We start from the raw sequence: 111767 nt of genomic DNA, 5'->3' as shown, positions 1-111767 counted from the left end.
GCCGTGGGCACCGGGATCAACGCCCACCCGCAGTTCGCCGCAGGCTTTGCCCGCCAGCTGAGCAGCCTCACCCAGGTCGAGTTCACCCCCGGCCAGAACCTGTTTGCCCTGATTGGCTCGCAGGACACCGCCGTGGCATTGTCCGGCCAGCTCAAGACCACTGCCGTGGCACTGATGAAAATCGCCAACGACCTGCGCTGGATGAACTCCGGCCCGCTCGCCGGCCTTGGCGAAATCGAATTGCAAGGCCTGCAGCCGGGTTCCTCGATCATGCCGGGCAAGGTCAACCCGGTGATCCCGGAAGCCACCGCCATGGTCGCCGCCCAGGTGATCGGCAACGACGCGACCATCGCCGTGGCCGGGCAGTCGGGCAACTTCGAGCTCAACGTGATGCTCCCGGTGATCGCCCGCAACCTGCTGGAGAGCATCGAGCTGATGGCCAATGCCAGCCGCCTGTTGGCCGACAAGGCCATCGCCAGCTTCAAGGTCAACGAGGGCAAGCTCAAGGAAGCCCTGGCGCGCAACCCGATCCTGGTTACCGCGCTGAACCCGATCATCGGCTACCTCAAGGCCGCCGAGATCGCCAAGACCGCCTACAAGCAGGGCCGGCCGATCATTGACGTGGCGCTGGAGCATACCGACCTGTCGCGCGATCAGTTGGAGGCGTTGCTGGACCCGGAAAAACTCACCGCTGGGGGCATCTGACCCGCGTCAGCGCCCAGGAGACGTGTCATGCAGCACTGGAAACGCACCACCGAGGCCGCCAACCGCCTGTTCGAACAGGGCGAGCTGGTCGATGCCCGGGAACTCTACCTGCAAGCCCTGGCCCTGGCCCAGGTGCTGTTCGAGCGCTGGCATGACGTCGACGAAGCGGTGGCGGCGTTCGTCGTCGCCCATCACAACCTGGCCGACCTGCACCTGCGCCTGAACCAGCCGCAGGAGAGCGCCGACTACTTGTGCGCCGCTCACCAGCGCCTGCTCCAGGCCAGCCAGGAAGCGCGCTTGCCGCAGGCGCTGCGTGATGCCGCGCTGCGCCACAGCGGGCGCACTTACACCCAATTGCTGAGCTTCATTGCCGAGTACGGGCAGTATCCGCGCACCGAGCGTCTGCTCAATCGCCAGGCGCCCGTGGCCAGTGAACTGGCTGCGCAGCCGGACCTGCCGCCCACAACCCAAGCTTACGGAATCCATTGATATGCCTCATACCTTGCCTGCGTTGCCTTATGCCTACGATGCGCTGGAACCGCACATCGATACCCAAACCATGGAGATCCACCACACCAAGCACCACCAGACCTACGTCAACGGCCTCAATGCCGCGGTCGAAGGCACCGAGTGGGCGCAATGGCCGGTTGAAAAGCTGGTCGCTGCGGTCACGCAGTTGCCCGAGAACCTGCGTGGCGCGGTGACCAATCATGGAGGTGGTCATGCAAACCATTCACTGTTCTGGAAAGTCATGTCGCCCAAAGGCGGCGGCCAGCCACAGGGCCTGGTGGCCAAGGCCATCGAGGCTGAGCTGGGTGGTTTCGAGGCCTTCAAGGACGCTTTCACCAAAGCTGCGCTGACCCGCTTCGGCAGCGGCTGGGCCTGGCTCAGCGTGACACCTGAGCGGAAACTCGTGGTGGAGAGCAGCGGCAACCAGGACAGCCCGCTGATGCACGGCAACACACCGATCCTCGGCCTGGACGTGTGGGAGCATGCCTACTACTTGAAGTACCAGAACCGTCGTCCGGAATACATCGGTGCCTTCTACAACGTCATCGACTGGGCGCAAGTGGAACGTCGCTATCTCGAAGCCAGCCAATGAGTCGAACCGGTATGCGCTCTGAGGTGATGTCTGTCAGCAGTGTGCGCCTGTTCCGGCTGGCGGTGGGTACGTTGCTGCTCTTGGTCGGCACGGCCTTGCTGGTGGCGCGCGGCATCGCCTGGCTGGACCTGGAACCGCGCATGCTGCGCGCCCTGGAGGGTGGCGCACTGTGCGCGCTGGGTACGGCGCTGGGCGCAGTACCGGTGCTGGTGATTCGCAACATGCCGGTGGCTCTTGCCGATACATTGCTGGGCTTTGGCGCCGGCGTGATGCTGGCGGCCACGGCCTTCTCGTTGATCATACCGGGCCTGGAGGCCGCGCAATCCATTGGCTTCAGCCCTTGGGGGGCGGGTGGCCTGATCAGTTTTGGTCTTCTGTTCGGTGCGATGTGCCTGTTTGTTGTCGACCTGAAAGTGTCAGGTGCCTCGCCCGAGGCCTTGGTCGGCAACGAAAAGCAGCCGGTGATCGCGGCGCGAATCTGGCTGTTCGTGATCGCCATCATCGCTCACAACATTCCCGAAGGCATGGCCATCGGCGTGTCGGCGGGCGGTGGCATGGCCGATGCTGACAGCCTGGCCATGGGCATTGCCTTGCAGGACGTACCTGAAGGGTTGGTCATTGCCTTAGTGCTGGCAGGGGCGGGGATGCCGCGGTTCAAGGCGTTTCTGATCGGTGCGGCATCGGGGCTGGTGGAGCCGCTGGCGGCAGTGATCTGTGCCTGGCTGGTGAATGTCGCCGAATTGCTGCTACCGCTGGGCCTGGCCTGCGCGGCAGGGGCGATGTTGCTGGTGGTGACTCAGGAAATCATCCCCGAGTCGCGCAGCAATGGGCATCACCGCTTGGCCAGCCTGGGGCTGTGCGTCGGCTTCTGCCTGATGATGGTGATGGATACGGCGATGTCGTGAACGCCCTGGGGTAGGGGTCGCATTGTTGTGTTGCTTGGAAGGGCTTACTCGCCTTCGTCGAAATAGTTGTTGATCAAGGCCACCAGTGCATCCAGCGCATCGCTGTCCTGCTCTCCCTCGGTGAGCAGGTGCACCTGGGTGCCTTTGCCTGCTGCCAGCATCATCACCGCCATGATGCTCTTGCCGTCCACCAGCTTGTCTGGTGCGCGGCCCACCCGCACCTGGCAGGGGAAGCGCCCGGCCACGCCGACGAATTTGGCGGCCGCCCGGGCATGCAGGCCCAGCTTATTGATGATGGTGATTTCGCGGGCGGGCATCGGGGCGTGGATCCTGTGGGCTAGAGGTCGCGGTGGCGGACCTGGACGTTTTTCAGTGACTGTTGCAGCAATTGGCCAAGGCGCTCGGTGATGTACACCGAACGGTGGTGACCACCGGTGCAGCCAATGGCGATGGTGACGTAGGCACGGTTGCTGGCAGCGAAGCGTGGCAGCCATTTCAGCAGGTAGCTGGAAATGTCGGTGAACATCTCTTCGACATCCGATTGCGCTGCCAGGTAATCGATGACCGGCTGTTCGAGGCCGGAATGCTCACGCAGCTCAGGCTTCCAGTAAGGATTAGGCAGGCAGCGCACGTCGAACACCAGGTCGGCATCGACCGGCATGCCGCGCTTGAAGCCGAACGATTCGACCAAAAATGCGGTGCCAGGTTCAGGCTGGTTGAGCAAGCGCAGCTTGATCGAGTCGCGTAACTGATAGAGGTTGAGGTTGGTGGTGTCGATCTTCAGGTCGGCGAGGTCGGCGATCGGGCCGAGCAGCTCGCTCTCCACGCGGATGGCTTCGGCCAGCGAGCGGTCGGCGTTGGTCAGCGGGTGGCGACGACGGGTCTCCGAGAAACGCTTGAGCAGCGTGTCTTCGTCAGCGTCGAGAAACAGCACATCACACTGGATATGGCGGCCACGTGCTTCCGCGAGCAGGTCGGGGAAGCGCGACAAGTGGCTAGGAAGGTTGCGCGCATCGATGGACACCGCCACCTTCGGTTGCTGCAACTCGGTATTGATCAGCGCGTTTTCCGCCAGTTGTGGCAGCAACCCGGCGGGCAGGTTATCGATGCAGTAGTAGCCGTTGTCTTCCAGTACATCGAGGGCGGTACTTTTGCCGGAGCCGGACCGGCCGCTGACGATGATCAGGCGCATGTTCAGTGCTCGTTCTGTACGTCCAGGACAACCTGGTACAGGGCCTCGCTGCTGGCGGCGCCACGCAGCCGATCGCGAACCTCCTTGCGATCGAGCATGCTGGCAATTTGGCGCAGCAATTCGAGATGGGCGTCGGTGGCGGCCTCTGGCACCAGCAGGACGAACAGCAGGTCGACCGGCGCGCCATCGATGGCGTCATAGTCGATCGGGGCGTCCAGGTGCAGGAGGGCGCTGACAGGTGCAGTACATCCTTCGATCCGGCAATGGGGAATGGCAATGCCATTGCCGAAACCGGTGGAGCCGAGCTTTTCACGAGCGATCAGCTTTTCGAAGACGTCTTGCATCGCAAGCTCAGGTACTTGCTCGGCAATGAGGTTGGCGACCTTTTCGAGGGCGCGCTTCTTACTGCCGCCCGGCACGTTCACCAAGGAACGGCCGGGGGTCAGGATGGTTTCAAGTCGGATCATGGATGAGGGGGATCAGCGGGCTGCTGCACCTTGCAGCAGACTTTGCTGTTTTTCCTTGTGTTTTTTCAGTTGGCGGTCGAGCTTGTCGGCCAAGGCGTCGATCGCTGCATACATGTCTTCGTGTTCGGCGTTGGCAACCACTTCTCCGCCAGGAATCTGCACGGTCGCTTCGACCTTCTGCTGCAGCTTCTCGACTTTCATGATGACCTGCACGTTGGTGATCTTGTCGAAGTGACTCTCCACGCGGGCCAGCTTTTCAAGCACATAATCGCGCAGCGGTTGGGTGACTTCTACATGCTGTCCACTGATATTGACTTGCATACAGCTTCTCCTTTGTTGCCCGTGCATAAAGAGGCAGGTCTTGCACCTGCCCCACAAACGCTGTGGCACATCTCAGGCGCTACATCAGTCGCTTGCGCTCGCTCGACGGTGCGATGCCGAGGGACTCGCGGTACTTGGCGACGGTGCGACGGGCTACCTGGATGCCTTGTGCCTCCAGTAAACCAGCGATCTTGCTGTCACTCAATGGCTTTTTCTGATTTTCCGCCGCAACCAGTTTCTTGATGATCGCGCGGATCGCCGTGGACGAGCATTCTCCGCCTTCGGCGGTGCTGACGTGGCTCGAGAAAAAGTATTTCAGTTCGTAGATGCCGCGGGGCGTGTGCATGAATTTCTGCGTGGTCACCCGCGAAATGGTCGACTCGTGCATGCCCACCGCCTCGGCGATGTCGTGCAGCACCAGGGGTTTCATCGCCTCGTCACCGTGGTCGAGGAAGCCGCGCTGATGCTCGACGATTTGCGTGGCCACCTTCATCAGGGTTTCGTTGCGGCTTTGCAGGCTCTTGATGAACCAGCGCGCTTCCTGCAGCTGGTTGCGCATGAAGGTGTTGTCGGCGCTGGTATCGGCGCGACGGACGAAGCCTGCGTACTGCGGGTTGACCCGTAGGCGCGGGATCGCTTCCTGGTTGAGCTCGACCAGCCAGCGCTCGCTGTCCTTGCGCACGATGACGTCTGGCACTACGTATTCAGGCTCGCTGGACTCGATCTGCGAGCCCGGGCGGGGGTTGAGGCTCTGTACCAGTTCGATGACCTGGCGCAGTTCGTCTTCCTTGAGCTTCATGCGGCGCATCAGCTGGCTGTAGTCGCGCCCACCCAGCAGGTCGATGAAGTCGCTGACCAGGCGCTTGGCCTCGGCCATCCAGGGGGTGCTGGCCGGCAGCTGGCGCAGCTGCAGCATCAGGCATTCGCCCAGGTTGCGCGCGGCAATGCCGGCCGGCTCGAACTGCTGGATGCGGTGCAGCACCGCTTCGACTTCGTCGAGCTCGATATCCAGCTCCGGGTCAAAGCCTGCGCAGATTTCTTCGAGGGTATCTTCCAGGTAGCCCTGGCCGTTGATGCTGTCGATCAGGGTGACGGCGATCAGGCGGTCGGTATCGGACATCGGCGCCAGGTTCAGCTGCCACAGCAGGTGGCTTTGCAGGCTCTCACCGGCCGATGTGCGGGTGGTGAAGTCCCACTCGTCGTCATCATTGCTCGGCAGGCTGCTGGCGCTGGTCTGGTAGATGTCTTCCCAGGCCGTGTCGACCGGAAGCTCATTGGGAATTCGCTCGCTCCACTCACCGTCTTCCAGGTTATCAGCACTGGCGGTGCTTTCCTGGAAGCTGTTGTCCTGCACTTCGGCGGCCGGCTTGTTCTCGGCGTTGTCCGCCATCGGGTCGCTGTTGTCGAAGTCGTCGCCGTCTTCCTGACGTTCGAGCATCGGATTGGACTCCAGCGCTTCCTGGATTTCCTGCTGAAGGTCCAGGGTGGAGAGCTGAAGTAGGCGGATGGCCTGTTGCAACTGAGGGGTCATCGTCAGTTGCTGGCCCATTTTTAGGACGAGCGATGGTTTCATGGCTGGGGCTTAATACCTTGTTCGCCGGCGCGCATGCGCCATCCACTACACGAGGGCGCCGGAGCGCCAAATTCAAGCAAGTTTTATGCCTTAAATTGTAGCGTTTGCCTAGAGCGCTGTAACAACTTAAGCCCCTTCAAGGCGGCAAAACAGTGCTCCAGGCACGTCCCAGGATCAGAGTCGGAACTCGTGGCCCAGGTAAACTTCCTTGACCAACTCATTGGCCAGGATGGTCTGTGCATCGCCTTCGGCGATCAGCTGGCCATCGTTGACGATGTAGGCGGTTTCGCAGATATCCAAGGTCTCGCGGACGTTGTGGTCGGTGATCAGTACACCGATGCCCTTGGCCTTGAGGTGGTGGATGATCTGCTTGATGTCGCCGACCGAAATCGGGTCGACACCGGCAAAGGGTTCGTCCAGCAGGATGAACTTCGGTGCGGTTGCCAAGGCACGCGCGATCTCGACGCGGCGGCGCTCGCCACCGGACAGGCTCATGCCGAGGTTGTCGCGGATGTGGCTGATGTGGAATTCCTGCAGCAGGCTTTCCAGTTCCTTGCGACGGCCTTCACGGTCGAGTTCCTTGCGGGTCTCGAGGATGGCCATGATGTTGTCGGCCACCGACAGCTTGCGGAAGATCGAGGCTTCCTGCGGCAGGTAGCCGATACCGGCGCGTGCACGGCCGTGCATGGGCTGGTGGCTGACATCGAGGTTGTCGATGCGCACGCGGCCCTGGTCAGCCTGGACCAGCCCGACGATCATGTAGAAGCAGGTGGTCTTGCCGGCGCCGTTGGGGCCAAGCAGGCCGACGATCTGGCCGCTGTCGATCGACAGGCTGACGTCACGCACGACCTGCCGCCCTTTGTAGCTCTTGGCCAGGTGCTGGGCTTTGAGGGTTGCCATTTACTCGGCCTTCTTCTTCGGCTGGATCACCATGTCGATGCGCTGACGCGGTGCGGTGACGTTGCCGCCACGACCGGCGGTCGCTACCTGGGACTTGGTGTTGTAGACGATCTTCTCGCCTTCGGTGGTGTTGCCTTCGTTCTCGACCTTGGCACGGTCAGTGAGGATCACCGTGTCTTTCTGCGCCTGGTACTGGATGGTCACGGCCCAGCCTTTCATCTTGTCGGGCTTGGCAGTGCTCTGCTGTTGCTCGAAATAGGCCAGGTTGCCCACCGAGGTGACCACGTCGATGTCGCCATTGGCGGCGCGGGTCATGGTCACGGTGTTGCCTTTGATCATCATCGAACCTTGGGTGATGATCACGTCACCGGTGTAGGTGGCCACGCCTTGCTTGTCGTCCAGGTGCGCGTTGTCGGCCTGGATGCGGATAGGCTGGTCACGGTCGGTCGGCAGTGCGAAGGCGCTCGCGCTTCCCAGTGCTGCGCTCAGGCTGAGCAAAAGGGGGAGGGTTTTAACGAGCCTCATACTGTCCTCTTACGTTAGAGAGCAGGTCCATCCTGCCTTCTTTCAAATACGCTTTCATTCCTTTGCCCGTAGTTGTGCCACCGGCGCCGTCGATTCTAACGGCTTGCTCGGTCTGCGCATATTGCTTCTGCGGGAACACGGTCATGCGTGAGCTGGTAATGATGGTTTCACGCTGTTTTTCGTCGGTACGGGCGACGCGAACCTGGTCGATCAGTTCGACCTCGGTGCCGTCGGGGTTGACCTCGGCGCGTACGCTCTGCACGTGCCAGGGGTATTCAGTGCCCCGGTACATGTGCAGGTCGGGCGTGGTCACCAGTGTGACCTCGGTGGCCTTGAGGTGTTCGACCTTGTCGGCGGTCATTTCGTACTGCAGCTTGCCATCCGGCAGGTACTGCACGCTGTGGGCGTTGATCGCGTAATAGTCGATGGCGCTTTCGTCCACCTGCGCCACCGGCTTGTCCATGAAGCTCTCGGGGCTGACATTCCAATAGCCAATGGCTACCAGCAGGGCGGCGATCACCGCGAGCAGCGCAAAATTGCGGGCTTTCTTGCTGAACATGGGCAGCCTTACAGGTAGTGGGCGTTGGCAGCGTCCAGGGTGCCCTGGGCCTGCATGATAAGTTCACAAAACTCGCGCGCCGCACCTTCGCCGCCGCGGGCCTGCGTCACCCCGTGGGCGTGCTGGCGAACGAACGGCGCGGCGCTGGCCACAGCCATGCCCAGGCCGACCCGGCGAATCACCGGCAGGTCGGGCAGGTCGTCACCCAGATAGGCGACTTGTTCATAGCTTAGGCCCAGTTCGGCGAGCAGGCCGTCGAGCACCACCAATTTGTCTTCTCGCCCCTGAAACAGGTGCGGGATGCCGAGGTTTTTCGCGCGGCGCTCGACCACCGGGGTCTTGCGCCCGCTGATGATCGCCGTGGTCACGCCCGAGGCCATGAGCATCTTGATGCCCTGGCCGTCGAGGGTGTTGAAGGTCTTGAATTCGCTGCCGTCCTCGAGAAAGTACAGGCGGCCGTCGGTAAGCACGCCGTCGACATCGAATACGGCGAGCTTGATGGCCTTGCCGCGTTGCATCAGGTCCTGGGTCATTTGCACGGTTCTCCTCTACATCACGCCGGCGCGCAGCAAGTCATGCATGTTCAGGGCGCCCGTCGGGCGCTCGTCCTTGTCCACCACCACCAGGGCGCTGATCTTGTGGTCTTCCATGATCTTCAGGGCTTCGGCGGCGAGCATCTCGGCGCGGGCGGTCTTGCCGTGAACGGTCATGACCTGGTCGATCAGGGTGGTGTGCACGTCGATGCTGCGATCCAGGGCACGGCGCAGGTCGCCGTCCGTGAAGATCCCCGCCAGCTTGCCGTCCGCCTCGATGACCACGGTCATGCCCAGGCCTTTGCGAGACATTTCCAGCAGCGCGTCTTTGAGCAGCGTGCCGCGTTGCACGTGCGGCAGTTCGTCGCCGGCGTGCATGACGTTTTCGACCTTGAGAAGCAAGCGCCGGCCCAAGGCGCCACCGGGGTGCGAGAAGGCAAAGTCTTCGGCGGTGAAGCCGCGCGCCTCGAGCAGGGCGATGGCCAGGGCGTCGCCCAGCACCAGTGCCGCGGTGGTCGAGGAGGTGGGCGCCAGGTTCAGCGGGCAGGCCTCCTGGGCGACGCGGGCGTCAAGGTTGGCTTCAGCGGCCTGGGCCAGCGGCGAGTCGGGGTTGCCGGTCAGGCTGATCAGCTGGATGCCGAGGCGCTTGATCAGCGGCAGCAAGGTGACGATTTCGGCAGTGCTGCCGGAGTTGGACAGGGCCAGGATGACATCGTCACGGGTGATCATGCCCATGTCGCCGTGGCTGGCTTCGGCCGGGTGCACGAAAAACGCCGGCGTGCCGGTGCTGGCCAGGGTGGCGGCGATCTTGTTGCCGATATGCCCCGACTTGCCCATGCCGACCACCACGACCCGGCCCTTGCTTGCCAGGATCAGCTCGCAGGCTTTGACGAAGTTGGCATCGATACTGGCCGCCAGGCCCTGTACGGCCTCGATTTCAAGGCGCAGGGTGCGCTGGGCGGACTGGATCAGCTCACTGGATTGGCTCATGTCGAAAAGCAATGCCTGATGAAAAGGCGGCGATTATAGCCGCAATGGAAGAAAGCCTCACCCTTTCGATGCTGTAGCAAATGTCATCAAAGCCTGTCGTTGCCCTGAACGACTCGTTCCATGGCCTTGGGGCCGCCCGCTCAGCGGTGCTATAGTTCGCCGCTATTCGGCCCGCCAGGGGCGTGTGTGCCTTCAAGATGAGGGCCGGCGTCAACTAGGACGAGGCTGCACTAGCAAGGAGTCTAGATGAGTGTGGATAGCGCCTACGCGGTCGAGTTGAAGGGCGTCACCTTCAAGCGCGGTTCGCGCAGCATTTTCAGCAATGTCGACATACGCATTCCGCGAGGCAAGGTCACCGGCATCATGGGGCCGTCGGGTTGCGGCAAGACCACGCTGCTGCGCCTGATGGGCGCGCAGCTGCGCCCGTCCGGTGGCGAAGTGTGGGTGGCCGGGCAGAACCTGCCAAGCCTGTCGCGCAGCGACCTGTTCGATGCGCGCAAGCAGATGGGTGTGCTGTTCCAGAGCGGCGCCCTGTTCACCGACCTCGATGTGTTCGAGAACGTTGCCTTCCCGCTGCGCGTGCACACGCAGCTGTCGGAAGAGATGATCCGTGACATCGTGTTGATGAAGCTGCAGGCCGTGGGCCTGCGCGGTGCTATCGACCTGATGCCCGACGAGCTGTCGGGTGGCATGAAGCGCCGGGTGGCGCTGGCCCGGGCAATCGCACTGGACCCGCAGATCCTCATGTACGATGAGCCGTTCGTCGGCCAGGACCCGATCGCCATGGGCGTACTGGTGCGCCTGATCCGTCTGCTCAACGACGCGCTGGGCATCACCAGCATCGTGGTGTCCCACGACCTGGCGGAAACCGCCAGCATCGCCGACTACATCTACGTGGTCGGTGATGGCCAGGTGCTGGGCCAGGGCACGCCCGACGAGCTGATGGGCTCGGACAATCCGCGCATTCGCCAGTTCATGAAGGGCGACCCGGACGGCCCGGTGCCATTCCACTTTCCTGCGCCTGACTACCGCGCCGACCTGCTGGGGGCGCGTTGATGCGCAGAAAATCCTTACTCGAACGAATCCGCCTGTTCGGCCGCTCGGCGATCGACGTGCTGGCCGTGCTGGGGCGTTCCTGCCTGTTCCTGTTCCATGCACTGGTCGGCCGAGGCGGCATCGGCGGCGGCTTCCAGCTGCTGACCAAGCAGCTGTATTCGGTGGGCGTGCTGTCGCTGGCGATCGTCGCCGTATCCGGTGTGTTCATCGGCATGGTGCTGGCGCTGCAGGGCTACAGCATCCTGACCAAGTACGGCTCCGAGCAGGCGGTCGGGCAAATGGTCGCCCTCACCCTGCTGCGCGAACTAGGACCGGTGGTTACCGCGTTGCTGTTCGCCGGCCGCGCAGGCTCGGCGCTGACCGCCGAAATCGGCAACATGAAGTCCACCGAACAGCTGTCGAGCCTCGAGATGATCGGCGTCGACCCGCTCAAGTACATCGTTGCACCGCGGCTGTGGGCCGGTTTCATTTCGCTGCCGCTGCTGGCGCTGATCTTCAGCGTGGTCGGCATCTGGGGTGGCTCGTGGGTCGCGGTCGACTGGCTGGGCGTCTACGAAGGCTCGTTCTGGGCCAACATGCAGAACAGCGTTTCCTTTACCGACGACGTGCTCAACGGCCTGGTCAAGAGCCTGGTGTTCGCCTTCGTCACCACCTGGATCGCCGTATTCCAGGGGTATGACTGCGAGCCCACCTCAGAGGGGATCAGCCGTGCCACCACCAAGACCGTGGTCTATGCCTCGTTGGCAGTACTGGGTCTGGACTTTATTCTGACCGCCTTGATGTTTGGAGATTTCTGATGCAAAACCGCACCCTGGAAATCGGTGTCGGCCTGTTCCTGCTGGCCGGGATCCTGGCTTTGCTGCTGCTGGCCCTGCGTGTCAGCGGCCTGTCGGCCAGCCCGAGCAGCGATACCTATAAAGTTTACGCGTACTTCGACAATATCGCCGGTTTGACGGTCAGAGCTAAAGTGACCATGGCCGGTGTAACGATCGGCAAGGTCACCGCCATCGATCTGGACCGTGATTCCTACACCGGTCGGGTGACGCTGCAGCTGGACAGCAAGGTCGACAACCTGCCGACCGACTCCACTGCTTCGATCCTGACCGCTGGTCTGCTTGGCGAGAAATACATCGGCATCAGCGTGGGCGGTGAAGACCAGGTACTCAAGGATGGCGCGACCATCCACGACACCCAGTCGGCACTGGTGCTGGAAGATCTGATCGGCAAGTTCCTGCTCAACACCGTTGGCAAGGAACCGAAAGAAGCGCAACCGGCTAATTAAGGAGTTTCCATGATTTCGATCCTGCGACGTGGTCTGCTGGTCCTGCTGGCGGCTTTCCCCCTGCTGGCGATGGCTGCCCAGACGCCTCACGATGTGGTGCAGGGCACCACCACCGAGCTGCTGGGTGACCTCAAGGCCAACAAGGACCAGTACAAGTCCAACCCCAATGCCTTCTACGAAGCGCTCAACCGCATCCTTGGGCCGGTGGTGGATGCTGACGGCATCTCGAAGAGCATCATGACCGTCAAGTACTCGCGCAAGGCCACGCCTGAGCAGATGCAGCGCTTCCAGGAAAACTTCAAGCGCAGCCTGATGCAGTTCTATGGCAATGCCCTGCTGGAGTACAACAACCAGGGTATCGTCGTCGACCCGGCCAAGGCCGATGACGGCAAGCGTGCCAGTGTCGGCATGAAGGTGACCGGCAACAACGGCGCCGTCTACCCGGTGCAGTACACCCTGGAAAACCTCGGTGGCGAGTGGAAGGTGCGTAACGTCATCGTCAACGGCATCAACATCGGCAAGTTGTTCCGCGACCAGTTCGCCGATGCCATGCAGCGCAATGGTAACGACCTGGACAAGACCATCGATGGTTGGGCCGGCGAAGTGGCCAAGGCCAAGCAGGCCGCCGACAGCTCGCCTGAGAAGGAAGTGAAATGAGTGAGGCTGGCGTGAGCATGGCCGAGCCGGGCGTGCTGCGCCTGGCCGGTGTGCTGGATTACCGCAGCGGCCCGGCTTTGCGCAAGCAGGGCAAGGCGCTGATCGACGCCGCCCGCGAGCCCCGCCTGGTGCTCGATTGCTCGGCCGTCGAGAAATCGTCGAGTGTCGGCCTGTCGTTGCTGCTGGCGTTCATCCGCGACGGCCAAGCCACTGGCAAGGCCTGCGAGGTGCGCGGCATGCCCGACGACATGCGGGAAATCGCCGAGGTCTATGACCTTGATGAAGTGCTGGCGAGCTGATGGCTCGCTACTGATGGAAGCCCCTCGGTCAGCGTACGCCCTCGGTGGGCTTCGCAGGCGAGGGGCTTTTTTGTATGATGGCCGACCCGTGCGCATCGGGCGCCGATTGAGGTTGAGCATGCAGGCTGTAGAAGTTAAGAGCTTCCTTGAAGAAAAATTGCCGGGATCCCGGGTCGAAGTTGAAGGCGAAGGCTGCAACTTCCAGTTGAACGTGATCAGCGACGAGTTGGCTGGCCTGAGCCCGGTCAAGCGTCAGCAGGCGATCTATGCTCACCTTAATCCCTGGATTGCCAATGGCAGCATCCATGCGGTAACCATGAAATTTTTCAGCAGCGCAGCCTGGGCTGAGCGCACCTGAGCCAACTTGGCGGCGAGACTCCAATGGACAAACTGATTATTACTGGCGGCGCGCGCCTTGACGGCGAGATCCGCATTTCGGGCGCGAAGAACGCAGCCCTGCCGATTCTGGCGGCGACCCTGCTGGCCGACGGCCCGGTCACCGTGGGTAACCTGCCACACCTGCACGACATCACCACCATGATCGAGCTGTTCGGGCGCATGGGCATCGAGCCTGTGATCGACGAAAAGCTGGCGGTGGAAATCGACCCGCGCACCATCAAGACCCTGGTTGCACCGTACGAGCTGGTCAAGACCATGCGCGCCTCGATTCTGGTGCTTGGCCCGATGGTTGCCCGTTTCGGTGAGGCAGAAGTGGCCCTGCCAGGCGGTTGCGCCATTGGTTCGCGCCCTGTCGACCTGCACATCCGTGGCCTCGAGGCCATGGGTGCGAAGATCGAAGTCGAAGGCGGTTACATCAAGGCCAAGGCCCCGGAAGGCGGCCTGCGTGGGGCGCATTTCTTCTTCGATACCGTCAGTGTGACCGGTACCGAGAACATCATGATGGCCGCTGCCCTGGCCAAGGGCCGCAGTGTGCTGCAGAACGCCGCGCGTGAGCCCGAAGTGGTCGACCTGGCCAACTTCATCAACGCCATGGGCGGCAAGGTTCAAGGTGCCGGTACCGACACCATCACCATCGATGGCGTCGAGCGCCTGCACTCGGCCACCTACCGCGTCATGCCCGACCGTATCGAGACCGGTACCTACCTGGTCGCCGCTGCCGTGACCGGTGGCCGCGTCAAGGTCAAGGACACCGACCCGACCATCCTTGAAGCCGTGCTGGAAAAGCTCAAGGAAGCGGGTGCTGACCTGACCACCGGTGAAGACTGGATCGAGCTGGACATGCATGGCAAGCGGCCGAAAGCCGTCAACCTGCGTACCGCCCCGTACCCGGCGTTCCCGACCGACATGCAGGCGCAGTTCATTTCGCTCAACGCCATTGCCGAAGGCACTGGCGCCGTGATCGAGACGATCTTCGAAAACCGCTTCATGCACGTGTACGAAATGCACCGCATGGGCGCGCAGATTCAGGTCGAGGGCAACACGGCCATCGTCACGGGCGTGCCAGCGCTCAAGGGTGCCCCGGTCATGGCCACCGACCTGCGTGCGTCCGCCAGCCTGGTGCTGTCGGCGCTGGTTGCCGAAGGCGATACCCTGATCGATCGCATCTACCACATCGACCGTGGTTACGAGTGCATCGAAGAGAAACTGCAGATGCTCGGCGCGAAAATCCGTCGCGTACCGGGCTAAGAGTCTGCATGGCGCAGGGACGCGCCTCACGAATTGAATGCGGTCGGGCCCAGGCCCGGCCGGCAGTAGCCGCTTAAGGACCGACGTTCCAATGTTGACCATCGCGCTTTCCAAAGGCCGCATCCTCGACGATACCCTGCCATTGCTGGCCGAGGCCGGCATCGTGCCGACCGAGAATCCGGACAAGAGCCGCAAGCTGATCATCCCCACCACGCAGGACGATGTGCGCCTGCTGATCGTGCGTGCCACCGACGTGCCGACCTATGTCGAACATGGTGCCGCCGACCTCGGTGTGGCGGGCAAGGACGTGCTGATGGAGTACGGCGGCCAGGGCCTGTACGAGCCACTGGACCTGCAGATTGCCCAGTGCAAGCTGATGACCGCAGGTGTCACCGGTGCGCCCGAGCCCAAGGGCCGCCTGCGTGTGGCCACCAAGTTCGTCAACGTAGCCAAGCGTTATTACGCCGAGCAGGGCCGCCAGGTCGATATCATCAAGCTCTACGGCTCGATGGAGCTGGCGCCCCTGATCAACCTCGCCGACAAGATCATCGACGTGGTCGACACCGGCAACACCCTGCGCGCCAACGGCCTGGAGCCCCAGGACCTGATCGCCACGATCAGCTCGCGCCTGGTGGTCAACAAGGCTTCGATGAAGATGCAGCACGCGCGCATCCAGAGCCTGATCGACACCCTGCGCGGTGCTGTCGAATCGCGACACCGCGGCTAAGACTCTCTACCTCCTGCGCGCGGCCTTCGCTGTCGCGCCCGTCTATCCGCGTCATAGCCACTTTTCTCGGGTGCCCGCGCGGATGGACTGGTAGCCTAGGGCGCCTGAGCATTCGCTAATAATCGAGGCCCTCGCCATGACCGTGTCCACTGCAATTGCCCGTCTCAACGCCGCTGATCCGGATTTCGCCCGACATCTGGATCATCTGCTGAGCTGGGAAAGTGTGTCCGATGATGCGGTCAACCAGCGCGTACTCGACATCATCAAGGCCGTGCGCGAGCGCGGCGATGCGGCGCTGGTGGAGTTCACCCAGCGTTTCGATGGCGTCGACGCCACCTCCATCGAGGACCTGATTCTCGGCCGTGAGCGCCTGGAATTGGCCCTGACGCGGATCACCGACACCCAGCGTGCCGCCCTGGAAAAGGCCGCCGAGCGTGTGCGCATCTACCACGAGCGGCAGAAGCAGGACTCCTGGCAGTACACCGAGGCCGACGGCACTGTGCTGGGCCAGAAGGTCACCCCGCTGGACCGTGCTGGCTTGTATGTGCCGGGCGGCAAGGCGTCCTACCCGTCTTCGGTGCTGATGAACGCCATCCCGGCCAAGGTCGCGGGTGTGACCGAAGTGGTCATGGTTGTGCCGACCCCGCGCGGTGAGGTCAACGAACTGGTCCTGGCTGCAGCCTGCATCGCCGGTGTCGACCGCGTGTTCACCGTGGGGGGCGCGCAGGCCGTCGCGGCCCTGGCCTATGGCACCGAAAGCGTGCCGCAGGTCGACAAGATCGTCGGCCCGGGCAACATCTATGTGGCCACCGCCAAACGCCACGTGTTCGGCCAGGTCGGTATCGACATGATCGCCGGCCCGTCGGAAATCCTCGTGGTGTGCGACGGCCAGACCGATCCAGACTGGATCGCCATGGACCTGTTCTCACAGGCCGAGCACGACGAAGATGCGCAGGCCATCCTGGTCAGCCCGGATGCCGAGTTCCTCGACCGCGTCGCCGCCAGCATCGACAAGCTGATGCCGACCATGGAGCGTGCCGAGATCATCGAAAAATCCATCAACGGCCGTGGCGCGCTAATCCAGGTGCGCGACATGCAGCAAGCCATCGAGGTGGCCAACCGCATTGCCCCTGAGCACCTTGAGCTGTCGGTCGCCGACCCGCAGGCCTGGCTGCCGCAGATCCGCCATGCCGGCGCGATCTTCATGGGCCGCCACACCAGTGAAGCGCTTGGCGATTATTGCGCCGGCCCCAACCACGTGCTGCCGACCTCCGGTACCGCACGCTTTTCGTCGCCACTGGGGGTGTATGACTTCCAGAAGCGTTCGTCGATCATTTTCTGCTCCGAGCAGGGCGCATCCGAGCTGGGCCACACCGCCTCGGTGCTGGCCCGTGGCGAATCGCTGACCGCCCACGCCCGCAGCGCCGAATACCGTATCCTGACCCAAGACAAGGGGAACTGAGCATGAGTCGATTCTGGAGCCCCTTCGTCAAGGACCTGGTGCCTTATGTGCCGGGTGAGCAGCCCAAGCTGGCGCGGCTGGTCAAGCTGAACACCAACGAGAACCCCTATGGCCCGTCGCCCAAGGCGCTGGAGGCCATGCGCGGTGAACTCAACGACAACCTGCGGCTGTACCCGGACCCGAATGCCGACCGGCTCAAGCAGGCAGTGGCTGAGTACTACGGTGTAACCCCAGGCCAGGTATTCGTCGGCAACGGTTCGGACGAAGTGCTGGCGCACATCTTCCACGGCCTGTTCCAGCACGGCGGCCCGCTGCTGTTCCCGGATGTCAGCTACAGCTTCTACCCGGTGTACTGCGGCCTGTACGGCATTCCATTCGAGCAGGTGGCGCTGGACGAGCAGTTCCAGATCCGCGTCGAGGACTACGCCAAGCCCAACGCCGGGATCATCTTCCCCAACCCCAATGCGCCGACGGGCTGCCTGTTGCCGCTGCAGGCGATCGAGCAGCTGCTGCAAGCCAACCGCGACTCGGTGGTGGTAGTGGATGAAGCCTACATCGACTTTGGCGGTGAGACGGCGATCAGCCTGGTGGGCCGCTACGACAACCTGCTAGTGACCCAGACCTTGTCCAAGTCGCGCTCGCTGGCGGGCCTGCGGGTTGGCCTGGCGGTCGGTCACCCGGACCTGATCGAAGCGCTGGAGCGGATCAAGAACAGCTTCAACTCCTACCCACTGGACCGCATGGCGATCGTCGGCGCGGCGGTGGCTTTCGAAGACCAGGCCTACTTCGAAGAGACCTGCCGCAAGGTGATCGACAGCCGCGAGGCGTTGGTCGAGCAGCTGACCGCCAAGGGTTTCGAAGTGCTGCCCTCGGCCGCCAACTTCATCTTCGCCCGCCATCCGCAGGAAGATGCGGCGCAATTGGCTGCGCGGCTGCGCGAACAGGGCGTGATCGTGCGCCACTTCAAGCAGCAACGTATCGCCCAGTTCCTGCGCATCACCATCGGCACGCCGGACATGAACCAGGCGCTGATCGACGCATTGGGCTGATGTCCAACAGGGGCCGCACAGCGGCCCCTATGTTCAGTCGCTGCCTTCTGCGATGACCCGCGGCTTGCGAGCCGGCAGGTTGCGCACTGCTACGGGCGTCTCATCGAGCACCAGCACATAGTCATTGGCCTGCAGCATGCCTTGCGGGTCGGTCCACGCCTGCACATAAGCCGGCACGTTCGCCATCACCTGCCCGTTCCTGTGAATGCTCACGCTCCCCTGTGCAGCGCTGTTCCACAGCAACCGAGCGTTGGCCTCATCGGCGCGGACCTTACGCACGCCCGTATCGCCCAACAGCGGTGTGCCGTCCAATCGCCATTCAGGCCGCAACGCCACGCCCATGTGGCGCAGCACGGTGGGTGCTATCGAAGCCTGGGCCGCGAAGCTGTACAGGTTGTTAGGGCCAGGGTTGTCTTCGGGAATGCTCGGTTGCGTCAGCTCTTCGTTCAATGCCTGGTTGCTGGCGATGAAGAGGGTCTTTTCCTGTTCGGATGTGCCGCCGTGCCCCACACCTCGTATGTCACGGCCATGGTCGGTGCTGACGATCACCAGCCAGTTTTCTTGCGGATTCTGCGCGCGGCGCTCTTTAACCTTGTCCAGCAGGCGTCCCAAGCGCGCGTCGACATCACGCAGGGCTTGCTGATAGGCGGCGCCAAAGCCGCTGGCATGGCCGACGGCGTCGGGCTCGTCCAGTTGAATGAAGGTGAAGTCGGCAGGCGAGCTACTGAGAATCTGCAGGGTGCGCACGGTGACTTGCTCATCGGACAAGCCGCTTTCGCGCACGTTGTTGCCCTGGGCATCCTCCAGCAGGAATGCGGTGTTGATCGGTGACCAGTGCACCACGCTTGAGAGGTAGGCATTTGGCATTGCCTGGCGCAGGCGTTTGAACAGGCTGGGGAAGGCCGGGTCTACGCGAAGTGACAGCGCGTTGGAGGTAACCCCGTGCTTGTTGGCCCATACGCCCGTCAGCATCGTCATCCATCCAGGCCCGCTGACCGTCTCCTGTTCACTTGCCCTGCCGGTTATCCCACCGGTGTAGGCCTTGCCATACAGGAGCTCGGTCTTGAGGTTGGAGTCCTGCAGCTTTTCGTATTCGCTCAACTGAACGCCATCCATGCCTACGATCAATGTCTTGGGCTGCAAGGGCTGCGGTGTCGGGTCGCAACCCGCCAACAGTAGGCAGAGCAGCAGGAGCAGCCTGGAAAATGACATTGTTTCACGTCCTTCAGGGAGAGCTCAAAGCGTTGCAGCAAGGGGGCGCGTGCACAACTGATAGAAATGCCAGGTGATTTGATCTGCGAGCTATGCTCCTTTAAGCTGTGCCAATTCATCGGATGATTGGTTGAGTAGACATGAGCAGCGAATTGACCAAGCGATCTTTGGTCGAACTCGCCGTGGAGCGTATGCGTGAACGCATCCTTCAAGGCGACTGGCAGGTTGGGCAGCGTATGCCGACAGAGCCCGAACTGGCCCTGGAACTTGGCATCAGCCGCAATACCGTGCGCGAAGCGATGCGCGTGCTGGCCTTCAGCGGCCTGGTGGAAATCCGTCAGGGCGACGGCAGCTACCTGCGTACCTGCCAGGACCCGCTCCAGGCCGTGCAGGCGATGTCCCGCTGTACGCTGGAGCAGGCGCGCGAGACGCGGCACATCCTTGAAACCGAGGCAATCGGCCTGGCCGCGCTGCGGCGCACCGATGCCGACCTGCAAGGCCTGCGCGCGGCGCTGGCGGGAAGCGCGGAACATTTCCATGGTGATGTCGATGCTTATGTCTGCTGCGACATGGTGTTTCACCAGCGCCTGATCGACGCCGCTCACAACCCTGCCTTGAGTGAGCTGTACCGCTATTTCTCGGGTGTAGTGGCTGCCGCGCTGCAGCACAACATGACCAGCGTGCCGCGCTGCCAGGCGACCTTTGACCTGCACGGGCAGATCCTCGACGCCATCGAACAACGTGATCCGGAGCAGGCCAAGCGCTTGAGCCGGACCCTCATCGAATCCTGAGAACGAGAAGGCCATGGCCGAACCAATGACCCGCGAAACACCCGCGCGCAAGCGCGAGCTCGATGAACTGCTGATCGATGCCGAAGCCGACGATGCGCAGGTGCAGCACTCACCTGTGCTGCTGAAGCGGCCCTGGCTGCTGTTGCTGGGCTTGGTGCTGGTGGCGCTGAACCTGCGCCCGGCGCTGTCGAGCATGGCCCCGGTGCTCGGCCTAGTCAGTGAAGGGCTGGGCCTGAGTGCGTCGCAGGCGGGGCTGCTGACGACTCTGCCGGTGTTGTGCCTGGGCCTGTTCGCGCCGCTGGCGCCGGTCCTCGCGCGGCGTTTTGGCAGTGAGCGGGTGATCCTCGGCATTCTGCTGGCCCTGGCGCTGGGTATCGTGGTGCGCAGCGCGTTCGGCGAGGTCGGGGTGTTTCTTGGGAGTGTGATGGCCGGTGCCAGCATTGGCATCATCGGCGTGCTGTTGCCGGGCATCGTCAAGCGTGACTTCCCCAAACACGCCGGCACCTTGACCGGCGTCTACACCATGGCCCTGTGCCTGGGCGCCGCCATGGCAGCAGGTGCCACGGTGCCGTTGACCGAACGCTTCGATGGCAGTTGGGCCCTGGGCCTGGGCTTCTGGATGATCCCGGCGCTGCTGGCGATGCTGGTGTGGCTACCGCAGGCGCGCCAGGGCCATGGTCTGCACAAAGTGGCTTACCGGGTGCGTGGGTTGTGGCGTGATCCGCTGGCCTGGCAGGTGACCCTGTACATGGGGTTGCAGTCGTCGCTGGCGTATATCGTGTTTGGCTGGTTGCCGTCGATACTCATCGGCCGTGGCCTGAGCCCGACCGAAGCGGGGCTGGTGCTGTCCGGCTCGGTGATCGTGCAGTTGGTCAGCTCGCTCAGCGCGCCCTGGCTGGCGACTCGCGGCAAGGATCAACGGTTGGCGATCGTGGTGGTCATGCTGATCACCCTGGCCGGCCTGTTCGGATGCCTGTATGCGCCGCTTTCCGGGCTATGGGGGTGGGCGGTGCTGCTGGGGTTGGGGCAGGGCGGGACGTTTGCCCTGGCGCTGACGCTGATCGTGTTGCGTTCGAAGGATGCCCATGTGGCGGCCAACCTGTCGAGCATGGCGCAGGGCGTGGGTTACACCCTCGCGTCCATGGGGCCGTTTGCGGTGGGGTTGGTGCATGACTTGACTGGTGGTTGGGCAGCGGTGGGCTGGATTTTCGCCGTACTGGGCGTGGGTGCCATCGTGTTCGGGCTTGGTGCCGGGCGGGCGCTGCACGTGCAGGTGAGCAGCGAGAAGGCCTGAAGCTGATCCAGCAAGTATTCATGGCGCTAATGGGCATGGCATTGGGGCGTTCCACGGATTATCGTGCAGCTTTCGATTCCCTGGACGGACCTGCCCCATGAGCGATGCCAACCGCGACCTGATCACCCGCTTCTACCAGGCCTTCCAGCGGCTGGACGCCGAGGCGATGGTGGCCTGTTACAGCGACGACATCGTCTTCAGCGACCCGGTGTTCGGCACCCTGCGTGGCCGTGATGCGGGCGACATGTGGCGCATGCTCACCACCCGCGCCAAGGATTTCTCCCTGACCTTCGACCAGGTCCGCGCGGACGAGCGCGGCGCCGGCGCGCATTGGGTGGCGACCTATCTGTTCAGCCAGACGGGGCGCGTGGTGGTCAATGATATCCAGGCGCGCTTTGTCATCCGCGACGGGTTGATCTGCCAGCATGACGACAGCTTCGACCTGTGGCGCTGGGCGCGGCAGGCGTTGGGCATGCCGGGCGTACTGCTGGGTTGGTCGCCGATGTTGCAGAACAAGGTAAGCCAGCAGGCGTTCAAGGGGCTGCGTGCGTTCCAGCAGGGGCGCTGAGCGGTTAAGCTGTCGGTTTCCGGTCAGCCAGACGCATCGTGAACGAAGTAGCCGAAACCAAGCCGTGGTACGTGTACCTGGTGCGTGCCGCCAATGGTTCGCTGTACTGCGGCATCAGTGACGACCCGCAGCGGCGTTTCATCGCACATCAGAAGGGGCAGGGGGCCCGCTACTTCAAGACCAGCCCGGCGCAGGCACTGGTATATGTCGAACAGTGGCCGGACAAGGGCGAGGCGTTGCGCCAGGAGCGCCTGGTGAAAAAATTGCGCAAGTCGGCCAAGGAGGCGCTGGTGGCCTCCTATGCCAGCAGCTGATCAGTCCTTGCGGCGCTTGAGCTGATCCACCAGCTGCGTCGGCAGGCCCTTGATGATCAGGGTACCGGCCACCTCGTCGTACTCCACCTTGTCCCCCAGCAGGTGCGCCTCGAAGCTGATCGACAGGCCTTCGGCACGCCCGGTGAAGCGCCGGAACTGGTTGAGGGTGCGCTTGTCCGCCGGGATCTCCGGCGACAGGCCATAGTCCTTGTTGCGGATGTGGTCGTAGAAGGCCTTGGGGCGGTCTTCGTCGATCAGGCTGGACAGCTCATCGAGAGCCACCGGCTCACCCAGTTTGGTCTGGGTGGTGGCGTAGTCGACCAGGGTCTGGGTCTTCTCGCGGGCAGCTTCCTCGGGCAGGTCCTCGCTTTCGACGAAATCGCTGAAGGCCTTGAGCAGGGTGCGGGTTTCGCCCGGCCCGTCGACGCCTTCCTGGCAGCCGATGAAATCACGGAAGTAGTCCGAGACCTTCTTGCCGTTCTTGCCCTTGATGAACGAGATGTACTGCTTGGAGTTCTGGTTGTTCTTCCACTCCGACAGGTTGATGCGCGCCGCCAGGTGCAGCTGGCCAAGGTCCAGGTGGCGCGACGGGGTCACGTCCAGTTCGGCGTTCACCGCCACGCCTTCACTGTGGTGCAGCAGGGCGATGGCCAGGTAGTCGGTCATGCCTTGCTGGTAGTGGGCGAACAGGATGTGGCCGCCAGTGGAGAGGTTGGATTCTTCCATCAGCTTCTGCAGGTGCTCGACGGCCACCCGGCTGAAGGCGGCGAAGTCCTTCTCGTCTTCCAGGTACTGCTTCAGCCAGCCGCTCAGCGGGTAGGCGCCGGATTCGCCGTGGAAGAAGCCCCAGGCTTTGCCTTGCTTGGCGTTGTAGCTGTCGTTGAGGTCGGCGAGCAGGTTTTCGATAGCATCCGATGCGCCCAGCTCGGTATCCCGTGCATGGAGCACGGCGGGGCTGCCATCGGGCTTCTTGTCGATCAGGTGAACGATGCAATGACGGATTGGCATGGAATTCTCGGTGAGTCGGGGGCGGCCAGGCGCCGCGCTGCAAAAGTCGTCAAGTTTAACCTAGACAACAGGTGATGCAGTGGCCGGATGTTGGCAGAAATGCCGGTTGTTGATTTTTTGTTCAATTTTTTGCGTTTTCGGCTAAAACCCCCGAAAAACCTGCACTAAATTGAAGCGGGCAGCGGATATTTATCCATTCCTGTGGTAGCTTTGCGCGGTCTTGCGCACCTCGGGTGGCGCATTGCTGGCAGCGTGCTTGCGCCGTGTCGAACCAAACGCCGATTTGCGCATCTACATGCCGGATTGGCGCGGCCCTCCAGAATTCAGGGGCTGGCCCGATAACGTCGTAGAACGCTGCATAACCACTGAATTTGATAGGGAAGGAACACCACCATGGCATTGACCAAAGACCAACTGATTGCCGATATCGCCGAGTCGATCGCTCAGCCGAAAGCCACCGCCAAAAACGCTCTGGAGCAACTGGGCCAGATCGTTGCCGACCAACTGGAAAACGGCGCTGAAATCACCCTGCCAGGCATCGGCAAGCTGAAAGTCTCCGAGCGTCCTGCCCGTACCGGCCGCAACCCTTCGACTGGCGCTGCCATCGAAATCGCTGCCAAGAAAGTCGTCAAGTTCGTCCCAGCCAAGTCGCTGACCGACGCCATCAACAAGTAATTGTTGACGCTTTGACGAAACCGCGCCCGGCTTGCCCGGGCGCGGTTTTTTCATGCCTGCGATTTACGCCCGGCGTGCCAGGCTTGGCGCGCGGCAGCATCAATGAAGCTCCAGGCGACCATGCGGCTCTGCTTCTGCCCCTGGCCCATCTCGATGATGCGCACGGCCTTGGCGTCGGCTTTTTTCAGCGCGGCTTCGATACCGGGCAGGTTGCTGGCCTTGGATACCAGGCTGGTAAACCACAGCACCTGCTGCGCGTACTGCACGCTTTCGCCGACCAGTTGGCTGACGAAGCGGATCTCGCCACCTTCGCACCATAGCTCGTTATTTTGCCCGCCGAAGTTGAGCACTGGCAGCTTGCGCTTGGGGTCCTGCTTGCCGAGGTTCTTCCACTTGCGCTGGCTGCCACGGGTGGCTTCCTCGCGTGAGGCATGGAAGGGCGGGTTGCACAGGGTCAGGTCGAAGCGCTCGTCCGCCTGCAGCAGGCCGCTGAGGATATGCTTGGGGTTGCCTTGCTGGCGCAGGCCGATGCTTTTACCCAGGCCGTTGGCCTGGACGATCGCTTTGGCCGAAGCCAGTGCGACCGGGTCTATGTCCGACCCTAAGAAGCGCCAGCGGTAGTCGCTGTGGCCGAGCAGTGGGTAGATGCAGTTGGCGCCCACGCCGATGTCCAGGGCGCGTACCTGGGCGCCCCTGGGCACCTCACCGGCGTTGTCCTCGGCCAGCAGGTCGGCGGCAACATGCAGGTAATCGGCGCGGCCGGGGATGGGCGGGCACAGGTAGTCGGCGGGAATGTCCCAATGCTGGATGCCGTACTGGGCCTTGAGCAGCGCACGGTTGAACACCCGAACAGCTTCGGGGTTGGCGAAATCGATGCTGGGCTTGCCGTGGGGGTTGGTGATGGTGAACCGGGCCAGGTCAGGGTGGGCCTTGATCAGGCTGGGGAAGTCGTAGCGGCCCTGGTGGCGGTTGCGCGGGTGCAGGGTGGGTTTCTGGGTCATTGTTCAGGTCCTGAAAAAGCATCGCCGGCAAGCCGGCTCCTACAGGTACGGCGCGGTACCTGCGGGAGCCGGCTTGCCGGCGATTGGGCTGCAGGGCAGCCCGCTGTGGCTTCACTTTAGATTACAGCGCCGCAATCCGCGCATGCTGCTCGGTGAAGTTGGCCAGGGCCTGCTCGGACTCGGCCAGCTTGGCGCGCTCCTTCTCGATCACCGCAGGCGGCGCCTTGTCGACGAAGGCTGCGTTGGACAGCTTGCCGCCGACGCGTTGCACTTCACCTTGCAGGCGCTGGATTTCCTTGTTCAGGCGAGCCAGTTCGGCGTCCTTGTCGATCAGGCCGGCCATCGGCACCAGCACCTGCAGGTCGCCAACCAGAGCGGTCGCCGACAGCGGGGCTTCGTCCGTTTCGCCCAGTACGGTGAACGACTCGACTTTGGCCAGCTTCTTCAGCAGGGCTTCGTTTTCCTGCAGGCGACGCTGATCGTCGGCGTTGGCGTTCTTCAGGAACAGCGGCAGCGGCTTGCCTGGGCCGATGTTCATTTCGGCGCGAATGTTGCGCAGGCCAACCATCAGCTCCTTGAGCCACTCGATGTCGCCTTCGGCGGCGGCGTCGATGCGGGCCTCAACGGCCACCGGCCACGGCTGCAGCATGATGGTCTTGCCGTCGATGCCGGCCAGCGGCGCGATGCGCTGCCAGATTTCTTCAGTGATGAACGGCATGAACGGATGGGCCAGACGCAGCGCCACTTCCAGCACGCGCACCAGGGTGCGACGGGTGCCGCGGGCGCGCTCGACCGGGGCGTTCTCGTCCCACAATACCGGCTTGGACAGCTCCAGGTACCAGTCGCAGTACTGGTTCCAGATGAACTCGTACAGAGCCTGGCTGGCCAGGTCGAAGCGGAACTGTTCGAGCTGGCGGGTCACTTCGGCTTCGGTACGCTGCAACTGCGAGATGATCCAGCGGTCGGCCAGCGACAGCTCGTAGGCTTCGCCGTTCTGGCCGCAGTCTTCGCCCTTGTCCAGCACGTAGCGGGCGGCGTTCCAGATCTTGTTGCAGAAGTTGCGGTAGCCTTCGACACGGCCCATGTCGAACTTGATGTCACGGCCGGTGGAGGCCAGCGAGCAGAAGGTGAAGCGCAGGGCGTCGGTACCGTAGCTGGCGATGCCTTCCGGGAACTCGGCCTTGGTCTGCTTGGCGATCTTCTCTGCAAGCTTTGGCTGCATCATGCCGCTGGTGCGTTTTTCCAGCAGGGCGTCCAGGGTGATGCCGTCGACGATGTCCAGCGGGTCCAGCACGTTGCCCTTGGACTTGGACATCTTCTGGCCCTGGCCATCACGCACCAGGCCGTGCACGTACACGGTCTTGAACGGGACCTGCGGGGTGCCATCCTCGTTCTTGATCAGGTGCATGGTCAGCATGATCATCCGGGCAACCCAGAAGAAGATGATGTCGAAGCCCGTCACCAGCACGTCGGTGGAGTGGAATTTCTTGAGGAATTCGGTCTGCTCCGGCCAGCCGAGGGTGGAGAAGGTCCACAGCCCCGAGCTGAACCAGGTGTCGAGCACGTCGTCGTCCTGGCGCAGTGCCACGTCGGCGCCGAGGTTGTGCTTGGCACGTACTTCGGCTTCGTCGCGGCCGACATAGACCTGGCCGGCCTCGTCGTACCACGCCGGGATGCGGTGGCCCCACCACAGCTGACGGCTGATGCACCAGTCCTGGATGTCACGCATCCACGAGAAGTACATGTTTTCGTACTGCTTGGGCACGAACTGGATGCGACCGTCTTCCACGGCAGCAATGGCAGGTTCTGCCAGCGGCTTGGTGGACACGTACCACTGGTCGGTCAGCCACGGCTCGATGATGGTGCCGGAGCGGTCGCCTTTTGGCACTTTCAGCGCGTGGTCGTCGATGCTGACCAGCAGGCCCTGGGCGTCCAGGTCGGCGACGATCTGCTTGCGCGCGACGAAACGGTCAAGGCCGGCGTACTGGGCGGGCAGGCGGGTGTCGGCCTGCTCGTTGACGCTGCCGTCGAGGTTGAAGGCCTGGGCGGCGGGCAGCACCAGCGCGTTCTTGTCGAAGATGTTCAGCAGCGGCAGGTTGTGGCGCTTGCCGACTTCATAGTCGTTGAAGTCGTGCGCCGGGGTGATCTTGACGCAGCCGGTGCCGAACTCAGGGTCGCAGTAATCATCGGCGATGATCGGGATCAGTCGGCCGACCAGTGGCAGTTCCACGAACTTGCCGATCAACGCCTGGTAGCGCTCGTCGTTCGGGTTGACGGCAACGGCGGCGTCACCCAGCAGGGTTTCCGGACGGGTGGTGGCGACCACCAGGTAGTCCTTGCCATCGGCGGTCTTGGCGCCGTCGGCGAGTGGGTAGCGCAGGTTCCACAGGTGGCCCTTCTCGTCGTGGTTTTCCACTTCGAGGTCGGAGATGGCCGTGTGCAGCTTGGTGTCCCAGTTGACCAGGCGCTTACCGCGGTAGATCAGGCCGTCTTCATGCAGGCGCACGAAGGCTTCCTTGACCGCATCGGACAGGCCGTCGTCCATGGTAAAGCGTTCGCGGCTCCAGTCCACCGACGAGCCCAGGCGACGGATCTGACGGCTGATGTTGCCGCCGGATTGCTCCTTCCACTCCCAGACCTTGTCCAGGAAGGCTTCACGGCCGAGGTCGTGACGGTTCTGGCCTTTGGCCTCGAGCTGGCGCTCGACCAGCATCTGGGTGGCGATACCGGCGTGGTCGGTACCGGGCTGCCACAGGGTGTCGCGGCCTTGCATGCGACGGAAACGGATCAGGGCGTCCATGATCGCGTTGTTGAAACCGTGGCCCATGTGCAGGCTGCCCGTCACGTTCGGTGGCGGGATCATGATGGTGTAGGACTCGCCTGCACCTTGTGGAGCGAAATAGTTCTCGGACTCCCAGGTGTTGTACCAGGAAGTTTCGATGGCGTGCGGCTGGTAGGTCTTATCCATGCGCGGCGGGACCCTGTGCATTTATTCGGGAAAGCCGGGAAGTATAACCAAGGTGGGGGTTTGAGGCGACACGCGGCTGACATCTGTTGGAGCGGCGGCGCCCTGTTCGCGGGTAAACCCGCGAACAGGGCGCCGCAAGAACACTGGCCTACTCGGAACGCTTGATCAACCGCTCGATACGCGCATCGAGCCTGCGCTTGATCTCGGTCTCGATATGCGGGGTGAAGTCGTTGATCACGTCCTGCATGATCAGCTGCGCCGCAGCGCGCAGCTCGGCTTCCAGGTGCAGCAGGGTGTCCTGGCGGCGGGTTTGCGGGTCTTCTTCGGGTTCTGCGGCGGCGGGCGTGGCAACCGGCTCAGGCGCGGGTGCGGCATAGCCGGCCGGGGTGTCGAGCAACAGCGGAATCTGTTCCACCGTCTCGGTGAGCAGCGGCGGCTGCAGGTCGGCATCGCCCAACAGCTGGCGAATGGACTCCAGGTCGTCGAGCAGATGGGCGGAATCGGGTAGGGCGGAAGGCTTGTCCATCGTCGTTAAAGTCGCTGTAAGCGGTGGTCTTGCAGAGCATAGCCCTGTTCGCGGTAGAAACGGAATCGCTCGCGAGCGGATTGGCGGATGGTGGCCTCTTCGACAACGATCTCGGCCACCCGCTCGAACTGCCCGACAAACCCCGGCACATCGGCGCCCAGGTTGATCAGCAGGTCACGGTGTGCGCCGGCACTCTCGGCGCCCAGGCCTAGCGCAACCTGGGAATCAGCATGCAACTCGGCCAGGTCATGCGGCACAAAGGCTTCGCCCTTGAAGCGCCACAGGCGCAGGTTTAGCTCGCTGCGTTGCTCGGCGTCCTGGCAGTGCAGGTAGACCCGGTGGCCGAGGCGCCAGGCCTTTTCGCACAGCTTGCAGGCGAAATCCAGCCGCGCCGACAGCGAGTCGGTGGGCAGAATGTAGAAATCGACTTTGCTCATGGTTGGCTCTGCCGACCGGTGGCGCCGGGGCGCCACCGGTCTCTTGGCATCAGACGCTGGCGCGGTCGAGCAGGTACTGGGTCAGCAGTGGCACCGGGCGCCCCGTGGCGCCCTTGTCCTTGCCGCCGCTGATCCAGGCGGTGCCGGCGATGTCCAGGTGCGCCCAGTTGTAAGCCTTGGCAAAGCGCGACAGGAAGCAGCCTGCCGTGATGGTGCCGGCTTTCGGGCCGCCGATGTTGCCCATGTCGGCGAACGGGCTGTCCAGCTGTTCCTGGTATTCGTCGAACAGCGGCAGTTGCCAGGCACGGTCGTCGGCGCGTTTGCCGGCGTCGAGCAGTTGGCTCACCATGTCGTCGTTGTTGCCCATCAGGCCCGAGGTGTGGCTGCCCAGCGCGACGATGCAGGCGCCGGTCAGGGTGGCGATGTCGATGACAGCCTGCGGCTTGAAACGCTCGGCGTAGGTCAAGGTATCGCACAGCACCAGGCGGCCTTCGGCGTCGGTGTTGAGGATTTCGACGGTCTGCCCGCTCATGGTCGTGACGATGTCGCCTGGGCGGGTGGCGCCGCCGCTCGGCATGTTTTCGGCGCAGGCCAGCAGGCAGACCAGGTTGATTGGCAGCTGCAGTTCGAGGACTGCGCGCAGGGTACCGAACACGCTGGCAGCGCCGCACATGTCGTATTTCATTTCATCCATGCCGGCGCCAGGCTTGAGGCTGATGCCGCCGGTGTCGAAGGTGATGCCCTTGCCCACCAGCACGAAGGGCTTTTCGGCCTTCTTGCCGCCCTGGTAGTTGAGCACGATCAGCCGTGGCGGCTGGTCGCTGCCCTGGCCCACGGCGTAGAACGCGCCCATGCCCAGGTCCTTGATCTTCTTGTCGTCCAGCACTTCGACCTTCAGACCTTTGTGGGCCTTGCCCAGCTCCTTGGCCTGGTCGGCGAGGAAGCTTGGGTGGCACAGGTTAGGGGGCAGGTTGCCCAGGTCGCGGGTGAAGGCCATGCCGGTAGCAATGGCGCTGGCATGCTTGACCGCACGTTCGACCTCGGCCAGGCCGGCTTTTTCAGCCAGCAGGGTGACCTTTTTCAGGGCGCGCGGCTCGGCTTTCTGGCTCTTGAACCGGTCGAACACGTATTCGCCGTCGAGCAGGGTTTCGGCCAGCAGGCGGTATTTGCCGTAATGGGCATCACGGTTGTTGACGGCGATATCGTCCAGCGCCAGTACTGCGTCGCCGCCGTTGAGGCCTTTCAGTACACCGGCAACGCTGACCACCAGTTTACGCCAGGCGCGGTCGCCGAGTGCTTCATCCTTGCCGCTGCCCACCAGCAGCACGCGCTCGGCCTTGAGGCCCTGCAGGCTGTGCAGCAGCAGGGTCTGGCCAGGCTTGCCGGCCAGGTCGCCACGCTTGAGCACGGCGCTGATCGCACCGTCTGTAGCCTGGTCGACAGCCTTGGCAACGGCGCCGAGCTTGCGCCCTTCACCAACCGGTACGACCAGGGTGGCGGTTTTTACCGATGCAGCAGCTACGCTTTTTACAACCAGTTCCATGTCAGGGTCCCCGAATGATCTGTGCAGTTGGCGCTTTGAAATCTCGCGCTCTGGGCGGGCCTGGCCGCGTGGTCGCGTACCAGTGGAAAAGCTGCCAGTTTGAGCCTCCGGCAAGCGTGCTGACAACCCCGTTGTCAGCGTTCATGCGTGGCCAAGTGACAGGCGCGGTCAATCACAGGATAATGCGCGCACTTTTCATGGAGGTTCGCCCCTGGCGAACCGGCATTGGTCTTGGCTGTCGTAAGCCTTTGTTTGGCAGTCCGCCCCTGACAACCCAGGAGTGTCTGGTTTGATCGTCTTTCGTTATTTGTCCCGCGAGGTCCTGGTGACCTTGAGCGCCGTCAGCGCCGTGCTGCTGGTGATCATCATGAGTGGGCGCTTCATCAAGTACCTGGCCCAGGCGGCTCAGGGCGTGCTCGACCCGAGCGTGCTGTTCCTGATCATGGGCTTCCGCCTGCCTGGTTTCTTGCAACTTATCCTCCCATTGGGGCTGTTCCTCGGGATCCTGCTGGCCTACGGCCGGTTGTATCTGGAAAGCGAAATGACCGTGCTCTCCGCCACCGGCATGAGCCAGCAACGCCTGCTCGGCATGACCATGGCCCCCGCGGCGCTGGTCGCGCTGCTGGTGGCCTGGCTGAGCCTGAGCCTGGCGCCCCTGGGCGTTGCCCAGGTGCAGCAGATCATTGGCCAGCAGGATGCCCTGACCGAGTTCGACACCCTGGTGCCGGGCCGCTTCCAGACCCTGCGCGACGGCTCGCGGGTGACCTACACCGAGGAGCTGACCGATGACCGCAGCAACCTCACCGGTGTGTTCATTTCCGAGAAGCGCTTCAACCAGGACAAGACCAAGGACCGTGCACCGTCCGTGCTGGTCGCCGAAAAGGGTCACCAGGAAGTGCAGGCCGACGGCAACCGCTACCTGGTGCTGCAGAACGGCTACCGCTATGACGGCAACCCTGGCCAGGCGGACTACCGCGCGATCAAGTACGACACCTACGGCGTGCTGCTGCCCAAGCCGGAAGTCAGTGAGGAAGTGACCGAGCGCGAAGCCATTCCGACCTCGCAACTGATTGGCCAGGACGGCCTGCGCGAGCGTGCCGAGCTGCAATGGCGCATCTCGTTGCCGATCCTGGTGTTCATCGTGACCTTGCTGGCGGTGCCGCTGGCCAGGGTCAACCCACGCCAGGGGCGCTTCCTCAAGCTGCTGCCGGCGATTCTTCTGTACATGGCCTACCTGACGATGCTGATTTCCGTACGTGGCGCCCTGGAGAAAGGCAAGCTGCCGATCGCCCTGGGCATGTGGTGGGTCCATGGCCTGTTCCTGCTCATCGGCCTCGGGCTGATGTACTGGGAGCCGCTGCGCCTCAAGCGCGCCGCCCGTCGTGCGGAGGTGGCCCATGGCTAAACTCGACCGTTACATCGGCATGAGCGTGCTGCTGGCCATCCTGGCCGTGCTGGGCATCATTCTCGGCCTGGCTTCGCTCTTTGCCTTCATTGATGAAATGAGCGACCTGAGCGACACCTACACCGTGCTGGATGCCGGCTGGTTCACGCTGCTCACCGCACCGCGTCGGCTGTATGACATGTTGCCAATGGCCGCCTTGATCGGCTGCCTGATCGGCCTGGGCAGCCTGGCCAGCAGCAGTGAACTGACCATCATGCGCGCCGCCGGCGTCTCCATTGGCCGCATCGTCTGGGCGGTGATGAAGCCGATGCTGGTGCTGATGCTGGTCGGCCTGCTGATCGGTGAATACGTGGCCCCGGTCAGCGAGAACAAGGCTCAGGCCGACCGTTCCCTGGCCCAAGGTGGTGGCGAGGCGCAAAGCTCCAAGCGCGGCATGTGGCACCGCCAGGGCGAGGAATTCGTGCACATCAACTCGGTGCAGCCCAACGGCCTGCTGCTGGGTGTGACCCGCTACCGCTTCGATGACGAACGCAAGATCGTCACGTCGAGCTTCGCCCGCCGGGCGCGCTACCAGAACGATCACTGGGTGCTCAGTGATGTCAGCACCACCTACTTCCGTGGCGACCACACCGAAGTGGTCAAGAGCACGGAAGAGCAGTGGGATGTCTCGGTAACCCCGCAGCTGCTCAATACCGTGGTGCTGGCGCCGGAGTCGCTGTCGATCACCGGCCTGTGGGACTACATCCACTACCTGTCCGACCAGGGCCTGAACAATGCCCGTTACTGGCTGGCATTCTGGACCAAGGTCCTGCAGCCGGCGGTGACTGCAGCGTTGGTGCTGATGGCGATTTCCTTCATCTTCGGCCCGCTGCGTTCGGTAACGCTCGGCCAGCGTGTGTTCACCGGCGTGCTGGTGGGCTTCGTGTTCCGCATCGCAGGCGACCTGCTTGGCCCTTCGAGCCAGGTGTTCGGCTTCCCGCCCCTGTTGGCGGTAGTGATCCCGGCGGGTGTGTGCGCCCTGGCAGGTATCTGGTTGCTACGCCGAGCGGGATGATGGCCTGACTGTTACAAGAAGCCGACCCTGAGGTCGGCTTTTTTGTGGGTGTCATTTTTTTTGCTTCGGCAGCCGCACCAGTTGCGTTTCCGAGTAGATGTCATGCCAGCCGCGCTTGCGCTTGTCGATCAACGACCAGAAGAACCCCAAACCCAGGCACAGCCACGAAGCGACCGACACCACAAAGCGCAACAGCGCCTGCCACAGGCTGATTGCACTGCCATCGGCGTTTTGCACACGCACGCCCCACACCTGCATGCCCAGTGTCTGCCCGCCGTGGGTCCAGAACTTGGCAAAGAAGCCGAACAAGGTAAACAGCAGGACAGTGGACAGCAGCGGGTCGCCATCCAGTGCGCCGGCCTCGGTCAATTCACGCATGCGCGCTTCGCCGATGATTGCCATCTGGATCAGCTTGTAGGCGCCAGCGGTAACGATCAACAGCGCCGTGCACAGCAGAAAGTCGTAGAACATCGCCGCCAGGCGCCGGCCAAGGCCGACCGGTGGGAAATCACCCTGGGGTGAAAGCAGAGGCTTGGACATGCAGGACGGCTCCGAATGGCGAAGCGGGTATTCTACGGGCAAAAAAAAGCCCCTGCACAGGGCAGGGGCTTTCTTCGAAGTCGTGCGGCTTAGCCGAGGACTTGAACCTTGTCAGCCTGCAGGCCTTTTTGGCCCTGGACTGCTTCGAAGGAGACCTTCTGGCCTTCTTTCAGGCTCTTGAAGCCGTTACCTTCGATAGCACGGAAGTGCACGAACAGATCAGCACCGCTTTCTGGGGTGATGAAGCCGTAACCTTTCTCGTCATTGAACCACTTGACGGTACCGTTCTGACGCTCAGCCATTGTCTTATTTCCTATGAAGCTTAAATTTTAATGACAGTTTCTTTCGCACTTGTTTGTAAGCGAAAGATTACTGGGCTGGGTTGCAGGAAAGTAAGTCACGTCGAACGGGTTGTAGCGGATCGCGGCTACTGGCCCAGGTCACGAACTGTTGCGACCCATGCAAACACAGTGCAGTGACTCTACGCCAACTCTCAAGAAAAAAACAAGCCCTTGGTCGACTGGAAAATCGGGCTTTTTTCGATTACCGAACAACTCCCCGGAAACGGCATGGCGCCTGGCCTGGCGCCATGTTCAAAAGTTATTGGGCAGGTTCGAAAACGAATAAGAGGAACCTGCCCGACAACCTCATGTTAAGCGTTCAACCGCGGTAGTAACGTTGCGCCACGAAAGGCATTTTGCTGACTTTCAATGCGACCTTCTTGCCGCGCACGAGTGCAAACAGTGGCGTATCCAGCGCGCCATGTTCGATATCGACATAACCCATGGCAACGGGCGCGCCAAGTGTTGGGCCGAAGCCACCGCTGCAGACTTTACCCACCGTCTTGTCCGACGCATCGACGATCTCTGCCCCTTCACGTACTGGCGTACGCTCTTGTGGCAGCAGGCCTACACGTTTGCGCGCTACACCGGCTTGCTGCTGGGCAAAAATCGCCTCGGCACCGGGGAAGCCGCCAGCGCGAGCGCCGTCGGCACGGCGCACCTTGGACACGGCCCATAGCAGGCTGGCCTCGATCGGCGTGGTGGCGGTATCCATGTCATGGCCATACAGGCACAGGCCGGCTTCCAGGCGCAGCGAATCGCGCGCACCCAGGCCGATCGGCTGCACTTCAGGCTCGGCCAACAGACGGCGGGCCAGGGCTTCGGCGGCATTGGCCGGTACCGAGATTTCGTAACCGTCCTCGCCGGTGTAGCCCGAACGGCTGACGAAGCAATCTTTACCTAGCAGGTTTACCGGGCGGAACTGCATGAAGGTCATGCCGGCCACTTCCGGGGCCAGGCGCTCCAGCACCTTGACCGCAGCCGGGCCTTGCAGGGCGAGCAGGGCACGCTCCTCGAACAGTGGCTGGATCTCGCAACGGGCACCGATGTGCTGCTGCAGGTGAGCCAGGTCCTGGTCCTTGCAGGCGGCGTTGACCACCAGGAACAGCGTGTCGTCACCCAGGTTGGCGACCATCAGGTCGTCGAGGATACCGCCTTGCTCGTTGGTGAACATGGCATAGCGCTGCAGGCCCACCGGCAGGTCGACGATATCCACCGGCACCAGGCTTTCCAGGGCCAGGGCTGCGTCCTTGCCGCGCAGGATGATCTGGCCCATGTGCGAGACATCGAACAGGCCGGCTTGCTCACGGGTGTGCAGGTGTTCCTTGAGCACGCCCAGCGGGTACTGCACCGGCATGTCGAAGCCGGCGAATGGCACCATGCGCGCGCCCAGTTCCAGGTGCAGGGCGTGCAGCGGGGTCTTGTGCAGTGTTTCGGACATCGGTGACTCCTCAGGTTTAGTGTCGGGTCAACATTCGATGATGTTGACGGCCAGACCGCCGCGGGCGGTCTCCTTGTATTTGCTTTTCATGTCGGCGCCGGTCTGGCGCATGGTGCGGATGACCTTGTCGAGCGACACGTAGTGCTGCCCATCGCCGCGCAGGGCCATGCGTACCGCATTGATGGCTTTCACCGAGCCCATGGCGTTGCGCTCGATGCAGGGCACCTGGACCAGCCCACCAATCGGGTCGCAGGTCAGGCCCAGGTTGTGTTCCATGCCAATTTCAGCGGCGTTTTCCACTTGCTGGACGCTGCCGCCCATCACTTCGCACAAAGCCCCGGCGGCCATCGAGCAGGCCACGCCGACCTCGCCCTGGCAGCCGACCTCGGCCCCGGAAATCGAGGCGTTTTCCTTGTACAAGATGCCGATGGCCGCAGCGGTAAGCAGAAAGCGCACCACGCCGTCCTCACTGGCACCCGGGACGAAGCGCATGTAGTAGTGCAGCACTGCCGGGACGATGCCCGCCGCCCCATTGGTCGGGGCGGTGACCACGCGCCCGCCGTAGGCGTTTTCCTCGTTCACCGCCAAGGCATACAGGTTGACCCAGTCGAGCACCGACAGCGCATCGCGCAGGTTGGCTTCCGGGTGCTGGCTGAGTTGGCGGTACAGGGCCGGCGCGCGGCGCTTGACCTTGAGCCCGCCGGGTAGGATGCCCTCATGCCGGTAGCCGGCCTCGACGCAATCCTGCATGACCTGCCAGATGCGCAGCAGGCCCGCGCGGGTCTCGGCTTCCGGGCGCCAGGCCGCCTCGTTGGCCAGCATCACCTGGCTTACCGACAGGTGTTGCGCAGTGCAATGCGCAAGCAGAGCCTTTGCGGTGGTGAACGGGTAAGCCAGCGCGGTGCTGTCTTCGACGATACGGTCCTTGCCGGCAGCCTCTTCGTCAACCACGAAACCGCCGCCGACCGAGTAGTACTCGCGGCTGCGGATTTGCAATCCGGCAGCATCGAAGGCGCGGAAGATCATGCCGTTGGGGTGGTAGGCCAGCGGTTTGCGGATCATCGCCAGGTGCTGCTTTTCGATGAAGGCGATGTCGTGTTCGCCCAGCAGGCGCAGGTGGCCGCTGCTACGGATCGCCTGCAGTCGGGCGGGGATGGATTCGGTATCGACGGTGTCGGGGTGCTCGCCTTCAAGGCCGAGCAACACCGCCTTGTCACTGCCGTGGCCCTTGCCGGTGGCGCCCAACGAGCCATACAGCTCGGCCTTGACGCTGGCAGTGCTGGCCAGCAGGCCGTCGCGGCGCAGGCCTTCAGCAAAACGCGCGGCGGCGCGCATCGGGCCGACCGTGTGGGAACTGGAGGGGCCGATGCCGATCTTGAACAGGTCGAAGACGCTCAGGGACATGGTGACCTCCTGCCAGGTTCGTCAGCTTGACGGTGAACCTGTGGGAGCGGGCTTGCCCGCGAAAGCGGCAGCGAAGTCACTATCGCGTTCGCGGGCAAGCCCGCTCCCACAGGGAACGAGCTGCTCTTGAGAGCTATCAGGCGTCCTGATAGCTCTCGATGGACGGGCAGGCGCACACCAAGTTGCGGTCACCAAACACGTTGTCGACCCGACCTACAGGCGGCCAGTACTTGCTTTCCACCAGGCTCGCCAGCGGGTACACCGCCTGCTCGCGGCTGTAGCCATGGGCCCACTCGCCAACCAGCTCGGCCGCAGTGTGCGGGGCGTTCTTCAGCGGGTTGTCGTCCTTGTCCAGGCTGCCGGTCTCCACGGCGCGGATCTCGTCGCGGATCTGGATCATCGCGTCGCAGAAGCGGTCCAGCTCTTCCTTGGCCTCGCTTTCGGTCGGTTCGATCATCAGCGTGCCGGCCACCGGGAAGGACATGGTCGGGGCGTGGAAACCGAAGTCGATCAGGCGCTTGGCCACGTCGTCGACACTGATGCCGCTGGTGTCCTTGAGTGGGCGCAGGTCGAGGATGCACTCGTGGGCGACCAGCCCATTGCCGCCCGTATACAGAACAGGATAGTGCTCTTCGAGGCGACGGGCGATGTAGTTGGCATTGAGGATCGCCATCTGCGACGCGCGCTTAAGGCCAGCACCGCCCATCATGCGGATGTACATCCAGGTGATCGGCAGGATGCTGGCGCTGCCGAACGGCGCAGCGCACACGGCGCCTTCGCGGTTCTCCAGCTGTGCGTGGCCCGGCAGGAACGGCGCCAGGTGCGACTTGACGCCGATCGGGCCGACGCCCGGGCCGCCACCGCCGTGCGGGATGCAGAAGGTCTTGTGCAGGTTAAGGTGGGAAACGTCGCCGCCGAACTTGCCCGGGGCGCACAGGCCGACCATGGCGTTCATGTTGGCGCCGTCGATATACACCTGGCCACCGTTGTCGTGGATGATCGCGCAGATCTCGCCGATCGCTTCCTCGAACACGCCGTGGGTCGACGGGTAGGTGATCATGATCGCGGCCAGGCGTTCGCGGTGTTCGATGGCCTTGGCGCGCAGGTCTTCGACATCGACGTTGCCACGTGCGTCACAGGCGGTGACCACCACGCGCATGCCGGCCATGTGCGCGGTCGCCGGGTTGGTGCCGTGGGCCGAGGAGGGGATCAAGCAGATGTCGCGGTGGCTGTCGCCGCGGCTGCGGTGGTAGGCGCGGATGGCCAAGAGGCCTGCGTACTCGCCCTGGGAGCCGGCGTTGGGTTGCAGCGACACGGCGTCGTAGCCGGTGGCGGCGCAGAGCATGGCTTCCAGCTCGGTGGTCATCTGCTGGTAGCCCTGGCTTTGCTCGGCCGGGGCGAACGGGTGCAGGTTGCCGAACTCGGCCCAGGTGACCGGGATCATTTCGCTGGCGGCGTTGAGCTTCATGGTGCACGAGCCCAGCGGGATCATGCTGCGGTCCAGCGCCAGGTCCTTGTCGGCCAGGCGGCGCAGGTAGCGCATCAGCTCGGTTTCACTGTGGTAGCGGTTGAACACCGGGTGTTCGAGGATGGCCGACTGGCGCAGCAGGGCGGCTGGCAGGCGCGAGCCGGTGCTGGCGGCCAGGGCGGCGAAGTCCGGTTGCGCTTGTGCGCCACCGAACAGCTGCCACAGCGCCTCGACGTCAGCCTGGGTGCTGGTCTCGTCGAGCGACAGGCCCAGATGGCCGGCATCGATCTGGCGCAGGTTGATACGTTGCGCGCGGGCCTTGTCGTGCAGGGCTGCAGTGGCGCTGCCGGTGGCCAGCGTCAGGGTGTCGAAGGCGGTTTCGCCAACCACTTCCAGCCCCAGAGCTTTCAGGCCAGCGGCGAGAACTGCGGTCAGCGCGTGGGTGCGTTCGGCGATGCGCTTGAGGCCTGCCGGGCCGTGGTAAACGGCGAACATGCTGGCGATGTTGGCCAGCAGCACCTGGGCGGTGCAGATGTTGCTGGTGGCCTTCTCGCGGCGGATGTGCTGTTCGCGGGTCTGCATGGCCAGGCGCAGGGCTGTCTTGCCGAAGCGGTCGATCGACACGCCGACCAGGCGCCCTGGCATGTCGCGCTTGTATGCATCACGGGTGGCGAAGTAGGCCGCGTGCGGGCCACCGAAGCCCAGTGGCACGCCAAAGCGCTGAGCGCTACCGATGGCTACATCGGCCTCGAACTCGCCCGGCGGGGTCAGCAGGGTCAGGGCCAGCAGGTCGGCAGCAACCGCCACCAGGGCGTTGGCGCCGTGCAGGCGCTGCACCAGCTCGCGGTAATCGAACACCTCGCCATTGCTGGCCGGGTATTGCAGCAGCGCACCGAAGAAGGCGCTGACATCGCCCAGCTCACGCTCGTCGCCGACCACGATCTCGATGCCCAGCGGCTCGGCACGGGTGCGCAGTACGTCGAGGGTCTGCGGGTGGCAGTGCACGGAGGCGAAGAAGGCGTGGCTGGCCTTGTTCTTCGACAGGCGCTTGCAGAAGGTCATGGCCTCGGCTGCGGCAGTGGCTTCGTCGAGCAGGGAGGCGTTGGCGATCGGCAGGCCGGTCAGGTCGCTGATCAGGGTCTGGAAGTTCAGCAGCGCTTCCAGGCGGCCCTGGGAAATCTCAGGCTGATAAGGGGTGTAGGCGGTGTACCAGGCCGGGTTTTCCAGCAGGTTGCGCAGGATCGGTGCCGGGGTGTGGGTGTTGTAGTAGCCCTGGCCGATGTAGTTCTTGAACAGCTGGTTGCGGCTGGCGATGGCCTTCAGTGCGGCGAGGGCATCGGCTTCGCTTTGGCCGTCTTCCGAGCCCAGTACGCTGGTGCCCTTGATGGTGTCGGGGATGACGGCGGCGGTCATCGCCTCCAGTGAGTCGAAGCCCAGGGTGGCTAGCATGGCCTGCTCGTCAGCGGCGCGTGGGCCGATGTGGCGGGCGATGAATTCGTTGGCGGTGCTGAGGTTGATGGTCATGGGCGGATTCCTCAGGCGTCGTCGTTGGCTTTGATCAGGCGGTCGTAGGCGTCCTGGTCGAGCAGGGCCGCTACTTCGTTCATGTCCGCCGGGGTGAAGCGGAAGAACCAGCCTTCGCCCAGCGGGTCTTCGTTGACCAGTTCCGGGCTGTCGTTCAGGCCTTCGTTCACGGCAACCACTTCACCGCTCAGGGGCATGTAGACGCCGCTGGCGGCCTTGACCGATTCGACGGTGGAGGCTTCGGCACCTTTTTCGTAGTGCTGCAGCTCCGGCAGTTGCACGTAGACCACATCGCCGAGGGCGTTCTGGGCGTAGGCGGTGATGCCTACGGTGACGCTACCGTCGGCTTCGACGCGCAGCCATTCGTGATCTTCAGTGAAACGCAACTCGCTCATGGGGAATCCTCGGGAAGCAGGGCGTTGGGCGCGGTGTGTCCGCGCTCTTGGGTTAAATATCCCTAAGCAAGAATGTGGCCATGAGAAGAAATAACTTATAAATCAATAACTTAAGAAATTTATAAAACGGCTTTGCGGATTTTTTGGAATGATATCGTTACAGATTGGCGGGAGAGCAAAAGGGTTTGAGGATCAAACCCTTGCGTGGAGGCTATGGCGTGCTTTTGTATCGAAATCGGTACGAAGTACTGATTTCGATACAGGCGAGGCCGTGGACGTCAAAGCGCTGCGAAAAACGGCAAGGCCAGGTACAGCTTGATCACGATGACGTTGATGATGTCGATGAAGAACGCTCCAACCATCGGCACCACCAGGAAGGCAATCTGCGAAGGCCCGAAGCGGTGCGTGACCGCTTGCATGTTGGCAATGGCCGTTGGCGTTGCGCCCAGCCCGAAACCGCAATGCCCTGCCGCCAGTACGGCTGCATCGTAGTTGCTGCCCATGATCCGGAATGTCACGAAGATGGCAAAAAGCGCCATTACCAAGGTCTGTGCCGCCAGCAGAGCGAAGAATGGCAAAGCCAGTGCAGCCAGATCCCAGAGTTTCAACGACATCAGCGCGATCGCCAGAAACAGCGACAAGCTGACATTGCCCAGTACCGATACTTCGCGCTCGAGTACCTGATAGCGGCCGAATGCTGAAAGCCCATTGCGCAGCATGACACCGACGAACAAGACACAAACGAATGTCGGCAATTCGAATGCGGTCTCATGCAGCTGCTTGTTCAACAAGGTGCCCGCCATCAAGCTGATGGCGATCAGCGCAAGGGTTTCGATCATTGAGAATGGCGTGATCAAGCGCTCTTGGTTCGGTTGCTCGAAACCTTTGGGCGCACGGGGTACTTCCTGTTCCAACCCCGGTGTCTGCACACGGTTGATGAGCAGGCGGGCGACAGGCCCGCCAATCAGCCCGCCCAGCACCAGGCCAAACGTGGCAGCGGCCAGGGCCAGCTCGGTGGCGGAGGCCAGGCCGTATTTCTCGCTGAAGGTGGCGCCCCAGGCTGCGCCCGTGCCGTGGCCGCCTGAGAGGGAAATTGAGCCGGACAGCAAACCCATCAGCGGGTCGAGCCCCAACACCGTGGCCAGGCCGATGCCCAGGGTATTCTGCACCACCAGCAGCCCGGTGACCGCCATCAGAAATACACCGACAATTCGCCCGCCTTTTTTCAGGCTGGCGATGTCGGCACTCAAACCGATGGTGGCAAAAAATGCCAGCATCAAGGGCGTTTGCAGGGAGGTATCGAACTGCACCTGCATGTCCATGGCGCGCAGGCCCAGAAGCAGCAGGGCAACCAGCAAACCGCCGGCTACCGGCTCGGGAATATTGTAAGTGCGCAGAAAACCGACGCGGTTCACCAGGCCGCGCCCCACTAGGAGCACCAGCGAAGAGGCCACCAGTGTGCCGTAGAAATCGAGTGCAAGCATTCAAGGTACTCTCTGCTCTGTTTAGCGGCGAACAGTCCTTGGTGCGCCTGAGGGGGAGCGAGTGTAGGTGCAGCGCCTGCGTTCTACGGGTAGGAAAAACCTGATAAACAATCGGAACTTACGTCAAAAATACTGGGGCGGATGGCGAACCCTTCAGCCTTTGCCTGGAATGCCGTACTTACGCAACCGAACAGCGATCGCGGTGTGCGATGTCTGCAGGCGCCCGGCCAGTTGCCGGGTGGAGGGGTAACTCGCATACAGGCGCTGCAACAGCTCGCGTTCAAAATCGCCCACCGCCTGCTCCAGGCTCGCCACTTCACCATCCTGCCCACGCGCCACCGAGGTGCCGGCGATGTCCAGGTCGCCGATGTCCACCAGGTTGCTTTCACAGATGGCCGCCGCGCGGAAAATCACGTTCTGCAGTTGGCGCACGTTGCCCGGCCAAGGATTGGCCAGCAGGGCCGAGTGAGTGGCCGGGGTCAGGCGGCAGGCCGGGCGCTGGATCTGCGTGCAGGCCTGCTGCATGAAGTAGTGCGCGAGCATGAGGATGTCCTGGCCACGGTCACGCAGCGGCGGCACCTGCAGGTTGAGCACGTTGAGGCGGTAGAACAGGTCTTCACGGAACGTGCCCTCGGCGACCATGCGTTCCAGGTCGCGGTGGGTGGCGCTGATGATGCGCACGTCCACCTTCACCTCACGGTCGCCGCCCACGCGGCGGAAGCTGCCGTCGCTGAGAAAACGCAGCAGTTTGGCCTGCAGGTACGGCGACATCTCGCCAATCTCGTCGAGAAACACCGTGCCCTGGTTGGCCAGCTCCATCAGCCCCGGCTTGCCACCGCGTTGTGCGCCGGTGAAGGCGCCGGGGGCGTAACCGAACAGTTCGCTCTCGGCCAGGCTTTCGGGCAGTGCAGCGCAGTTGAGGGCGAGGAACGGCGCCGCGTGGCGGCTGCTGATGGCATGGCAGGCGCGGGCCACCAGCTCCTTGCCGGTGCCAGTTTCGCCATGCACCAGCAGCGGCGCGTCGAGGGCTGCCACGCGCAAGGCGCGGGCCTTGAGGGTGCGGATCGCTGGGGACTCCCCCAGCAGCGCATCAAAGCCTTCGGCATGGTCGTGGTGCAGGGCCGAAAGGCGTTCGCCCATGCGGTTGGGCGGGTACAGGGTCAACAGGCCGCCGGCGTTGGTGATGGGCGTGGCATCCAGCAGCAGGCTCTGGCCGTTGAGCTGCATCTCGCGCATCGGCAGATGGAAGTTGTTGTCCAGCAGCGCCTGCAGCAGGGCCGGGTCACCGAACAGCTCGCCCACCGAACGGCCGGCCGACTCGCGGCCGCACAGGGCGATCAGCGCGGGGTTGGCCAGCAGCACCTGGCCGGCGCTGTCCACGGCCAGCACCGGGTCGCTCATGGCGGCCAGCAGGGCATCTAGCTGCAGGTGGCGGCGCTGGCCGGGGAGGATGTCGACCACGTCCACCGACTGTACGCCCCGCACTTCGAACAATGCATCGTGCAGCTCTTCGAGCACGGCGGGGCTAAGGGTCGGGGCATCGATGTAGACGTTCGGCGGGACCATCTCCACGGCGTCCAGGTTGAGGTTGCGGGCACCGAGCAGGGCAAGGACTTCCTGGGTGATGCCGACGCGGTCGATGAAGCTGACGTGGATGCGCATGGGGGAGGCGGGTGGTCATGGCCGGGGAGGCCAGTAGTATGCCTTGGGAGCGGTGTTAAACCCAATCGCCGGCAAGCCGGCTCCCACAGGTACCCCGCTGGGCCCAGGGTAGCGGAGTACCTGTGGGGCCGGCTTGCCGGCGATTGGGTCACTCCAGGTGTTCTGGCTTGATCGCGTCGCCCGATTTCACATCCAGCTTGGCGCGGATGTCTTCGAACATCGCGTCGTAGATCTTGTGCGGCGAGCTGAGGGTTTCGAACTTCTTGGGGGGGGCAAGATGGGCCTGGGCCTTGCGGCTCATTACCATCAGAAAACTAGGCAGTACCTGATCCTTGGGCAGAAAGAACTTTTCATCGACCGGCTTGCCCTCGATGCTGCCATGCATGTGGAACTGTATGCCTCGGCCTTCCTTGGGGTCCTGCGTCGTCGCCTCATATTCGATGTTGAGGTCGTAACTGTGGTCGGCGCTGTTCAGCGCAGTGCGTTCGATGTGCACGTGACCGGGTTGGAACTGGGCCATGGCGAAATCCTCCGGAAGGTCGAAAAAGGCGGGCGGCCAACGCCCGCCTACTGCATTCAACGGTAGCTGATACCCGGCTTGGCCGTGGAAACGCGGGTGCCGGCCGTGCCTTTGACGATGTCCTCGATGTTTTCCAGCGAGCTGATCACCGCCACTTTGCCGGTGTTGCGCGCGAAGTCACAGGCAGCCTGCACCTTCGGCCCCATGGAGCCGGCGGCAAAACCCAGCCGTTCGAGTTCGTCGGGGTGGGCCTGGGCAATGGCCTTTTGCGTGGGTTTGCCCCAGTCAATGTAAGCCGCATCGACGTCGGTGGCGATAATCAGAAGGTCGGCTTCCAATTGCTCGGCCAGCAGCGCCGAGCACAGGTCCTTGTCGATGACCGCCTCGATGCCTTTGAGCTTGCGGTTTTCATCGTACAGGGTGGGGATGCCGCCACCGCCTGCGCAGATTACGATGCTGTTTTTCTCCAGCAGCCACTTGATCGGGCGGATCTCGAAGATGCGCTTGGGTTTGGGGCTGGCCACCACGCGGCGGTACTTGTCACCGTCGGGCTTGACCACCCAGCCCTTTTCCTTGGCCAGGCGTTCGGCTTCTTCCTTGCTGTAGACCGGGCCGATGAACTTGGTCGGGTCCTTGAAAGCCGGGTCGTTGGCGTCGACCTCAACCTGGGTCAGCAGGGTGGCGAACGGCACTTCGAACGCCAGCAGGTTGCCCAGTTCCTGTTCGATCATGTAGCCGATCATGCCCTCGGTTTCGGCACCGAGCACATCCAGCGGGTAAGCTTCGTCGGGCTTGTAGGACAGCGCCTGGAGCGACAGCAGGCCAACCTGTGGGCCGTTGCCGTGGGCGATGACCAGCTCGTTGCCGGGGTGAATCTTGGCGATCTGCTCGGCGGCGGTGCGGATATTGGCGCGCTGATTGTCAGCGGTCATGGGCTCGCCGCGGCGCAGCAGGGCGTTGCCGCCCAATGCAACAACGATACGCATGGGAATGTCCTTTGCGAAGAGGGGGGGAGCGCCTCGTTCCTATGGGGGAGCCGGCTTGCCGGCGATCACAGGCGAAGCCGGTGCCATGCACTGTGTTGCCTGCATCGCCGGCAAGCCAGCTCCCACACTGTCGAGGTGGTTATCAGAGATCAGCCAGTGTCGAAACCAGGATCGCCTTGATGGTGTGCATGCGGTTTTCTGCCTGCTCGAAGGCGATGCACGCCGGCGATTCGAACACGTCATCGGTCACTTCGATGCCGTTGGCCAGGTCCGGATACTGCTCGGCGATCTGCTTGCCGACCTTGGTCTCGGAGTTGTGGAACGCCGGCAGGCAGTGCATGAACTTGGTCCGTGGGTTGCCGGTGGATTTCATGAGTTCGGCATTCACCTGGTAAGGCTTGAGCTGCTTGATGCGCTCGCCCCAGGCTTCGATTGGCTCACCCATCGACACCCAGACGTCGGTGTGCACGAAGTCCACGCCCTTGACCGCAGCTTTCGGGTCTTCGGTCAGGGTAATGCGTGCACCGCTTTCTTCAGCATACTGCTTGCAGCGCTCGACCAGGTCATCGTGCGGCCACAGCGCCTTGGGGGCGGCGATCCGTACGTCCATACCGAGCTTGGCGCCGATCAGCAGCAGCGAGTTCCCCATGTTGTTGCGCGCGTCACCCAGGTAGGCGTAGCTGATGTCGTGCAGCGGTTTGTCGCTGTGCTCACGCATGGTCAGCACGTCGGCGATCATCTGGGTCGGGTGGTATTCGTCGGTCAGGCCGTTGAACACGGGTACGCCGGCAAACTTGGCCAGTTCTTCGACGATTTCCTGCTTGAAGCCGCGGTACTCGATGGCATCGTACATGCGCCCGAGCACGCGGGCGGTATCCTTCATGCTCTCCTTGTGGCCGATCTGCGAGGAGTTGGGGTCGATGTAGGTGACGTTGGCGCCCTGATCATAGGCGGCGACCTCGAAGGCGCAGCGGGTGCGGGTGGAGGTCTTTTCGAAGATCAGGGCGATGTTGTTGCCCTTGAGGTGCTGCTGCTCGGTGCCGGTGTATTTGGCGCGCTTGAGGTCGCGGGACAGGTCCAGCAGGTACCTCAGCTCGCGGGTGGTGTGATGTTCGAGGCTGAGCAGGTTGCGGTTGTGGATGTTGAACGCCATGGTGATTCTCCTTGGATTCGGTAATCGGCCCGGCCACCGCCTTGTGGGGGCAGCCGGAGTAATGGTCGTTAGTAGTCGATTGGGTCGCGCACGATCGGGCAGGTCATGCAGTGGCCGCCGCCACGGCCCCGGCCAAGCTCGCCGGCGCTGATGGTGATGACCTCGATCCCGGCCTTGCGCAGCAGGGTGTTGGTGTAGGTGTTGCGGTCGTAGCCGATGACCACGCCTGGCTCCATCGCCACCACGTTGTTGCCGTCATCCCACTGCTCGCGCTCGGCGGCGAAGCTGTTGCCGCCGGTCTCGACCACACGCAGCTTGACGCCCAATTGCTCGCCCACCACTTCGATGAACGATTTGTTGATGCGGCGTACATCCATGCCGTAGGGCTTGCTTTCGTCCGGGCGGATGATGAACGGCACAATCTCTTTCACCACTTCCGGGAAGACCGTGACTAGGTCGCGGTCGCAGAAGCTGAACACGGTGTCCAGGTGCATGGCCGCGCGGGACTTTGGCAGGCCGGCGACGATCACTTCCTTGACGGCGCCCTTGGCGAACAGGTTCTGCGCCAGCTGGCCGATGGCCTGGCGCGAGGTGCGCTCGCCCATGCCGATGAGCACGATGCCATTGCCGATCGGCATCACGTCACCGCCTTCGAGGGTAGCGTTGCCGTGTTCCTTGTCCGGGTCGCCGTACCAGACCTGGAAGTCGGCGTTGGTGAACTCCTTGTGGAACTTGTAGATGGCAGTGGTCAGCAGGGTTTCCTGGCGTCGAGCCGGCCAGTACATCGGGTTGAGGGTGACGCCGCCATAGATCCAGCAGGTGGTGTCGCGGGTGAATTGGGTGTTCGGCAGCGGTGGCAGGATGAAGCTGGAGTGGCCCAGGTAGTCGTTGTACATCTTGACCACGTCGGCGCCTTCGCTCTGCGGCAGGTCCTGGCCGGCCACGCCGCCGATCAGAAACTCGGCCAGATGGCGTGGTTCGAGGCCTTCGAGCCAGCTTCGCACTTCGTTGGTCAGGCCGACCCCGACGGTATCAGGGGTGATCTTGCGGTCAAGGATCCACTTCAATGCTTCTTTGTCCTGCACGATGTCGGTCAGCAGGTTGTGCATCTCCAGCACATCCACGCCGCGCTCGCGCATCTTGGTGACGAAGTCGAAATGGTCACGCTTGGCCTGGTCCACCCAGATCACGTCATCGAACAGCAGCTCGTCGCAGTTGCTCGGGGTCAGGCGCTTGTGCGCCAGGCCTGGGGAGCAGACCATCACTTTGCGCAGCTTGCCGGCTTCGGAATGGACACCGTACTTCTGTTTTTCAGCGGACATTGTTCAATCCTCCATGTGGTGCAATGACGTGGGTCACAGGGTCAGGAAACCGTCGTACAGACCATAGGCTGCCACCAGGGCGCCGATGACCACGGCTGCGAAGATCAGTTTTTCCACGTTGGTAAAGATCGGTTGGCCAATTTCACGCTTGGCCTTGGCGAACAGAATGGCCCCCGGGGCGTACAGCAGGGCCGAGAGCAGCAGGTATTTCACGCCGCCGGCGTACAGCAGCCAGACGGCATACAGCAGGGCGACGGCGCCGATGAACAAGTCTTTCTTGCGCTCGGCCAGGGCCTGCTCGTAGGTTTCACCGCGCAGCGCCAGCAGGAAGCCATAGGCCGCCGACCACAGGTAAGGCACCAGGATCATCGAGGTGGCGAGGTAGATCAGCGACAGGTAGGTGCTGGCGGAGAACAGCGTGATCACCAGGAAGATCTGCACCATGGCGTTGGTCAGCCACAGCGCGTTGGCCGGCACCTGGTTGGCGTTCTCGCGGCGCAGGAACTCCGGCATGGTGTGGTCCTTGGCGGCGGCGAACATGATCTCGGCGCACAACAGCACCCATGACAGCAGGGCACCGAGCAGCGAGATGATCAGGCCGACGCTGATCAGCACCGCGCCCCAGTGGCCCACCACGTGTTCAAGCACTGCGGCCATCGAGGGGTTCTGCAGTTTGGCCAGTTCTGGTTGGGTCATGATGCCCAGCGACAGTACGTTGACCAGCACCAGGAACAGCAGCACGGTGACGAAACCGATGACCGTGGCCTTGCCCACGTCGGCGCGTTTTTCCGCTCGCGAGGAGAAGATGCTCGCACCCTCGATGCCGATGAACACCCAGACGGTGACCAGCATCATGTTGCGCACCTGGTTCATCACGCTGCCCAGCTCCGGTGTACCGGTGCCCCAGATGTCGGCGGTGAAGATGTCGAGCCGGAAGGCGAACAGGCAGATCAGGGCGAACAGCACCAGCGGCACGACCTTGGCCACGGTGGTGACCAGGTTGATGAACGCCGCTTCCTTGATGCCGCGCAGCACCAGGAAGTGCACCGCCCACAGCAGGATCGACGCGCCGATGATGGCGGCCGGGGTGTTGCCTTCACCGAAGATCGGGAAAAAGTAGCCGAGCGTGCTGAACAGCAGCACGAAGTAACCAACGTTGCCCAGCCAGGCACTGATCCAGTAGCCCCAGGCTGACGAGAAGCCCATGTAGTCGCCGAAGCCAGCCTTGGCATAGGCGTACACACCACCGTCAAGGTCAGGCTTGCGGTTGGCCAGGGTCTGGAACACGAACGCGAGGGTCAGCATGCCCACTGCAGTAATTGCCCAGCCAATCAATACCGCACCGACACCTGCACTGGCCGCCATGTTCTGTGGCAACGAGAAGATCCCGCCGCCAATCATCGAACCGACGACAAGCGCAACAAGTGCACCGAGTTTTAGTTTTCCGGAAGAATCAGACATTTAACAACTCCGTACCAGGAGAAAGTTGACGACAGAATAAATCCGTCGCCGGAGCCATGACCTGACGTGGATCAGTTCATGGCGTTGTGAAGTAGGAAAATGCCTTCACATGACTCCTGGAGAGTGCCGACAGCCTGGCTGCAGGCCACGTGCGCTGGCACCTCCATGTACATCTAGAGCAAACGCTCTGTTCAGCCTGCGAGCTTAGAAGCTAGTCGCTTTTGCCGTTTTCGCAAATATTTCTCAACAAATTCCAGGCGTAATAGGCTTCTTTAAAGTTGCCTAAGGGACAGGCGTTTATGTCAGGGCGCTGGTATAGACAAAGGCGTTATGAGTGCTATAGCTTTAATGGCTTTGCGTCTTATAAGTACGTGCTTTTATATGCAAATAAAGCTGTTTCAGGCGTGTGACAATGCACACAAAAGATGGGGATTCGCATGAGCGAACCAGGACAGAAACTGCGCCTTGGCGCGTTGATCGCACTGGTGGTCGGTTCGATGATTGGCGGCGGGATCTTCTCGTTGCCGCAAAACATGGCGGCACGCGCCGACGTTGGGGCTGTGCTGATCGGCTGGGGCATAACGGCAGTGGGCATGCTGGCGCTGGCCTTCGTGTTCCAGACCCTGGCCAACCGCAAGCCGGAGCTGGACTCGGGTGTGTATGCCTATGCCAAGGCCGGCTTCGGCGACTACATGGGCTTCTCGTCGGCCTGGGGCTACTGGATCAGTGCCTGGCTGGGCAACGTCGGCTACTTCGTGCTGCTGTTCAGTACCCTGGGTTTCTATTTCCCGGTGTTCGGCGAGGGCAATACGCCAATCGCCATCGGCTGTGCCTCGCTGCTGTTGTGGTCGGTGCACTTCCTGGTGCTGCGCGGCATCAAGGAAGCGGCGTTCATCAACCAGGTGACCACCGTGGCCAAGGTGGTGCCGCTGCTGATCTTCATCGTCATCGCCGCGTTCGCCTTCCGTGCCGACATCTTCACCCGCGATATCTGGGGCCTGAGCAACCCGCAGTTCGGCAATGTGCTGGACCAGGTGCGCAACATGATGCTGGTCACCGTGTTCGTGTTCATCGGCATTGAAGGCGCCAGCGTCTACTCGGGAAGGGCGCAGCGCCGTTCGGATGTCGGCAAGGCCACGGTGATCGGCTTTCTTGGCGTGCTGGCGCTGCTGGTGCTGGTCAACGTGTTGTCGCTGGGGGTGATGACCCAGCCGGAGCTGGCCGGTTTGCAGAACCCGTCGCTGGCGTCGGTGCTCGAGCATATTGTCGGGCCGTGGGGCGCATTGCTGATCAGTATCGGCCTGGCGATCTCGCTGCTGGGCGCCTTGCTGTCGTGGGCGCTGCTGTGCGCCGAGATTCTCTTTGCCACGGCGCGGGACAAGACCATGCCGCGCTTCCTGGCCAAGGAAAACGCCAACCACGTGCCAGCCAACGCGCTGTGGTTGACCAACTGCATGATCCAGGGCTTCTTGCTGATCACACTGGTGTCGGCGGGCACGTATACCAGCCTGATCTACCTGGCGTCGTCGATGATTCTGGTGCCTTACCTGTGGTCGGCCGCCTATGCGGTGCTGCTGGCCCTGCGCGGCGAGAGTTACGCAGGGCAGGAGGGGCTGCGGCGCAAGGACCTCTTGGTGGCGGCAGTGGCGTTGGTGTATGCGGTGTGGCTGCTGTACGCCGGCGGGCTCAAGTACCTGCTGCTGTCGGCGTTGCTGTATGCGCCAGGGGTGATCCTGTTCGCCCGGGCCAAGCGCGAGCAAGGCCAGGTGCTGTTCACCCCCTGGGAGAAGCTGATTTTCGCGGCGGTACTGGTGGGCGCGGCACTGGCGGCCTATGCGCTCTATTCAGGGTTGCTGAGCCTGTGAAGCCGGCCTGCAGGCGCGCTCTGGCCGGGACCAGATCCACAGGTTGCCCAGGCTCATGCCGGCGATGGCCAGGAATACCGGCCAATGGTGTTCGAGGAAGGTCAGCATCAGGCCGGCGCACACCAGCATGCTGATGGTCGCACTCACCTTTGCCCGGCGCTGGATCACCTTGCCATTGCGCCAGTTGTAGAGGATGGGCCCGAACAACCGGTGGTTCTCCAGCCATGCTGACAGGCGCGGCGAACTGCGGGTCGCCGCCCAGGCGGCCAGCAGGATGAATTCAGTGGTCGGCAGGCCTGGGATGACAATGGCGATCAGGCCGATACCCAAGCTCACGTAAGCCAGGATGCCATACAGCAGGCGCGACAGTTTCGAGCGGGCAGGTGGGGTCATGGTCTCACTGCGAAAAACGGTCCGGCCACCGGAGAGGTGGCCGGGTAAAGCGTATCAGGCCAGCGCACTGTCGGCAGCGTAGGCATGCTTGAGCAGTTCGGTGAAGCGCTCGAAGGCGGCGACTGCACCACGCTCGGCGGCAGCGTCGTCCTCGGCCGACAGCTCCAGGCCATCGAGAATACGGGTGAACTGCTTCCAGCCTTCAGCGCGGCCGCCGGCCGGTTCGCCCAGGTGACGAGCACCGAAGCTGTCGGACAGTTCCAGGGCCACGGCACGCTTGATCAGAAACGCAGCGCCCAGTTTGGAGCCTTCGGAGACGAAGATCCAGCCCAATGCCTCGGCCAGGCTCGGGTTCTGCAGTGCGCCGGGCACACTGGCTGGCACTTGCGTGTCGAGGTCGGCGAGGTCCAGGCGGGCTTGCTCTGCGCGGCAGCGCGCGGCCAGGTCGGGGACGATGGCGATCAGTTGCGGGTCGTTGTACAGGGCCTGCAGCTCGGACTGGAACAGGTACTGGGCGACGACGAAACGGGCGAAGCTTTCCCGGCTGTCGAACGGCGCGTGGGATTTGACCAAGGCGTCGAGTTCGGTGTGCGGGGCGTGGGTGACCTGGTTGAGGCGTTGCGAGCGCAGGGCTGGGCGGTCGGTCATGGGGGTGTCCTTGGAAAATGGGGGCGTCTAGTGACAAGACGAAACAGCGGGGTGGGGACAGTAAAAAAACTGGTTGTTTGTGTTGTCAGTTCTGGCCCCATCGCCAGCAAGCCGGCGATGGGGCCAGTGCCGATCAGCTCAGGTCAGATATCCCACACCACATTGATGGCGAAGTTGCGGCCCGGCATGGTCAGGCGGTCCAGGTTGGCCGGCTGGGTCACACCCGCTTCACCCTGGCCGTCGTAACCGCGCACCGAATCCCACTGCCAGTATTTCTTGTCGGTCAGGTTGTACAGCCCGGCGTTGACGGTGACGTCGTCGGTCACTTTGTAGAAGCCGCTCAGGTCCAGCACGCCGTAGCCAGGGGTGCGGAACTGCGAGCTCTGGCCGTCCGGTGCGAAGAAGGTGGTGTCGTCGACACGGGTCTTGCGCTTGACCAGGGTCCAGCTCAGCAGGCCGCCGTAGTTTGGCTGCTCGTAACCCAGGCCGAACACGCCGGTCAGCGGGTTGACGCTGTTCAGCGGCTGGCCGTTGTCATCGTTGCGGCCGTAGGCGTAAGCGATCGAACCTTGGGTGTAGAGGCCCTCTGGCGCACCGAAGTGGTCGAGGTTGAGGCGGCCCTTGACCTCGGCGCCCTTGATGGTGGCGTGCTTGATGTTGTTGGCCTGGAAGGTGGTTTCCAGGTTCGCCGACTGCACCGCATCTTCGTCGATGAAGTCGCGGTACTTGTTGTAGAACACGGCGGCGCTGAAATTGCCGGCATCGAAGTTGCCACGCAGGCCGGTCTCGTAGCTTTTGCTCTTCTCCGGTTCAAGCCCCGGGTTGCCCTGCACGCTGTAGCCCAAGGTCGGGTTCTCGAAGCGGCCGTACATCGACTTGGCCGTCGGCGTGCGGAAGCCTTCGGCGTACTGGCCGTACCAGGTGTAGTTGTCGTTGAAGGCGTAGGTCAGGCCGAACTTGGGCGACACGCGGTGCCACTTCTTGTCCGAGTCGTCCAGGGCGCCTGGCGCCGCGCCCGAGCCCTGGATACCGCGCAGGAACGCGTCGGTGAACTTCGGTTCCATACGCGTGTAGTCGTAGCGGGCACCGGGCATGAAGGTCCAGTTGTTCCAGCGGATTTCATCCTGCACGAACAGGCTGTAGGTGTTGATGGTCGGGTCCGGGAAGTCGCTGACCAGGGCCTGGGCATCGCCGGTGCTGACCTGGCCGATGGCGCGGCAGGTGCCGCCGACGGCCAGGCAGGTGCCGGTGCCGCTGCGCGAGCCGGTGACCTTCTCGTGCTTGAGGGTGGTGCCGTAGGTCAGCAGGTGGTCGGTGGCGCCGATGCTGAAGGCTTTGTCCAGCTGGGCGTCGAAGACCCACTGACGGTCCTTGTAGGTGGTGTCGCGGGTACGCAAGACCGTGCGGCTGAACGGGAAATAGACCTCCTCGGTGTGCTGGTCGGTCTTGGCGATCTGGTAGTTGAGGCTCCACTTCATGTGGTCGGCCACCAGAGAATCCAGGCCGAACTCATGGTTGATGCCAAAGCGTTCGCGGGTCACGGTGTCGTTGCCGTTGCGGCTGCGGTACATGCCCAGGCCTGAGCCGCTGGTGAACGGGCCGCCCACGGCGCTGAGGATGTTCTGGTCGCGGTCATCCTTGTAACGCTCGTAAGTGAAGCCCAGGCGCGCGTCGTCGGCGTAGTTCCAACCAAGCTTGGCCAGCACGTTGGTGGTGCGCACGTCTTCCGGGTTGGCTTCGGTGCGCGACAGCCCGCTGCCGCCGTGCTCGCCGTAGGATTCGGTTTCGTGGCCATTGCGCTGGCTGACGTGCAAAAGGCCGTCGAAGTCGCCCTGGCGGCCGGCCACGGTGGCCGACGTCAGCCAGCTTTCGTCAGCCGAGCTGTAGCCGGTCTTCAGGCGCGCGCCAACATCCTTGCCGGGCTTGATGATGTCGTCAGGGTCGAGGGTGAAGTAGCTGACCGCACCGCCGATGGCATTGCTGCCGTACAGCACCGAGGCCGGGCCCCGGAGGATTTCCACGCGCTTGACGATCTCGGGGTCGACGTAGTTGCGCTGGGTCTGGGCGTAGGGGCCGTAAAAGAAGCTGTCGGGGATCGACACACCGTCGATCTGGGTCAGGACGCGCTCACCGTCGATGCCGCGGATGTTGTACCCGTTCAGGCCACTGCGCTGGCCGGTGCCGCCGACCGACACACCCGGCTCATAGCGCACCAGTTCCTGGATGTTATTGACGTTCTGCCGGTCCAGTTGCTCGCGTGTCTGCACACTCACGGTGCTGGGCACCTGGCTGACGTCCTGAGCGCTGCGGGTGGCGCTGACGGTCATCTGCTGCAGGGCGATGGCATTGCCCGCCGACTGGCGTTCGAGCACCACATTGCCGTTGCCGATCTTGCGATAGCCCAGGCCGGTACCTTGCAGCAGTTGTTTCAGTGCCGCTTCAGGAGGCAGCGAGCCGCGTACACCTGGCGAAGCCACACCGTCGGCCAGTTCGGCGCTGAAGCCCACCTGCCAGCCGGTCACCTGGCTGAAGGCGTTGATGGCCTCGACCAGGGGCTGCTGGGCGATGCTGAAGCGGTAGTCACCCATGCGTGGGCTTGTCGCCTGCGCAGGTTCTGCGGCCAGCGCCGGCAGGCCGCAGGCGCCACTGGCGAGCAGGGCCAGGGTCAGCAGGGACAATTGGCCGGTACGGCGGGGAAGGGGGGACGGGCGAGTTGGACCTGTGGACATCGAAAGCGCTCCCTGACGCGCGAACTGTTATAGGTGATTACCGTTCCTGTTTTCAAACAAGAATCAGTTGCATTGGCTATAACGAGACGGGCGGGCCAGGGTGATCGCGTAAAAATAATTTTCAGGTCAGTTGAGGATGACCACGGCGGGGTATTCGTGCAGTTGCGCAGAGGTGATGTGGGCCAGTGCGCGCAGGGTTTCCAGCGGCTGGTCGAGGCGGTAGTTGCCGGTCACCGCCATGTCGTCGAGGTGGGCGTTGCGGCTGATGATCCAGCCCGGGTAGTAGCGCCGCACTTCGGCCAGAACCTGGCTCAGCGGGCAGTTTTCGAAGACCAGGCGGCCGTCGATCCAGGCCAGGTCCTTGTGCATGTCCGGGCGCTGGCGTTGGCCGAAGCCTTTGGGGCCGACGCTGATGCTGTCGCCGGCGCTGAGGCGGATACGCTGGTCGCTGGCAGCCTGCAGGTCAACGTCGCCGCGTTGCACGCGGACCTGCGCCTCGCCATCGAGGTAGCGCACGGCAAAATCGGTGTCGCGCACCTGCGCCCGTAGCGGGCCGGCCTGTACTTCCAAGGGCAGCTGGGCGCCACCCGGCACCTGGAAATACGCCTCGCCTTGCAGCAGGCGCGCCACCTGGCGGCCTTCGCGCAGGTCGCTGGCGAACGCCGAATTGGTGTTGAGCAGCACCTTGGCCCCGTCATCCAGTTGCAGGCGCTGACGCTCGCCCACCACGGTCAGGTGGTCGGCCTGCAGGCGCACTGGCAGGTTGCCGACGGTGAACAGCCCGACCAACAGCACGGCGGCAGTCGCCAGCGGTTTCCAGTGGCTGCGCAGGCGCCCACGGATGGAGCGGCGCCGGCCCTGGTGCATCTGTGTGGCGGCCTGGCGCAGAGGGGTGCCGTTCCACACGGCTTCGGCTTCGACGTAGGCCTCGGCGTTTTCCGGCGCGGCGCTGAGCCATTGCTCGAAGGCCAGGGTGTCGGCTTCGCTGGCGCATTGCAGGCGTACGAGCCAGTCCAGCGCCTCGTCCATCGCACGGGCGCGGGCGTCGGGCCCGGCGGTTGGCGGGCGAGGGACGGGGCTGTCGGTCACGGTGAATCCTTGAAATGATTTTCCCGAATGATCACGGCTAAGGCGGAACGTGGCAAGCGCTTCGCCTCGTTCGACTGGCCAGCGGTCGTCTCACTTGAGGCGATCGGCCACACCCATGCAGATGGCCATGATCAGTTTCAGTTCCTTCTGTACCGTGCTGGCCGAGACGTTCAGTTGCTCGGCGATTTCCAGGTAGCTGGCACCGTGCAGGCGGCTGAGGATGAAGATGCGCTGCTGGCGCTCGCTCAGCTGGTTGAGGCTGACGCTCAGGTGTTTGAGCAGTTGCTCGGCGTGTGCGGCATCTTCGCTGCTGCTCAGTGGTGCGGCGACGTTGTGGAGGATTTCGTCGGGCACGTCGTCGACCAGCATGCGCGATTGCACCCGGCGTGTGCGCAGATGGTCCAGGGCCAGGTTGCGGGCGGTCTGGAACACAAAGGGCTCGAGGTGCTCGATAGGCCGTTCGCCCAGGGCACGGGACACCCGCAGGTAGGTTTCCTGCAGCAGGTCCTCGGCGGTGTTGGGGTTGCCGACCATGCGCTGCAGGGTGCGCAGCAGGGAAAGGCGCTGGACGAGGAAGATGGAGTTGAACCGGGACTGACTCACGGGGTGACCTGGCCGACGAAAGGTTAATGATAATGCTTATCATCTGCCCTGTTGGTCAAGCATGGAAGTGTTAGGAAAAGGTAAAGATTGTGGTTTGAAGGCCCGGCCCAACTGCCGGTTCACCGGCAATCGGGCCATCGCGCGTCAGCGGGCGCTGCACAACGCCAGGCAGTTATCCAGCATGCGGTTGGAGAACCCCCACTCGTTGTCGTACCAGGCCATCACCTTGAGCATCTTGCCGTTGGCACGGGTGTGGTTGGCATCGAAGATCGACGACAGCGGGTTGTGGTTGAAGTCGCACGACACCAGCGGCAGGGCGTTGTAGCCCAGCACCTTGGAGTGCCGGCTGGCTTCGAGGAACAGTTGGTTGACCTGCTCGGCGGTCGCTTCACGCTTGAGGTTGACGGTCAGGTCGACCAGCGACACGTTGATCACCGGCACGCGCACCGCCAGCCCTGTCAGCTTGCCGGCCAGTTCCGGCAATACCAGGCCCACGGCTTCGGCGGCGCCGGTCTTGCTCGGGATCATCGACTGGGTGGCCGAGCGGGCGCGGTACGGGTCGCTGTGGTAGACGTCGGTCAGCACCTGGTCGTTGGTGTAGGCGTGGATGGTGGTCATCAAGCCCTGCTCGATGCCGAACTCGCGGTGCAGCACCTGGGCGATCGGCGCCAGGCAGTTGGTGGTGCAGGAGGCGTTGGAAATGACCTGGTGCGAGGCGCGCAGGATGTCGTGGTTGACCCCATACACCACCGTGGCATCGGCGCCTTTGGCCGGGGCCGAGACGATCACCTTGCCTGCGCCCGCTGCCAGGTGCGCGGCGGCCTTGGCGCGGTCGGTGAACAGCCCGGTGCACTCGAACACCACGTCGATCGCTTCGGCCTTCCAGGGCAGCTCGGCCGGATTGCGGATGGCGCTGACCGCGATACGGTCACCGTTGACCGTCAAGCTCTCGTGATCGGCCTCGACCGATGCATCGAATGTACCGTGCACGCTGTCGTATTTGAGCAAGTGGGCGTTCATCGCGCTGTCGCCCAGGTCGTTGATGGCGACGACCTGCAGGTCCTGGCGGTAGCCTTGGGTATACAGTGCGCGCAGGACATTGCGCCCGATGCGGCCGAATCCGTTGATGGCGATGCGTAGGGTCATGGCAGTACCTCTGGCAGTCCGAGTGAAACCTGTGGCACAAAGAAGCTTCACTGAAACGGTTTTGTTGTTGGAATTACAAGATTATTCACTGAGCGATAGAAAACAAGCCTTTTTACTGGCAGTATTTTGTTTAAATATACAACGAGTGGTCGGGTGAGCCGCCTCCTCGATGCGCAGGGCCCCTTACACTGGAGCCTAGGCCGCAATCGTTTGGAGGGGAAATGCCCGGTAAACCGCCCTTACCGTTAGCCTGGAGTCCCGTACATGCACCCGCGCATCCTTGAGGTCACCCAACGGCTGGTTGAACGCAGCCGTGCCACCCGTGAACGCTACCTGCAGCTGATTCGCGGCGCGGCCAGTGACGGACCCATGCGGGCCAGCCTGCAGTGCGCCAACTTCGCCCACGGCGTGGCCGGGTGTGGCGCCGAAGACAAGCAGAGCCTGCGGCTGATGAACGCCGCCAACGTGGCCATCGTCTCGGCTTACAACGACATGCTTTCGGCGCACCAGCCCTACGTGCACTTCCCTGATCAGATCAAGCAGGCCCTGCGCGAAGTCGGCTCGGTCGGCCAGTTCGCCGGCGGCGTGCCGGCCATGTGCGATGGTGTGACTCAGGGCGAGCCCGGCATGGAACTGGCCATCGCCAGCCGTGAAGTGATTGCCATGTCCACTGCGGTAGCGCTGTCACACAACATGTTCGACGCCGCGCTGATGCTCGGCATCTGCGACAAGATTGTCCCCGGCCTGATGATGGGCGCGCTGCGCTTCGGTCACCTGCCGACCATTTTCGTGCCGGGCGGCCCGATGGTGTCCGGCATCTCCAACAAGCAGAAAGCCGATGTGCGCCAGCGCTATGCCGAAGGCAAGGCCAGCCGCGAGGAACTGCTGGAGTCGGAGATGAAGTCCTACCACAGCCCGGGTACCTGCACCTTCTATGGCACGGCCAACACCAACCAGCTGGTAATGGAAGTGATGGGCCTGCACTTGCCGGGTGCCTCGTTCGTCAACCCCTACACGCCGCTGCGCGACGCGCTCACCGCCGAGGCCGCGCAGCAGGTCACGCGCATGACCAAGGCCAGCGGCAGCTTCATGCCTCTGGGCGAGATCGTCGACGAAAAAGCGCTGGTCAACTCCATCGTCGCCCTGCATGCCACGGGCGGTTCGACCAACCACACCTTGCACATCCCGGCGATTGCCCAGGCGGCGGGCATCCAGCTGACCTGGCAGGACATGGCCGACCTGTCCGAGGTGGTGCCGACCCTGTCCCACGTCTACCCCAACGGCAAAGCCGACATCAACCACTTCCAGGCCGCCGGTGGCATGGCCTTCCTGATCCGCGAGCTGCTCGACGCCGGCTTGCTGCATGAAGACGTCAACACCGTGGCCGGCTACGGACTTCGCCGCTACACCCAGGAACCGTTCCTCGACAACGGCAAGCTGGTCTGGCGCGAGGGCCCGCAAGACAGCCTCGACGAAACCATCCTGCGCCCGGTGGCGCGGCCATTCTCCGCCGAGGGCGGCCTGCGGGTGATGGAAGGCAACCTCGGCCGTGGGGTGATGAAAGTGTCTGCGGTCGCCCCCGAGCACCGCGTGGTGGAAGCCCCGGCACGGGTGTTCCAGGACCAGCAGTCACTGGCCGATGCATTCAAGGCCGGCGAGCTGGAATGTGATTTCGTGGCCGTGGTGCGCTTCCAGGGGCCACGTTGCAACGGCATGCCCGAGCTGCACAAGCTGACGCCATTCCTCGGTGTACTGCAGGACCGCGGCTACAAAGTCGCGCTGGTCACCGACGGGCGCATGTCGGGCGCGTCGGGCAAGATCCCGGCCGCCATTCATGTTTGCCCCGAAGCGTTTGACGGCGGCCCGCTGGCGCGGGTGCGCGATGGTGATATCGTGCGCGTCGATGGTGTCGAAGGCACGCTGCGGGTCATGGTGTCGGCCGAGGAGTTGGCCAGCCGCGACCTGCCGCCAGCCCCCCAGGGCAATGACCTGGGCTGCGGGCGCGAGCTGTTCGGCTTCATGCGCATGGCGTTCAGCCCGGCCGAACAGGGCGCGAGCGCCTTCACCTCGGCTTTGGAGAACCTCAAATGAAGGACCTGCTGGTTGGCGACATCGGTGGCACCAATGCCCGTTTTGCGTTGTGGCGTGACAACCAGCTGTACCAGGTGAAGGTCTTCGCCACTGCCGACTACACAAGCCCCGAGCAGGCCATCGAGGCCTACCTTGACGATCACGGCATCGCCCGTGGTGGTTTGTCAGCGGTGTGCCTGGCGGTCGCCGGGCCGGTCGATGGCGACGAGTTTCGCTTCACCAACAACCATTGGCGGCTGAGCCGCAGCGCATTCTGCAAGACCTTGCAGGTCGAGCGGCTGCTGCTGATCAACGACTTCTCGGCCATGGCCCTGGGCATGACCCGCCTGCAACAGGGCGAGTACCGCGAAGTCTGCCCCGGCCAGGCCGACCCGTTGCGGCCCGCACTGGTGATCGGGCCTGGCACCGGCCTGGGTGTCGGCAGCCTGCTGCGCCTTGGCGAGCAGCATTGGCAGGCGTTGCCGGGCGAGGGCGGGCATGTCGACCTGCCGGTCGGCAATGCCCGTGAAGCGGCGATCCACCAACAGATTCACAGCCAGATCGGCCATGTAAGTGCCGAAACCGTACTCAGCGGTGGTGGCCTGGTGCGCTTGTACCAGGCCATCTGCGTGCTGGACGGCGCCACACCGCGGCACAAGACCCCTGCAGACATCACCGACGCGGCCCTGGGCGGCGAGCCACAGGCGTTGGCGGTGGTCGAGCAGTTCTGCCGCTTCCTGGGCCGCGTGGCCGGTAACAATGTGCTGACCCTGGGGGCGCGTGGCGGAGTTTTTATTGTCGGCGGCGTGATCCCGCGCTTCGCCGAGCTGTTTATGCGCAGTGGTTTTGCTGCGAGTTTTGCCGACAAGGGTTGCATGAGTGGCTACTTTGCCGGCGTGCCGGTGTGGCTGGTGACGGCGGAATTCTCTGGACTGCTGGGCGCCGGGGTGGCATTACAGCAAGCGCTGGATCACTGAATTGTGAACGGGGCGCGAAGTGGCCCGTGCAGCAGGCACTGAAGACCTGCGACAAACAAGAGGGCGGGACACCTTGAGCACTGCCGGAAAATCGATCCTGATGGTCGACGACGATCAGGAAATCCGCGAATTGTTGCAAACCTACCTGAGCCGCGCCGGCTTCCAGGTGCATGCCGCAGCCGATGGCCAGGGCTTTCGCCGCGCCCTGGAAACCACCCCCTGCGACCTGGTAATCCTCGACGTGATGCTGCCTGACGAAGACGGCTTCAGCCTGTGCCGCTGGGTGCGCCAGCACCCGCGCCAGTCGCGGGTACCGATCATCATGCTGACCGCCAGCTCCGACGAGGCTGATCGGGTCATCGGCCTGGAGCTGGGCGCTGACGACTACCTGGGCAAACCGTTCAGCCCGCGGGAGTTGCAGGCGCGGATCAAGGCCCTGTTACGGCGCGCAGAGTTCGGCCAGGCAGCACCGGCCAGCGCCGTACTGGCTTTCGATGACTGGCGCCTGGACACGGTCAGCCACCGGCTGTTCCACCGCGATGGCGAAGAGGTGATCCTGTCCGGTGCCGACTTTGCCCTGCTCAAGCTGTTTCTCGACCACCCCCAACAAATCCTCGACCGCGACACCATCGGCAACGCTACCCGTGGCCGTGAGCCGATGCCCCTGGACCGTATCGTCGACATGGCGGTCAGCCGCCTGCGTCAGCGTCTGCGCGACACCGACAAACCGCCGCGGCTGATCCGCACCGTGCGCGGCAGTGGTTACCTGTTGGCCGCCCATGTCTGCTGCGCTTCCTGAGCGCCGCTGGCGCCTGCTGCCACGTTCGCTGCTGGGGCGCATGCTGCTGCTGACCTTGTTGGTGGTGCTGCTCGCGCAAGGGTTGTCGAGCGTGATATGGGTCGCCCAGCTGCGCGCCAGCCAGTTGCAGGGCTTGCGTGCCAGTGCCGGCAGCCTGGCGCATTCGATGAGTGCCAGCGTCAGCTACTTCCGTTCGTTACCGGTGGCCTATCGGCCGATGGTGCTGGACCAATTGCGCAGCATGGGCGGCACGCGTTTCTTCGTGTCGCTGAACGATAAACCGCTGGACATGCCGGTGTTGCCCATCACGCCGCGCAAGCAGGCAGTCATCGAGGTATTCCAGCAGGTGCTGCACGAGCGGCTCGGCGCACAGATGGAGATTTCCGTGGCGTTCGTCGGGCCTGATGACCTGCGCATCTTCAACAGCGGCTTGAAGCTCGATGAGCTGCCGCGCTCCTGGGCCCATTACTCGCTGACCCTGGAGCCGCTGAACCCGCCGGTGCTGGTCACACAAATACGCCTGGGCGAAGGCGAGTGGCTGTATATCGCCTCGCTGCTGCCCGAGCCCTACACGAGCCTGGAAGCCGAGCGCCTTCCACGGCAGCAGATCGGCTTCATCGTCCTGACCACCGCCATGCTGCTGCTGTTCATCGGCCTGCTGGTGCACTGGCAGAGCTGGCCGCTCAAACGCCTGGCGCGGGCCGCGCGCGAGCTGTCGCTGGGTGCTGATGTGGCGCCGGTGGCCGAAGGCGGCGGCAGTGAGGTGGTCGAGGTCGGGCGGGCATTCAACAGCATGCGCGAGCGCATCAGCCGCTACCTCACCGAGCGCAGCCAGCTGTTCAGTGCCATTTCCCACGACTTGCGCACGCCCATCACCCGCTTGCGCCTGCGCGTTGAACTGCTGGAGGACGAGCGCATGCAGGCCAAGTTCAGCCAGGACCTGGATGAGCTGGAGTTGTTGGTCAAAGGCGCCTTGCAGTGCGTGAAAGACACCGATATTCACGAAAATATCGAGCCGGTCGACCTTAACCAGGTGCTGGAAATCCTCGCCGAACCCTACGTGCGCGACGGCCGCATCACCGTCGAAGGCCAGGCCCTGGCGCCGTACCCGGGCAAGCCGCTGGCATTGCGGCGTTGCATCGGCAACCTGATCGACAACGCCATCAAGTATGGCGAGCGGGCCCACTTGCGCATCATCGACAGCGCCGAAGGCTTTGTCCTGCAGGTGGATGACCAGGGGCCCGGCGTGCCGCAACAGCAACAGGAGCAGGTGTTCGAGCCGCACTTCAGGCTGGCCGGGCAACAGCAGGGGTATGGGCTGGGTTTGGGGATTGCGCGCAACATCGCCCATAGCCACGGCGGCGAGGTGAGCCTGCTGAACTTGCGCGAGGGTGGGCTGCGGGTGACCTTGTACTTGCCACGCGGCATTGACTGATGCCGTGTCACCAAACGGTGACATTGGTGCGGGCCTTCGTGACATCCCAGCCAGGACGGCTGGCTAGAATCTGCAAACCTCAGACATGGAAGAAACGGGTGCATGGACTACATCGATTCCCCGCAACATCGCCAGTGGCTCAGCGCTGAAGGCCTGCGCCTGCTGTCGTTCGCCAAGGCCGCGCAAGTACCCGACGGCTTCGCCTGCCTTGACGCGCACGGCGCGCTGCCGCCCACGGCTGTCGCCGATACCCTTGTCACTGCCCGCATGACCCACAGCTTTGCCCTGGCCCACCTGCAAGGGGTGCCCGGCTGTCTGGCGCGGGTGGAGCACGGCGTGCGGGCCTTGCGCGGGCCGTTGCGCGATGCCAGGCACGGTGGCTGGTTCGCGCGACCGCGTGGGCACGGTGATGACGGCAAGGCGGCTTACCTGCATGCCTTCGTCGCGCTGGCCGCCAGCTCCGCCGTGGCAGCGGGTGCTGGCGGTGCGCAGGGCTTGCTGGTGGACGCGACCCGGGTGATCGAGGATCGGTTCTGGAGCGAGGAAGAGGGCGCGTTGCGTGAATCCTTTTCCCGCGACTGGCTGCAGCCGCAAGCCTACCGCGGCGCCAACAGCAACATGCACGCTACCGAGGCCTTTCTCGCGTTGGCGGATGTCACGGGCGATGTGCTCTGGCTGGAGCGCGCCCTGCGCATCGCCCTGCGCATCATCCACGGCCATGCTGCGGCCAACGACTACCGGGTCGTCGAGCATTTTGACGCGCATTGGCAAGCCTTGCCCGACTACAACCGCGATAACCCCGCCGATCACTTCCGCCCATATGGCAGCACGCCTGGGCACGCTTTCGAATGGTCACGGCTGGTGCTGCACCTTGAGGCGGCGCGCCGCCTGGCGGGGCTGCATACGCCGGATTGGCTGCTGGCCAGCGCCCGTGGGCTGTTCAGCAGCGCCTGCCGCCATGCCTGGAATGTCGACGGCGCCGAGGGCATTGTCTACACGCTGGATTGGGACAACCAACCGAGGGTGCGTGAGCGTCTGCATTGGGTGCACGCCGAAGCGTGCGCTAGCGCCGCAGCGTTGCTGCAACGTACCGGCGAGCCTCGATACGCACGCTGGTACCGCTGCTTCTGGGCGTTCATCGACACCCACTTCATCGACCGCGCAGCCGGCAGCTGGCATCACGAACTCGACCCTGCCAACCGACCTGCCGCGACCATCTGGGCCGGTAAACCCGACCTCTATCACGCCTACCAGGCGGTGCTGCTGCCCACCCAGCCGTTGGCGCCAAGCCTGGCAACCGGGCTCGCACGCAATGTAACCAAACGATGACATTCACGCATCGCTTCGTTACCTGGCGCAGCGAGCACTCTGATTAGACTCCATGCAATGCAAGCGACCGACTTGCCCTGCATAACAACAAGAAAGGTACTCCGATGAATTCGACGCTCCGTCTCGCTGCCGCGATCTCTCTCGCCTCTCTGTTCCCGCTCAGTGCCTTCGCCGCCGATTCCAAAGGCAGTGTCGAGGTAGTGCATTGGTGGACCTCCGGGGGTGAAAAAGCGGCGGTCGATGTACTCAAGGCCCAGGTCGAGAAAGACGGCTTCACCTGGAAGGACGGCGCGGTCGCCGGCGGTGGTGGCGCCACCGCCATGACCGTGCTCAAGAGCCGCGCGGTGGCCGGCAACCCGCCGGGCGTTGCCCAGATCAAGGGCCCGGATATCCAGGACTGGGCCGCCACCGGCCTGCTCGACCCGGAAGTGCTCAAGGACGTCGCCAAGGAAGAAAAGTGGGACGCGCTGCTCGACAAGAAAGTCGCCGACACCGTGAAGTACGAAGGCGAATACGTGGCCGTGCCGGTGAACATCCACCGCATCAACTGGCTGTGGATCAACCCTGAAGTGTTCAAGAAGGCCGGCATCGACAAGGCGCCGACCACCCTCGACGACTTCTACGCCGCCGCCGACAAGCTCAAGGCTGCCGGCTTCATCCCGCTCGCCCATGGCGGCCAGCCGTGGCAGGACAGCACCGTGTTCGAGAGCGTGGTGCTGTCGGTGATGGGGGCGGACGGTTACAAGAAAGCGCTGGTCGACCTGGACGAAGCGACGCTGACCGGCCCGCAGATGGTCAAGTCGCTGACCGAGCTGAAAAAGGTCGCCACCTACATGGACCCGGACGGCAAAGGCCAGGACTGGAACCTAGAAGCGGCCAAGGTCATCAACGGCAAGGCCGGCATGCAGATCATGGGCGACTGGGCCAAGAGCGAATGGACCCTGGCCAACAAGACCGCCGGCAAGGACTACCAGTGCGTCGCGTTCCCTGGCACCGACAAGGCGTTCCTGTACAACATTGACTCGCTGGTGGTGTTCAAGCAGAACGACAAGGGCACTGCCGCTGGCCAGCAGGACATCGCCAGGAAGGTGCTCGGCCAGGACTTCCAGAAAGTCTTCAGCACCAACAAGGGGTCCATTCCGGTGCGTAACGACATGCTCGCCGACATGGCCGCGAACGGCTTCGATGCCTGCGCCCAGACCTCTGCCAAGGACTTCCTGGCTGACGCCAAGACGGGCGGCTTGCAGCCGAGCATGGCGCACAACATGGCTACCACGCTGGCCGTGCAGGGCGCGTTCTTCGATGTAGTGACCAACTACATCAACGACCCCAAGGCAGACCCTGCCGATGCGGCGAAGAAGCTGGCGGCGGCGATCAAGGCGGCCAAGTGAAACCCTGATGGCCTCATCACCGGCAAGCCGGCTCCCACAGGTCTTTCACTGCCCTTGAAACTGTGGGGTGTAGGTGGGAGCCGGCGTGCCTCCGATGAGGCCAGAATTGACACCACAAGGGGCTGCCTAGGCTCCCGGTAATCACACCATGACTACAGCAACCGCTCAACTGCGGGCCTCACCCCTGGACGCTCTGCAGCGCTGTCTACCGAAACTGGTGCTGGCGCCCAGCATGTTCATCGTCCTGGTAGGCTTCTACGGCTACATCCTGTGGACCTTCGTCCTCTCCTTCACCACCTCGACCTTCCTGCCGACTTACAAATGGGCAGGCCTGGCGCAATACGCGCGGCTGTTCGACAACGACCGCTGGTGGGTGGCCAGCAAGAACCTGCTGGTGTTTGGTGGCCTGTTCATCGCCATCAGCCTGGCCATCGGTGTGCTGCTTGCCGTACTGCTCGACCAGCGCATCCGCCGCGAAGGCTTCATCCGCACCGTCTACCTGTACCCCATGGCGCTGTCGATGATCGTCACGGGCACCGCCTGGAAGTGGCTGCTCAACCCCGGCATGGGCCTGGACAAGCTGCTGCGCGACTGGGGGTGGGAAGGCTTTCGCCTGGACTGGCTGATCGACCCTGATCGCGTGGTGTATTGCCTGGTGATCGCCGCCGTGTGGCAGGCCTCGGGCTTCATCATGGCGATGTTCCTCGCCGGCCTGCGTGGCGTCGACCAGTCGATCATCCGCGCTGCGCAAATGGACGGTGCAAGCCTGCCGCGCATCTACTGGACCGTGGTGCTGCCCAGCCTGCGCCCGGTGTTCTTCAGCTCGCTGATGATCCTTTCGCACATCGCCATCAAGAGCTTCGATCTGGTGGCGGCGATGACCGCCGGTGGCCCGGGGTACTCGTCCGACCTGCCGGCGATGTTCATGTACTCGTTCACCTTCAGCCGCGGCCAGATGGGCATGGGCTCGGCCAGCGCCATCCTCATGCTCGGGGCGATCCTGGCGATCCTCGTGCCTTACCTGTACTCGGAGCTGCGGAGCAAACGCCATGCATAGCCCTGCCGACAAACCGGCGCTGAGCCTCAGCCGCATCGCCATCCACGCTGTGCTGCTGATTGCAGTGCTGCTGTACCTGGTGCCGCTGGTGGTGATGTTGCTGACCAGCTTCAAGACCCCCGAAGACATCAGTACCGGCAACCTGCTGAGCTGGCCGACCGTGGTCAGCGGCATTGGCTGGGTCAAGGCCTGGGGCACCGTCAACGGTTACTTCTGGAACTCGATCCTGATCACCGTGCCGGCGGTGCTGATTTCCACCGCCATCGGCGCGCTCAACGGCTATGTGCTGTCGATGTGGCGGTTCCGTGGTTCGCAGCTGTTCTTCGGCCTGTTGCTGTTCGGTTGCTTTCTGCCGTTCCAGACCGTGCTGCTGCCCGCCTCGTTCACCCTCGGCAAACTCGGCCTGGCCAGCACCACCAGCGGCCTGGTGCTGGTGCATGTGGTCTATGGCCTGGCCTTTACCACACTGTTTTTCCGCAACTTCTACGTGAGCATCCCCGATGCGCTGGTCAAGGCCGCGCGGCTGGACGGTGCCGGGTTCTTCACCATCTTCCGCCGCATCATCCTGCCGATGTCGACGCCGATCATCATGGTCTGCCTGATTTGGCAGTTCACCCAGATCTGGAACGACTTCCTGTTCGGTGTGGTGTTCTCCAGCGGCGACTCGCAACCGATCACCGTGGCCCTGAACAACCTGGTCAACACCAGCACCGGGGCCAAGGAATATAACGTCGACATGGCGGCGGCGATGATCGCCGGCCTGCCAACCCTGCTGGTCTACGTGGTGGCAGGCAAGTATTTCGTCCGCGGCCTCACGGCCGGCGCCGTCAAGGGGTAAGTCATGGCAACGCTTGAAATCCGCAATGTGAACAAGACCTACGGCAGTGGCCTGCCAGATACCCTCAAGGCCATCCAGCTGTCGATCAAGGACGGCGAATTCCTGATCCTGGTTGGCCCCTCGGGTTGTGGCAAATCGACCTTGATGAACTGCATCGCCGGCCTTGAAAACATCACCGGCGGTGCGATCCTGATCGATGACCAGGATGTCAGCGGCATGAGCCCCAAGGATCGCGACATCGCCATGGTGTTCCAGTCTTACGCGCTGTACCCGACCATGAGCGTGCGCGAGAACATCGAATTCGGCCTGAAGATCCGCAAGATGCCGCAGGCGGCCATCGACGAGGAAGTGGCGCGGGTGGCCAAGCTGCTGCAGATCGAGCACCTGCTGGCGCGCAAGCCGGCGCAGTTGTCCGGTGGCCAGCAGCAGCGCGTGGCCATGGGCCGGGCACTGGCGCGGCGGCCGAAGATCTACCTGTTCGACGAGCCGCTGTCCAACCTCGACGCCAAACTGCGCGTCGAAATGCGTACCGAAATGAAGCTGATGCACCAGCGCCTGAAGACCACCACGGTGTACGTCACCCATGACCAGATCGAGGCCATGACCCTGGGCGACAAGGTGGCGGTGATGAAGGACGGCATCATCCAGCAGTTCGGCACCCCGCAGCAGATCTACAACGATCCGGCCAACCAGTTCGTCGCCAGTTTCATCGGCTCGCCACCGATGAACTTCATTCCGGTGCGCCTGGCCAAGCAGGAGGGGCGCCTGCTGGCGCTGCTCGACAGCGGCCAGGCGCGTTGCGAGCTGCCGCTGGGCGTGGCCAGCGACGAACTGGACGGGCGCGAGATCATCCTCGGCATCCGCCCCGAGCAGATCGCCCTGGGCACGGGCGAGGCCAATGGCCTGCCGGGTATTCGCGCCGAAGTGCAGGTGACCGAGCCGACCGGGCCTGACCTGCTGGTGTTCGTCACCCTCAACCAGACCAAAGTGTGCTGCCGCCTGGCGCCGGACGTGGCGTGCCGGGTGGGTGACAGCCTGAACCTGCAATTCGACCCGGCGCGGGTGCTGCTGTTCGACGCGGCCAGCGGCGAGCGCCTGGACATGAACACTGCCAACGCTTCAGTGAAGGACAACGTCACCCGTCTCAAGGGCCGTTGAATCGTCTACACCATCAATAAGAAAAAAGAGGACGCAAAGGGATGGAACAGCGCAATCGCATCAGGACCTTGGGCTCACTGGCCTTGCTTGCCGTAATGGGTAGCAGCGGGGCTCAGGCCGCCGAGGCCTTCTCCAGCGAGTCGAAATGGATGACCGGCGACTGGGGCGGCACCCGCACCGAACTGCTGGAAAAAGGCTACGACTTCACCCTCGACTATGTGGGCGAGGTGGCCGGTAACCTCAACGGTGGTTACAACGACGACAAGACCGCACGCTACAGTGACCAGTTCGCCCTCGGCGCGCACCTGGACCTGCAGAAGATCTTCGGCTGGCACGACGCCGAATTCAAACTGGCGATCACCGAGCGCAGCGGCCGCAACCTGTCCAACGACCGCATCAGCGACCCGCGTGCCGGCCAGTTCAGTTCGGTGCAGGAAGTGTGGGGCCGCGGCCAGACTTGGCGGCTGACCCAGATGTGGGTCAAGCAGAAGTACTTCGACGGTGCCCTGGATGTGAAATTCGGCCGCTTCGGCGAAGGCGAGGACTTCAACAGCTTCCCGTGCGACTTCCAGAACCTGGCCTTCTGCGGCTCGCAGGTGGGCAACTGGGTGGGTGGCATCTGGTACAACTGGCCAGTCAGCCAGTGGGCGCTGCGGGTCAAGTACAACATCACGCCCGAGTTCTTCGTCCAGGTCGGCGCCTTTGAGCAGAACCCCTCGAACCTGGAAACCGGCAACGGCTTCAAACTCAGCGGCAGCGGCACCAAGGGTGCAATCTTGCCGGTGGAAGCGGTGTGGTCACCACAGGTCAACGGCCTGCCGGGCGAGTACCGCCTGGGCTACTACTACAGCACGGCCAAGGCCGACGATGTGTACGACGACATCAATGGCAATCCGCAAGCGCTGACCGGTGCAGCCTTCAAGTCGCATTCGAGCAAGCACGGCTGGTGGGTAGTGGCGCAGCAGCAAGTCACCGCCCATGGCGGCGATGCCAGCCGTGGCCTCAGCCTGTTCGCCAACTTCACCGTGCACGACAAGGCCACCAACGTGGTCGACAACTACCAGCAGGTCGGCCTGGTGTACAAGGGCGCCTTCGACGCCCGGCCCAAGGATGACATCGGCTTCGGCGTGGCCCGCATTCACGTGAACGACGACGTGAAAAAGCGCGCCGAACTGCTCAATGCCCAAAGCGGCATCGACGACTACGACAACCCGGGCTTCGTGCCGCTGCAGCGCACCGAGTACAACGCCGAACTGTATTACGGCTTCCACGTTACCAACTGGCTGACCGTGCGCCCCAACCTGCAGTACATAAAAAGCCCTGGCGGGGTGGATGAGGTGGACAACGCGCTGGTCGCGGGGTTGAAGATTCAGTCGTCATTCTGAGGCTAATTGTTGTAAATTTACGCCAATCCAATTTCGGCTCCCGGCACCCACTGGCTTGCAGTGGTTGTCGGGAATAGACCGAGACAGCGCTATCTCAAACAACAAGAGCTTGGAACCATGCCTGAACATCCGCTACATCGCTTCTTTTCCTCGCAGAGGCCCAGGCCGACATTCGAGTGGGAGCGTTACCAGCAGCGCGATGTGCTGATCATCGATCACCCCTGCTGCCAGGCGGTGTTCAGCCGTCAGGGCGCGCAGTTGCTGCACTTCCAGCCGGCCGGCGAGCGGCCCTGGCTGTGGTGCGCCGAACAGTGGCCGCAGGTGGGGGCGATCCGGGGAGGTGTGCCGGTGTGCTGGCCGTGGTATGGCCGCCACCCCAGCGAGGACCTGTGGCCGGCCCATGGCTGGGCGCGGCTGCTGGACTGGAAGCTGGTCGACAGCCGCGAAGACGAGGAGGGCGTGAGCCTGAAATGGCGGCTGGACCTGTGCGACTGGCAGGTCGACCTGCATGCCCGGCTGGGCAGTCGCATGGAGCTGAGCCTGAGCACCGAGCACCAGGACAGCGAACCTTGCCAGCTGAGCCATGCGCTGCTGGCCTATTGGCGTATCAGCGACGTTTCCGAGATAGCGCTGTCTGGGCTAGAAGACATCGAGGGTTACGACCGCCTCAACCGGCAAGCCTGTCGCGAGGATGGCGCCCTGAAACTCAAGGGAGGCTGCCAGAAGGTCTACCCCGGTACGCCGCGGGTGCAATTGCAGGACCCGGCCTGGCAGCGTGAACTGTGCATCGATACTGGTGACAGCGACGACACCGTCGTCTGGCACCCCGGCAACCGGCCACTGATGGGCGTGAGCGGGCGTGAGTGCCAGGGTTTTGTCTGCGTCGAGGCGGCCAGCGGCAGTGGCGAGGGCCTGAGCCTGGCGCCTGGGCAACGCGCTCACCTGCGGCTGCAGGCGCACCGGCTCAGTTGAGTTCGTCGTCCTCGACCGGGTAGCGGCTGGCGTTGAGGCTTTCCTTGATCTTGCGCAAGTGCGGCTGGAAGTCCACGCCCCGACGCAAGGTCATGCCGGTGGCCAATACGTCGAGCACGGTCAGCTGGATGATCCGCGAGGTCATCGGCATGTAGATGTCGGTGTCTTCCGGCAACGGGATGTGCAGGCTCAGGCTGCAAGCCTGGGCCAGCGGCGAACCCGCTGCGGTCAGGCCGAGCACCGAGGCGCCGTTTTCACGGGCCACGCGCGCCACTTCGACCAGTTCGCGGGTGCGCCCGGTGTAGGAGATGATCACGAACAGGTCGCCGGTGTGCGCCACCGAGGCCAGCATGCGCTGCATCAGCACGTCGGCATGGGCCGACACCGCCAAGTTGAAGCGGAAGAACTTGTGCTGCGCATCGAGGGCCACCGGTGCAGAAGCACCGAGGCCGAAGAAGTGGATCTGCCGGGCCTGGATCATCATGTCCACGGCGCGGCTGACCTGCTGCGGGTCGAGCTGTTGGCAGGCACTGTCGAGCGATGCGATGGCGCTGGCGAAGATCTTCTGGGTGTAGGCCGCCGGGTCATCGTCGGCTTCCACCGCGCGGCTGACATAGGCTGCGCCACTGGCCAGGCTCTGCGCCAGCTGCAGCTTGAGCTCTGGGTAGCCGCTGACGCCGAACGAGCGGCAGAAGCGGTTGACGGTCGGTTCGCTGACCTTGGCCGCCTGGGCCAGCGCCGCAATACTGAAGCGGGTGGCTTGTTGCGGGTTGAGCAGGATGACTTCGGCGACTTTGCGTTCGGCCTTGTTCAGCTCGTCGAGGCGTCCCTGGATCTGCTCCAGGAGGTTTCGCACGCGGTCCATGGGTGTGTCCTTGGGTCGAGAAGACAGCCGGCTGCCACAGCAGCAGGCTTTTTGCACGGTCGTCTATCGTACTGGCGGTACGGGTGGCGCACCACTTGTCTGTAACACTCGTGTGTAATGTTGTGGTTTTTACTACATTATCCCTTGAAAACCGTATGTGAAAGCGGTATTCCTAGACCAACTTTAGGAAAGAACCAACATCATGGCAGCGATCAGTGTCGAACCTTGCACCTTTGCCCTGTTTGGCGCCCTCGGCGACCTGGCATTGCGCAAGCTGTTTCCTGCGCTCTATCAGTTAGACCGCGCCAATTTGTTGCACGCGGATACCCGCCTGCTGGCGCTGGCCCGCGAGGTGGGTAGCGCACAGGAGCACTTGAATACCATCGAGGCCCACCTGCGCAAGCACGTGGCCCAGGCCGACCTGGAGCCTGCGGCGCTGGGGCGTTTTCTCGGGCGGCTAAGCTACCAGCACCTGGACTTCCTGCAGCCGGAGGGCTACCAGGCCCTGGCCGAGCAGGCACCTGGCGAGCTGCCATTGATTGCCTATTTTGCTACTGCGGCGGCCGTGTACGGCGCGATCTGCGAAAACCTCGACAAGGCAGGCCTGGCCTCGCGCACCCGGGTGGTGCTGGAAAAACCCATTGGCCACGACCTGGAGTCGTCGCGCCGGGTCAACGATGCCGTGGCACGCTTCTTCCCGGAAAGCCGGGTTTACCGCATCGACCATTACCTGGGCAAGGAGACGGTGCAGAACCTGATCGCCCTGCGCTTTGCCAACAGCCTGTTCGAAACCCAGTGGAACCAGAATTCCATCTCCCACGTGGAGATCACCGTCGCCGAAAAGGTCGGCATCGAAGGCCGCTGGGGTTATTTCGACAAAGCCGGCCAGCTGCGCGACATGATCCAGAACCACCTGTTGCAGCTGCTCTGCCTGATCGCCATGGACCCGCCCAGCGAGCTGTCGGCCGACAGCATCCGCGACGAGAAGGTCAAGGTGCTCAAGGCGCTGGCGCCGATCACCGGCGAGGGGCTGAGCACCCGCGTGGTGCGCGGCCAGTACATCGCCGGTTACAGCGAGGGCAAGCCGGTGCCTGGCTACCTGGAAGAAGACAACGCCAACGCCCAGAGCGACACCGAAACCTTCGTCGCCCTGCGCGCCGACATCCGCAACTGGCGCTGGTCGGGGGTGCCGTTCTACCTGCGTACCGGTAAGCGCATGCCGCAGAAACTGTCGCAGATCGTCATCCACTTCAAGGAAACGCCGCACTACATCTTCGCCCCGGAGCAGCGCTTGCAGGTTGGCAACAAGCTGATCATCCGCCTGCAACCGAGCGAGGGTATTTCCTTGCGGGTGATGACCAAGGAGCAGGGCCTGGACAAGGGCATGCAACTGCGCAGCGGCCCGTTGCAGCTGAATTTTTCCGACACCTGGCGCACCGCGCGCATCCCGGATGCCTACGAACGCTTGCTGCTTGAAGTGATGCGCGGCAACCAGAACCTGTTCGTGCGCAAAGATGAAATCGAATACGCCTGGAAATGGTGCGACCAGCTGATCGCTGGCTGGCAAAGCGCCGGTGATGCGCCCAAGCCCTATGCGGCTGGGTCCTGGGGGCCGATGAGCTCGATTGCACTGATCACACGTGATGGGAGGGCGTGGTATGGGGATATCTGAACTGCAATTGCCGGCAACGGTAAAGGCGCATCAACTGGATGATGCCAAGGTGCTGTCGTCGACGCTGGCCGTTGATGTAGCCGAACGCCTGCGTGCAGCCATTACCGCCAAAGGGCAGGCGTGCCTGGTGCTGTCCGGTGGCCGCAGCCCGGTGCCATTCCTTGAGAAGCTGGCGGCCGAAGTGCTGGACTGGTCGAAGGTGACCATCAGCCTGGCCGACGAACGCTGGGTGCCGGTGGAACACGCCGACAGCAATGCCGGTTTGTTGGCCCGCCACCTGTTCCAGAAGGCTGCTGCCAAGGCCCGCTTTATCGGTTTGTACCAACGGGCTGAAAACCTCGACGCGGCAGCGCTGAAGGCCGACCAGGTTTTGGCCGATTTGCCGGCAATCGATGTGTTAGTGCTGGGCATGGGCGACGATGGCCACACGGCCTCGCTGTTCCCCGGCAGTCCCAATTTGGCCGAGGGCCTTGACCTGACCAGCAAACGCCGCTGCCTGCCATTGCTGGCGCCGAGCGTGCCGCACCAGCGCCTATCGCTGACCCGTTCGCTGCTTGCCAGCGCCGCGTTCATCGCGCTGTCCGTGCAGGGCCCGGGCAAACTCGCTACCCTGCGCGCCGCGCTGGCGGGCAACGACCTTAACGAAATGCCGATTCGCGCCTTTCTTCACGACCCCCTGGACATCTACTGGTGCCCATGAGCAAAGGATCCACTGTCATGACCACCCTTGAACGCCCACAGCCGCTGCTTTCGATGGCCGAGAAAGCCGCCCGGATCGATGCGATCTGCGGCGCTGCGCGCATCCTGCCGGTGATCACCATCGCCCGTGAGGAAGACATCCTGCCCCTGGCCGATGCCCTGGCCGCGGGTGGCATCCGTACCCTGGAAGTGACCTTGCGCTCGCAGTATGGCCTCAAGGCCATTCAGGTGCTGCGCGAACAGCGTCCGGAGCTGTGCGTCGGTGCAGGTACCGTGCTTGATCGCGGCATGTATGCAGCGGTCGAGGCCGCTGGCGCGCAGTTCGTGGTAACCCCGGGCATCACCCAGGACATTCTCGACGCCGGTGTGGACAGCGATATCCCGCTGCTGCCAGGCATTAGTACACCGTCCGAAATCATGATGGGTTACGCCCTGGGCTATCGCCGCTTCAAGCTGTTCCCCGCAGAAATCAGCGGCGGCGTGGCAGCGATCAAGGCCTTTGGCGGCCCGTTCGGCGATATCCGCTTCTGCCCAACTGGTGGGGTCAACCCGGCCAACGTGCGCAACTACATGGCGCTGCCCAATGTGATGTGCGTGGGCGGCACCTGGATGCTCGACAGCAGCTGGATCAAGAATGGCGACTGGGCGCGGATCGAAGCGTGCAGTGCCGAGGCGATGGCGCTGTTGGACTGATACTGAATTTGTTGTGTGCTTTACGGCTTATGGGGCGCTTGGTCGGCGCCCCTTTTTTTTGCCTGCAGATTTTGTGCTGCCTGTGCTGGCCCTGCTTTTTTGTGGGGGGGCGGCTTGCCGGCCACTCGGCCAGTACCGGCAATAAAAAAGCCCGCATCATGGATGCGGGCTTCTGATGATCAACTCACGGCTTATGCCGCTTTGGCCTCTTGCTGGCTCAGCGAGCGGTTCAGCGCGCTGAACAGCGCCTTGAAGCTGGCAGTGGTGATGTTCTCGTCGATACCCACGCCGTGTACTGGGCGACCGCCGGCCACACGCAGTTCGATGTAGGCCGCCGCCTTGGCGTTGGTGCCGGCACCGATGGCGTGCTCGTTGTAGTCCATGATCTCGACGGCGATCGGCAGGCCGGCGACCAAGGCTTCCAGGGCGCCATTGCCCTTGCCGCGCCAGTGCAGGGTGGTTTCGCCCTCACCGGCGACTTCCACTTCCACGGCGCTGTGGCCGTTTTCTTCCTGCAGGCGGTGGCTGACCAAGGCGTACGGGCTGTTGGCCTGAAGGTATTCTTTATGCAGCAGGCTGTAGATCTGCTGGGCAGTCATTTCCAAGCCCAGGCGGTCGGTTTCACCCTGAACCACCTGGCTGAACTCGATCTGCATGCGGCGCGGCAGGCTGATGCCGTACTCCTGCTCAAGCAGGTAGGTGATGCCGCCTTTGCCCGACTGGCTGTTGACGCGGATCACCGCCTCGTAGCTGCGGCCGATGTCGGCCGGGTCGATCGGCAGGTACGGCACTTCCCACAGTTCGCCTTCCTGCTGCTTGGCGAAGCCCTTGCGGATGGCGTCCTGGTGCGAGCCAGAGAACGCGGTGTGGACCAGGTCGCCGACGTACGGGTGGCGTGGGTGCACCGGCAGCTGGTTGCACTCTTCGACCACCTTGCGCACGCCGTCGATGTCGGAGAAGTCCAGTTGCGGGTCGATACCCTGGGTGTAGAGGTTCAGCGCCAGGGTCACCAGGTCGACGTTGCCGGTACGCTCGCCGTTGCCGAACAGGCAGCCTTCGGCACGGTCGGCGCCGGCCATCAGGCCCAGCTCGGTGGCGGCGATGCCGGTGCCACGGTCGTTGTGGCAGTGCAGGCTGATGATCACGCTGTCACGGCGGCTGACATTGCGGCAGAACCACTCGATCTGGTCGGCGTAGATGTTCGGCGTGGCAACTTCCACAGTGGCCGGCAGGTTGAGGATGACCTTGTGCTCAGGGGTCGGGTTCCACACTTCAATGACTGCGTCGCAGACTTCCTTGGCGAACTCAAGCTCGGTGGCGCTGAAGGTTTCTGGCGAGTACTGGAAGGTCCACTGGGTTTCCGGCTGCTGGGCGGCGTATTTGACGAACAGCTTGGCCGCGTTCACCGCGATGTCCTTCACGCCTTGCTTGTCCTGGTTGAAGACGATGCGGCGGAACGACGGGCTGGTGGCGTTGTACAGGTGGACGATGGCCTTCTTCGCACCGCGCAGCGATTCGAAGGTGCGCGCGATCAGGTCTTCACGGGCCTGGGTCAGTACCTGGATGGTGGTGTCGTCCGGGATGTGGCCGTCTTCGATCAGGCTGCGCACGAAGTCGAAGTCGGTCTGCGAAGCGGACGGGAACGAGGCCTCGATTTCTTTCACGCCAACCTGCACCAGGGTCTTCCAGAAACGCAGCTTCTTCTCGGTGTCCATCGGCTCGATCAGCGACTGGTTGCCATCACGCAGGTCCGAGCTGCACCAGATCGGCGCTTCGGTGATGGTCTTCGACGGCCAGGTGCGGTCAGGCAGGTCGATGGTCGGGAAAGCGCGGTATTTCTTCGATGGGTCTTTGAGCATGGTCATGGAAGCAATCCTTTTGTGTGCGGCCGAGATCGGGCCTGCCGAGCAGTAACGAGATGAAAGGGCGAGGCGACGCGATTCAGCCTGGTAGTCGGGCGCTGACCAGGCAGAGGCTGCGATGTTGTCGGAGCAGGATGAGGGTGCTGAAGGTTTTCATGCCCTCAACCCTAACCAGAGCGGTAAGGGATGGCAAGGGGTCGCGGAAAATTGAGAGGAATGCTTAAAAAAAGCTTAATGGCGAGATTTTATAGCGCCTGATCTTTTAACGCTTTGAGGTTTTTGCGCTGTATTTTTTGATGGCGCAAGAGAAGGGAAGTGATGATGGATGTCTCGGCCTCTTCGCGGGCAGGCCCGTTCCCACAAGGCCGGCGGCGCCCCAGAACCTTGTGGGAGCGAGCTTGCCCGCGAAAAGGTTGGCGTCGATTTCAGGGCTGGAAAGCACCAATGAAGATGGCCGGGTCCACCCGCGCATCATTGAGGCTGACGTTCCAGTGCATGTGCGGCCCGGTCGCCCGCCCCGTCGAGCCTACCCGGCCTACCACATCGCCACGACGCAACTGCTGCCCCACCTGCACGTCAATCTTCGACATGTGGCAGAACATGCTGATGAAGCCCTGGCCATGGTCGACGAACACCGTACGCCCGTTGAAGAAGTAGTCACCCACCAGGATCACCTTGCCATTGGCCGGCGTCTTGATAGGCGTGCCCGCAGGCACTGCGAAGTCCAGCCCTGCATGCGGGTTGCGCTCCTCGCCATTGAAGAAGCGGCGCACGCCGAACTTGCTCGACAGCGGGCCGCTGACCGGCTTGTCGAGGACCAGGTTGCTTGGCAGGTTCGGGCTGAAGCTGCGGTAGGCCTTGATCTGCTCGGCCAGTTCGCGGTCGATGCGCTTGAGGTCGGCCGGGTCGGGGTTGACCTGGCGCTTGTTCTTCAGGGTGATGTGCTGCTCGGGGTACTGCTTGCTGCCCACGCTGAACGGCAGGTTGCGATCACCTTCGCTCAGGACCGCAGTGCCTGGCTTTTGCGTCAGCGGGATGCCGACGATGGCCAGCCAGTTGTCCTGCTCTTTCACCACCAGCACCGGCTTGCCGTCAAAGCGCGCATTCGGCGCCGTGGCTGCAGGGCCCAGGTCGACCACGGCGACGCCGCCGGGTACTGGCTTGTTCAGGGTGCGGGTGATGTAGCTGGCCTGGGCGCCGCCGGCCAGCAACAGCAGGGAAAGGGCAAGCAGGGGGGCGAACAGGCGGGGCATGGCTTAATCCAGTAGCGAAAGGGTGACCGGAGTCAGGTGGTTGTCCTCGACCCGCACCAGCAGCTCGCCTTCATTCAGGCGGGCGGTCAGGCGCTGGCCGTTGCGGGTCTGCTCGGCGCTGCGGATGGCCTGGCCACGCTCGTCGAGGAGGATGCTGTAGCCGCGCGCCAGGGTCGCCAGCGGGCTGACCACTTGCAGGGTCTGCAATTGGGCCTGGAATCGTTGGCGGCGATCCTTGAGCACCTCGCGCATGGCCCGTGGCAGGCGCTCGGCGAGGCTGTCCAGGCGCTGGCCGAGCAGTTTCAGCGTGCGGCCTGGATGTTGCGCCGCCAGGCGCGTGTCCAGGCGTGCCAGGCGCTCGCGGCGCTGGTTGAGGTTGAGCATGAACGCCCGGCGCAGGCGCATGTCCAGGTCATCCAGGCGTTGGGCCTGCTGGCGCAGGCGTTCGCCGGGGTGGCGCAGGCGCCGGGTCAGCGAGTCCAGGCGCAGGCGGTCGTGGGCCAGGCGGTTCTGCATGCGCAGCAGCAGGCGCCGCTGCAGGCCTTCGAGGCGCTGCTGCAGGCCGCTGCTGTCAGGGGCCAGCAACTCGGCGGCGGCGGATGGCGTGGGGGCGCGGACGTCGGCCACGAAATCGCTGATCGACACATCGGTCTCATGCCCCACGGCGCTGACGATCGGCGTGACGCAGGCCGCGACGGCGCGGGCCACGGCCTCTTCGTTGAAGCTCCACAGGTCTTCCAGCGAGCCACCGCCACGGGCCAGGATCAGCGCATCGAAGCCTCGACTGTCGGCCAGTTGCAGGGCGCGGACGATCTGGTTGATGGATTCGCGGCCTTGCACGGCGGTGGGGATGAGGTTCAGCTCGACCTGCGGCGCACGGCGGCGGAACACGCTGATGATGTCGCGGATCACCGCGCCGGTGGGCGAGGTGATGATGCCGATGCGCTGCGGGTGGGCCGGCAGCGGCCGCTTGCGTTCGGCACTGAACAGGCCTTCAGCGCCGAGCTTTTCTTTCAGCGCCTCGAAAGCCAGGCGCAGGGCGCCGTCACCGGCGGGTTCGACGGTGTCGAGGATCAACTGGTAGTCGCCACGCCCTTCGAACAGCGAGACTTTGCCGCGCACCCGCACCGCCAGGCCGTCACGTAGCGCCTGGCGCACCCGCGTGGCGTTCTGCCGGAACAGCGCGCAGCGCACCTGGGCGCCGCTGTCCTTGAGGGTGAAGTACATGTGGCCGGAGGCCGGGCGGGCGAGGTTGGATATCTCGCCTTCCACCCAGACGCTGCGGAACACGTCTTCCAGCAGCACCCGGGCGCGGCCGTTGAGCTGGCTGACGGTGAGGACCTCGCGGTCCAGGCCGAGTCGTTCGAAGGGGTCTTTGATCATGCTAGGCATCATAAAGGACACGGCGCGTGGATGCACTGTGCTCGGCTTTGCAAGAAGATTCTGCCTGCGAGCTCGTGGCTGGCTACTCTATCCTCCTGTCTTGTCTGGAATGCACCGCATGCTTGCGCAACTGTCTTTTTCCACCCTCGACTGGCTCCCCATCCTGCTCGCCATCGCCGCTGCCTACATCGTCTTCGGCATCGCCGGCTTCGGCACCGCACTGGTCGCCGGCCCGGTGCTCATCCATTTCATGCCGCTGTCGCGGATCATCCCGCTGCTGGTACTGCTGGATTTCGTCGCCGCCTTCGGCAACCTGCTGCCGTCGCGCCGCGACGTGGTGCGTGGCGAACTGCTGCGCCTGCTGCCATGCATGGCTGTAGGGTGCGCCCTGGGCGTGGTGTTCCTGCTGCACCTGAAGTCCGACCTATTGCTGTTGCTGATGGGCCTGTTCGTCACTGCCTATGCAATCTATGGCCTGGCCGTGAAGGTGAGGCCTGCCAAGCTCTCCGGCTACTGGGCACTACCAATGGGCACCCTCGGCGGCCTGTTCGGCGCATTGTTCGGCAGCGGAGGGTTCCTCTATGCCATCTACCTGAGTGCACGGCTGGAGGCCAAGGAGCAGGTGCGCGCGACGCAGAGCGCACTGATCAGTTGCAGCACGGTGGTGCGTCTGTCGTTGTTCCTGATTGCGGGTGTCTACGCCGACAACAGCCTGCTGCTGCTCGCCGCCTGCCTGCTGCCGGTGATGTTCATCGGGCTATGGGCGGGCCGTCGGCTGACCCTCAAACTGTCGCGCGAAGCCTTCGTGCGCCTGGTCACCTGGCTGGTGCTGGCCAGCGGCCTGGCGCTGATTGGTCGCTACCTGAGCGCGTGAGCGGTAGAATTAGCCGATTACCGCTGTTGGCAGGCCTGTTTGACCCATGAACACCCAGAGCATCATTGTCCCGAAACTCTCCACCGTGCCGGTGCACGAGGCCCGCGCCCGCGCCATCCTGCGCTGGCTGGTGCGCGAAAAAGTGGTCGAGGAGCAGCTGACCACCTGCGGGCGTACTGGCAACCGCATGGGCCATGCCCTGGCTGAAGGCGCGCGCAAGGTCGCGCTGCACCCGGAAAAGCTGCCGCTCGGCGAGGCGGTCAATGGCCTGGAAGTGATGCTCAAGCGCTGCATCTACACCCCCAGTCATGGTTTTCTCGAAGAAGCCGGTTGCCCGGAGTGCCGACGCGAGGTGGGCGAGCCCTTGTTCGAAAGCCTGGAAGAGTGGATGCCGGGGGTGAGCGACAACTTCACCTGCCCGCTGTGCGGCTTCGAAGATGACATCAATGGCTTCATTTACCTTCAGCCATGTGCCTTTTCCAACCTGGGGTTCATCTTCAACAACTGGGGCGAGGCCGGGTTTACCCAGGCCTTTCTCGACAGCTTCGCCGACTGGCTGGACCAGCCCGTGGCGGTTGTGCAGGTAAAACTGCCAGAACGCTGACCGAAGGCCCTTATTTTGCATTGAGCGGCGCGCCGTGGATGAGTATAATGGCGCGCTTCCATTTTTCCCGCCCGGGAGCCCCCGCGATGCTGCGTATCAGCCAAGAAGCCCTGACTTTCGACGATATCCTCCTTGTACCTGGCTACTCCGAGGTACTGCCCAATGAAGTCAGTCTCAAGACCCGTTTGACTCGTGGCATCGAGCTGAACATCCCTCTGGTTTCCGCCGCCATGGACACCGTGACCGAAGCGCGTCTGGCCATTGCCATGGCTCAGGAAGGCGGCATCGGCATCATCCACAAGAACATGACCATCGAACAGCAGGCCGGCGAAGTACGCAAGGTCAAGAAGTTCGAGGCTGGCGTGGTCAAGGACCCGATCACCATCGAAGCCGACGCCACCGTGCGCGACCTGTTCGACCTGACCCGCCTGAACAACATCTCGGGTGTTCCGGTGCTGGAGAACGGTGACCTGGTCGGTATCGTCACGTCCCGTGACGTGCGCTTCGAAACCCGCCTGGATGCCAAGGTGCGCGATGTGATGACGCCCAAAGAGCGCCTGGTCACCGTGCGCGAAGGCGCCGACAAGAACGAAGTCCGCGAGCTGCTGCACAAGCACCGCCTGGAAAAAGTCCTGATCGTCGACGACAAGTTCAGCCTCAAGGGCATGATGACCGTCAAGGACATCGAAAAAGCCAAGGCCTACCCGCTGGCCAGCAAGGACGACCAGGGTCGCCTGCGCGTCGGCGCTGCAGTTGGCACTGGCAAGGACACCGGCGAGCGCGTTGCCGCCCTGGTTGCCGCCGGCGTTGACGTGGTGGTGGTCGATACCGCCCACGGTCACTCCAAAGGTGTGATCGACCGCGTTCGCTGGGTCAAGGAAACCTACCCGCAAGTGCAGGTGATCGGCGGCAACATCGCCACTGGCGCTGCGGCCAAGGCCCTGGCTGAAGCCGGCGCCGACGCCGTCAAGGTCGGCATCGGCCCAGGCTCGATCTGCACCACCCGTATCGTCGCCGGTGTCGGCGTGCCGCAGATCAGCGCCATCGCCAACGTCGCCGCGGCACTGGAAGGCACCGGTGTGCCACTGATCGCCGACGGCGGCATCCGCTTCTCGGGTGACCTGTCCAAGGCCATCGTCGCCGGTGCTTCCTGCGTGATGATGGGTTCGATGTTCGCCGGTACCGAAGAAGCGCCGGGTGAAGTCGAGCTGTTCCAGGGCCGCTCCTACAAGGCTTACCGCGGCATGGGCTCGCTGGGTGCCATGGCGCAGGCGCAAGGTTCGTCCGACCGTTACTTCCAGGATTCCTCGGCCGGTGCCGAGAAGCTTGTTCCTGAGGGGATCGAAGGCCGTGTGCCGTACAAAGGCGCCCTGGCCGCGATCATCCACCAGCTGATGGGCGGCCTGCGTTCGTCCATGGGCTACACCGGCAGCGCGACCATCGAAGAGATGCGCACCAAGCCGGAGTTCGTACGCATCACCGGTGCCGGCATGGCCGAGTCCCACGTGCATGACGTGCAGATCACCAAAGAAGCCCCTAACTACCGCGTAGGCTGAGGCTTCCAGTAACATCAGCATGCGGGGCTGTCACGACAGCCCCGCGTCGTTTCCGATTTCCACTGACGAGATTGAGTCATGGCCCTCGACATTCACGCTCACCGCATCCTGATCCTCGATTTCGGTTCCCAGTACACCCAGCTGATCGCCCGCCGCGTGCGCGAGATCGGCGTGTACTGCGAACTGCATCCGTTCGACATGGACGATGAAGCGATCCGCGAATTCAACCCGCGCGGCATCATCCTCGCCGGCGGCCCCGAGTCGGTCCACGAAGCCAACAGCCCGCGTGCACCGCAGGCGGTGTTCGACTTGAACGTACCGCTGCTGGGTATCTGCTACGGCATGCAGACCATGGCCGAGCAGCTGGGCGGCAAGGTCACCGGTTCCGACCTGCGCGAATTCGGCTACGCCCGCGTTGACGTGGTCGGCAAGAGCCGCCTGCTCGACGGCATCGAAGACCACGTCGACGGTGACGGCGTACTCGGCCTGGACGTGTGGATGAGCCACGGCGACAAGGTTACCCAGATGCCGGGCGACTTCCACGTGCTGGCCAGCACCCCGAGCTGCCCGATTGCCGGCATGTTCGACGATGCACGCGGCTATTACGGCGTGCAGTTCCACCCGGAAGTGACCCACACCAAGCAGGGCGGCCGCATCCTTTCGCGCTTCGTGCAGGACATCTGTGGCTGCGAAGCCCTGTGGACCCCGTCCAACATCGTCGAAGACGCCATCGCCCAGGTGCGTGAGCAAGTCGGTTCGGCCAACGTCCTGCTGGGCCTGTCTGGCGGCGTCGACTCGTCCGTGGTTGCCGCGCTGCTGCACCGCGCCATCGGCGACCAGCTGACTTGCGTCTTCGTCGACAACGGCCTGCTGCGCCTGCACGAGGGTGATCAGGTGATGGCCATGTTCAAGGAGAACATGGGCGTCAAGGTGATCCGTGCCGATGCCGAGGCTCAGTTCCTGGGCAACCTGGAAGGCGAAGCCGACCCGGAGAAGAAGCGCAAGATCATCGGCCGCACCTTCATCGACATCTTCGATGCCGAAGCCAGCAAGCTGGACAACATCCAGTTCCTCGCCCAGGGCACCATCTACCCGGACGTGATCGAGTCGGCTGGCGCCAAGAGCGGCAAGGCCCACGTGATCAAGTCGCACCACAACGTGGGTGGCCTGCCGGAGGAAATGAACCTCAAGCTGGTCGAGCCGCTGCGTGAACTGTTCAAGGACGAAGTGCGCAAGATCGGCCTGGAGCTGGGCCTGCCGTACGACATGGTCTACCGTCACCCGTTCCCAGGCCCAGGCCTGGGCGTGCGTATCCTCGGTGAAGTGAAGAAAGAGTACGCCGACATCCTGCGTCGCGCCGACCACATCTTCATCGAAGAGCTGCGCAAAGCCGACTGGTACCACAAGACCAGCCAGGCGTTCGTGGTGTTCCAGCCGGTGAAGTCGGTTGGCGTCGTGGGCGACGGGCGTCGCTACGCCTGGGTCGTGGCCCTGCGTGCCGTCGAAACCGTGGACTTCATGACCGCGCGCTGGGCGCACCTGCCGTACGAGCTGCTGGAAACCGTCAGCGGCCGTATCATCAACGAAATCGAAGGCATTTCGCGCGTTACCTACGATGTTTCGAGCAAGCCGCCAGCCACCATCGAGTGGGAATGATCGGCCTAGCCGCTCAGGTATGAAAAAGGTGAGGCCACATGGCCTCACCTTTTTTTTGGCAAGCCGTTACCAGACGGGCACGAAGTGCATGCCCGAGTGGGTCAGTGCCAGCCTCAGCAGCCACAAGCTCTCCTGGCGCCGCCCATTCAGGCGCGGCCAGCTGGCATTCTCGATGTACAGCTGTTTGCCGTCGCGAAGAATGGGCGTGTACTTTAGCCCGCCATCGCGGCTGCGGTGGACCAGCTTCGGTTGGTCGTCCTCGATGACGAAGCTGAAATCACCTTTGGCCTTCAGTTTTTGCGCGATGTCGCCTGTGCCGGGCGGGGGTAATTCGACCTCCGACCGCAGACGCAGATCGGCCTTCACGTGCTGCAGCGATACGTCTTGGGTGATCGCCGAGAGCCCTGGGTCCGTGCTGATGCCGCCGCCTTTGCCAAGGCCGACATCCTCCACCCGTATGCTGATGGCGCCCTGCATCTCGCTCACCCCCGGTACGCCTTCAAACGTGCTGGCGTGGGTGTTGCCCATCAACGCGATCCATTTGCTCGCCCCGCGCACCGTTTGGTCTGCATCGATGATCAGGTGAGCGTAGAAGTTCATCATCTGTTGGCGTATGACCGCCGACGGCGCCTGCCGCCAAGCCTGGATGTAGCTGACGTAGCAGTCGATTGCCTGGAGACGGATGCCATTTTTCTGCGCGCTCAGCAGAACGTGTTCAAAGGTATAGCGCCCTGAACGGTCTGTGCCGTGACCAAAATCCTGTTCTTGGACATAACGTTGAAGCCCGTCCGGCATTTCGCCAGTGCGGTTGAAGTGGTCCAGGTCTGCCTGTTCGAAGTCGGTGGTGAAATGTTCCAAGTAGAGCACCTTCACCTGCTGTTTTTTCAACTGCGCCATGTTGTCGATCAACAGGCGCTTGCTGCCGATGCCCGAGTGAGACTCGCCGATGACCACCCCGTTGGCCTTCTCATACAAGCTGCGAAACAGCTGTTTCGGGCTGGTTTCAGGCGGGAGGTGGGGGATATCCGGGCGCGGCGGCTGGGCGGCGGTTTGCAGATATTCAGTTGCATCCGTCACCAGTTGATCACGCCGTACTCTGAATTCCTCAGCCACTTGCGACGTGTCGAGATCGGTCGTGAAGTAGTCGCCAGACAGGGTTCGCTTGACGCTCGTCATATCGACGGATTTGAACTGTTGACGCAATGACACGGGTATTTCATAGGGTTGCGCTGGAAGCTCAGCCACCGTTGTGCCTGCACCTGGCCGTCCCCACAGGCTCAACAGGCGCCTGGGTAGCCCGCCCGCTTTCAAACCTGTGTGTGCCATGGTTTCCCACACGCCTTCAGGAGTCATCCTGATGGGCACATTCCGATAAAAGGAAAACGGGTTTTCAGGGTCGATGATTGCCCATGTGTCAGTCTCTGCGATGTGGCGCACTTGATAGGGTTGGTCATCGATCAACGCATAGAAACGGCCCTCATCCAGATAGATGCCCGCCAAGGGGCCGCTTCCCGGCTCGCCGGCCAGGATGACGTTGGTTTCGAACGGGGCCAGCAGCGCTTGATTGTCCGGCTTGGGTTGAAAAGGCTCGGGCACCCAGGCTTCCAGCTCCGCCTGGCTGGCGGGTTGCTCGCTGTCGACATCGTGCCCTGGATCCCCTGTGTTAGAGCCTTCGGCCTCGGCGAGGTCGGTCAGTTCCTGGCTGGCTTTGGGGAAAGCACTGGCGAGCATGGCGGCGTTGAACAGAACATTGATCGAGGCGAACACTGCGCCGATCACCCCGGCCTTGCGCTGTGCGGTCGTGTGCCCGTTGATCGCCTGCTCAATGTTCAGCCCGGTTTCGGCAAGCCCTGCACCCACCGCCGCCAAGGCAACAGGCCAATCCAGGGCAGCCAGGGCGCCCGACACCTGCCCAAAGGCTTTCAGGTAACCGATCCACAGCTGTTTGCGCAGGTCTGCATTGGAGCGTAGGGCAAAGTGCGCATCCTCTGACATGCGCTGGCGTGTCGCATCCCGCAGGTGGCTGAAAGCGTCACCCTGCAGTGTCTGGTCCAGCTGGTTGAGGCTGTGGTGGTCATCGCCTCCCCAGTTGAAGTACAGCAGGTCGATGAGGTGGTTGAGCCCTGCGGCGCTGTTCGTCTCGGCATGGCTGGAGAGCGCGAAGTGGCTCATGAACGCTGGGCGGTTTTCAGCGGTATTGGCATGGGTCAGTACCCACCAGTACAGCTCGCTGCGGTTGGCAAACAGGTGCAAGGCATCGTTTTCACCAGGGGTGTAGAGCAGTTCGGCGCCATCGTCCAGCTGGATGCGCAGGATGTCACTGGCGATGTAGCCGCCGATGTCGAATGTGCACAAGCGAACGCCCTCGGCAGGCGTCACTGTTTGTTCAAGGGCTTGCAGTGTTGGTGGCCACGACGTAATGCCGGTCAGCGCTACAGCGGCTTCGCGCGCCCGCTTGGCCAGTTCGCTGTTGCTGCTCTGCGCGCACACTTCCATGACCTTGGCAATGAAATGGGCTTTCGCCAGGGTGCGGTAATGGTCGGCGTGTGTATGCCAGAAGGCCGTCAGCTGCTGGTGAAAGTGCGTGCTGAAATCAACGTTCCAGAACTCGCCAAGGACCTCCTGTGGGGACAACTGGATCTCGTTGCGCTCATCGAAAACCGATTGTTCCGGACCGTCCTTGTAGAAGCCCGATGCGGCATCCAGCAGGTCCGCATTGACCTGGTCGTTGACGTCGAAGCGCTGCATGACCAACTGCGGCAAGGTGAGCGACTGGTACGGCGGATCATAGTGTGCCCACCCGAAGTGCGCGTTCGGGCTGCTGACGCGGGTATGAAAACGATGGAAATAGACCTGGTCGGGGTCAAGTGCATTCAAACCATGCCTGTTCAGCAGCGATTGTGCAGTGTCGCGTGCCATCTGGCGCATGTCAGGGCAGGCGGGAACCATTTGTTCAGCCAGTTGTTGCAGCAATTGTTGATCGGATTGCCGCGGTGTCGACAGGGGCATGAGCATTACTCGCGAGGGGGCTGGAACGCTCAGGGTGGCTGCGGCGCAAGAAGGGCTGGCAGTACATATGTGCTGCAGGGGAGGGGCTGACCCCAGACTTCACTTAATCTTTCGCATTTGCAGGTGTATCGTATTCGCCCTTCATCGCCAGCCACTGCTGGCAGACTGATTGCGCAGAACACGAGGTACCCGCACCGATGTCCTTCACCCGTCGACAAATGCTCAAAGGCCTCACCGGCCTGGTTGTGGTAGGCCTGGGCGCCGGAGGCGCGGCGCGGTACTGGCTGGGCAAGGTCGAGGACGAGAACGCCGGGCACGACTACGAGCTGATCGCAGCCCCGCTGGAGGTCGAACTGGTGCCGGGCTTCAAGACCGAGGCCTGGGCGTTCGGCCCCACGGCGCCGGGCACCGAGCTGCGGGTGCGCCAGGGCACCTGGTTGCGGGTGCGCTTCATCAACCACCTGCCGGTCGAGACCACCATCCATTGGCATGGTATCCGCCTGCCGCTGGAGATGGACGGTGTGCCGTACGTGTCGCAGTTGCCGGTCAAGCCGGGCGAGTACTTCGACTACAAATTCCGTGTGCCAGACGCCGGCAGCTACTGGTATCACCCACATGTCAGCAGCTCCGAAGAGCTCGGCCGCGGGCTGGTCGGCCCGCTGATCGTCGAGGAGCGCGAGCCCACCGGCTTCCTGCATGAGCGCACCCTGAGCCTGAAAAACTGGCACGTGGACGAGCAGGGCGCCTGGCTGCCGTTCAGCATCCCCCGCGAGGCGGCGCGCAACGGCACGGCGGGGCGGTTGATCACCATCAATGGCCAGGCCGAATCGGTGACCGAACTGCCGGCCGGGCAGGTGGTGCGCCTGCGCCTGCTCAACCTGGACAACACCTGGACCTACCGCCTCAACCTCAAGGGCAACTACGAGGCGAAGATCTACGCCCTCGATGGCAACCCGATTACCCCGCGTGACCTGGAAGACGAGTATTGGCTGGGCCCTGGCATGCGCATCTGCCTGGCGATCCGCATTCCCGAGGCGGGTGAAGAGATTTCCCTGCGCGACGGCTTCGTGCGCCTGGGCACTTTGCGTTCAGTGGCCAGCAACGACACGCCAAGCGACTGGCCGCCCGCCCTGCCGCCTAACCCGGTGGCCGAGCCGGACCTGGAGAATGCCGAGAAGCTGAACTTCAATTTCGAGTGGGTCGGCAAGGTTTCGGTCAACACCGAGAATGGCAGGCCGCCCAGCCTGTGGCAGATCAACGGCCAGGCCTGGGACATCACCGACAAGACCTGCGCCGACCGGCCGATCGCCACGCTGCAGAAGGGTAAGAGCTACATCTTCGAGCTGAAGAACATGACCCAGTACCAGCACCCTATCCACCTGCATGGGATGAGTTTCAAGGTGATCGCCTCCAACCGTCGCGACATCGTCGAACCCTGGTTCACCGACACCTACCTGCTGGGCAAGAACGAGCGCGCCCAGGTGGCGCTGGTGGCGGATAACCCGGGGACCTGGATGTTCCACTGCCATGTCATCGACCACATGGAAACCGGCCTGATGGCCGCGATAGCGGTGGTCTGATGCGCCCGCAGATCATCGATCGCAGTCGCGATCAGGAATTCATGCGCCTGGCCCTGGCTTTGGCTGCCGAAGGGGCGGCCATGGGCGAGGTGCCGGTGGGGGCGGTGCTGGTGCAGCACGGTCAGGTCATCGGGCAGGGCTTCAACCGGCCGATCTTCGACAGCGACCCCAGCGCCCATGCCGAAATGGTCGCGATCCGTGCGGCGGCGAAATCCGCCAGCAACTACCGGCTGCCGGGCAGCACGCTGTACGTCACGCTGGAACCTTGCAGCATGTGTGCGGGCCTGATTGTGCACTCACGGGTGGCGCGGGTGGTGTATGGGGCGCTGGAGCCCAAGGCGGGGATCGTGCAGAGCCAGGGGCAGTTCTTCAGCCAAGGGTTTCTGAACCACCGGGTGGTGTTCGAAGGAGGGGTGCTGGCCGAAGAATGCGGTGCGATCCTCAGCGAATTTTTCAAGGCGCGACGGGCTAAAGGCTAGCCTGCGCCTGCATCACATCGGCGGTGACTGCTCCGCCGGCTTGTCCTTGTTGACCCCCGGCACATGCAGGTTGCCCTCGGCCACCTGGCCTTCGAGCTGCGGCTGGGTCACCCAGGTGAGGATGTCGTAGTAGCGGCGGATGTTGGCCACGAAGTGCACCGGCTCGCCACCGCGGGCATAGCCGTACTTGGTCTGGCGGAACCACTGCTTCTGCGACAGGCGCGGCAGCATCTTCTTCACGTCCAGCCACTTGTTCGGGTTGAGCTTCTCGCGCTTGGCCAGGGTGCGGGCGTCTTCCAGGTGGCCGCTGCCGACGTTGTAGGCGGCCAGGGCGAACCAGGTGCGGTCCGGTTCCTTGATGCTGTCGTCTAGCTGTTCCTTGATCAGCATGAAGTACTTGGCGCCGCCCTGGATGCTCTGTTTCGGGTCCAGCCGGTTGGACACGCCCATGGCCTGGGCGGTGCGCTGGGTCAGCATCATCAGGCCGCGCACGCCGGTCTTGGAGGTGACTTCCGGCTGCCACATGGACTCCTGGTAACCGATTGCCGCCAACAGGCGCCAGTCGACCTGCTCCACCTTGGCATAGCTCTTGAAGTGCTTTTCGTATTTGGGCAGGCGCTGCTGCAGGTGCTGGGCGAAGGTGTAGGCACCCACGTAGCCAAGCACGTCCACATGGCCGTAATAGCGGTCTTTCAGGCGCTGGAGGGTGCCGTTCTTCTGCGATTTGTCGAGGAATTCGTTGACTTCGTTGAGCAGGCTGTTGTCTTCGCCGGGGGCTACTGCCCAACGCTGGTCACGGGTGTCGCCCAGGTCGAACGCCACCCGCACGTTGGGGAAGTACACCTGGTTCATCGCCAACTCGTTGGAATCGACCAACGTCAGGTCGATCTGCCCTTCATCGACCATACGCAGCAGATCGACCACTTCAACGGCGTCGGACTCTTCGTATTGCAGCCCCGGGTATTGGCGTTTCAGATCGGCCAGTTGGTCGGCATGGCTGCTGCCTTTGAGCACCATGATCTTCTTGCCGACCAGGCCTTTGGGGTCGGTGGGGCGCGAACGGCCATTGCGGTAGATGACCTGCGGGGTCACCTCCAGGTACGGGTGGGAGAACTTCGCCTGGGTCTTGCGCCGCTCGCTGCTGACCAAGCCGGCTGCCGCCAGCACCGGGCCGGACGGTTTGCCCAGGTCGGCGAAAATTTCGTCGAGGTTGTCGGCGGTCTCGATCTCCAGCTTGACGCCCAGATCATCGGCGAAACGCTTGACCAGCTCGTATTCGAAGCCGGTTTCGCCATTGCGGTCCTGGAAGTAGGTGGCCGGGCTGTTGCGGGTGATGACGCGCAGCACGCCATCCTCCTTCACGCGCTCGAGGGTGCTGGGTTTTTCAACGCAGGCACCGAGCAGCAGAAAGAGTCCGGTTGCGAAAAGCCATTTGGCGCAACGCTGGCGCAAAGCAGTGTGGGCGAACATAGCTTGCAGTATACGCAAAGGATGGGGCCCGCCATATCTCGACAATGTACGGGTTGTCTGGTAGCAGGCCTTGTGCTCTTCCGGCCTGTCGCCGGCAGGCCGCCAGCCACAGGCAATTGAAGCTAAAAAAACGGCCTATTTTTTTGACCCCGAAGTCCGGTTCCGCCGCCCGGCAGCATTGCCCTGTGCCGGGTGCCGAAAGCCGTTTAATTAGGCTAGAATGCACGGCCTCTAAGCACACCCCTTCCTGAGGCTGTCCCGACGATGTTGATCCTGCGCGGCGCTCCTGCCCTTTCTGCCTTTCGCCACGGTAAATTACTCGAGCAACTGAGCCAGAAAGTCCCCGCTGTTACTGGTTTGTATGCCGAATTTGCCCACTTCGCCGATGTTGACGGCGAGCTGACCGCCGACCAGCAGCAGGTGCTGGGCCGTCTGCTCAAGTACGGCCCGAGCGTGCCGGTGCAGGAGCCAAGTGGCCGCCTGTTCCTGGTCGTGCCGCGCCTGGGCACCATTTCGCCGTGGGCCAGCAAGGCCAGCGACATCGCCCACAACTGCGGCCTGCAGTCGATCCAGCGCCTGGAGCGCGGCATCGCCTACTACGTCGCCGGTGACCTGAGCGACGCCGACGCCGCGGTTGTAGCCGCCGAGCTGCATGACCGCATGACCCAGCGCGTGCTGGCCCAGCTGGAGCAGGCGTCCGACCTGTTCAGCCACGCCCAGCCCAAGCCGATGACCTCGGTCGACATCCTGGCCGGTGGCCGCGATGCGCTGGCCCAGGCCAACATCGACCTGGGCCTGGCCCTGGCCGAAGACGAAATCGACTACCTGGTCAATGCGTTCCAGGGGCTCAAGCGCAACCCGAACGACATCGAGCTGATGATGTTCGCCCAGGCCAACTCCGAGCACTGCCGCCACAAGATCTTCAACGCCAGTTGGGATATCGATGGCGAGGAGCAGGAAAAAAGCCTGTTCGGCATGATCAAGAACACCTACCAGATGCACAGCGAAGGCGTGCTGTCTGCGTACAAGGACAACGCCTCGGTGATCGTCGGCAACGTTGCCGGCCGCTTCTTCCCGAACCCTGAAACCCGCCAGTACGGCGCGGTGCAGGAGCCGGTGCACATCCTGATGAAGGTCGAGACGCACAACCACCCGACCGCCATCGCGCCGTTCTCCGGCGCCTCCACCGGCTCCGGCGGCGAGATCCGCGACGAAGGTGCCACCGGCCGTGGCGCCAAGCCCAAGGCTGGCCTGACCGGTTTCACCGTGTCCAACCTGCGTATTCCAGGCTTCGAGCAGCCTTGGGAACAGGCATACGGCAAGCCTGAGCGTATCGTCGACGCCCTCGATATCATGATCGAAGGCCCGCTCGGTGGCGCGGCGTTCAACAACGAATTCGGTCGCCCGGCCCTGACCGGCTACTTCCGTACCTTCGAGCAGTCCATCAACACCCCGCACGGCGAAGAAGTGCGCGGCTACCACAAGCCGATCATGCTTGCCGGCGGCATGGGCAACATCCGTGAAGACCACGTGCAGAAGGCTGAAATCACCGTCGGCGCCAAGCTGATCGTGCTTGGCGGCCCGGCCATGCTGATCGGCCTGGGCGGCGGCGCCGCTTCGTCGGTGGCCACCGGCGCCAGCTCCGCTGACCTGGACTTCGCCTCGGTACAGCGCGAAAACCCGGAAATGGAGCGCCGTTGCCAGGAGGTCATCGACCGTTGCTGGCAGCTGGGCGACGAGAACCCGATCGCCTTCATCCACGACGTCGGCGCCGGTGGTATCTCCAACGCCTTCCCTGAGCTGGTCAACGACGGTGGCCGTGGTGGCCGCTTCGAACTGCGCAACGTGCCCAACGACGAGCCGGGCATGGCCCCGCATGAAATCTGGAGCAACGAGTCGCAGGAACGTTACGTACTGGCCGTCAGCGCTAAAGACTTCGAGCGTTTCCAGGCCATCTGCGAACGTGAGCGCTGCCCGTTCGCCGTGGTTGGCGAGGCCACCGAAGAGCCGCACCTGACCGTCACCGACAGCCACTTCGGCAACACCCCTGTGGACATGCCGCTCGACGTGCTGCTGGGCAAACCGCCGCGCATGCACCGTTCGGTTGCGCGTGAAGCCGAACTGGGCGATGACTTCGACCCGAGCGAGCTGGACCTGGACAACGCCGTTCAGCGCGTCCTGAACCACCCGGCAGTGGCCAGCAAGAGCTTCCTGATCACCATCGGCGACCGCACCATCACCGGCCTGGTTGCCCGCGACCAGATGGTCGGCCCGTGGCAGGTTCCGGTGGCCGACTGCGCTGTCACCGCCACCAGCTTCGATGTGTACACCGGTGAAGCCATGGCCATGGGTGAGCGTACCCCGCTGGCCCTGCTCGACGCCCCGGCGTCCGGCCGCATGGCAATCGGCGAAACGCTGACCAACCTGGCGGCCGCGCAGATCGACAAACTGTCCGACATCAAACTGTCGGCCAACTGGATGTCCGCTGCTGGCCACCCGGGTGAAGACGCCCGCCTGTACGACACCGTCAAGGCTGTCGGCATGGAGCTGTGCCCGGAGCTGGGCATCACCATTCCGGTCGGCAAAGACTCGATGTCGATGAAGACCCAGTGGAGCGAAGAGGGCGTCGAGAAGAGCGTCACTTCGCCGATGTCGCTGATCATTACCGGCTTTGCCCCGGTCACCGACATTCGCAACACCCTGACCCCGCAACTGCGCATGGACAAGGGCGAAACCGACCTGATCCTGATCGACCTGGGTCGTGGCAAGAACCGCATGGGCGCCTCGATCCTGGCGCAGACCTACGGCAAGATCGCGGCCCAGGCACCCGACGTCGACGACGCCGAAGACCTCAAGGCCTTCTTCGCGGTGATCCAGGGCCTGAACGCCGACGGCCACCTGCTGGCCTACCACGACCGTTCCGACGGCGGCCTGCTGACCACCGTGGTGGAAATGGCCTTCGCCGGCCACTGTGGCCTCGACCTGCAACTCGACCCGCTGACCGACAACCGCAAGGACGTCCCGGCGATCCTCTTCAACGAAGAGCTGGGCGCGGTCATCCAGGTTCGCCAGGATGCGACCCCGGACGTGCTGGCGCAGTTCAGCGCAGCTGGCCTGGGTGAAGAGTGCGTGGCGGTGATCGGCAAGCCGGTCAACAACGCCGAAGTGTCCATCAGCCTGAACGGCGAAGTGCTGTTCGACGACGACCGTCGCATGCTGCAGCGCCAGTGGGCTGAGACCAGCTACCAGGTCCAGCGCCTGCGTGACAACGCCGACTGCGCCGACCAGGAATTCGACGCCCTGCTCGAAGAAGACAACCCGGGCCTGTCGGTCAAGCTCGGCTTCGACGTCAACGACGACATCGCCGCGCCGTACATCAAGAAAGGCGTGCGCCCGCAAGTGGCGATCCTGCGTGAGCAGGGCGTCAACGGCCAGGTCGAGATGGCAGCCGCCTTCGACCGGGCAGGCTTCGCCGCCATCGACGTGCACATGAGCGACATCCTCGCCGGCCGTGTCGACTTCGAAGCCTTCAAGGGCCTCGTGGCCTGCGGTGGCTTCTCCTACGGCGACGTGCTGGGTGCCGGTGAGGGCTGGGCCAAATCGGCACTGTTCAATGCCCGTGCCCGCGACGCCTTCCAGGCCTTCTTCGAGCGTACCGACAGCTTCGCCCTGGGCGTGTGCAACGGTTGCCAGATGATGTCCAACCTGCACGAGCTGATCCCGGGCACCGAGTACTGGCCGCACTTCGTGCGCAACCGCTCGGAGCAGTTCGAGGCCCGTGTGGCCATGGTCGAGGTGCAGAAGTCCAACTCGATCTTCCTGCAGGGCATGGCCGGTTCGCGCATGCCGATCGCCATCGCCCACGGCGAAGGCCATGCCGAGTTCGCCAGCGAAGAGGCACTGCTCGAAGCCGATCTCTCCGGTTGCGTGGCCCTGCGCTACGTCGACAACCACGGCAAGGTCACCGAAGCCTACCCAGCCAACCCGAACGGCTCGCCGCGTGGTATCACCGGCCTGACCAGCCGCGACGGCCGCGTGACCATCATGATGCCGCACCCGGAGCGTGTGTTCCGCGCTGTGCAGAACTCCTGGCGCCCGGATGAGTGGCAGGAAGACGCCGCGCTGATGCGTATGTTCCGCAATGCGCGTGTCTGGGTGAACTAAGGCGTGTACAAGCTCGCCTTCTTCGTCCCGGCCAGCCACGTCGACGTGGTCAAGGCCGCCGTATTCGCTGCCGGTGGCGGGCGAATTGGCGACTACGACCACTGCGCCTGGCAAACCCTGGGCCAGGGCCAGTTCCGCCCGTTGGACGGCAGCCAGCCGTACCTCGGGCAAACCGGCCAGGTCGAAGTGGTCGAAGAGTGGAAGGTGGAGCTGGTGGTGGCTGACGAGCTGATTGTTCAGGTCGTCGCTGCGCTCAAGCAGAGCCACCCGTACGAGACGCCGGCCTATGACGTCTGGCGCCTCGCCGAGTTCTGAACCGCATCAGGCTTTTCGCGGCGTCGAACGCCGCGAAAGGGCCTTACAATCCAGCCACAATCGCTTTGCTTTGCTCAGGCCGCCTTAACCAGGCACACGCCAACAATCCCACTTCAAACAGCACCCACATTGGCACCGCCAGCATCGTCTGCGAAAACACGTCCGGCGGTGTAAGGAGCATCCCCACCACAAAGCAGCCGACGATTACGTAGGGCCTGCTGCGCCGCAACGTGGCCACATCGGCCAGCCCCACCCAGACCACGATGAAGGTCGCCACCGGTATCTCGAACGCCAGGCCGAATGCCAGAAACAGCGCCATGATGAAGTCCAGGTACTGGCTGATGTCGGTCATCATCGCCACGCCATCGGGCGTCACGCTGGCAAAGAAGCCGAACATCATCGGGAACACCAGGTAGAACGCGAAGGCCATGCCGGCATAGAACAGCACGATGCTCGACACCAGCAGTGGCAGCGCAATGCGCCGTTCGCGGCGGTACAGCCCTGGGGCGAGGAAGCCCCAGGCCTGGTGCAGCAGCAGCGGCATGGCCACGAACAGCGCGCACATTGCAGTCAGCTTGAACGGTGTGAGAAAGGGCGACGTGACGCTGGTGGCGATCATGCTGGCGCCTTCCGGCAGAAAGCGGCGCAGCGGTTCCGAGACCTGCGTGTAGAGCTGCTGGGCGAAAGGGAACAGGCCGGCGAACACCACGGCCACCAGGAGCAGGCAGCGCACCAGGCGCTTGCGCAGATCGCGCAGGTGATCGGTCAATGGCATGCGTGCCGCCGGGTCCAAGGCAATGCTCATGAGGCGTTCTCCCGCGTTACGTTGACCGGTGCGGCATCATTGGCCGGTTCTGCGTTGAGGCTGATGCCCTGGCGGATTTCCTGCTCGAGGCGCTGCAATGGCGCGCTGTCGAAGTGAGGCATGTCGATTTCGCGTTCCATCTGCATGCGCAAACCCTGCATCGCCCGGCGCGCCTGGCCCAGGCCGCGACCCAGGGTGCGCGCCGCCACGGGCAGGCGCTCCGGCCCCAGCACCAGCAGGGCGACGATGCTGACCAGCAGCAGCTCGCTGAAGCCAACCTCGAACATCAGGCCTGCCGATCCGTTTGCGGCTGGGGTTGCGGCTGCGGCGCCGCCTGGTTGGTCAGCGGCGGCTGCTGCACAGGCGTCGTGGCGGGTGCTTCGCTGTCGCCGCCCATGGACTTGCGAAAGCCCTGGATGGCTTCGCCCACGTCACTGCCCAAGCCTTTGAGCCGCTTGGTGCCAAACAGCAGAAACACGATCAGCAGTACGATCACCAGTTGCCAGATTCCGATGCCACCCATTCCGAATACTCCTGTAAGGTCATGAAAAGAAAGGCCAATCCTGCATCGCGCAGATGACGCGAAGATGACGGCAAGGCGATTGCCATCTACCTGCAACATCTCGTGTGTTGACTGGCGCCCTGATTGATCAAAAGGGTGAATGTGCAATGGGCGGCAAGCGACAGCGGGGCGCGGCACTGCTGATGGTGATGGTGGTGTTGGCGATGCTCGCCGCAGGCATGGCCTGGCTGGTGGAAGATGGCCGGCGGCAGGTCGATGACGTGCAGCTGTTGCGCCAGCGGGTGCAAGTGCGGGCCATGGAGCAAGCGGGCCTGGCTTACGCTGAACAGGCCCTGCGCGACCCCGCCTGGCGGCTCAGCCCGCTGTTCTGGCAGGCGTTGCGTGGGCAGCCACTGAGCTACGACTTTGGCGCCGGCCAGGCGCAACTTCGGGTGCGCGACCAGCACACCTGCTTCAACGTCAATGCGCTGCTGGGTGCCGATGGCGAACGAGCCGAGCGCCAGCTGCGGCGCCTGCTGGGCGACGACATGGCCGCTGAGCGCCTGGTCGATGCGTTGGCCGACTGGCTCGACAGCGACAGCGACGTGCGCCTGCAGGGCGCCGAAAGTGCCCAGTACCTGCGCCAGCAACCGCCGCGCCTGGCTGCCAACCAGCCGATGCTCGATACCAGTGAGCTCAACTTGCTGCTTGAGCCAGATGTCACGCGCCAACGTCGCTATCCCATGCTGTGCGCATTGCCACAGACCACGGGCTGGCGCCTGAATGCCAATGCGCTGGGCCTGGAGCATCTGCCCTTGCTCGATGCGCTTTATGAAGGGCGATATTCGCGGTCGCTGCTGAGCCGGATCATCAGTGGCCGACCGGCGTCGGGGTATGAGGATGCCTCGGCGCTGCGTCAGGCGCTGGGCGCGCTGGATGACGAGACGTTCGAACGATTGAGCGAAGGGTTGTTGCTCAACAGCGGGCATTTTCTGTTGCAGTTGTCGTTCGAGGAGCAGGGGCGGACGATGCGCAGCGAGTTCGAGGTGGAAGCGCTGGGTGTGGTGCAGTGGCATGCCCGGGTGCCGGCGCAGCAGGTGCGGGTGAAGAGTCGTGAGCCCATGCTCTGGTAAACCTGGCCCCGCGAAGAGCCCGGTACCGCCAGCGCAAGGCTGGCTGTACCGGGCTTGGATCAGACTGTCCCGATCTCTCCCCCATCATTACGCTGGATCACCACCGTCGAAGCCCTCGGCCGCACCGTGGCCCCTGCAGGGGTGGCATCGGTGGCCTTGTCGGTATACGGCCAGTTCTCCGGATGCTGGATGTTGACGAACATCGACTTGTTGTCCGGGCTGAAGGCAATGCCGGTCACTTCGCAGCCGTTCGGCCCGACGAAGAAGCGGCGCAGGTCGACCTGGTTCTGCGCGTTGATCGGCACCTGCTTGCCCGTGCCATCCACCAGGTCGGTGGGGATCACCGCCAGCAGTTGGTCGTTGGTGTAGTCGGTGAGGGTGGTCTCGCCGTTGTCGGTCTCGAACCACAGCACGCCACGGCTATCGAAACTCATGCCGTCGGGGCTGGCGAACTGGTTGAGTTCGGTCAAGCCCGAGCGGTTGATGTCGGCGGTACCGGCGGCGTTGGCGCCGAACACGAAGATGTCCCAGGTGAAGCTCAGCTGGTCGTCGCTGTCGTGCCAGCGAATGATGTGGCCGTGGCGGTTGGGGCCACGCGGGTTGGCTGCGTCGACCTTTTCCGGGGTGCGCGCGCTGTTGTTGGTCAGGGTCAGGTAGACATCGCCATTGAGCGGGTTGACCGCGGTCCATTCCGGGCGGTCCATCGGCGTTGCGCCCACGGCATCGCCCGCGCCACGGGTGTTGAGGATGATGCCCGGCAGGTCACCGTACAGCGCGCCCAGGGTACTGCCGGCGGTGGTTGCGGTGGTCACGTCGAGCAGCAGCCACACACCCGTGCCGTCGGCATTGAAGCGCGCCACGTAGAGCTTGCCTTGGTCCATGTACTTGGCGCCGGTGGCCAGGCGGTCGGCGGGGCTGGCGTCGGCGGCATCCCACACGGCGGTGGAGACGAACTTGTACAGGTATTCGTTGTTGGAGTCGTCACCCATGTACCAGACCAGCGGCTTGCCGGCCACCGGCAGGCCTGGGCAGCAGCCTTCGTGGCGGAAGCGGCCGAGGGCGGTGCGCTTGGTGGCCAGGGTGCTGCTGTTGTACGGGTCGATCTCGACGATGTAGCCATAGGTGCTGGCTTCGTTGCGGTAGTCGTTGGTGGCGCTGGCGCCTTTTACGGTCACGTCGAAGCGGGCGAACTCATCATTCACTTCGCTGCTGTCACCGGCAGCGCTCTCCCACTTGTACTGGCCGCTGGAGGTGCCGACACCAATGCGGCGCTGGTCTTCCGGGCGGGTGCCTTTGTTGACGAAAATACCCGGCCAGTTCTCTTCGCAGGTCAGGTAGGTGCCCCACGGGGTGTAGCCGTTGCCGCAGTTGTTGTTGGTGCCGCGGCAGTGGGTGCCGGCTGCCGAGTACTTGGTCTTGACGTGGTCGGTGCCACGCAGCGGGCCGGTGATTTCCATGCGCGAGGCGGTGGTGAAGCGGCGGTTAAGCGGGTCGTTGTCGACCACCTGCCAGCGCCCGTTGAGCTTCTGCAGGCGCACCACACCAGCACCGTGGGCGTTGATTTCCTTGCGCGCTTCCTCGGCCGGGCGTTTGCCGCTGGCATCAAGGGTCGGGCCGTTGGGGTGCAGGGCGGCGGCGTCGATGTATTCGAAATTGATCGCCAGTAGGCCGTCTTCGGAGCTGCCATTGATGGGGAAGAAATGCATGCCGTCATGGTGCATGCCCATGGCGTTGGCCTGGTCGGTCGAGGTGTTGCTGCCGTCCGATTTCCATGGGTTGCCGTTGCTGTTGATCGGCGTGCCCCACGGCGCCAGCACGTAGGCGCTGTAGCCGGCTGCGACCACGCAGGCGTCGGTGCGCGAACCCGGGATGGACTGGAAGCCCAGGGCCATTTTCGGCTCGGGTTCCGGCTCGGTGACCGGTGGCTCGGTCACAGGCGGTTCGGTGACCGGGTCGTCGTTGTCGGAACCGCCACCACTGTCGAAGCAGCCGGTCAGGCCGGTACCGGCAATCATGGCGATCGCGGCGCCAAGGCTGCCGCGCATCACGCTGCGACGGCTCAGGTAAGCGTCCATGACGCTGGCCATCGGCAGGTTGCCGCTCAGGTTGCGGTCCAGGTTGTCGCCGGATTCTCGACTCATCAGGGTGTCCTTATAGTGGCTGAGTTGAAAGAAACCGCGACTTTAGAGCGCAAGTGTGATGATTCCTTGGCAGAAATGTTAACAGCGCTTTAAAACTGTAAGTTCTTACTTCTGTGTGAGACAGATCAATTTGGAATGGCTGTCGGATTTCTGCCATCAAACTGTCATGCCAACGCCGCAACATCCGGGGCCCAAAGAGAACTCGGATAAGGATGGCGGGCCCGATGGCAAGCAGTGTGCACAGGCGCAAAGTGATCAGCTGGATGGGTGTCGGTGCCCTGGCACCGTTGCTCGGTGCCTGTTCTGCGTTCCCAGGCCCGCGTGGCGGCAACGCCAGCGTGGACCTGCTGTACGTCGCCGACACCCTGGATGCGCGACAACCCGGCCAGCCCGTGGTGCCGGCGACCCGCCTGGGCCCGGTCAGCCACTTGGGGCGTGCGCCGTGGATGACGGGCAGCAATGCCAGCCTCGCTCACCCGCAACTGGCCCCTTTGCTCGATGCCAGCCAGGCGGCCAGTGTGCAGCTGGGCGGTTACGCGGTACTCGCGGCCCTGCTGGAGCAGCTGCGCGGCGAGGCCGGTGCAGGCAACAGCCTCACCCTGGAGAACGGCCAAGGTTGGAATGGCAGCGGCCTGGCCTACCTGACCCAGGGCGAGAGCGGCGTGCAGGGCAGCCAACTGCTGGGCAGCGAGGCGCGGGTCAGCAGCGATGAACGCGTGCTTTGGCCACAGCGCAGCGCCGGCCTGTATCGCCAGTCTTCCACGACCACGCTCGGCGCCGGCCTTGCTGAGCAACAGCGCACAAGCCTTGGGCTGGAGCCGCTGCATGTCTTCGAGCGTGGCGGCGCGCGCATCGCCGTGGTCGGTGTCACCGACCCTTACGCACAGGACCAGAAAGCCTCCCTCAAACAGTGGTACCAATCGCTGCTGCCCACCTTCGAACAAGCCCGTCGCCAAGCGGATCTAGTGGTGGCGCTGGCGGATGTCGGGACCGGGCCGGGCTTGTGGCTGGCCGAACGGGTGCCAGACATCGACGTGCTGCTCTGCGCGCGTGGGCAGGACCTGTGGCCAGCGCCCGTGCAGGCGACCCAGGCCAGCGGCCGGCGCATACCGGTGCTGTTCGCCGGCTGCAGGGGCAGTGGCGCATTCCGCCTGCGCTGCCAGCAGGTGGCGGGCCAATGGCAATTCGACGGGCGCTTCTTCCCGGCGTTCGCTCAACAACTCTCACCTGCGGCACAGTTGCGCGCCAGCCAGTTGCACGCCGAGTTGCGCCAGCAGCGCGCCGGCCACGCCGCCTGGCTCGACCAACCGCTGGCCCGCGCGCCACAGGCGTTGTGGCGTCGCGACACGCGTGGCGGCAGCTGGGACCGCCTGCTCCATCAGGCCCTGGCCGATGACAGCCGCCTGCCGGTGCTGTTGCCGGGCCTGCGCTATGACTACCCCTTGGCTACCGGTGAGCCGATCACCCGCGAACACCTGATCAGCCTCACCGGGGGTTACCCGGCACCGGTGGTCGAAGCCCCGGCCCGGCAGGTTGAACAGGTACTGGAAAACGCCGCCGAGCAACTGTTCGGCGACCCGCTGCTGCTGGACAACAGCCAGGACCTGCCGCGCTGGCAGGGCCAGGCCTGGCGCGTCAGTTACAGCCCGCAAGGCAAGCGCATCACTGGCCTGGACCCTGTACAAGGCCAGTGCCGCACCTTTGGCCTGCAGTTCGAGACCCAAGCCGGCGAGCCGCTGTGGCAGCGGGTCGAGGCCTGGCTTGGGCGGCAGCAGCCGGGCTGGCAGTTGGCGGCCCTGCAACTGCCCGAGGTGCGCTACGTGCAAGGTCACCCGGGCTGGCATCCCCGCCAGGCAATGTCGTGAGCCTTGCCTCGCGCCTGCTGACCGGCGGCCTGCTGACCTTGGCCGGCTGGCTGGCGGCCCAATGTGTGCTGCAACTGGCGCGCCAGCCGCAACTGGCCAGCCCTGCGCTCGCCGTCGAGGCCCCGCTGCCGGGGCTGCTGGTCGGCGCCTGGCAACCCTTGAGTGACGACGGCGCAATCGCGCTGACCCGCTTGCCATTGCAATACCTCGGCGGCCTCAAGGCCAAGCCATTGTCGGCCAGCGTGGTGGTGCTGCGCTACGGCCAGCAGGTGCGCACCCTCGGCCGTGGCCAACGCCTGGCGCCGGGGATCGTGTTGCAGGACATCGACGCCGATGGCCTGATTTTCGACAACCAGGGGCGGCGCGAACGCCTGCCCTGGCCGCCACGCCCTGCCGTGACCGGCTTCAAGCGGCAAGGATGAACGATGCTGGTGAAATTCTGCATGGCTGCAGCCATGAGCCTGGCCCTTACCCTGGCCTGGGCCGAAGAGCCGGAAACCTTCGGTGACGACGGCACCCCGCTGTACGAGGTGAACTTCGTCGACACCGAACTGGGCGAATTCATCGACAGCGTGTCGCGCATCACCGGCACCACGTTCATCGTCGACCCACGGGTGAAGGGCAAGGTCACCGTGCGCACCGTCGACCGCCACGATGCCGATGCCATCTACGACATTTTCCTCGCCCAACTACGGGCACAGGGCTACGCCGCAGTGGACCTGCCCAATGGCAGCGTGAAGATTGTCCCCGACCAGGCTGCACGCCTGGAACCGGTACCGGTGGAAACCGCCGGCAAGCAATCCGAAGGCAGCGATGGTGTGGCCACTCGCGTGTTCAATGTGCGCAACGCTGCCAGCGAGCAAATGCTCGGCATTCTCAAGCCATTGATCGACCCCCGCGTCGGCGTCATTACCCCTTACCCCGCCGCGAACCTGCTGGTGGTCACCGACTGGCGCAGCAACCTCGAACGCATCGACAGCCTGTTGCGCCAGCTCGACCAGGTCAGCGACGAGCCGCTGCAGGTGATGCCGCTGCGCCACGCCAGTGCTGCCGACACCGCGCAGTTGCTGACCCGCCTGCTGGCCCGTGAGCAGGGCGCCGACAGCACCCAGGTGGTCGCCGACCCGCGCAGCAATGCCTTGCTGGTGCGGGGCAGCACCGACCGCGTGCGGGCGCTGTTGCGCCAGCTCGACCAGCCCAGCGAAAACCGGCAAAGCAGCAACACCCAGGTGATCTACCTGCGCCATGCCAATGCCGGCGAGGTGGTCAAGGTGCTGCGTGGCCTGAGCCAGGAAGGCGCAGCGCCCAGCGAAGGGGCTGGCGAAGGCGAGGGCAAGGACAAGCCGGTGATGGCTGCCGCCAGTGATTCGGGCATCCGCCTGGAGTACGAGGAGGGCACCAACGCCGTGGTCATGGTCGGCCCGGATAGCGAGCTGGCCGCCTACCGCTCCATCGTCGAGCAACTGGACATCCGCCGCGCCCAGGTGGTGGTCGAGGCGATCATCGCCGAAGTCTCCGACAGCCGCGCCCAAGAGCTTGGCGTGCAGTGGCTGTTCGCCGACGAAAAGTTCGGCGCCGGTATCGTCAACTTCGGCAGCAACGGGGTGAATATCGCCAATATCGCGGGCGCCGCCGCCAGTGGTGACAACGAAGCGCTCGGCGACCTGCTGTCGGCCACCACGGGCGTCACTGCTGGCATCGGCCATTTCGGCGGCGGTTTCAATTTCGCCATGCTGATCAACGCACTGAAGGGCAAGAGCGGCTTCAACCTGCTGTCCACGCCAACCCTGCTGACCCTGGACAACGCCGAGGCGTCGATCCTGGTCGGCCAGGAAGTGCCCTTCGTTACTGGCTCCGTCACGCAGAACAACGCCAACCCGTACCAGACCATCGAGCGCAAGGAAGTCGGGGTCAAGCTGCGCATCAAGCCGCAGATCAACATCGACAACAGCGTGCGCCTGGACATCGTCCAGGAAGTGTCGTCGATCGCCGACTCCAGTGCCGCCAGTGACGTCATTACCAACAAGCGCGAGATCAAGACCAAGGTCATGGTCGAAGACAACGGCCTGGTGATCCTCGGCGGGCTCATCAGCGACGAGCTGAGCACCAGCGACCAGCGCGTGCCGTTCCTCGGTGACATCCCTGGGCTGGGAAGGCTGTTCCGCTCCGACGCCAGCAAGAACACCAAGCAGAACCTGATGGTCTTCATTCGCCCGCGCATCTTGCGTGACGGGCCGAGCCTGGCCGGTTTGAGCGAAGACAAGTACCGCACCTTGCAGCAGACCACACCGCTGCAGTTGCCCGACCTTGCGCAGGACGGCCAGCTGCTGCGGGCGTTCCCGGCCAGCCGTGCGCGCCTTGAAGGCGGCAGCTGGTGATGCTGCCCTATCGCCTGGCGCGCCAGGCCGGCCTGGCCATGGCCGCAGCGGACGCTGGCTGGCAGTTGTGGCTGCGCCACGATGCCTGCAGTGATCAGTTGCAAGAGCTGCTGCGTGTGCACGGCCGGCCCGTGGCGCTGGAATACCTGGAGCCCGCTGCGTTCGACGAGCGCCTTGGCCAGCTGTACCAGGCCGGTGATGCCGCCACCGAAGCGCTGATCGAAGGCATCGGCGAGCAGGTCGACCTCGACAGCCTGATGAGCGAAATGCCGCGCATCGAGGACCTGCTCGAAAGCGACGACGAAGCCCCGGTGATCCGCCTGATCAATGGCCTGTTCGGCCAGGCACTGCGCCTGCGCGCCTCGGACATCCACATCGAGACCTTCGAACAGAGCCTGGTGGTGCGCCTGCGCGTCGATGGCCACCTGCGCGAAGTGCTGCGCCCGCCGCGGGCGCTGTCGGCGATGCTGGTGTCACGGATCAAGGTCATGGCGCGGCTGGACATCGCCGAGAAGCGCCAGCCCCAGGACGGCCGCATCACCTTGCGCGCCGCTGGTCGTGAAGTGGACGTGCGCGTCTCGACCTTGCCTGGCATTCACGGCGAGCGCGTGGTGATGCGTGTGCTCGACAAGCAGGCCAGCCTGCTGGCGCTGGGCAACTTGGGCATGCCCTCAGCGGTGCTGCAGGGCCTGCGCAGTTGCCTGGCGCGGCCCAACGGTATCGTCCTGTCGACCGGCCCGACCGGCTCGGGCAAGACCACCACGCTGTACGCCAGCCTCAACAGCCTCAACGACGGCAGCCGCAATATCCTGACCGTCGAGGACCCGGTGGAATATGCCATCGCCGGCATCGGCCAGACCGCCATCAACCCGCGTGCCGGGCTGACCTTCGCCAGTGGCCTGCGCGCCATCCTGCGGCAAGACCCGGACGTGATCATGCTGGGTGAAATCCGCGACCAGGAAACCGCGCAGATTGCCGTGCAGGCCAGTCTCACCGGCCACCTGGTGCTGTCGACCCTGCACACCAACAGCGCGGTCGGCGCGGTCACCCGCCTGCGCGACATGGGCATCGAGCCGTTCCTGATCGCCTCGTGCCTGCGCGGCGTGCTCGCTCAACGCCTGGTGCGGCGCCTGTGCAATTGCGCCGTGGCGCAGCCGCTGCAGCCGGCCGAACGTGCACTGTGGCCGGAGCTGGCGGCGCTGGGCAGCAGCCATCACCCGGTGGGTTGCGAGCAGTGCCAGGGCAGCGGCTACGTCGGCCGCCTGGGCCTTTATGAGTTCATCGAGCTGGACGCCGGCCTGATCGCGCTGTTGTACGACGGCGCCAGCGAGCTGGCCATGCAGGGCTACCTGGCCGATCGTCGGCAGAGCCTGGTGGCGATGGCCAGTGACTGCCTGGCCCGCGGTGAAACCAGCCTGGCCGAAGTGCTGCGCGTGGTCGAGGGCTGAGCCATGCCGACCTTCCGCTATCAGGCCGTCGACCTCGCCGGCAAGCCGCACAAGGCCAGCCTGCAGGCCGACACCGCGCGCCATGCGCGCCAGCTGCTGCGCGAGCAAGGCCTGTTCCCACGGCAGTTGCAGCGCGTCGAGGCCAGCACCCGGCAGCCCCGCCGCCAGCGCCTGAACCGCGCCCAGTTGTGCGAGCTGACACGCCAGCTGGCAACCTTGACCGGTGCCGGCGTCCCACTGGTCGATGCCTTGGCAACGCTCGAACGCCAGCTGCGTCAGCCGGCGCTGCACGGGGTGTTGGTGGCGCTGCGTGGCTCGCTCGCCGAAGGCCTGGGGCTGGCGCGCAGCCTGGCCCGACAGGGCGCGCCGTTTACCGGGTTGTATTGCGCACTGGTCGAGGCCGGCGAGCGTTCCGGGCGCCTGGCCCAGGTGCTGACACGGCTGGCCGACCACCTGGAACAGGTGCAGCGCCAACAGCACAAGGCGCGTACTGCCTTGATCTACCCCTGTGTGCTGATGGGCGTGTCGCTGGCGGTGGTGGTTGGCCTGATGACCTTCGTCGTGCCCAAGCTCACCGAACAATTCGCCCATGCCGGGCAGAGCCTGCCGCTGATCACGTCATTATTGATCGGCCTCAGCCAGGGCCTGGTGCACGCAGGGCCCTGGCTGCTGGGGGGGGCGACCCTCGCCACGCTGCTGGCCAGCTGGCTGCTGCGCAAGCCGCACTGGTGCCTGCGCCGCGACGACCTGCTGCTGCGCCTGCCACGTGTAGGCGGGCTGTTGCAGGTACTGGAGAGCGCTCGCCTGGCGCGCAGCCTGGCAATCCTCACCAGCAGTGGCGTGGCCCTGCTCGAAGCGCTGCAGGTGGCCACCGAAACCGTCGGCAACCGGCGCATCCGCCTGGCCATGCAGCAGGTGCGCCAGCAGGTGCAGGGTGGCACCAGCCTGCACCGGGCGCTGGATGCCTGCCAGCAATTCCCGCCGCTGCTGGTGAACATGGTCGGCAGCGGCGAGGCCAGCGGCACCCTGGCCGACATGCTCGAACGCGTGGCCGATGACCAGGAACGCGGCTTTGCCCGCCAGGTGGACACCGCCATGGCGCTTTTCGAACCCCTGATGATCCTGGTGATGGGCGCCGTGGTGCTGTTCATCGTGCTGGCGGTGCTGCTGCCGATCATGCAACTCAACCAGGGCCTGCAACTGTAGATGACAAGGAGTAACCCCATGCAGCATCGACGCAACCGCCAACGCGGCTTCACCCTGATGGAAATCATGGTGGTGATCTTCATCATCGGCCTGCTGATCGCGGTGGTCGCGCCCAGTGTGCTCGGCAACCAGGACAAGGCCATGCGGCAGAAGGTCATGGCCGACCTGGCCACGCTGGAACAGGCGCTGGACATGTACCGCCTGGACAACCTGCGGTTCCCGAGCAATGAGCAGGGCCTGGCCGCACTGGTGAAAAAACCGGCGCAGCAACCGCTGCCGCGTTCGTGGCGCAGCGATGGCTATGTGCGCAGGCTGCCGGAAGACCCGTGGGGCACCCCGTACCAGTACCGCATGCCGGGCGAGCATGGCCGGGTCGATGTGTATTCCCTGGGCGCTGATGGCGTGCCAGGCGGCGAGGGCCAGGATGCCGACCTGGGCAACTGGGCGCTGTGAACGATGCGTGCTCAGCGGGGTTTCAGCCTGCTCGAGTTGCTGGTGGTATTGGCCATCGCCGGGCTCATGACCGGGCTCGCCGTGGCCTGGCTCGACAGCGGCAAGGCCAGCGTCGACCAAGCGCTGCAGCGCCTGGCCGCGCATGTCCACACGCAGGCTGCGCTGGCCCGGCATGCCGGGCAACTGCGTGGGCTGCGCTGGACCGGCGAGCAGCCGGAGTTCGTGCGCCGTGAGCGCGAGGGCTGGGTGGTCGAACCGGTCAGCCTCGGCGACTGGCCCAAAGGCTTGCGCCCGGACTGGCCGGCCAGTGCCCTGCCACGCTTGCTGTTCACGCCACAGGGGTGGGCGCAGCCGGGCTCGGTGCGCTGGCGCTGGGCCGAGGGCAGCCAGCGCTGGGCCTGGGGGCGCGACGGTTTACTGCGCATGGAGCTGTCACCATGAAGCGCCAACAGTACGGTTTCACCTTGCTGGAAGTGACCGTGGCGTTGGCGATTGCCGCCGTGCTGGCGGTGATCACCAGCCAGGTGCTACGCCAGCGCCTGGCGGTGCAGGACAGCGTGCAACAGCATCGGTTGGGCGTGCTGTGCGCCCGCGAGCTGCAGGCGCGCTTTGCCGTCGAACAGTATTGGCCGGCCAGCAACCAGGCCAGCGGCGTGCTCGACCAAGGTGGCCAGCGGTGTCACTGGCAGTTGCAGTTACGCCGCACCGGTGTGCGCAACTTGCGCCGTGGCGAGATGCAGTTGTACGCCGACCGCGACCAGCGCCTGCCGCTGGGCCAGTACACGGTCTTTCTGGAGCGGCCATGAAGCAGCGCCAGGCGGGCTTGACCCTGATCGAACTGATGGTGGCCATGGCCTTGACCGCGTTGCTCGGGGTGATGCTCGCCGCCCTGGTCAATGGCTGGCTCAAGGTCCGCGAGCGGCTGCAGGCGCCCCGCGAAGAAACCGGCGTGCTGGAGTTCTGCCTGGCCCTGGAGCGGCGCTTCGACAGCCCGGTGTTGCGCCGGGTGTACGAGCAGCGCCTGCCACTGGCCAGCCATTGGCTCGACTGGCAGGCCGACCGCCAGCAGTTGCTGTGGGTGGCCGCTGCCGCGTTGCCCGAGGCCGAAGGCGGCTCGCGGCTGCAGCGCCAGCGCCTGCGTTTCGATGCCCGCGAGCAACGCTTGTTGCTGGAGACCTCGGCCGACCTGTATGCCGCCAGCGAACCACGCTGGGTCTTGCGTGAGCAACTGCAGCAGGTCAGTGCGTTCACGGTTCTTTATCACCAGGGCGGCCGCTGGCTGCCCTGGCCTTCCGATCAACCCGCGCATCCCGGCCGTGGCGTGCGTGTGCAATTGCAGCGTGATGGAGCACCTTATGTCTGCACGTTCATCCTCCCTTGGGGGCGCTCATGAAGCTTGAGTGGCGCCGACGTGCGCCGGCCCGATCCTGGCTGCTGCTACGCCCGGGTGACACCTGGGACTGGCTGCTGGTCGAAAACGGCGTCGCGCAGCGTGAAGGGCAGGGCCAGCCTCCGGCGGACCTGCAGGCTCAGGTCGTACTGATCGTCCCTGGCGAGCGGTGCAGCCAGTTCCAGCTTGCCGCTCCGCCTGGGCTCAGGCGTGACGAGTGGCCGTTGCTGCTGGAAGACCAATTGCTGCAGAGCGCGGACGAGGTGTATTGCGCCTGCCTGTCACGCCGAGAAGGGCAGTTGCACCTGTTGGTGGTGGCCCGACAGCCTCTGGATGACTGGCGCAGGCAGTGTGCCGAATGGGGGCTGCAGATCGAACGCTGCTGGGCCGAGTTCCAATTGTTGCCAACGCCCGAACCGGGTACGGCCTGGGAATGGCTGCGGTCATCGGGCCTGCGCCTGTACCTGGGGTTGAGTGAGGAGGGCCACGCGCACTGGCTGGCATGGCCCGAGGCATTGGGCGACGCACCGCAACAGCCCTGGCGTACGCTGAGCACGGCAACCTTGACCGGTAGCTGGCCGAGCAGGCTGGCCCCGCTCGACCAGCTGCCAAGCCTGTTCGAACGACCGCGTCAGGTGCGCGCGCTACCCGGCGTGCCGACAGCGCAGCGACGCCTCATTGCCGCGTGCCTGGGGCTGGCCGTGGTGTGCAGTGGGCTATGGTTGAGCCAACAATGGCGCCAGGTCCAGGCCTGGCGTGCGCAGGTGCTGGCAGTGACCGGTGCCCAGCCCAGCCCACGGCATGCGGCGCAGGCGCTCAAGCGCCTGCGTGAAGGTGAACTGCAACAGCACCTGCGCGCGCGCCAGCTGGAAGACCTGCAGGCGCGTTTGCACGCCTGGTTGCATGATCACCCACACTGGCGCCTGCAGGCGGTGCGCTTCGATGGCCAGCGCTGGCACGTTCGCCTGGAGGGCGACGCCAGCTCACCGCCATGGGGCGAGATGGCCACTGCCGCTGGGGCTACGGTGCAGGTGGAAAGCACTGAGCCGTCGACGCACGTGGTATTCGATCTGGGGGCAGCAACATGACCCAGGCGTGGATCCAACGCCATCGCTTGTTGCTCGCCGGGTGCCTGATTGGCGCTTTACTGGCTTTCCTGGCAATGCGCGAAGGGCTGTCGCTATGGCGCGAGCTCAGCCAATGGCGAGGGCTGGCGGAGCAGGCAAGTGCGTTGCACAGCGGTCCGGCCGTGAGCCTGGAACGGCTGCGCCAGTCCGCTCAGGCGCGGCGGATCGAACTTGTCGAGGTCGAGGCCCAAGGCAAGCACTGGCAACTGCGCGGCCAGGTGGCTGATGAGCGTGTTCTGCAAGGTTGGATGCAAGCTTTGCAGGCAGAGGGGGCGCAGCCTCTGCAGTGGGCCCTGGAGCGGGATGCCAAGGGGCTGCACTTTGACCTGGTGGTGCAACCATGAGGTGGCGGGGGCTGCTGTGGGGCGGGTTGATATTCAGCCTGACCTTGCTGGTGGAGTTGCCGGCCGCCTGGTTGGCGCCCTTCGTTGGCCTGCCCATGCACGGTGTCAGTGGCAGCCTGTGGCGCGGCCAGGCCCGCCAGGTCGGGCCTGTCGGGCCCGTGCATTGGGAGGTGCTGCCTTGGCGCTTGCAGGCCAATGCCCTGCTGGGCTTCCAAGGACAAGGCTGGCAGTTGCGTGGTGAAGGCTGGCCTTGGCGCTGGCGGCTCGAAGCGACGGCGTCCGGTGCCCAGGCGACCGCGCAGCAGGGTTATCGGCTGGCCGGGCAGTGGCAGGGCGTGTTGAGCGTGCAGGGTTCGGGGCGCCAGTGCCGCGCCAGCGAAGGGCGTATGACGGTCACCGACCTGGCCTTGAGCCAGCCCTGGTCGCTGGGCTTGGGCCAAGGCTGGCTGGAGTTGAACTGCCGCACCGGCTGGCGTCTGCAGGGGCAGTTGGCGCAGCCAGGGCAGCATCAGCTGACGGTCGATGCCGACCTGGTGGCGCGTCGGGCGCAGGTGGCATTTGAACTGCAGCCGGATGCTGCATTGATGCCGGTGCTGCGCGGTGCTCAATGGCTGAAGCCGCAGGCACTGACGGGGAAGCGGGATGTGCACTGGTAGCCAGGCGGGCGAGCGGCAGTTCGCTTGGCTGAGCAAAGCCGCGGCGCTGGTTTTCCAGGTGCTTGAGATGCTCCACGGTGATGTCCATGCTGACACTGGGCGTGTCCAGTGCTGGTGCGGTCGAAGCCTTTTCCAGCCGGGCCTGCGCCGTTGCGGTGACAAGGCCGAGCCGCGCGTGGCACATGGCCCAGCGCAAGGCATCGAGGCAAAGGGAGGGTAACGGCGAACGTCTCTGCATGTGCTTGTTCTCATAGTTGTGGGCGGGACAGAGGGGTAGCGCCCACTCCAGCCCAGAAGCCGGATTCAGGGCGTGGGCGATGCGGGGCGCTGTCGTAGGCGACGCGCGGGCGGGGGAGGGGCAGTTGGCGGGCGTAGACGTCGGCCAGCGCTTGGGGCTGCGCCGGCAAACCTGGCATGCAGCAGGCAAGAAGCCGGCTGGCGGTGTGTTGGAATCGACAAGGCATTGAACCATCCCGCAAATGGCGTACGGCGTACGTACTCGTTTGCGTGGATGCTAAGAGCTGTTCAGTTCGGTTGGATGCAGTCTGCTGCTTGAGCGGGTGTAGGACAGTTGTTTAACTACAGTATGAAAGCTCCTACATCTTAATGATGCAGGAGGGTGGTCAAGGTCGAATCTCGATCAGCGTGCCGTCGCGCACCAGCTCCCAGACCTCACGCATGTCGGCGTTGCGCATGGCGATGCAGCCATCTGTCCAGTCGAGCGTGTGGAAGTACCACTCGGGGTACTCATCGTTGATCGGTGTGCCATGGATCATGATCATGCTGCCGGCGCTGACACCGTCACGGGTGGCGCGGGCTGCGTCGCTGATGTTGGGGTAGGTGATGTGCATGGACAGGTTGAAGCGGTCGCTTTCCTTGCGCCAGTCCAGCCAATAGAGGCCTTCCGGGGTCTTCTTGTCGCCCTCGCGCTCCTTGGCTCCCTTGGGCTGCTTGCCCAGCGAGATGCGGTAGGTTTTCAGCGGCTCGCCGCGGCTGATCAGTTGCAGCCGGCGCTGGGACTTGATCACCAGCACCTTGTCGATCAGCGGCTGCATGGCCGCCTGCGATTGCGATTGTGCCGGCACCGGGGGTTGTGGCTTGCGAATGATGGTTTCGGTGAAGGCCGCCTGGGACACCGAGCTAACGCAAAAGCAGAAAAGGGCGAACAACCAGCGCATGAAGCAGCACCTGCAAACTTAAGTAGTGGGCGAAACGCTCATCGGTGGCAGGTACTCATGGCCTAGCGGATAGTGCTGCCCGATGCGGTCGCGATAATAGCATTCTAGTGTGCGCGTGACGGTGCGGAAAGCCAGCTCGTCCCAAGGTACTTCGTGCTCTTCAAACAACTTCACTTCCAGGCTTTCGATACCGATGGCGAAATCCAGGTCTGCCAGCTCTGCGCGGAAGAACACATGCACCTGGTTGATGTGCGGCAAGTCGAACAGCTGGTACAGCGTCATGGTGCCGACCCGGGCGCAGGCTTCTTCCACGGTTTCGCGACGGGCGGCTTGGTCCAGGGTTTCGCCGTTCTCCATGAACCCGGCAGGCAGGGTCCAGAAGCCACGGCGCGGCTCGATGGCGCGGCGGCACAGCAGCACCTGGCTGCCCCAGGTCGGCAGCACCCCGGCCACGATGTTGGGGTTCTGGTAGTGGATGGTCTGGCAATGCTCGCACACATACCGCAGGCGGCTGTCGCCCTCGGGGATCCGCTGAATGACCGGCTGGCCGCACGCGCTGCAAAATTTCATGCTGTTCTTCCCTTTTGACCGGCTTATCTTGGCGCGACACACAGGCCCGCCGCAAGCGCACAGGGCTTGGGTGCTTCGCGGCTTTGGTGCATCATGCAGGGCAGG

The 111767-nt window shown here is 63.8% G+C and carries 105 protein-coding genes (1 of these 105 only partly in view); 57 read left to right on the top strand and 48 right to left on the bottom strand.

Features of this window, described 5'->3' with window-relative positions:
- The 4 genes in view from ACIPIJ_RS03800 to ACIPIJ_RS03785 are tightly spaced (at most 27 nt apart) and all read left to right on the top strand, a layout consistent with a single transcriptional unit that may run on beyond the window.
- On the top strand, nt 1–705 hold the 3' portion of the coding sequence (locus ACIPIJ_RS03800; RefSeq protein ID WP_401072814.1) for a class II fumarate hydratase. The gene continues 672 nt to the left of window position 1, outside the view; only the last 705 of its 1377 coding nucleotides appear in the window; its start codon lies beyond the left edge, outside the window; its stop codon occupies nt 703–705.
- 27 nt (nt 706–732) lie between these two features.
- Nucleotides 733–1194 carry a hypothetical protein gene (locus tag ACIPIJ_RS03795; RefSeq protein WP_401072812.1) on the top strand — a complete coding sequence of 154 codons (462 nt, stop codon included), beginning with the start codon at nt 733–735 and terminating at the stop codon, nt 1192–1194.
- 1 nt (nt 1195) lies between these two features.
- Nucleotides 1196–1807 carry a superoxide dismutase gene (locus ACIPIJ_RS03790; protein WP_401072810.1) on the top strand — a complete coding sequence of 204 codons (612 nt, stop codon included), beginning with the start codon at nt 1196–1198 and terminating at the stop codon, nt 1805–1807.
- A gap of 11 nt (nt 1808–1818) precedes the next feature.
- Nucleotides 1819–2712 carry a ZIP family metal transporter gene (locus ACIPIJ_RS03785; RefSeq protein ID WP_401073435.1) on the top strand — a complete coding sequence of 298 codons (894 nt, stop codon included), beginning with the start codon at nt 1819–1821 and terminating at the stop codon, nt 2710–2712.
- A 44-nt stretch (nt 2713–2756) separates the two neighbouring features.
- Here ACIPIJ_RS03785 and ACIPIJ_RS03780 read toward each other — a convergent pair whose 3' ends face one another.
- From ACIPIJ_RS03780 to ACIPIJ_RS03735, 10 genes are all read right to left on the bottom strand, one after another.
- The gene (locus tag ACIPIJ_RS03780; protein ID WP_401072808.1) at nt 2757–3029 is read right to left on the bottom strand and encodes an HPr family phosphocarrier protein; all 273 of its coding nucleotides are present in this window, start codon (nt 3027–3029) and stop codon (nt 2757–2759) included.
- 20 nt (nt 3030–3049) lie between these two features.
- Nucleotides 3050–3904: an RNase adapter RapZ gene (rapZ, locus tag ACIPIJ_RS03775; protein ID WP_401072806.1), complete on the bottom strand. Its 855-nt coding sequence runs from the start codon at nt 3902–3904 to the stop codon at nt 3050–3052.
- Nucleotides 3905–3906: 2 nt separating this feature from the next.
- Nucleotides 3907–4371, bottom strand: a complete 465-nt coding sequence (gene ptsN / locus ACIPIJ_RS03770) for a PTS IIA-like nitrogen regulatory protein PtsN (RefSeq protein WP_401072804.1) — start codon at nt 4369–4371, stop codon at nt 3907–3909.
- 12 nt (nt 4372–4383) lie between these two features.
- Nucleotides 4384–4692, bottom strand: coding sequence for a ribosome hibernation-promoting factor, HPF/YfiA family (gene hpf / locus ACIPIJ_RS03765; protein WP_317661311.1), 309 nt, complete (start codon nt 4690–4692; stop codon nt 4384–4386).
- A 79-nt stretch (nt 4693–4771) separates the two neighbouring features.
- Nucleotides 4772–6265: an RNA polymerase factor sigma-54 gene (locus ACIPIJ_RS03760; RefSeq protein WP_401072802.1), complete on the bottom strand. Its 1494-nt coding sequence runs from the start codon at nt 6263–6265 to the stop codon at nt 4772–4774.
- Between the two features lie 174 nt (nt 6266–6439).
- Nucleotides 6440–7165, bottom strand: coding sequence for an LPS export ABC transporter ATP-binding protein (gene lptB / locus ACIPIJ_RS03755; protein ID WP_400797316.1), 726 nt, complete (start codon nt 7163–7165; stop codon nt 6440–6442).
- The gene (gene lptA, locus ACIPIJ_RS03750; protein WP_400797314.1) at nt 7166–7690 is read right to left on the bottom strand and encodes a lipopolysaccharide transport periplasmic protein LptA; all 525 of its coding nucleotides are present in this window, start codon (nt 7688–7690) and stop codon (nt 7166–7168) included. It abuts the gene before it with no gap.
- On the bottom strand, nt 7677–8249 hold the full coding sequence (gene lptC, locus ACIPIJ_RS03745) for an LPS export ABC transporter periplasmic protein LptC (RefSeq protein WP_401072800.1): 573 nt from the start codon (nt 8247–8249) through the stop codon (nt 7677–7679). Before lptC ends, lptA begins: the two co-directional genes overlap by 14 nt.
- An 8-nt stretch (nt 8250–8257) precedes the next feature.
- Nucleotides 8258–8782, bottom strand: a complete 525-nt coding sequence (locus tag ACIPIJ_RS03740) for a KdsC family phosphatase (protein ID WP_401072798.1) — start codon at nt 8780–8782, stop codon at nt 8258–8260.
- Between the two features lie 15 nt (nt 8783–8797).
- The gene (locus tag ACIPIJ_RS03735) at nt 8798–9772 is read right to left on the bottom strand and encodes a KpsF/GutQ family sugar-phosphate isomerase (protein ID WP_401072796.1); all 975 of its coding nucleotides are present in this window, start codon (nt 9770–9772) and stop codon (nt 8798–8800) included.
- Between the two features lie 246 nt (nt 9773–10018).
- Here ACIPIJ_RS03735 and ACIPIJ_RS03730 point away from each other — a divergent pair, with 246 nt between their 5' ends.
- The 10 genes from ACIPIJ_RS03730 to hisC all read left to right on the top strand — a co-directional run bounded on the left by ACIPIJ_RS03730 (nt 10019) and on the right by hisC (nt 17951).
- Complete coding sequence (locus tag ACIPIJ_RS03730; RefSeq protein ID WP_401072794.1) at nt 10019–10828, top strand: ATP-binding cassette domain-containing protein; 810 nt, start codon at nt 10019–10021, stop codon at nt 10826–10828.
- Nucleotides 10828–11625 (top strand): lipid asymmetry maintenance ABC transporter permease subunit MlaE, encoded by a 798-nt coding sequence (gene mlaE, locus ACIPIJ_RS03725; protein WP_012316068.1) that lies wholly within the window; start codon nt 10828–10830, stop codon nt 11623–11625. Before ACIPIJ_RS03730 ends, mlaE begins: the two co-directional genes overlap by 1 nt.
- Entirely contained in the window at nt 11625–12110 is a 486-nt protein-coding gene (gene mlaD / locus ACIPIJ_RS03720; RefSeq protein WP_346611952.1) for an outer membrane lipid asymmetry maintenance protein MlaD, read from the top strand. The genes mlaE and mlaD overlap by 1 nt, the downstream gene beginning before the upstream one ends.
- 9 nt (nt 12111–12119) lie before the next feature.
- Nucleotides 12120–12767: a phospholipid-binding protein MlaC gene (locus ACIPIJ_RS03715; RefSeq protein ID WP_401072792.1), complete on the top strand. Its 648-nt coding sequence runs from the start codon at nt 12120–12122 to the stop codon at nt 12765–12767.
- The gene (locus ACIPIJ_RS03710) at nt 12764–13066 is read left to right on the top strand and encodes a lipid asymmetry maintenance protein MlaB (protein ID WP_401072790.1); all 303 of its coding nucleotides are present in this window, start codon (nt 12764–12766) and stop codon (nt 13064–13066) included. The genes ACIPIJ_RS03715 and ACIPIJ_RS03710 overlap by 4 nt, the downstream gene beginning before the upstream one ends.
- A gap of 118 nt (nt 13067–13184) precedes the next feature.
- Nucleotides 13185–13424, top strand: a complete 240-nt coding sequence (locus ACIPIJ_RS03705) for a BolA family protein (protein WP_003255121.1) — start codon at nt 13185–13187, stop codon at nt 13422–13424.
- Between the two features lie 23 nt (nt 13425–13447).
- A complete protein-coding gene (gene murA, locus ACIPIJ_RS03700) occupies nt 13448–14713 on the top strand; it encodes a UDP-N-acetylglucosamine 1-carboxyvinyltransferase (RefSeq protein WP_401072788.1) in 1266 nt (421 codons plus the stop codon).
- Nucleotides 14714–14804: 91 nt separating this feature from the next.
- Nucleotides 14805–15440, top strand: coding sequence for an ATP phosphoribosyltransferase (gene hisG / locus ACIPIJ_RS03695; RefSeq protein ID WP_401072786.1), 636 nt, complete (start codon nt 14805–14807; stop codon nt 15438–15440).
- Nucleotides 15441–15576: 136 nt separating this feature from the next.
- A complete protein-coding gene (gene hisD / locus ACIPIJ_RS03690) occupies nt 15577–16902 on the top strand; it encodes a histidinol dehydrogenase (RefSeq protein ID WP_401072784.1) in 1326 nt (441 codons plus the stop codon).
- Between the two features lie 2 nt (nt 16903–16904).
- Complete coding sequence (hisC, locus tag ACIPIJ_RS03685) at nt 16905–17951, top strand: histidinol-phosphate transaminase (RefSeq protein ID WP_401072782.1); 1047 nt, start codon at nt 16905–16907, stop codon at nt 17949–17951.
- Nucleotides 17952–17984: 33 nt separating this feature from the next.
- Here hisC and ACIPIJ_RS03680 read toward each other — a convergent pair whose 3' ends face one another.
- Complete coding sequence (locus tag ACIPIJ_RS03680) at nt 17985–19163, bottom strand: alkaline phosphatase family protein (RefSeq protein WP_401072780.1); 1179 nt, start codon at nt 19161–19163, stop codon at nt 17985–17987.
- 140 nt (nt 19164–19303) lie between these two features.
- Between ACIPIJ_RS03680 and ACIPIJ_RS03675 the strand changes: the two genes are divergently transcribed.
- From ACIPIJ_RS03675 to ACIPIJ_RS03660, 4 genes are all read left to right on the top strand, one after another.
- On the top strand, nt 19304–19954 hold the full coding sequence (locus tag ACIPIJ_RS03675; RefSeq protein ID WP_401072778.1) for a FadR/GntR family transcriptional regulator: 651 nt from the start codon (nt 19304–19306) through the stop codon (nt 19952–19954).
- Between the two features lie 13 nt (nt 19955–19967).
- On the top strand, nt 19968–21248 hold the full coding sequence (locus tag ACIPIJ_RS03670) for a CynX/NimT family MFS transporter (RefSeq protein ID WP_401072776.1): 1281 nt from the start codon (nt 19968–19970) through the stop codon (nt 21246–21248).
- Nucleotides 21249–21345: 97 nt separating this feature from the next.
- Complete coding sequence (locus ACIPIJ_RS03665; protein WP_401072774.1) at nt 21346–21816, top strand: nuclear transport factor 2 family protein; 471 nt, start codon at nt 21346–21348, stop codon at nt 21814–21816.
- A gap of 38 nt (nt 21817–21854) precedes the next feature.
- A complete protein-coding gene (locus ACIPIJ_RS03660; RefSeq protein ID WP_401072772.1) occupies nt 21855–22130 on the top strand; it encodes a GIY-YIG nuclease family protein in 276 nt (91 codons plus the stop codon).
- Here ACIPIJ_RS03660 and yejK read toward each other — a convergent pair whose 3' ends face one another.
- Complete coding sequence (yejK, locus tag ACIPIJ_RS03655) at nt 22131–23138, bottom strand: nucleoid-associated protein YejK (protein WP_401072770.1); 1008 nt, start codon at nt 23136–23138, stop codon at nt 22131–22133.
- A 393-nt stretch (nt 23139–23531) separates the two neighbouring features.
- Between yejK and ACIPIJ_RS03650 the strand changes: the two genes are divergently transcribed.
- Nucleotides 23532–23813 (top strand): HU family DNA-binding protein, encoded by a 282-nt coding sequence (locus ACIPIJ_RS03650; protein WP_012316055.1) that lies wholly within the window; start codon nt 23532–23534, stop codon nt 23811–23813.
- 50 nt (nt 23814–23863) lie between these two features.
- Here the strand turns inward: ACIPIJ_RS03650 and rlmF are convergent, their stop codons facing one another.
- From rlmF to ACIPIJ_RS03625, 5 genes are all read right to left on the bottom strand, one after another.
- Entirely contained in the window at nt 23864–24814 is a 951-nt protein-coding gene (gene rlmF, locus ACIPIJ_RS03645; protein WP_401072768.1) for a 23S rRNA (adenine(1618)-N(6))-methyltransferase RlmF, read from the bottom strand.
- Between the two features lie 121 nt (nt 24815–24935).
- A complete protein-coding gene (locus ACIPIJ_RS03640; RefSeq protein ID WP_401072766.1) occupies nt 24936–27782 on the bottom strand; it encodes a valine--tRNA ligase in 2847 nt (948 codons plus the stop codon).
- Nucleotides 27783–27930: 148 nt separating this feature from the next.
- Nucleotides 27931–28308, bottom strand: a complete 378-nt coding sequence (locus tag ACIPIJ_RS03635) for a DNA polymerase III subunit chi (protein WP_401072764.1) — start codon at nt 28306–28308, stop codon at nt 27931–27933.
- A 5-nt stretch (nt 28309–28313) separates the two neighbouring features.
- Nucleotides 28314–28745 carry a DNA polymerase III subunit chi gene (locus ACIPIJ_RS03630; protein ID WP_401072762.1) on the bottom strand — a complete coding sequence of 144 codons (432 nt, stop codon included), beginning with the start codon at nt 28743–28745 and terminating at the stop codon, nt 28314–28316.
- 49 nt (nt 28746–28794) lie between these two features.
- Nucleotides 28795–30288 carry a leucyl aminopeptidase gene (locus tag ACIPIJ_RS03625; protein ID WP_401072760.1) on the bottom strand — a complete coding sequence of 498 codons (1494 nt, stop codon included), beginning with the start codon at nt 30286–30288 and terminating at the stop codon, nt 28795–28797.
- Between the two features lie 289 nt (nt 30289–30577).
- Here ACIPIJ_RS03625 and lptF point away from each other — a divergent pair, with 289 nt between their 5' ends.
- Nucleotides 30578–31693, top strand: coding sequence for an LPS export ABC transporter permease LptF (gene lptF / locus ACIPIJ_RS03620; RefSeq protein WP_400797256.1), 1116 nt, complete (start codon nt 30578–30580; stop codon nt 31691–31693).
- A complete protein-coding gene (gene lptG / locus ACIPIJ_RS03615; RefSeq protein WP_401072758.1) occupies nt 31686–32747 on the top strand; it encodes an LPS export ABC transporter permease LptG in 1062 nt (353 codons plus the stop codon). Before lptF ends, lptG begins: the two co-directional genes overlap by 8 nt.
- A 51-nt stretch (nt 32748–32798) precedes the next feature.
- Here the strand turns inward: lptG and ACIPIJ_RS03610 are convergent, their stop codons facing one another.
- From ACIPIJ_RS03610 to arcD (ACIPIJ_RS03550), 13 genes are all read right to left on the bottom strand, one after another.
- A complete protein-coding gene (locus tag ACIPIJ_RS03610) occupies nt 32799–33287 on the bottom strand; it encodes an RDD family protein (protein WP_401072756.1) in 489 nt (162 codons plus the stop codon).
- A gap of 89 nt (nt 33288–33376) precedes the next feature.
- Nucleotides 33377–33589, bottom strand: a complete 213-nt coding sequence (locus ACIPIJ_RS03605) for a cold-shock protein (protein WP_028631500.1) — start codon at nt 33587–33589, stop codon at nt 33377–33379.
- A 358-nt stretch (nt 33590–33947) separates the two neighbouring features.
- The gene (gene gcvT, locus ACIPIJ_RS03600) at nt 33948–35069 is read right to left on the bottom strand and encodes a glycine cleavage system aminomethyltransferase GcvT (protein WP_401072754.1); all 1122 of its coding nucleotides are present in this window, start codon (nt 35067–35069) and stop codon (nt 33948–33950) included.
- 27 nt (nt 35070–35096) lie between these two features.
- Complete coding sequence (locus tag ACIPIJ_RS03595; RefSeq protein ID WP_401072752.1) at nt 35097–36473, bottom strand: L-serine ammonia-lyase; 1377 nt, start codon at nt 36471–36473, stop codon at nt 35097–35099.
- Between the two features lie 136 nt (nt 36474–36609).
- Complete coding sequence (gene gcvP / locus ACIPIJ_RS03590) at nt 36610–39465, bottom strand: aminomethyl-transferring glycine dehydrogenase (protein WP_401072750.1); 2856 nt, start codon at nt 39463–39465, stop codon at nt 36610–36612.
- Nucleotides 39466–39476: 11 nt separating this feature from the next.
- Nucleotides 39477–39860, bottom strand: a complete 384-nt coding sequence (gene gcvH / locus ACIPIJ_RS03585; RefSeq protein WP_401072748.1) for a glycine cleavage system protein GcvH — start codon at nt 39858–39860, stop codon at nt 39477–39479.
- Nucleotides 39861–40138: 278 nt separating this feature from the next.
- On the bottom strand, nt 40139–41344 hold the full coding sequence (gene gltS / locus ACIPIJ_RS03580) for a sodium/glutamate symporter (protein WP_401072746.1): 1206 nt from the start codon (nt 41342–41344) through the stop codon (nt 40139–40141).
- A 153-nt stretch (nt 41345–41497) separates the two neighbouring features.
- On the bottom strand, nt 41498–43006 hold the full coding sequence (locus ACIPIJ_RS03575; RefSeq protein WP_401072744.1) for a sigma-54-dependent transcriptional regulator: 1509 nt from the start codon (nt 43004–43006) through the stop codon (nt 41498–41500).
- Between the two features lie 148 nt (nt 43007–43154).
- The gene (locus ACIPIJ_RS03570; protein ID WP_401072742.1) at nt 43155–43526 is read right to left on the bottom strand and encodes a DUF5064 family protein; all 372 of its coding nucleotides are present in this window, start codon (nt 43524–43526) and stop codon (nt 43155–43157) included.
- A gap of 56 nt (nt 43527–43582) precedes the next feature.
- On the bottom strand, nt 43583–44512 hold the full coding sequence (gene arcC, locus ACIPIJ_RS03565; protein ID WP_401072740.1) for a carbamate kinase: 930 nt from the start codon (nt 44510–44512) through the stop codon (nt 43583–43585).
- Between the two features lie 142 nt (nt 44513–44654).
- Nucleotides 44655–45665: an ornithine carbamoyltransferase gene (locus tag ACIPIJ_RS03560; RefSeq protein WP_010952185.1), complete on the bottom strand. Its 1011-nt coding sequence runs from the start codon at nt 45663–45665 to the stop codon at nt 44655–44657.
- Between the two features lie 68 nt (nt 45666–45733).
- Nucleotides 45734–46987 (bottom strand): arginine deiminase, encoded by a 1254-nt coding sequence (gene arcA / locus ACIPIJ_RS03555; protein ID WP_401072738.1) that lies wholly within the window; start codon nt 46985–46987, stop codon nt 45734–45736.
- A 33-nt stretch (nt 46988–47020) separates the two neighbouring features.
- Entirely contained in the window at nt 47021–48448 is a 1428-nt protein-coding gene (gene arcD / locus ACIPIJ_RS03550) for an arginine-ornithine antiporter (protein ID WP_401072736.1), read from the bottom strand.
- A gap of 437 nt (nt 48449–48885) precedes the next feature.
- Between arcD (ACIPIJ_RS03550) and arcD (ACIPIJ_RS03545) the strand changes: the two genes are divergently transcribed.
- Nucleotides 48886–50313 (top strand): arginine-ornithine antiporter, encoded by a 1428-nt coding sequence (gene arcD, locus ACIPIJ_RS03545; RefSeq protein WP_401072734.1) that lies wholly within the window; start codon nt 48886–48888, stop codon nt 50311–50313.
- Here arcD (ACIPIJ_RS03545) and ACIPIJ_RS03540 read toward each other — a convergent pair.
- From ACIPIJ_RS03540 to gap, 6 genes are all read right to left on the bottom strand, one after another.
- Nucleotides 50293–50706, bottom strand: coding sequence for a YbaN family protein (locus ACIPIJ_RS03540; RefSeq protein ID WP_401072732.1), 414 nt, complete (start codon nt 50704–50706; stop codon nt 50293–50295). The two genes, arcD (ACIPIJ_RS03545) and ACIPIJ_RS03540, sit on opposite strands and share 21 nt — an antisense overlap.
- Before the next feature lie 54 nt (nt 50707–50760).
- A complete protein-coding gene (locus tag ACIPIJ_RS03535; RefSeq protein ID WP_401072730.1) occupies nt 50761–51354 on the bottom strand; it encodes a biliverdin-producing heme oxygenase in 594 nt (197 codons plus the stop codon).
- A gap of 143 nt (nt 51355–51497) precedes the next feature.
- The gene (locus ACIPIJ_RS03530) at nt 51498–54083 is read right to left on the bottom strand and encodes a TonB-dependent receptor (RefSeq protein WP_401072728.1); all 2586 of its coding nucleotides are present in this window, start codon (nt 54081–54083) and stop codon (nt 51498–51500) included.
- A 126-nt stretch (nt 54084–54209) separates the two neighbouring features.
- Nucleotides 54210–55172: a FecR family protein gene (locus tag ACIPIJ_RS03525; protein WP_401072726.1), complete on the bottom strand. Its 963-nt coding sequence runs from the start codon at nt 55170–55172 to the stop codon at nt 54210–54212.
- 90 nt (nt 55173–55262) lie between these two features.
- Nucleotides 55263–55775, bottom strand: a complete 513-nt coding sequence (locus tag ACIPIJ_RS03520) for an RNA polymerase sigma factor (RefSeq protein ID WP_401072724.1) — start codon at nt 55773–55775, stop codon at nt 55263–55265.
- Between the two features lie 144 nt (nt 55776–55919).
- Complete coding sequence (gene gap, locus ACIPIJ_RS03515) at nt 55920–56921, bottom strand: type I glyceraldehyde-3-phosphate dehydrogenase (protein ID WP_401072722.1); 1002 nt, start codon at nt 56919–56921, stop codon at nt 55920–55922.
- A gap of 264 nt (nt 56922–57185) precedes the next feature.
- Here gap and edd point away from each other — a divergent pair, with 264 nt between their 5' ends.
- The 11 genes from edd (at nt 57186) to ACIPIJ_RS03460 (ending at nt 70332) form a co-directional block, all read left to right on the top strand.
- Nucleotides 57186–59012, top strand: coding sequence for a phosphogluconate dehydratase (gene edd / locus ACIPIJ_RS03510; RefSeq protein WP_401072720.1), 1827 nt, complete (start codon nt 57186–57188; stop codon nt 59010–59012).
- The gene (locus ACIPIJ_RS03505; RefSeq protein WP_401072718.1) at nt 59009–59968 is read left to right on the top strand and encodes a glucokinase; all 960 of its coding nucleotides are present in this window, start codon (nt 59009–59011) and stop codon (nt 59966–59968) included. Before edd ends, ACIPIJ_RS03505 begins: the two co-directional genes overlap by 4 nt.
- 73 nt (nt 59969–60041) lie before the next feature.
- On the top strand, nt 60042–60767 hold the full coding sequence (gene gltR, locus ACIPIJ_RS03500) for a two-component system response regulator GltR (RefSeq protein WP_401072716.1): 726 nt from the start codon (nt 60042–60044) through the stop codon (nt 60765–60767).
- On the top strand, nt 60748–62202 hold the full coding sequence (locus tag ACIPIJ_RS03495) for an ATP-binding protein (RefSeq protein ID WP_401072714.1): 1455 nt from the start codon (nt 60748–60750) through the stop codon (nt 62200–62202). The genes gltR and ACIPIJ_RS03495 overlap by 20 nt, the downstream gene beginning before the upstream one ends.
- A gap of 102 nt (nt 62203–62304) precedes the next feature.
- Nucleotides 62305–63531 (top strand): AGE family epimerase/isomerase, encoded by a 1227-nt coding sequence (locus ACIPIJ_RS03490; RefSeq protein ID WP_401072712.1) that lies wholly within the window; start codon nt 62305–62307, stop codon nt 63529–63531.
- A 104-nt stretch (nt 63532–63635) separates the two neighbouring features.
- A complete protein-coding gene (locus ACIPIJ_RS03485) occupies nt 63636–64922 on the top strand; it encodes an ABC transporter substrate-binding protein (protein WP_401072710.1) in 1287 nt (428 codons plus the stop codon).
- A gap of 148 nt (nt 64923–65070) precedes the next feature.
- Nucleotides 65071–65979: a carbohydrate ABC transporter permease gene (locus tag ACIPIJ_RS03480; RefSeq protein ID WP_401072708.1), complete on the top strand. Its 909-nt coding sequence runs from the start codon at nt 65071–65073 to the stop codon at nt 65977–65979.
- Nucleotides 65972–66817, top strand: coding sequence for a carbohydrate ABC transporter permease (locus ACIPIJ_RS03475; protein WP_401072706.1), 846 nt, complete (start codon nt 65972–65974; stop codon nt 66815–66817). The genes ACIPIJ_RS03480 and ACIPIJ_RS03475 overlap by 8 nt, the downstream gene beginning before the upstream one ends.
- 3 nt (nt 66818–66820) lie before the next feature.
- A complete protein-coding gene (locus ACIPIJ_RS03470; RefSeq protein WP_401072704.1) occupies nt 66821–67975 on the top strand; it encodes an ABC transporter ATP-binding protein in 1155 nt (384 codons plus the stop codon).
- Between the two features lie 95 nt (nt 67976–68070).
- Complete coding sequence (locus ACIPIJ_RS03465) at nt 68071–69360, top strand: carbohydrate porin (RefSeq protein ID WP_401073433.1); 1290 nt, start codon at nt 68071–68073, stop codon at nt 69358–69360.
- A 117-nt stretch (nt 69361–69477) separates the two neighbouring features.
- On the top strand, nt 69478–70332 hold the full coding sequence (locus tag ACIPIJ_RS03460) for a D-hexose-6-phosphate mutarotase (protein ID WP_401072702.1): 855 nt from the start codon (nt 69478–69480) through the stop codon (nt 70330–70332).
- Here ACIPIJ_RS03460 and hexR read toward each other — a convergent pair.
- Complete coding sequence (gene hexR, locus ACIPIJ_RS03455) at nt 70325–71188, bottom strand: DNA-binding transcriptional regulator HexR (RefSeq protein ID WP_401073431.1); 864 nt, start codon at nt 71186–71188, stop codon at nt 70325–70327. The two genes, ACIPIJ_RS03460 and hexR, sit on opposite strands and share 8 nt — an antisense overlap.
- A gap of 211 nt (nt 71189–71399) precedes the next feature.
- On the opposite strand from hexR, the gene zwf reads away from it, so the two are divergent.
- From zwf to ACIPIJ_RS03440, 3 genes are read left to right on the top strand one after another with little or no spacing between them, the layout of a single operon-like run.
- Nucleotides 71400–72869 (top strand): glucose-6-phosphate dehydrogenase, encoded by a 1470-nt coding sequence (gene zwf, locus ACIPIJ_RS03450; RefSeq protein ID WP_401072700.1) that lies wholly within the window; start codon nt 71400–71402, stop codon nt 72867–72869.
- Entirely contained in the window at nt 72856–73569 is a 714-nt protein-coding gene (pgl, locus tag ACIPIJ_RS03445) for a 6-phosphogluconolactonase (RefSeq protein ID WP_401072698.1), read from the top strand. The genes zwf and pgl overlap by 14 nt, the downstream gene beginning before the upstream one ends.
- A gap of 17 nt (nt 73570–73586) precedes the next feature.
- Entirely contained in the window at nt 73587–74261 is a 675-nt protein-coding gene (locus ACIPIJ_RS03440) for a bifunctional 4-hydroxy-2-oxoglutarate aldolase/2-dehydro-3-deoxy-phosphogluconate aldolase (RefSeq protein WP_401072697.1), read from the top strand.
- Nucleotides 74262–74452: 191 nt separating this feature from the next.
- On the opposite strand, the gene leuA is transcribed toward ACIPIJ_RS03440, so the two are convergent.
- The 3 genes from leuA to xseA form a co-directional block, all read right to left on the bottom strand.
- Complete coding sequence (leuA, locus tag ACIPIJ_RS03435; RefSeq protein WP_401072695.1) at nt 74453–76126, bottom strand: 2-isopropylmalate synthase; 1674 nt, start codon at nt 76124–76126, stop codon at nt 74453–74455.
- Between the two features lie 422 nt (nt 76127–76548).
- A complete protein-coding gene (locus tag ACIPIJ_RS03430) occupies nt 76549–77376 on the bottom strand; it encodes a peptidoglycan DD-metalloendopeptidase family protein (protein ID WP_401072693.1) in 828 nt (275 codons plus the stop codon).
- A 3-nt stretch (nt 77377–77379) separates the two neighbouring features.
- Nucleotides 77380–78759, bottom strand: a complete 1380-nt coding sequence (xseA, locus tag ACIPIJ_RS03425) for an exodeoxyribonuclease VII large subunit (RefSeq protein ID WP_401072691.1) — start codon at nt 78757–78759, stop codon at nt 77380–77382.
- Nucleotides 78760–78877: 118 nt separating this feature from the next.
- Here xseA and ACIPIJ_RS03420 point away from each other — a divergent pair, with 118 nt between their 5' ends.
- From ACIPIJ_RS03420 to guaA, 4 genes are all read left to right on the top strand, one after another.
- Complete coding sequence (locus ACIPIJ_RS03420; RefSeq protein WP_401072689.1) at nt 78878–79633, top strand: sulfite exporter TauE/SafE family protein; 756 nt, start codon at nt 78878–78880, stop codon at nt 79631–79633.
- Between the two features lie 46 nt (nt 79634–79679).
- Nucleotides 79680–80237: a sugar ABC transporter ATPase gene (locus ACIPIJ_RS03415; RefSeq protein WP_401072687.1), complete on the top strand. Its 558-nt coding sequence runs from the start codon at nt 79680–79682 to the stop codon at nt 80235–80237.
- A gap of 86 nt (nt 80238–80323) precedes the next feature.
- Nucleotides 80324–81793: an IMP dehydrogenase gene (guaB, locus tag ACIPIJ_RS03410; RefSeq protein WP_008094438.1), complete on the top strand. Its 1470-nt coding sequence runs from the start codon at nt 80324–80326 to the stop codon at nt 81791–81793.
- Between the two features lie 78 nt (nt 81794–81871).
- A complete protein-coding gene (gene guaA / locus ACIPIJ_RS03405; RefSeq protein WP_401072685.1) occupies nt 81872–83449 on the top strand; it encodes a glutamine-hydrolyzing GMP synthase in 1578 nt (525 codons plus the stop codon).
- A 66-nt stretch (nt 83450–83515) separates the two neighbouring features.
- On the opposite strand, the gene ACIPIJ_RS03400 is transcribed toward guaA, so the two are convergent.
- Complete coding sequence (locus tag ACIPIJ_RS03400; RefSeq protein WP_401072683.1) at nt 83516–86458, bottom strand: dermonecrotic toxin domain-containing protein; 2943 nt, start codon at nt 86456–86458, stop codon at nt 83516–83518.
- 197 nt (nt 86459–86655) lie between these two features.
- Here ACIPIJ_RS03400 and ACIPIJ_RS03395 point away from each other — a divergent pair, with 197 nt between their 5' ends.
- Together ACIPIJ_RS03395 and tadA are read left to right on the top strand one after the other, a co-directional pair.
- On the top strand, nt 86656–88038 hold the full coding sequence (locus ACIPIJ_RS03395) for a multicopper oxidase family protein (protein WP_401072681.1): 1383 nt from the start codon (nt 86656–86658) through the stop codon (nt 88036–88038).
- Nucleotides 88038–88517, top strand: coding sequence for a tRNA adenosine(34) deaminase TadA (gene tadA, locus ACIPIJ_RS03390; RefSeq protein WP_401072679.1), 480 nt, complete (start codon nt 88038–88040; stop codon nt 88515–88517). The genes ACIPIJ_RS03395 and tadA overlap by 1 nt, the downstream gene beginning before the upstream one ends.
- A gap of 12 nt (nt 88518–88529) precedes the next feature.
- On the opposite strand, the gene mltF is transcribed toward tadA, so the two are convergent.
- On the bottom strand, nt 88530–89987 hold the full coding sequence (gene mltF, locus ACIPIJ_RS03385) for a membrane-bound lytic murein transglycosylase MltF (RefSeq protein WP_401072677.1): 1458 nt from the start codon (nt 89985–89987) through the stop codon (nt 88530–88532).
- A 264-nt stretch (nt 89988–90251) separates the two neighbouring features.
- On the opposite strand from mltF, the gene purL reads away from it, so the two are divergent.
- Both purL and ACIPIJ_RS03375 read left to right on the top strand, forming a co-directional pair.
- Complete coding sequence (gene purL, locus ACIPIJ_RS03380) at nt 90252–94151, top strand: phosphoribosylformylglycinamidine synthase (RefSeq protein WP_401072675.1); 3900 nt, start codon at nt 90252–90254, stop codon at nt 94149–94151.
- A gap of 3 nt (nt 94152–94154) precedes the next feature.
- Complete coding sequence (locus tag ACIPIJ_RS03375) at nt 94155–94466, top strand: NGG1p interacting factor NIF3 (protein WP_401072673.1); 312 nt, start codon at nt 94155–94157, stop codon at nt 94464–94466.
- A gap of 43 nt (nt 94467–94509) precedes the next feature.
- Here the strand turns inward: ACIPIJ_RS03375 and tatC are convergent, their stop codons facing one another.
- The 3 genes from tatC to tatA are packed head-to-tail and all read right to left on the bottom strand — an operon-like array spanning nt 94510 to nt 95794.
- The gene (gene tatC / locus ACIPIJ_RS03370; protein WP_401072671.1) at nt 94510–95271 is read right to left on the bottom strand and encodes a twin-arginine translocase subunit TatC; all 762 of its coding nucleotides are present in this window, start codon (nt 95269–95271) and stop codon (nt 94510–94512) included.
- A complete protein-coding gene (tatB, locus tag ACIPIJ_RS03365) occupies nt 95268–95558 on the bottom strand; it encodes a Sec-independent protein translocase protein TatB (RefSeq protein ID WP_401072669.1) in 291 nt (96 codons plus the stop codon). Before tatB ends, tatC begins: the two co-directional genes overlap by 4 nt.
- A complete protein-coding gene (gene tatA / locus ACIPIJ_RS03360) occupies nt 95558–95794 on the bottom strand; it encodes a twin-arginine translocase TatA/TatE family subunit (RefSeq protein WP_401072667.1) in 237 nt (78 codons plus the stop codon). The genes tatB and tatA overlap by 1 nt, the downstream gene beginning before the upstream one ends.
- A 146-nt stretch (nt 95795–95940) precedes the next feature.
- On the opposite strand from tatA, the gene gspK reads away from it, so the two are divergent.
- On the top strand, nt 95941–96906 hold the full coding sequence (gene gspK, locus ACIPIJ_RS03355; RefSeq protein ID WP_401072665.1) for a type II secretion system minor pseudopilin GspK: 966 nt from the start codon (nt 95941–95943) through the stop codon (nt 96904–96906).
- Between the two features lie 59 nt (nt 96907–96965).
- Here the strand turns inward: gspK and ACIPIJ_RS03350 are convergent, their stop codons facing one another.
- On the bottom strand, nt 96966–99047 hold the full coding sequence (locus tag ACIPIJ_RS03350) for a PhoX family protein (RefSeq protein WP_401072663.1): 2082 nt from the start codon (nt 99045–99047) through the stop codon (nt 96966–96968).
- A 224-nt stretch (nt 99048–99271) separates the two neighbouring features.
- On the opposite strand from ACIPIJ_RS03350, the gene ACIPIJ_RS03345 reads away from it, so the two are divergent.
- The 12 genes from ACIPIJ_RS03345 to ACIPIJ_RS03290 are packed head-to-tail and all read left to right on the top strand — an operon-like array spanning nt 99272 to nt 109914.
- Nucleotides 99272–100912, top strand: a complete 1641-nt coding sequence (locus tag ACIPIJ_RS03345; RefSeq protein ID WP_401072661.1) for a lipoprotein UxpA — start codon at nt 99272–99274, stop codon at nt 100910–100912.
- A complete protein-coding gene (locus ACIPIJ_RS03340; protein ID WP_401072659.1) occupies nt 100909–101334 on the top strand; it encodes a pilus assembly protein PilZ in 426 nt (141 codons plus the stop codon). The genes ACIPIJ_RS03345 and ACIPIJ_RS03340 overlap by 4 nt, the downstream gene beginning before the upstream one ends.
- Before the next feature lie 21 nt (nt 101335–101355).
- The gene (gspD, locus tag ACIPIJ_RS03335) at nt 101356–103290 is read left to right on the top strand and encodes a type II secretion system secretin GspD (protein WP_401073428.1); all 1935 of its coding nucleotides are present in this window, start codon (nt 101356–101358) and stop codon (nt 103288–103290) included.
- Nucleotides 103290–104738 (top strand): GspE/PulE family protein, encoded by a 1449-nt coding sequence (locus ACIPIJ_RS03330; RefSeq protein ID WP_401073425.1) that lies wholly within the window; start codon nt 103290–103292, stop codon nt 104736–104738. Before gspD ends, ACIPIJ_RS03330 begins: the two co-directional genes overlap by 1 nt.
- Nucleotides 104739–104741: 3 nt before the next feature.
- Entirely contained in the window at nt 104742–105944 is a 1203-nt protein-coding gene (gene gspF, locus ACIPIJ_RS03325) for a type II secretion system inner membrane protein GspF (protein WP_401072657.1), read from the top strand.
- An 18-nt stretch (nt 105945–105962) separates the two neighbouring features.
- Entirely contained in the window at nt 105963–106397 is a 435-nt protein-coding gene (gene gspG / locus ACIPIJ_RS03320) for a type II secretion system major pseudopilin GspG (protein WP_401072655.1), read from the top strand.
- Between the two features lie 3 nt (nt 106398–106400).
- Nucleotides 106401–106838 (top strand): type II secretion system minor pseudopilin GspH, encoded by a 438-nt coding sequence (gene gspH, locus ACIPIJ_RS03315; protein WP_401072653.1) that lies wholly within the window; start codon nt 106401–106403, stop codon nt 106836–106838.
- The gene (locus tag ACIPIJ_RS03310) at nt 106835–107203 is read left to right on the top strand and encodes a type II secretion system protein GspI (protein WP_401072652.1); all 369 of its coding nucleotides are present in this window, start codon (nt 106835–106837) and stop codon (nt 107201–107203) included. Before gspH ends, ACIPIJ_RS03310 begins: the two co-directional genes overlap by 4 nt.
- A complete protein-coding gene (locus ACIPIJ_RS03305) occupies nt 107200–107790 on the top strand; it encodes a type II secretion system protein J (protein WP_401072651.1) in 591 nt (196 codons plus the stop codon). Before ACIPIJ_RS03310 ends, ACIPIJ_RS03305 begins: the two co-directional genes overlap by 4 nt.
- A complete protein-coding gene (gene gspL, locus ACIPIJ_RS03300; RefSeq protein ID WP_401072649.1) occupies nt 107787–108875 on the top strand; it encodes a type II secretion system protein GspL in 1089 nt (362 codons plus the stop codon). The genes ACIPIJ_RS03305 and gspL overlap by 4 nt, the downstream gene beginning before the upstream one ends.
- The gene (gene gspM, locus ACIPIJ_RS03295; RefSeq protein ID WP_401072647.1) at nt 108872–109258 is read left to right on the top strand and encodes a type II secretion system protein GspM; all 387 of its coding nucleotides are present in this window, start codon (nt 108872–108874) and stop codon (nt 109256–109258) included. The genes gspL and gspM overlap by 4 nt, the downstream gene beginning before the upstream one ends.
- Nucleotides 109255–109914, top strand: a complete 660-nt coding sequence (locus ACIPIJ_RS03290) for a hypothetical protein (RefSeq protein WP_401072645.1) — start codon at nt 109255–109257, stop codon at nt 109912–109914. The genes gspM and ACIPIJ_RS03290 overlap by 4 nt, the downstream gene beginning before the upstream one ends.
- A 623-nt stretch (nt 109915–110537) precedes the next feature.
- On the opposite strand, the gene ACIPIJ_RS03285 is transcribed toward ACIPIJ_RS03290, so the two are convergent.
- A complete protein-coding gene (locus tag ACIPIJ_RS03285; protein ID WP_401072643.1) occupies nt 110538–111092 on the bottom strand; it encodes a murein L,D-transpeptidase family protein in 555 nt (184 codons plus the stop codon).
- Nucleotides 111093–111110: 18 nt separating this feature from the next.
- Entirely contained in the window at nt 111111–111662 is a 552-nt protein-coding gene (locus ACIPIJ_RS03280) for an NUDIX hydrolase (protein WP_401072641.1), read from the bottom strand.
- Nucleotides 111663–111767: the final 105 nt, after the last annotated feature.

This window comes from Pseudomonas sp. NPDC087185 (assembly GCF_044744955.1).
Taxonomy (GTDB): Bacteria; Pseudomonadota; Gammaproteobacteria; order Pseudomonadales; family Pseudomonadaceae; genus Aquipseudomonas.
The sequence above is the reverse complement of the archived record's forward strand: the minus strand, read 5'-3'. Positions and strand labels throughout refer to the sequence as shown.

Bases quoted from the DNA above. Each gene is read 5' to 3' on its own strand.
- ACIPIJ_RS03395 (WP_401072681.1), top strand. From the start codon at position 86,656: ATGTCCTTCACCCGTCGACAAATGCTCAAAGGCCTCACCGGCCTGGTT.
- ACIPIJ_RS03790 (WP_401072810.1), top strand. From the start codon at position 1,196: ATGCCTCATACCTTGCCTGCGTTGCCTTATGCCTACGATGCGCTGGAA.
- hisD (WP_401072784.1), top strand. From the start codon at position 15,577: ATGACCGTGTCCACTGCAATTGCCCGTCTCAACGCCGCTGATCCGGAT.
- ACIPIJ_RS03680 (WP_401072780.1), bottom strand. From the start codon at position 19,163: ATGTCATTTTCCAGGCTGCTCCTGCTGCTCTGCCTACTGTTGGCGGGT.
- ACIPIJ_RS03460 (WP_401072702.1), top strand. From the start codon at position 69,478: ATGCCTGAACATCCGCTACATCGCTTCTTTTCCTCGCAGAGGCCCAGG.
- gcvH (WP_401072748.1), bottom strand. From the start codon at position 39,860: ATGAGCGAGTTGCGTTTCACTGAAGATCACGAATGGCTGCGCGTCGAA.
- ACIPIJ_RS03290 (WP_401072645.1), top strand. From the start codon at position 109,255: ATGAGGTGGCGGGGGCTGCTGTGGGGCGGGTTGATATTCAGCCTGACC.
- ACIPIJ_RS03675 (WP_401072778.1), top strand. From the start codon at position 19,304: ATGAGCAGCGAATTGACCAAGCGATCTTTGGTCGAACTCGCCGTGGAG.
- ACIPIJ_RS03475 (WP_401072706.1), top strand. From the start codon at position 65,972: ATGCATAGCCCTGCCGACAAACCGGCGCTGAGCCTCAGCCGCATCGCC.
- ACIPIJ_RS03640 (WP_401072766.1), bottom strand. From the start codon at position 27,782: ATGGATAAGACCTACCAGCCGCACGCCATCGAAACTTCCTGGTACAAC.
- hisG (WP_401072786.1), top strand. From the start codon at position 14,805: ATGTTGACCATCGCGCTTTCCAAAGGCCGCATCCTCGACGATACCCTG.
- gcvP (WP_401072750.1), bottom strand. From the start codon at position 39,465: ATGACCATCAACCTCAGCACCGCCAACGAATTCATCGCCCGCCACATC.
- ACIPIJ_RS03505 (WP_401072718.1), top strand. From the start codon at position 59,009: ATGAAGGACCTGCTGGTTGGCGACATCGGTGGCACCAATGCCCGTTTT.
- gcvT (WP_401072754.1), bottom strand. From the start codon at position 35,069: ATGTCCGAAACACTGCACAAGACCCCGCTGCACGCCCTGCACCTGGAA.
- ACIPIJ_RS03595 (WP_401072752.1), bottom strand. From the start codon at position 36,473: ATGTCCCTGAGCGTCTTCGACCTGTTCAAGATCGGCATCGGCCCCTCC.
- lptC (WP_401072800.1), bottom strand. From the start codon at position 8,249: ATGTTCAGCAAGAAAGCCCGCAATTTTGCGCTGCTCGCGGTGATCGCC.
- ACIPIJ_RS03440 (WP_401072697.1), top strand. From the start codon at position 73,587: ATGACCACCCTTGAACGCCCACAGCCGCTGCTTTCGATGGCCGAGAAA.
- ACIPIJ_RS03400 (WP_401072683.1), bottom strand. From the start codon at position 86,458: ATGCCCCTGTCGACACCGCGGCAATCCGATCAACAATTGCTGCAACAA.
- leuA (WP_401072695.1), bottom strand. From the start codon at position 76,126: ATGACCATGCTCAAAGACCCATCGAAGAAATACCGCGCTTTCCCGACC.
- yejK (WP_401072770.1), bottom strand. From the start codon at position 23,138: ATGCCAATCCGTCATTGCATCGTTCACCTGATCGACAAGAAGCCCGAT.
- ACIPIJ_RS03570 (WP_401072742.1), bottom strand. From the start codon at position 43,526: ATGGCCCAGTTCCAACCCGGTCACGTGCACATCGAACGCACTGCGCTG.
- arcD (WP_401072736.1), bottom strand. From the start codon at position 48,448: ATGTCTGATTCTTCCGGAAAACTAAAACTCGGTGCACTTGTTGCGCTT.
- gspL (WP_401072649.1), top strand. From the start codon at position 107,787: ATGAAGCTTGAGTGGCGCCGACGTGCGCCGGCCCGATCCTGGCTGCTG.
- ACIPIJ_RS03540 (WP_401072732.1), bottom strand. From the start codon at position 50,706: ATGACCCCACCTGCCCGCTCGAAACTGTCGCGCCTGCTGTATGGCATC.
- hisC (WP_401072782.1), top strand. From the start codon at position 16,905: ATGAGTCGATTCTGGAGCCCCTTCGTCAAGGACCTGGTGCCTTATGTG.
- ACIPIJ_RS03735 (WP_401072796.1), bottom strand. From the start codon at position 9,772: ATGAGCCAATCCAGTGAGCTGATCCAGTCCGCCCAGCGCACCCTGCGC.
- ACIPIJ_RS03470 (WP_401072704.1), top strand. From the start codon at position 66,821: ATGGCAACGCTTGAAATCCGCAATGTGAACAAGACCTACGGCAGTGGC.
- mlaD (WP_346611952.1), top strand. From the start codon at position 11,625: ATGCAAAACCGCACCCTGGAAATCGGTGTCGGCCTGTTCCTGCTGGCC.
- ACIPIJ_RS03560 (WP_010952185.1), bottom strand. From the start codon at position 45,665: ATGGCGTTCAACATCCACAACCGCAACCTGCTCAGCCTCGAACATCAC.
- guaA (WP_401072685.1), top strand. From the start codon at position 81,872: ATGGCCCTCGACATTCACGCTCACCGCATCCTGATCCTCGATTTCGGT.
- gspF (WP_401072657.1), top strand. From the start codon at position 104,742: ATGCCGACCTTCCGCTATCAGGCCGTCGACCTCGCCGGCAAGCCGCAC.
- hpf (WP_317661311.1), bottom strand. From the start codon at position 4,692: ATGCAAGTCAATATCAGTGGACAGCATGTAGAAGTCACCCAACCGCTG.
- ACIPIJ_RS03605 (WP_028631500.1), bottom strand. From the start codon at position 33,589: ATGGCTGAGCGTCAGAACGGTACCGTCAAGTGGTTCAATGACGAGAAA.
- lptA (WP_400797314.1), bottom strand. From the start codon at position 7,690: ATGAGGCTCGTTAAAACCCTCCCCCTTTTGCTCAGCCTGAGCGCAGCA.
- mlaE (WP_012316068.1), top strand. From the start codon at position 10,828: ATGCGCAGAAAATCCTTACTCGAACGAATCCGCCTGTTCGGCCGCTCG.
- gspG (WP_401072655.1), top strand. From the start codon at position 105,963: ATGCAGCATCGACGCAACCGCCAACGCGGCTTCACCCTGATGGAAATC.
- ACIPIJ_RS03530 (WP_401072728.1), bottom strand. From the start codon at position 54,083: ATGTCCACAGGTCCAACTCGCCCGTCCCCCCTTCCCCGCCGTACCGGC.
- ACIPIJ_RS03705 (WP_003255121.1), top strand. From the start codon at position 13,185: ATGCAGGCTGTAGAAGTTAAGAGCTTCCTTGAAGAAAAATTGCCGGGA.
- ACIPIJ_RS03420 (WP_401072689.1), top strand. From the start codon at position 78,878: ATGCTTGCGCAACTGTCTTTTTCCACCCTCGACTGGCTCCCCATCCTG.
- xseA (WP_401072691.1), bottom strand. From the start codon at position 78,759: ATGATCAAAGACCCCTTCGAACGACTCGGCCTGGACCGCGAGGTCCTC.
- ACIPIJ_RS03350 (WP_401072663.1), bottom strand. From the start codon at position 99,047: ATGAGTCGAGAATCCGGCGACAACCTGGACCGCAACCTGAGCGGCAAC.
- arcD (WP_401072734.1), top strand. From the start codon at position 48,886: ATGAGCGAACCAGGACAGAAACTGCGCCTTGGCGCGTTGATCGCACTG.
- ACIPIJ_RS03625 (WP_401072760.1), bottom strand. From the start codon at position 30,288: ATGGAACTGGTTGTAAAAAGCGTAGCTGCTGCATCGGTAAAAACCGCC.
- ACIPIJ_RS03635 (WP_401072764.1), bottom strand. From the start codon at position 28,308: ATGGACAAGCCTTCCGCCCTACCCGATTCCGCCCATCTGCTCGACGAC.
- lptB (WP_400797316.1), bottom strand. From the start codon at position 7,165: ATGGCAACCCTCAAAGCCCAGCACCTGGCCAAGAGCTACAAAGGGCGG.
- ACIPIJ_RS03785 (WP_401073435.1), top strand. From the start codon at position 1,819: ATGCGCTCTGAGGTGATGTCTGTCAGCAGTGTGCGCCTGTTCCGGCTG.
- gspM (WP_401072647.1), top strand. From the start codon at position 108,872: ATGACCCAGGCGTGGATCCAACGCCATCGCTTGTTGCTCGCCGGGTGC.
- murA (WP_401072788.1), top strand. From the start codon at position 13,448: ATGGACAAACTGATTATTACTGGCGGCGCGCGCCTTGACGGCGAGATC.
- guaB (WP_008094438.1), top strand. From the start codon at position 80,324: ATGCTGCGTATCAGCCAAGAAGCCCTGACTTTCGACGATATCCTCCTT.
- mltF (WP_401072677.1), bottom strand. From the start codon at position 89,987: ATGTTCGCCCACACTGCTTTGCGCCAGCGTTGCGCCAAATGGCTTTTC.
- ACIPIJ_RS03345 (WP_401072661.1), top strand. From the start codon at position 99,272: ATGGCAAGCAGTGTGCACAGGCGCAAAGTGATCAGCTGGATGGGTGTC.
- ACIPIJ_RS03495 (WP_401072714.1), top strand. From the start codon at position 60,748: ATGTCTGCTGCGCTTCCTGAGCGCCGCTGGCGCCTGCTGCCACGTTCG.
- gspD (WP_401073428.1), top strand. From the start codon at position 101,356: ATGGCTGCAGCCATGAGCCTGGCCCTTACCCTGGCCTGGGCCGAAGAG.
- edd (WP_401072720.1), top strand. From the start codon at position 57,186: ATGCACCCGCGCATCCTTGAGGTCACCCAACGGCTGGTTGAACGCAGC.
- ACIPIJ_RS03780 (WP_401072808.1), bottom strand. From the start codon at position 3,029: ATGCCCGCCCGCGAAATCACCATCATCAATAAGCTGGGCCTGCATGCC.
- lptG (WP_401072758.1), top strand. From the start codon at position 31,686: ATGGCTAAACTCGACCGTTACATCGGCATGAGCGTGCTGCTGGCCATC.
- ACIPIJ_RS03760 (WP_401072802.1), bottom strand. From the start codon at position 6,265: ATGAAACCATCGCTCGTCCTAAAAATGGGCCAGCAACTGACGATGACC.
- tatA (WP_401072667.1), bottom strand. From the start codon at position 95,794: ATGGGTGGCATCGGAATCTGGCAACTGGTGATCGTACTGCTGATCGTG.
- ACIPIJ_RS03430 (WP_401072693.1), bottom strand. From the start codon at position 77,376: ATGCCCCGCCTGTTCGCCCCCCTGCTTGCCCTTTCCCTGCTGTTGCTG.
- purL (WP_401072675.1), top strand. From the start codon at position 90,252: ATGTTGATCCTGCGCGGCGCTCCTGCCCTTTCTGCCTTTCGCCACGGT.
- ACIPIJ_RS03280 (WP_401072641.1), bottom strand. From the start codon at position 111,662: ATGAAATTTTGCAGCGCGTGCGGCCAGCCGGTCATTCAGCGGATCCCC.
- gltS (WP_401072746.1), bottom strand. From the start codon at position 41,344: ATGCTTGCACTCGATTTCTACGGCACACTGGTGGCCTCTTCGCTGGTG.
- ACIPIJ_RS03415 (WP_401072687.1), top strand. From the start codon at position 79,680: ATGAACACCCAGAGCATCATTGTCCCGAAACTCTCCACCGTGCCGGTG.
- gap (WP_401072722.1), bottom strand. From the start codon at position 56,921: ATGACCCTACGCATCGCCATCAACGGATTCGGCCGCATCGGGCGCAAT.
- ACIPIJ_RS03795 (WP_401072812.1), top strand. From the start codon at position 733: ATGCAGCACTGGAAACGCACCACCGAGGCCGCCAACCGCCTGTTCGAA.
- ACIPIJ_RS03330 (WP_401073425.1), top strand. From the start codon at position 103,290: ATGCTGCCCTATCGCCTGGCGCGCCAGGCCGGCCTGGCCATGGCCGCA.
- ACIPIJ_RS03480 (WP_401072708.1), top strand. From the start codon at position 65,071: ATGACTACAGCAACCGCTCAACTGCGGGCCTCACCCCTGGACGCTCTG.
- ACIPIJ_RS03305 (WP_401072651.1), top strand. From the start codon at position 107,200: ATGAAGCAGCGCCAGGCGGGCTTGACCCTGATCGAACTGATGGTGGCC.
- ACIPIJ_RS03710 (WP_401072790.1), top strand. From the start codon at position 12,764: ATGAGTGAGGCTGGCGTGAGCATGGCCGAGCCGGGCGTGCTGCGCCTG.
- ACIPIJ_RS03630 (WP_401072762.1), bottom strand. From the start codon at position 28,745: ATGAGCAAAGTCGATTTCTACATTCTGCCCACCGACTCGCTGTCGGCG.
- ACIPIJ_RS03730 (WP_401072794.1), top strand. From the start codon at position 10,019: ATGAGTGTGGATAGCGCCTACGCGGTCGAGTTGAAGGGCGTCACCTTC.
- ACIPIJ_RS03310 (WP_401072652.1), top strand. From the start codon at position 106,835: ATGAAGCGCCAACAGTACGGTTTCACCTTGCTGGAAGTGACCGTGGCG.
- tatB (WP_401072669.1), bottom strand. From the start codon at position 95,558: ATGTTCGAGGTTGGCTTCAGCGAGCTGCTGCTGGTCAGCATCGTCGCC.
- ptsN (WP_401072804.1), bottom strand. From the start codon at position 4,371: ATGATCCGACTTGAAACCATCCTGACCCCCGGCCGTTCCTTGGTGAAC.
- ACIPIJ_RS03650 (WP_012316055.1), top strand. From the start codon at position 23,532: ATGGCATTGACCAAAGACCAACTGATTGCCGATATCGCCGAGTCGATC.
- zwf (WP_401072700.1), top strand. From the start codon at position 71,400: ATGGCAGCGATCAGTGTCGAACCTTGCACCTTTGCCCTGTTTGGCGCC.
- ACIPIJ_RS03610 (WP_401072756.1), bottom strand. From the start codon at position 33,287: ATGTCCAAGCCTCTGCTTTCACCCCAGGGTGATTTCCCACCGGTCGGC.
- tadA (WP_401072679.1), top strand. From the start codon at position 88,038: ATGCGCCCGCAGATCATCGATCGCAGTCGCGATCAGGAATTCATGCGC.
- tatC (WP_401072671.1), bottom strand. From the start codon at position 95,271: ATGAGCATTGCCTTGGACCCGGCGGCACGCATGCCATTGACCGATCAC.
- gspK (WP_401072665.1), top strand. From the start codon at position 95,941: ATGGGCGGCAAGCGACAGCGGGGCGCGGCACTGCTGATGGTGATGGTG.
- arcA (WP_401072738.1), bottom strand. From the start codon at position 46,987: ATGTCCGCTGAAAAACAGAAGTACGGTGTCCATTCCGAAGCCGGCAAG.
- ACIPIJ_RS03535 (WP_401072730.1), bottom strand. From the start codon at position 51,354: ATGACCGACCGCCCAGCCCTGCGCTCGCAACGCCTCAACCAGGTCACC.
- ACIPIJ_RS03285 (WP_401072643.1), bottom strand. From the start codon at position 111,092: ATGCGCTGGTTGTTCGCCCTTTTCTGCTTTTGCGTTAGCTCGGTGTCC.
- arcC (WP_401072740.1), bottom strand. From the start codon at position 44,512: ATGCGTATCGTTGTTGCATTGGGCGGCAACGCCCTGCTGCGCCGCGGC.
- ACIPIJ_RS03665 (WP_401072774.1), top strand. From the start codon at position 21,346: ATGAGCGATGCCAACCGCGACCTGATCACCCGCTTCTACCAGGCCTTC.
- ACIPIJ_RS03575 (WP_401072744.1), bottom strand. From the start codon at position 43,006: ATGCGCATCCACGTCAGCTTCATCGACCGCGTCGGCATCACCCAGGAA.
- ACIPIJ_RS03485 (WP_401072710.1), top strand. From the start codon at position 63,636: ATGAATTCGACGCTCCGTCTCGCTGCCGCGATCTCTCTCGCCTCTCTG.
- ACIPIJ_RS03715 (WP_401072792.1), top strand. From the start codon at position 12,120: ATGATTTCGATCCTGCGACGTGGTCTGCTGGTCCTGCTGGCGGCTTTC.
- ACIPIJ_RS03490 (WP_401072712.1), top strand. From the start codon at position 62,305: ATGGACTACATCGATTCCCCGCAACATCGCCAGTGGCTCAGCGCTGAA.
- ACIPIJ_RS03670 (WP_401072776.1), top strand. From the start codon at position 19,968: ATGGCCGAACCAATGACCCGCGAAACACCCGCGCGCAAGCGCGAGCTC.
- ACIPIJ_RS03740 (WP_401072798.1), bottom strand. From the start codon at position 8,782: ATGACCCAGGACCTGATGCAACGCGGCAAGGCCATCAAGCTCGCCGTA.
- ACIPIJ_RS03465 (WP_401073433.1), top strand. From the start codon at position 68,071: ATGGGTAGCAGCGGGGCTCAGGCCGCCGAGGCCTTCTCCAGCGAGTCG.
- pgl (WP_401072698.1), top strand. From the start codon at position 72,856: ATGGGGATATCTGAACTGCAATTGCCGGCAACGGTAAAGGCGCATCAA.
- rapZ (WP_401072806.1), bottom strand. From the start codon at position 3,904: ATGCGCCTGATCATCGTCAGCGGCCGGTCCGGCTCCGGCAAAAGTACC.
- gspH (WP_401072653.1), top strand. From the start codon at position 106,401: ATGCGTGCTCAGCGGGGTTTCAGCCTGCTCGAGTTGCTGGTGGTATTG.
- rlmF (WP_401072768.1), bottom strand. From the start codon at position 24,814: ATGACCCAGAAACCCACCCTGCACCCGCGCAACCGCCACCAGGGCCGC.